Source organism: Mesorhizobium sp. B4-1-4 (genome assembly GCF_006439395.2).
Classification (GTDB): domain Bacteria; phylum Pseudomonadota; class Alphaproteobacteria; order Rhizobiales; family Rhizobiaceae; genus Mesorhizobium.
The window spans coordinates 1,251,591-1,364,614 of record NZ_CP083950.1 but is presented as its reverse complement, the minus strand read 5'-3'; the positions used below and the strand labels follow the sequence as shown (position 1 = coordinate 1,364,614).

Below are 113,024 nucleotides of genomic sequence, written 5' to 3'. Positions count from 1 at the left end.
ACCGCCGGTCTGCTGCCGGCCGATTTCCCGATCACGGTCAACGGCATTTCGGGCTATTCGGGCGGCGGACGTCCGATGATCGAGGACTACGTCGCCAAGGGCGAGGACGCCTCGGAGTTCCTGCCTTATGGGCTGACCTTGCAGCACAAGCATGTGCCGGAGCTGCGGGCCTATGCGAAGCTGTCACATGATCCGATCATGCAGCCGGCTGTCGGCAATTTTGCCCAAGGCATGATCACGGTGGTGCCGCTGCAACTCGGCGGCCTCGACTATGTGCCAACGGGTGCGGAGTTGCATGCGGCCATTGCCGACCATTTCGCCGCCATCAAGGGCGGCGTGGTCGAAGTGGCTCCGTATGCCCAGCTGGAACGCATGCCGGAGATCGATCCCGAGATCTACAACGGCACCAACCGCATGAAGGTCTATGTCTTCGCCAACGACGACAGAGCGCAGGCGCTGCTGCTGGCGGTCTACGACAATCTCGGCAAGGGCGCCTCGGGTGCGGCCGTCCAGAACATGGACCTGATGCTCGGCCTTTGATGGACGGACCCGCATTTCCGGCGCGCTGGAAGATCAGCGCGCCCGAACTCATCGCCGAGACCTTTTCGAGTCGTATCTGGAAGGTGCGGTTCGAGGACGGCTCGCCCGCGATCGTCAAGGCGCTCAAACCGTTCGACGATGTCGCCGACGAATTGCGTGGCGAAGCGGACACGGCTGCGAAAGCGGTCAAGGCCAGCCCGCACCGTCCACCGCAGCGTCGCAGGCCGAATTCGACGGCGGTAGGACCACGCAGTCGAACGAATTCTGGATGTGACCTTTGACCCGGCTCGGATCAGCTCCTGACCGCGACCTCATGCGGGAGCGGATAGGCACCTTTGGTGCCGCGCCAATGGGCGGCGGCAAAACCGAGCACAACCAGCGCGAACCCTTGATGCGTCAGCGCCATATGCAGGGGCACCTGCATCAGCAGCGTGCCGATGCCGATAGAGGCCTGCACTAGCACCAGCACGAACAGCAGCGTCGCGCGGCGGGCATGGGTTGAGCCGGGCAGCCGACGGCGCGTGGTGATCATGTACCAGAGCGCGACGGCGAAGATCGTGTAGGCGCCGAGGCGATGTATGAACTGCACCGTCTTCGGGTTCTCGAAGACGTTGCGCCATACCGGCTCGAGGATCAGCAGATCGCCAGGGATGATCCTGCCATCCATCAGCGGCCAGGTGTTGTAGCTCATACCGGCGTCGAGACCGGCGACCAGGCCGCCGAGATAGATTTGGATCAGCGCCAGAAGCACGATGAAACCGGCCAATCTCTGCGTCGAGCGATCGGCGGCGGGCTCGGAATGCGGCGCCAGCCCGCGGGCGACGACCATGGTCGCGGTGAAGATCAGTGCCGCCAGCGTCAGGTGCGTGGCCAGCCTGTACTGGCTCACCGACACACGGTCGACCAGGCCTGAGGCCACCATCCACCAGCCAATAGCGCCCTGCAGGCCGCCGAGGAGAAGAATTCCCGCAAGTTTCGGTCCGAGCCCGCGCTCTATCCGGCGCGTCACCCAGAAGAACAGCAGCGGCAAGGCAAAGACCAGGCCGACGCTGCGCGCCAGCAGACGGTGCGCCCACTCCCACCAGAAGATCGACTTGAATGCCTCGATAGTCATGCCCTTGTTGAGCTCGGTGTATTGCGGGATCTGCTGATAGCGCTGGAATTCCTCCTGCCACTCGGCGTCGTTGAGCGGCGGGATGACGCCATGGATCGGCTGCCACTCGGTGATCGACAGGCCGGACTCGGTCAGCCGCGTCGCGCCGCCAACCAGCACCAACGCAAACAGCACCAGAAGCACGACGTAGAGCCAGCCGCGCACCAGCGCCCGGTTGTGCAGGTCGCGGTCACGGGCCTGGTAAGGCGCGGCAGCAGTGATGGCGGCCATAAATCTATCCCGGCAGGTTGATGTCGCGGATTGGTGGACCATCGCATTCCTGCTGGCAAGACCGGGCGGCGCGGCACGCCGTCGCGCCGCCTGTCACGGGTTGCGCGTGCCGTGTGTTCGGCCTAAGCGATAGCGATCAACGAGGCCAAGCCATGCCCATTCGCGTGAAAAAGCTGATCGGAATGTTCCTGCTGGTGGCGCTGGTTATCATCTACGCGCTGGTCGCATCGATCTTCGCGGTCGCCCGCCTGTCGGAATCGGGCGCGTGGGTGCATTTCTTCTTCTTTCTGCTCAGCGGCCTGCTCTGGGTTCTGCCGGCCATGGGCATAATCAAGTGGCTGATGCTGGAGCCACGCGCCAAGCGCTGAGCCATGCCTTGGCAGCCCGTCAGACGGTGACGACCATTTTGCCGGCATTGGCGAGCGGCGTCGTCACGCCCGACAGCATGGTGCGGATATGGGCAAGGCTCTGGTAGCGGCCGTTGACCGAAATGCGGGGCAAAGCATGGAGAAAACCGGCATGTTCGGCGCGCAGCACCCCATGGCGGGTCGTCACGGCGGAGGCATAGCCGGCCTCGCGGGCAAAGCCCACTTCGCGGCAGCCGACGGCGCTTGCATAGCCATAAGGGTAGGCAAAATGGCGCGGCTCCGTGCCGAGCCTGGCCCGCAACATATCCTTCACAGCGCCGATCTCGTGTCGCGCATCGGCCTCGGAAAGCCGCTTCAGATTGCTGTGGTTGATGGTATGGGCGCCGATCGTCACCAGCGGATGCGCGGCGATGGTGCGAATCTCATTCCAGTTCATCAGGGTCCGCAGGCGCGGAGCATCCGCGTCGACGCCATTTGATGCGGCGAGATCGCGCAGCACGGACCGCAGGTCTTCCTCGCGAACCTCGGTGGCGAGGTAGGCGTGCAACCTGGCTATGGCCTGACGCTTCCTGGCGGGGGTCGCGCAATCAATCAAGATCGGACTATTTGAAGTCGCCAGCGTCAGCCGGTGGCAGGCATTGACGATATCCTCGATCACGTCCCACCACAGATCGGCGGTGCCGTCGATCAGTCCCGGGGCGACATAGATGGTGATCGGCGCACTGTGCTTTTCCAGCACCGGCAGCGCCTCGGTCATGTTGTCACGATAGGCGTCGTCGGCGGTGATGGTGGCGAAGCGGCCGCCCTTGCCGCCTGCCTCGATGCGCTCCACGGCTTCGTCCATCGAGACAAAGGCGTAGCCGCCGGCCTTCATGTCGGCGATCACGGCGTCGAGGAAGCCGGGCGCGATGTTGAGGTGCCGGTTTGCGCTATCCGGCTTTTCGGGTGTCGCCGTCACGCGGTGCAGCATCAGGATGGCGCCGATGCCGCCGACAAACGGTCTGGCCAATGGTGCGAGGCCGGTATAGCGCGCGACGTTGAGCGCCAGTTTTCGGATAGCCTCCCCACCGTCGATCATTCATTCACCTTTTGCGCCTAGGCTGATCCAAGCACGGAACACGCCTGAGCGCCCCCCCAAATCGGGATCAATACGCCTTAAGGATTGAGGTATGGTTGACGCAATGGCGCCATTTGACGGCAATCGGCTTGCGGCGGCCGAGGCTTCACCACGCGTCCTGCCTGGGGGTGCCACCGGGCCATCGATCTCGGTCGCGGGCGCCGAGGGGCTGGCGGCCTATGCGAGGTTCTGCCGCTCGGCGGTCTGTGCGCCGGCACAGGGCGCGACCTGGGTCATGAACTGGGCCGCGCAGGTCAAGCCCGAACTCCTCGTGGCTACGCTCGCTCTCGAAGGCAAGCCGGTCTTCGCACTGGCGCTGGAAGTTGTGAACCAGGGACGGTTCCGAGTCGCCCGTTTCATGGGCGGCCGGCACGCCAACGGCAATTTCGCGGCCGCTGACCCGCAATGGCTGGCCAATGCGGATGTCGCCGCCATCCGTTCGATGCTTGCGGCCGTCGCCAAATCCCGTCCGGACATCGATCTCATCGCGCTGGAACGCTTGCTGCCCAAGCTCGATGATATCGCCAATCCGCTGGCGTCGCTTGCACGTTTTTCCAGCCCCAATCTTTCGCTGGCCGCCGACCTTGCCGGAGGCTTCGATGCGTTGCTGCTGCGCGCCGGCGGAAAGCGCAAACGCAAGAAGCATCGTTCGCAGACCCGCAAATTCGAGGCCGTCGGCAGCCACCGGCGCATCGAGGCTCGCAGCTCGGACGAGGTGGAGCGGTTGCTCGACGCCTTCTTCGAGATGAAGGAGCTTCGCTTTCGCAAGATGGGCATTGCCAACGTCTTCGGGGACGATCCGACGCGCGCCTTCTTCCGAGAGCTGTTTGCCCAGGCGTTGGACCAGCCCGAGCCTCCTTTCGTGCTGCACGGACTGGAGGTTGCCGGCAAGCTGCGCGCCATCACCGGATCGAGCCGCTCGGGCAGGCGGCTGATCTGCGAGTTCGGAGCGATCGCCGAGGACGATCTCGCGCACACCAGTCCCGGCGACTTCCTGTTCTTCGACAACATCCAGGAGGCCTGCGAGACGGGTTTCGCGGTCTATGATTTCTCCGTCGGCGACGAGCCCTACAAGCGACAATGGTGCGATATCGAAACGCAGCATTTCGAGGTGCTGGTCCCGCTGACGCTGAAGGGCCGTGCGCTGGCATTGATGCTTCGCCAGAATGCACGGCTGAAGGCTTTCATCAAGAATAGCCCGGCGATCTGGAAGCTGGCCAAGATGCTGCGCCGTAAGTCAGCCGGACAGGCAGCACCCGCGGCTGGCGAGGACGACAGCTAAGCTCGCCGTAAAGTGAGTAAGCCTCCCAACGGCTGTTCTTTCAAGCCGCGGAGCGCCGACCCGGGGTGCCGGGCGGTTCGTGGCCAAGCGGCGTAACAAGGGTCAGGTCTGGATAGCCGTTCTCGATCAGCTTGACGGCGGCTCGCGTCACTTCGTCGTCCGGCTCGAGCATGGACAGGAACACCTCGGTGGCATCGCTGCCCAGGCGGCTGATGCCTTGCGCGTCGGCCGGTCCGCATTCGACCACCACCAGATCATAGGCCGTGGTCAGCGACTGCATGATGATCGGCAGCCTGTCGGCGGCGCGCATGGCGCGGATCGGGTTGGCGGTGCCAACGGGGATGACATGGCAGTCGGAATAAAGATCGGCATGGATCACATCGCTGAACTGCGCCTGCGAGGCGAGCAGATCGGTGATGCCCGGGAAAAGCCCGCTGTCGAGCATCGGCCGCGAGGCGGCGCCCGAGGTGGTGAGGTCGAGCAGCAGGACGCGCAGGCCGGCGTCGGACACCTCACGCGCCACCAGGATCGCCGACGCGGCCGCCTCGTCGCCTTCGGGCGAAACGAATATGGCGCGCGCGGCCCCGCTCGCGATCAGCTTTTCAGCGGCCTTCTCGATGTCGATCTCGCCAAGCACGGAGCGTGGCCGCTGGATCTCCGTGACAGGCTCGGCCTCGGCCACGGGCTTGGCCTCAGCCATAGGCTTGGCCTCAGCCATGGGCGCGGCCCCGGCGACAGGGGCGGCATGGGCGGCAGATACTGCCTCCACAGCTGGTTGGGGCTGCACGATCATCTCCGGGCCTATGACCGTTTCGGGCAATGGCGCTTCGGCGGCACGATTGGCGAGCTCGCTGGCGACAGGCGGTTCCAGGCGAGCAGATGGTTCCTGATGGACAGTCGGCGGCATCGGCACTTCGTCGATCGGCTCAAAGCGGGCTCCTGTGGCCGGGCGCATTGCTCGGCCCGAGAAGAGCTCCCGCAACAGCGTGAACACCGCCGCCAGCAGAAGCGAAGCCGCTGCGGCCGCACCTGTGATCGGCCCGACCTTGGGAAAGTATGGCTCGGCGGGCACCGAGGCCGGCGAGACGATGCGGGCATCCACCGGGACATAGTTGCGGTCCTGACGCGAAGCCGCCTCGCGGTAGTTGGTCAGGTAGAGTTCGAGCTGCTGGCGCTTGGCGGCGGCATCGCGCTGCAGCGCGTCGAGGCCGACCTGCTGTTCGCCGGCCTGCGCCGAAGCCGCTTTGAGCGTGTTGACGTCCGCGACGAGTTGATTTTCGCGCGCCTTGGCCGCGTCCGCCTGCATCACAAGGCCCTTCATGACCTTCTGGGCTTCGCTGCGGATCTGCACATCGAGGTCGGCCAACTGCGATTTCGCGGCGCGGATGCGCGGATGATTGTCGAGCAGTGTCGTCGACATATCGGCGATGTTGGCGCGCAGCTCGACCTGCCGCTCACGCAGACGCTGGATCAGGTCGGACGACAGCACTTCCGGCAGCGAATCCAGCGAGCCGCCGTTCTGCAGTGCCTTGCGCACATTGTCGGCGGTGCCTTCGGCCGCGGCGCGGTTGGCCCGCACCCGGGACAATTCGGTCGACAACTCGGCCAGTTGCTGGGTGGCCAGAACGGAATTGTTGCCGCCAATCAGGAGGTCGGACTGGGCGCGGTAGGCCGCGACCTTGGCCTCGGCATCCTTGACCTGCTTCGACAGGTCGGCGATCTCGGGCGCCAGAAAGTTGGCGGCAGCAGTGTTCGATTCGCGCTTGGCCGCACCCTGCCCCGCAATATAGGCGGCGGCGATGGCATCGGGAATGGCGGCGGCGAGCTTGGGATCCTCCGAGGAGAACTCGATGGCAATGATGCGGGTCTTTTCAACACCATAGACGTTGAGCTTCTCACGCATCTTCTTCAGGACACGCTCGTCGGCCGGAACGTCCATCGGGTCGTTTTTCAAGCCGAGCAGGATCAGCACGCGGCTCAGGGAGGACATATTGATCGTTTCGTCGAACTCAGACAGCCGCGACAGGCCGAGCTTCTGCGCCACCTGCTTCAGGATCTCGTTGGACGAAATTATCTGGACCTGGGTGGCAACGCCTTGCTCGTCGAGGATCGGCTTATCGCCGTCAGCGTTGCCGGCCGGACGGGTGTAGATGGATTCGCGTGGAACGATCTCCACCTGCGTCTGGGCCTTGTAATGCCGGGTCGCGAGCGAAGCGAACGCGAACGCCAGTCCTGTCACCACCAGAACGAAGACCAGGATGCGCAGCCAGTTCCTCGCCAGGCTGGCGAAAAGCTGCCTGAGATCAACGTCGACATCTGCGGCCGCGGATTGAACGGACATGCATCCCTACTCCGAAACTGGGTCGGGATGCACCGTAAACAACTATGGTAACTCAGCCGTTAAGATCACCGTAAGTTTTGGTTAGAGCGTCGGGCGAATAGGGTGAATCGTTGGGATTCCCTTTTCGACTGAAGTCTGATTCCTATGGATGCGGAGGTGCACCATGGGCAAAGCGGTTTCGCAGGATTTGAGGCTTCGACTTGTTCGCGGCATTGCCGAGGGCAAGTCGCGGCGGGCAGTTGCGGCGCAGTTTGAGGTGGCGCCTTCGACGGCGGTACGCGTTCAGGCACGCTATGCGGCGACTGGTTCCGTCGAACCGGCCCGTCAGGGGCGTCCTGCCGGGTCTGGCAAACTCGGCCCGTATCGTCAGGCCATTGTCGACAAAGTGATGGCCAGGCCGGACATCACGATGCCTGAGCTTGGCGCGTGGCTTGAAGACGAGCACGGCGTCAGGGCGGACCCGTCGAACCTGTCGAAGTTGCTGTGCCGGGAGGGGTTTACGTATAAAAAAAGCCCTGCTGGCGTCGGAGCAAGAACGGCCCGACGTGAGAGCGGCCCGGCGTGAGTGGCGCGACCATCATCAGCCTCTGATGCGCGCCGTGCCGGCGCGGATCGTCTTCATCGACGAAACGAGCGTGAAGACCAACATGACCCCATTGCGCGGGCGCAGCCTGCGCGGCAAGAGGCTCCTCGCCGATGCGCCCTTCGGCAAATGGCATACCCAGACCTTCATCGCCGGCCTGCGTTGCCATGAACTGGTGGCCCCCTGGATCATCGAGGGAGCCATCGACGGTGCGGCGTTCGATGCCTATGTCGAAACCCAGCTCGCACCGGCTCTCGGGCGCGGCGACATCGTTATTCTGGACAATCTCAATGTCCACAAAAGTCCGCGCGCCGCAGAGGCACTCAAACAGCGCGGCGCCAGGTTCCTCTTCCTGCCCAAATATTCGCCGGACCTCAACCCGATCGAGATGGCCTTCGCAAAACTCAAAACCCTGTTGCGAAAGGCCAAAGCGCGCACCTACGACGATCTCGTCCGCGCCGTCGGAAGCATCTGCGCCATGTTCGATCCAACCGAATGCTGGAACTATCTCAAACAGGCAGGCTACGTTGCATGTTAATCGCCCGATGCTCTAGCATTTACGCGCGAACGGCAAGAAAAACGATAAACCAGCAAATACGGCGAAATTCTCGCCGGCACAAACGGCATCAGCCGACTCCTTTACCGGCCATTAACCCTAACAGGATGATAACGAGCCCGATCCCAGATGTTTGCTGCGATGCGGCAGCGGCCAGTCGAAGGTACGTATCCGGTCATGAAAAGCACTGCTACCCTCTTTCGCGCACTGCTTGCCGTATCGATGCTCGCCGGCTGCTCCAGTTATCGGCCGACGCCAGCAGCCTTCCACGAGATCCTCGACCAGCCCTACCGTCTCGGCGCCGGCGACCGTGTCCGTGTCACGGTGTTCGAGCAGGACGGGCTGACCAATACCTACAGTGTGGACCAGTCGGGCTATATCTCATTCCCGCTCGTCGGCGCGATACCGGCCCGCGGCCACACCGCGCAGCAGATGGAAAAGGCGATCGCCGACAAGCTGCGGCAAGGCTATCTGCGCGACCCCGACGTCTCGGTCGAGATCGATCGCTACAGGCCGATCTTCGTCATGGGCGAAGTCGGCGCCGCCGGCCAGTATTCCTACGTACCCGGCCTGACCGTGCAGAAGGCCGTCGCCATTGCCGGCGGCTTCACGCCGCGCGCCAATCAGGAAAGCGTCGACATCACGCGCGACATCAACGGCAAGGTGATGACCGGCCGCGTGGTCACCTCGGACCCGCTGCTGCCCGGAGACACCGTCTACGTTCGTGAACGCCTGTTCTGAATGACACCACGTGACGGACAAGCTCAGGATCGTCCACTGCTTGCGTTCACCCGTCGGAGGAATTTTCCGGCATGTGCGCGATTTGACGGAAGCGCAGGCCGCCGCCGGTCACATGGTGGGCATCGTCTGCGATTCGACCACGGGCGGCGAATTCGAGGAGCGTCTGTTCGCGCAGATGAAGGAGACGCTGGCGCTCGGCATCCACCGCACGCCAATGCAGCGTCATGTCGGCCCGGGCGACCTCGCCTCGGCCAGACGCACCTACAGGATCATCAAGGAATTGCGGCCGGACGTGCTGCACGGGCACGGCGCCAAGGGTGGCGCCTATGCCCGTCTGTTCGGCTCACTGTTGCGGGTGTCAAGGTCTCGCGTAGCCCGCCTTTATTCGCCGCATGGCGGCTCCCTCCACTATGACGAGAACACCGCCACCGGAAAGATGTTCTTCGCGCTCGAGCGCTTCATGGCGCGCTTCACCGATTGCCTGCTGTTCGTCTCCGATTATGAGCGGCGGACCTATCGCAGGAAGGTGGGCGAACCGCCCATTCCGAACGCGCTGGTCTACAACGGCTTGCGCGCGGCCGAATTCGAACCCGTGATCGCCAACGCCGATCAGGCGGACCTGCTCTATATCGGCATGATGCGGGACCTCAAGGGGCCAGACATCTTCATCGATGCCCTGGCCGCCGCCGGCCCTCGCCTCGGCCGCGCGCTGAGCGCGGTGATGGTCGGCGACGGCGACGACCTGCCACGCTACCACGTACAAGTGCGGCGCCTGGGACTTGAGGGCCATGTCCGTTTCCTGCCACCAATGCCGGCCAGGGAGGCTTTCGCGCTGGCGGCGCTCGTCGTGGTTCCTTCGCGTGCCGAGGCGATGCCCTATATCGTGCTGGAGGCCCTTGCCGGGGCAAGGCCGATGATCGCGACAGCCGTCGGCGGCATACCAGAGATTTTTGGTTCCGATTCCCCTGCCCTGATCCGGCCCGATGCGGCCGAGCTTGCCGGCAAGATGAGCCAGGCGCTGACCGACCTTGCCGCCTATCGCGAACTGATGCCCGACAGTTCCGGCCTCAGGGCGCGTTTCGGCGCCGACGTCATGGCCGCCGAAATCGAGAAAGCCTACTTCGCCGCGCTCGACAGCTAGTCCAAGCCCTTCCAAAGCCATGCGTTGCTTCAAGGGTTTCTTAGCTCTCTTTTGCTATCCCCGAGGGAAGCTTGCGGACTGTCCCATGAACGAGATCGACCCCGCGCGCCGCTTTTCACCCGAAGCGGTGCGTAAATTCGACGGCCCGGCCGATGGCGATGCGCCGGGCGGCATGAACGACGTTGCCCGACAGGTCGCCACGCAATACCGGCGCGATACGATGTCGCCGATTATGGTCAGCGGCGTCCTGCGCATGGTCGAATTCGCGGTGCTGTTCGTTTCGGGGCTCTGCGTCTATTTCTACTATGTCGGGTTCTTCAACTATCTCGCCTGGCAATATCCGGTGACGATTGCCGCCGCGTCATTCCTCGCCGTGGTGCTGCTCGATGTCACCGACTGCTATCAGGTGGTCTCCCTCATGCGGCCGATCGCCAATTTCGGCCGCATCCTGCTGGCCTGGGCCGGCGCCTTCGCCCTGATGGCGTTGACAGCCTTCGCCACGAAGATGTCGGAAGATTATTCACGCCTGCTGTTCGGGACGTGGTTCGTCGTCGGCTTTGTCTTCCTCTTCGGCCTCAGGCTGGTGATGTCGAAGCTGATCCGGCGCTGGGCACGCGATGGCCGCATGGAGCGGCGCGCCGTCATCGTCGGCGGCGGCAGGGCGGCGGAGATCCTGATCCGCTCGGTCGAAAAGCAGCCTTACAACGACATCCGCATCTGCGGCATCTTCGACGATCGCAGCGACAAGCGCTCGCCGCCCATCGTTGCCGGTTATCCCAAGCTCGGCACCATTTCGGAACTGATCGAGTTCGCCCGCATCGCCCGCATCGACATGCTGATCGTGTCGCTGCCGCTGACCGCCGAAACGCGCGTCCTGCAATTGCTGAAGAAGCTGTGGGTCCTGCCGGTCGACATCCGGCTGTCGGCACACTCCAACGCGCTGCAGTTTCGCCCGCGCGCCTATTCCTACATCGGCTCGGTGCCGATGCTCGACATTTTCGACAAGCCGATCAACGACTGGGATTCGGTCGCCAAGCGTGCCTTCGACATCATCTTCAGCCTCATCGGCATCGTCGTCTTCCTGCCGGTGATGCTCGGCACCGCGATCGCCATCAAGCTCGACAGCAAGGGGCCTGTCCTGTTCAAGCAGAAACGGCACGGCTTCAACAATGAGGTTATCGAGGTCTATAAATTCCGCTCGATGTACACCGACAGATCGGACCCGACCGCCAAGCAGACAGTGACCAAGAACGACCCGCGGGTCACCCGCGTCGGGCGCTTCATTCGCAAGACATCGATCGACGAGCTGCCGCAATTCTTCAACTCGCTGCTGGGCTCGCTGTCGCTCATCGGTCCGCGTCCACATGCCATTGCCGCGCAGTCGCACAACCTTCTCTACAATGAGGTGGTCGACGGCTATTTCGCCCGCCACAAGGTCAAGCCCGGTGTCACCGGCTGGGCGCAGATCAATGGCTGGCGCGGCGAGATGGACACCAATGAGAAGATCCGCATGCGGACGGAGTACGACCTCTACTACATCGAAAACTGGTCATTGCTGTTCGATTTGCGGATCCTGTTCCTGACCCCGATTCGACTGCTCAACACGGAAAACGCCTATTGAGCGCGATTTCCCACGAACTGCCGCCGGCCGCGGTCAACGCCAAGCTGATCGCCCTGATTTCTTCCAGCGCGGTGGTGCTCGGTATCCTCCTGTCCGGCTTCGTCATCAGCGAGCCGGCCCCTTATGAAATCTACATGGCCGGGCTGATCGCCGTCTGGGCCCTCTTCGGCCTGAGGATCTCCCGCGCCGCCACGCCACTGCTGGTGCTGCTGGTGGCGATGAACATCGGCGGCATGATCTCGATGACGCAGATGGCGAACCTCGCCAACACGCCGCTCTATCTCGCCGTATCGCTGTTTCTCGCCTTCAGCGCCGTGTTCTTCGCATCGGTCACCGCCACACAGCCGAACCTCTATCGTCTGATCTTCATTGCCTATGCCGTCTCGGCGGTGGCAACGTCGCTGCTTGGCATAGCAGGCTATTTCCACGCCTTTCCCGGCGCGGAAATGTTCACCAAATACGATCGCGCCGCTGGCGCCTTCCAGGATCCGAACGTGTTCGGACCGTTCCTGGTGCTGCCGGGCATCTATCTGCTCTATCTGCTCCTGACCGGACCGATCTCGCGCATGCCGTTGCTGGCGATACCGTTGCTGATCATCACGGCCGGCATCTTCTTCTCCTTCTCGCGCGGCGCCTGGGGCATGTTTGCCGTCTCCGCCGTGCTGCTCACCGGCTGCCTGTTCCTGCAGAGCAACAGCGGCATGTTCCGGCTGCGCGTGGTGATCATGACGATCGCCGCACTGTCGCTGCTGGCCATCGCCGTGATCGTGATCTTGCAACTGCCCGGGGTGGCGGAGATGTTCTCCAACCGCGCGCACCTCGAACAGAGCTATGACACCGCCCGCCTCGGCCGCTTCGCCCGCTATACGATCGGTTTCCAGATGGCGATGGAGCATCCGTTCGGCATCGGCCCACTGGTCTTCGGCACGCTGTTCGGCGAGGACACGCACGACATCTGGCTGAAGATGCTGATGGACTATGGCTGGCTCGGCTTCGTGTCGTTCCTGACGCTCGTCCTCTGGACCCTGGCAGCCGGATTCCGCATCCTTCTGCGAGACCGGCCGTGGCAACCCTATCTCTTGTGCGCCTATGTCGCCTTCATCGGCAATATCGGGCTCGGTACCTTCATCGACATCGATCACTGGCGCCACGTCTACCTGCTGCTCGGCTTGATCTGGGGCGCCATCGCGCTCGAATATCGCCATCAGCGGCTGCTGCGGCCGGTGCTGCAAGGCTCAACAGCCATCGTATCCACACCGGCACGATAAACGCCGAATTTCGGTTGACCCGAGCAGGGTTATCACGATACATCGCGACCGGTCCGGAGTGTAGCGCAGCCCGGTAGCGCACTTGACTGGGGGTCAAGGGGTCGTCGGTTCGAATCCGGCCACTCCGACCAATTATGCAGGACTTGCCCCCGAAGTCCGCCCGGCCAGTCAGCCGATTCGACTCGCCTCTTTCCGCGCCCTGGTTTCTTCAGCTCCGGCTTGGATCCGGCCTCTAACCCTGGCACACATCCACCCATTCGGCGCCGACCAGGTCCGCCATGCGCCGCGGCTCAATCCGTACCGCAGCGTTGGTGGCGCCGGCGGCGGGCACGACCTCGCCGAATTCGCGCAGCGACACGTCGCAGTAGACCGGCAGCGGCGACGGCAGGCCGAACGGGCAGACGCCACCCACCGGGTGGCTTGTCGCCTCGACGACCTCTTCAGCGTCGAGCATGCGCGGCTTGCCTCCGAACTGGTCCTTGAACTTGCGGTTATCGAGCCTGGCGATGCCGCTGGTCACGACGAGCATGGTCCGTTCAGCGACGCGAAGGCAGATCGTCTTGGCGATCTGCGCCGGCAGCACACCATGCGCCTGCGCCGCCAAAGTCACCGTCGCCGAACTCGCTTCTGTGACGATGACCTCAATGTCCGGCGCATGCGCGGCGAAGAAGGCACGAGCCGATTCCAAGCTCATATCAGAAGACCCACAGCTCAAAACCCAATGCACGGCGGACGCAATCGGCAACAGATCTGGATGCCGTGGGTATAAACACGTGCGATCGACAAGTCGGCAAGCCCGGCCGCTGGAGAACGCTGCGGCATCAACAAGAAACCCGCCAAGCGGGCCTGGCGGGCTTCTTGGACATGCCTGTTGCTGATTCTATGCCAGGAGCCGGCCTTGTGCGGCCGGTGCCGGCGCAGCCGAAACAATCACAGCGTCCTGTGGCAGTTGAAGCGCGGACGCAATACGACGCAGCTTCGCCGGGTCGGCCGCCCTGCCGCTCTCGATGTCCTCGATCTCGTCGACCGACAGGCCGCAGGTCAGCGACAGCTCTTCCACGCTGTAACCGCGGGTTTCCCGCATCGCCTTGAGGGTGCTGTAAATTGGCCCGAGCTCATTGACCAACGGTTCGGAAGGGGCATGTTCTTTTGCATTGTGGGGCATTGGCAACTCCGGTGGCTGAAAGAGTTTGATCAAAATGGATGTTGCCTGAGACGAGCAGGAAGATGCCCGCTCGCCAGCGATTTGCCAAGAGCCAAACGGGCCGTCACACTATCGTGAACCCCACACCTCGCAAGCGCATCCCGATCACGTTGTTTAAATGCCGAACGCTCGTTTGATCAGCGGTTTGGGTGCGCCCGTTCGTTGTCTCGGCGTTGCTGGCGTGAAAACCTATCGGTTTTCACCCAGCCTCTTTCCTGGAAGGACCCATACAATGACTCTCAAGACATTCCTCCTCGCGCTCGGCACGATTTCCTTCCTTTCCGGTATCGGCGTGACTGCTGCACAGGCGGCGGACACGCTGCGCGTGTGTAGCCAAACAGCCGACCAAGACAGCTTTCAGCCCGTGCCATGGTGGTGATGGAGGCTCGGTCGGCCAGACACAGTTCAGAAACAAAATTCTACAATCGGGAAATACTGACGAAAAAATTCGGGAGCGTAATTCCATTCGCGGCGGTCGGGCTATCGACCCGATTTATATCTGCCTGCGAAAAGAAGGAAACGATCCATGAAGAAGTCCCTCCTCTCGGCCCTCGGGCTTGCAGTTGCCCTCGCTTTCACGGCGCCGGTCATCGGTGCGACGAGCGCGGATGCGGCTCCGATGGCAAAGCATCATCGCCATCACCATCGCCATCATCACTACCACTACCATCATCACCACCACCACATGAAGAAACTGGTGAAGAAGGCCTACTAAGCATACCAGACGACCAACGAGAAGACCGCCTTGGCTTCTTTTCAAGGCCGGTCTTCTCTTGGTGATGCAATGCCGGAGACGACGTGAATCGGGCCTGTCGAGTTACACCGAAACCGCCGGCCCCAGAATTCCGGCGTCAATCCCGATGCCCCGACGGTAAGCGAAACCTTTCACGCAGAGCCAAATCACGATACGGCAAGGCATATGCTGACCGGGTACGCGCACCGGGGCAGGTTTCGCCAACTTGGCCAGGTATTCCCGATGACGGCCGTGGCCGATGTTTCCTGGAAAAATCGTATTGTTCTGTCAGTCGCACGATTGTGGCTCACGGCTCGTCACCCTGTCCTTGTCGCACGATTTGCCGTGGAACTGGGTTATCTGCCCAATCCGGCCGCGCCTGTGCGCTACAATGAGTTGCTGCTCTGGCGGAAAATCGTCGACCGCAACCCGCTGTTCGTGACGCTGACCGACAAGCTCGCGGCCAAGGTCTACATCCGTGACGCCTGCCCCGGGATCGCCATGCCAGAGACACTCTGGTGCGGGCGCGACGCTGCCAATATCCCTCCGGGCCTGCTGACCGGCGGCGTCGTGGTCAAGGCAAACCATGGCTGCGCGATGAACATATTCATTTCCGAGGGCGGGCCGGACCGTGCTGCCGTCGTACGCAAGGCGGGGTGCTGGCAACGCGAACGCTATGGTCGGCGCCATGGCGAATGGGCCTATCGGCCAATCGTGCCGGCCGTTTTCGTGGGAGGAGATGCTTACACTGAGCGGCGGCAAAATTGCCACCGACATCAAGGTTCATGTCTGCAGCGGGGTGATATCCCATGTCTGGGTGGAGGATAAGCACGCCAAGCTTTCAGTGTTGTTCGACCGGCAAGCCAATCCGTTGCCCGGGCGGGATCCGGATTATCCCGATGAGGACCAGGCCCTGCCCGTCAATGCGAGGCTGCTCGACCATGTCCGCCAGGCGATCTCGATAGCACCTGGCATTGCTGGCAACCTCGACTACATCCGCATCGACTTCCTAGTCACCGACGATCGCCTCTATGTCGGCGCTCTACTCGGCCGCCGGCCACGGCACTTGGACGAACCCGGCGATCGCAGCGGAAATAGAACGGCTCTGGCGGCTTGAGCAGTCCGCATTCCTGCGCCGACCGCACAGGGGTGCTGTGCACCTCTATGCCGAAGCGCTTCGCGCCAGATGCCGAGGCGACAGCCGATATCGCTGACCGGATCGGCCAGCGCGCGGTGTGCGCGCGAGAAGCAAGTGCTCCAAAAACGAGGATGACGGCGCCAAAATGGCGAGCCGTCATTGTCTGCCTTGGAATTCACAATGCCAAGGACAGCGAAGGCATCTCAGCGTCGGCTGAACAACAGGCTGGCCACCAGCCCTAGCACCACAAGGCCAACCGCGGCGGCTGCCGCCGGATGCTCGCGGGCCGATCTCTCGATCACCCTACCCTGCTTGCGAATTGCCGGCATGGCGTCCCGCAGACGCCCGGCAAGATCGGAATATGTGTCGAGCGCGGCATCACGACCGTCTTCATAGTAGGCGCCACCCCGCCTGGACACCGCCTTGCGCAACGCCGCGAGTTCCCTCGACAGCGCCGTGATCTGCTTTTCGAGATCGATGTCCGAAAGGGTCGAGAATGGTGCCATCATACGTTTCCTTCTCTTGCAGAAGAAAACGTAACGCCTCACCCCGAGGCGGGTTCCAGTTTCGCGGCTTCAAAGCACTTCGTGCGACGGCTCAGCGCACCTGGTCGAGCAAGCGCTTGCATTCGAGCAGATCGAACAGCGCCTCCTGCAGCAGAGCGCGATTGTCGCGCGAGAGTTTCGAGGCGTCCGGCTGAACGGGACCTTCCTCATCGCCCTTGGCAAGACCGAAAAAGCGGCGGCTGGGCTTGACCCTTGGCTGGCCAACCAGTTCATCATCGCCGCCGCGCGGCTGCGCTGCCGACGTCAGCGGCACCTGGTCGGCCTGCTTTCGCTGGGAAATCGCTTCGACCGCGGCCATGTCGCCATTGCCGATGGCAACAAGGAAATGATTGCCGTTTTCCCGCAGCAGCTTCTGCACGCCCTTGATGGTATAACCCTGATCGTAGAGCATGTGGCGGATGCCCTTGATCAACTCGACATCCTGCGGCCGGTAATAGCGCCGGCCGCCGCCGCGCTTCATCGGCTTGATCTGGTTGAAGCGCGTTTCCCAGAAACGCAGCACATGCTGCGGCAGGTCGAGGTCCTCGGCGACCTCGCTGATGGTACGGAAGGCGTCAGGGCTCTTGTCCATGGGCGAAATCCTCACGCTGGAGCGTGATCCGGAACGGTCTTCAGACGAGATCACGCTCAACAAAGAGAGAAGCTCATTCCGTTTGCGCGGAATGGATCATACGCGGAACACCAATCCGGCCATGCTGCCGAATCGGGCCTTATTTCAGCGGTTTGTGCAACAATATTCAAGCCCAACGTTATGGTGGGGCCGGTTTTCAACCGTACAATGGAGGCTACTTGCCGCCCTTGGCCTTGCTGTTCTGGTGAGAGCGCAAGATGCGGTTCTTCAATACGTTGGACGACTTGAAGGTCATCACCCGGCGCGGCAGGATGGGCACCTCCTCACCGGTCTTGGGATTGCGTCCGATGCGCTCGTTCTTGGAGCGGACATGGAATGTCGCGAAGGACGACAGCTTGACCGTCTCGCCGCGGACGATGGCTTCGCAGATTTCGTCCAGAACGGCTTCAACGAGTTCGGCGGATTCAGTGCGCGACAGACCGACCTTCCGGTAGACGGCCTCGGCAAGGTCGGCGCGCGTAAGTGTCTTTCCCCCCATGCGACCGTCCCATCAGCTCAAACATAAAATCGGCACAACAACGGCTGAGCCTAAGTAATTGATCCGTCAAGGTCAAGGACCGAAACCGAGCCGTTCGGCACTTACCAGCGAAGCAGAACGGCGCCCCAGGTGAAGCCGCCGCCCATCGCTTCCAGGAGCACAAGGTCACCCTTCTTGATGCGCCCATCGGCAACGGCCACCGACAGCGCCAACGGCACGGAAGCCGCCGAGGTGTTACCGTGCAAATTGACGGTAACCACCACTTTTTGCTCTGCTATCCCGAGCTTCTTGGCGGAAGCGTCAATAATTCGTTTATTGGCCTGATGCGGCACGAACCAGTCGAGATCGTCAGCGGTGATGCCGGCGGCCGAGAAGGTCGCCTCGATAACGTCGGTGATCATGCCGACCGCATGCTTGAAGACCTCGCGGCCCTCCATCCTGAGGTGGCCGACCGTCCCCGTCGTCGATGGTCCCCCATCGACAAAAAGCTTGTCCTTGTGCGTGCCGTCGGAGCGCAGGCTGGCCGCCAGAACACCGTGGTCGGCGATCGTGCCGCCCCCCTCGCCCGCTTCCAGCACCAGGGCACCGGCGCCGTCGCCGAACAGCACGCAGGTCGAGCGGTCGTTCCAGTCGAGAATGCGCGAGAATGTTTCCGAGCCGATCACCAGCACGCGTTTGGCTAGGCCGCCGCGAATATAGAGATCGGCCGTGGTCACCGCATAGACGAAGCCCGAGCACACCGCCTGCATGTCGAAGGCAAAGCCGTGATGCATGCCGAGCCGGTCCTGGATTTCGACCGCGGTGGCCGGGAACGTGTTGTTGGGCGTCGACGTCGCCAGCACGATCAGGTCGATATCGTCTGGCGTCAGCCCCGCATCGGCAAGGGCGGCGCGCGCCGCGGCCTCGCCCAGGGAAGCCGTCGTCTCATCGTCGCCCGCGATATGGCGCTGACGGATGCCGGTGCGCTGGGCGATCCACTCGTCCGAGGTTTCGACCATGCCCTCGAAATCGGCATTCTTCATGATGCGGCGGGGCAGCGCGGCGCCCGTGCCGCGCACGACTGATCTGATCAAAGTTCTTTCCTATTCCTTCGCGTCGCTAACGACGTCGGATTTCCGATATGACAGGGCATGCGGGTTGCGCGCATGAAACAGATCCAGGTCGGCCTCGATGCGGTCGAGCAGATTGTTGCGCACCATGTCGTAGCCGAGCTCGATCGCCGCGGCAAAACCGTCCGAATCAGCACCGCCATGGCTTTTGACGACGATGCCGTTCAGTCCCAGGAACACGCCGCCGTTGGAGCGGCCGACATCCATCTTCTCGCGCAGGCGATCGAAAGCGCCCTTGGCGAAGACATAGCCGATCCTGGCCATCAGGGTGCGGCTCATGGCGGCGCGCAGATAACCCGCGATCTGGCGGGCGGTGCCTTCTGCCGTCTTCAGCGCGATGTTGCCGGCAAAGCCCTCCGTCACTACCACGTCGACCGTACCCTTGCCGATATCGTCGCCTTCGACAAAGCCATGATAGTTCATCGAGGCCATGTTGGCCTCGCGCAGCATGCGTCCCGCTTCCTTGACCTCTTCCTGACCCTTGATCTCCTCCACGCCGACATTGAGCAAGCCGACGGTCGGCCGGCCAATGCCGAATACGGAGCGCGCCATGCCGGTGCCGAGAATGGCAAAATCAATGAGCTGGTGCGCATCGGCGCCGATGGTGGCGCCAACGTCGAGGACCACGCTTTCGCCACGCAATGTCGGCCACAAGGCCGCGATCGCCGGACGATCGATGGTGGCCATGGTGCGCAGGCAGAATTTCGACATCGCCATCAACGCGCCGGTGTTGCCGGCCGATATACAGGCATCCGCAGTGCCCGATTTGACCGCTTCGACCGCCTTCCACATGGAAGACTTCCAGCGGCCATGGCGCAGCGCCTGGCTTGGTTTGTCGTCCATCCTGACCGCGACCTCACAGTGGAAGAATTCGCTCACCTCGGCCAGTTTGGGAAACTTGGCCAGTTCAGGACGCACCACGTCCTCACGCCCGTAGATGACGAAACGGATGTCTGGGCGGCGGGTCGCGACCGTCATGAGCGCCGGAATGACCACGGCTGGTCCGTGATCGCCGCCCATGGCATCGATGGAAATCCTGATCACGCGGTATTCATCTCACGGTTAGGCGGCAGGTCGCTTTAGTGATCGCAAAGGTTTGGCGAAAATAGCGGTTTTGGGTTTTCACACAACCGACTTTTCCGTCGCGGGCGAGGTTTTCAGGATTTTCCCAGCAAGGATCGCAGTTTTTGCTGAAATTCGTTCTCCTCCGGTTCGGTGTCGCCACCGGCATCCAGAGACGCGCCCGGCTTGCGCGGATAGGGGTCGATCGCCAAACCGAAGAACTGCTCGGCGAGGGCGCCGACATCGATAGTGTCGCCGGAAAATGTTTCGGGACTGTCGGGCCCATCCGCATCGAGCAGAATCTCGCCACCGCCTTCAAACCCCTGCCGTCCAAGCTTAGAGTCCTCGGGGAGCAGCAGCGCCTCGACCGGTTCGTCGATATGCGCCGCGACGGGATCGAGCGTGACGATGCAGGCCTGCGTGATGTCGGCCTCGACGCGGCCGCTGACCTTCACGCCATTGCGCTTCCAGGAGGCGACCAGGAGTTCCGTGCGATAGGCTTCGACAGACAGCAGCCCGTGCTCTTCGGCAAGGGCTGCGCGCTGCGCGGCGTCGGCCTCGATCACCACGGGCAGCCCTTTCTGCGGCAGCCGGGCGATATTCGCGAAAAAGGAAACCGGGCTTTGCGGCTTAGCATGTTTCATCGATCGACCTCCCTGGCCAGCGGAAATGTCACCGTCCCGGAAACGATTGATTCGGACGGCTGCGCTGCCAGTGCTTTGCAGGCACCGGCGACATAGCCGGCCAATTGCGATGCTTCCGGCCAGGTGTCGGCATCGGGCCGGACGTTGCGGGCAAGTGCCGCGGTCAGCCCGTCATGATCGTTTCTTTCCAGCGCATCATCATAGGCTGCCGTGCGGCCATAAAACATCTTGGCCAGTTTCTTCATCCGCTTCGGCACGCCGACGTCGCCAATGCCCAGTTCCCGCAGCGAATGATCGACGTCGAGGAAGAACTCGTCGATCAGCACCTGCGCGATCGCCTGCGCCACGCCGCCCTCGCCGCGCAGGCGATGCTGGAACAGGAACATGTGCAGCGAAAGCATCTCGAAACGGCCAAGCGGCGTGTCCGGCACACTCCAGTGGGAATAAAATGCAGTCTGCCGCGCCGCCGCCACGATTTGTGCGTAGAGCGCGTCGGTGATGGCGCGGTTGGCGTGGCGTTCACGGCCAAAAAGGCGCTGGAACATGGGGATGGTCTCCGGGGACCGTTTGTTGAATTGGCCTTGTTGCATCGGCAAGCAAGCTGGTTTACCGGTTTTGCGGCCCAGCGCAAGTTGCGGCGATGTAATGGAGAATTGTTGTTGCGCGCGCTGAATTTCAAGTCGACCTTCACTTCCAGGCCCGCCGGCGCGATCTCGCTGCTGCTTATGGTTTCGGCGCTGTCGGCATGCCACACGAACAAGATGATCGGCGATCTCAATCCAAGCGAGACGCTGACGCAAGGGTATGTCATCGACCAGCAGGCGGTCGATTCGGTACCGGTCGGCTCCAGCCGCGAGCAGGTGCTGCTGGCGCTTGGCACGCCGTCGACCACGGCGACCTTCGACAATGAGGCGTTCTACTACATCTCGCAGACGCGCAAGCGCTATGTCGCGTTCGACAAGCCGCACCTGGTCGACCAGCATGTGCTGGCGGTCTATTTCGGCGCGGACGGCCGCGTCACCCAGATCGCCAATTACGGCCTGAAGGACGGCAAGATCTTCGACTTCATCTCGCGCACCACGCCCACTGGCGGCAAGGACCAGAACTTCCTCAGCCAGATCATCAACGGCGCCAGCAAGCTGGCGCCCGGCATCCCCGGCGGCGGCACCCCCTGATCTTCAGTCACTGCTTCCCCCGAGAAAGCAGCAGTATCTCAGGCGACCAAAAACCCGTGGGAGCGATCTCACGGGTTTTTGTTTGGCCCCGGACCGGCCGACTTGCCAGGGATGGGGCGCCCTGCGTGTGGAAATTCTTGCCGCGGCCGAGGACCCTCGACCCTTGAAGAAATCCACCTATCTGAAACGCCGGATTCTGGCAGCATGCGGCATCCATCCGAGAGCCAGCAAGTTTTGTCGCAAAATGCGGGCGCGGCGCCTTCGGCACCAGGCTACGTGAGATACGCGGCCTGCCGGCGACGCGGCGCGCGAACCAGGAGTGGACGACGTGCTGGCCCGCTCCCGCAAGCGTGCCGACAGCAATGGAGCCAAGCCGGACGGCGGCTGAAGCACCGTGCCCGATCCGGACCAAACAAAACCCGCGGGGATCGCTCCCCGCGGGTTTCGCTTTTTCAACAGCTCTTGCTCAGCCGTGCGCGAGCACCGCAAGCAGCAGGAGCGCCACGATGTTGGTGATCTTGATCGCCGGGTTGACCGCAGGACCCGCGGTGTCCTTGTAGGGATCGCCGACCGTGTCGCCGGTCACCGAGGCCTTGTGCGCCTCGGAGCCCTTGAGATGCTTGACGCCGTCCTTGTCGGTGAAACCGTCCTCGAACGATTTCTTCGCGTTGTCCCAGGCGCCGCCGCCCGAAGTCATCGAGATGGCCACGAACAGGCCGTTGACGATAACGCCGAGCAGCGAGGCGCCGAGTGCCGCGAAGGCGGACGCTTTCGAGCCAGAGATCAAAAGCACGCCGAAATAGACGACAAGCGGCGCCAGAACCGGCAGCAGCGAGGGGATGATCATTTCCCGGATCGCCGCCCTGGTCAGGAGATCGACCGCGCGGGCATAGTTCGGCTTGGAGGTGCCGGCCATGATGCCCGGATCTTCGCGGAACTGCTTGCGTACTTCCTCGACGATCGAGCCCGCGGCACGACCGACGGCTGTCATGGCGATGCCGCCGAACAGATAGGGGATCAGGCCACCAAAGATCAGACCGGCGACGACGTAAGGATTGGAGAGGTCGAAGGAGATCTCGCCCATGCCCTGGAAGTAGGGATATTTGTCGCCATTGGCGGCAAAGAACCTAAGATCGTTCGAATAGGCGGCGAACAGCACCAGCGCGCCCAGGCCAGCCGAGCCGATGGCATAGCCCTTGGTCACCGCCTTGGTGGTGTTGCCGACCGCGTCGAGCGCATCGGTGGAATGGCGCACTTCCTTGGGCAGGCCTGCCATTTCGGCGATGCCGCCGGCATTGTCGGTGACCGGGCCGAAGGCGTCGAGCGCCACGATCATGCCGGCAAGGCCGAGCATGGTGGTGACGGCAATCGCCGTGCCGAAGAGACCGCCGAGCTGATAGGTGGCGATGATGCCGCCGACGATGACGATGGCCGGCAGCGCCGTCGATTCCAGCGAAACCGCGAGGCCCTGGATGACGTTGGTGCCGTGGCCGGTCACCGAAGCCTGGGCGATCGAGTTGACCGGGCGCTTGTTGGTGCCGGTATAGTATTCGGTGATCACCACGATCAAACCGGTCACCACGAGGCCGATCAGGCCGCAGATGAACAGGTTCTTGCCGGTGATGGTGATGCCGGCGACCGTGCCGACCTCTCCCCAACCAAGCGTGGCCGACGTGGCGACGCCAAGGCCGACGATGGACAGCAGGCCGGTGACGATCAGGCCCTTGTAGAGCGCGCCCATGATCGAGCCGTTGGAGCCGAGCTTGACGAAGAAGGTGCCGACGATCGAAGTCAGGATGCAGGCGCCGCAGATGGCCAGCGGATAGAGCATCGCCGCACCGAGCACGGCGGTGCCGCCGAAGAAGATGGCAGCGAGAACCATGGTGGCAACAACGGTCACCGCATAGGTCTCGAACAGGTCGGCGGCCATGCCGGCGCAGTCACCGACATTGTCGCCGACATTGTCGGCGATGGTGGCCGGATTGCGCGGATCGTCCTCGGGAATCCCGGCTTCGACCTTGCCGACCAGATCGCCGCCGACATCAGCACCCTTGGTGAAGATGCCGCCGCCGAGACGGGCGAAGATCGAGATCAGCGAGGCGCCGAAGCCAAGCGCGACCAGAGAATCGATGACGACGCGGTCGTTTGGCTGAAGGCCCATGAAATGGGTGAGGATAAGGTAATAGATCGAGACGCCGAGCAGCGCCAGACCGGCAACCAGCATGCCGGTGATGGCACCCGATTTGAAGGCGATGTCGAGACCGGCGGCGAGGCTGTTGGAAGCCGCCTGAGCCGTGCGCACGTTGGCGCGCACCGAAACATGCATGCCTATGAAGCCGGCGGCGCCAGACAGGACGGCGCCGATCAGGAAGCCGATGGCGGCGGTGATCGAAAGCAGCCACCAGGCGAGCAGAAGCACCACAACGCCGACGATGGCGATGGTCGTGTACTGGCGCGCCAGATAGGCCTGCGCGCCTTCGCGAATGGCGGCGGAGATTTCCTGCATGCGTGCATTGCCTTGATCGGACGCGAGGACCGAACGTGTCGCCCATATGGCGTAGAGGACAGAAAGCAGGCCGCAGGCGATGACGGCGTAAAGTATGGTCATTGCCGAATTTTCCTCGATTGCTGGCCCAAAAGAACCCCTCCCTGGGCCGTTGAGACAAGATCGGATTCCGCGCACGGAATCCACCTCTTCGTACCGGTGTATGCGAAACAGGGCTGCGAACGTCAAGATATTGTTCGGTTTTTGCCCGGCTTTCGCCCCAAAAGGCATGGGCCGTGAGGTAAGCCGCCGTCGGCATCGTCCAATTAGATCGATTGAAATCAAGGAGGACAAAAGGCGCGCGCTACTCGGCCTCCCTCCCCATCCGGTGTGCCGCGTAGCGCTCGACCGCCGACAGACCGTCATAGATCAGCACGGCAAGCGCCGCCACGATCAGGCCGCCTTGTAGGATGAAAGCAAGGTTATTGGACAACAGGCCGGCGATGATCACCTCGCCCAGCGTCTTGGCGGCCACCGTCGAGCCGATCGTGGCGGTGGCCAGGCTGATAACCACCGAGAGCCTGATGCCGCCCAGGATGATCGGTGCGCTGAGCGGCAGTTCGACCTTGGTGAGCCTTTGCCAGCCGGTCATCCCGGCGCCGCGCGCCGCCTCGACGACGTTTGCTGGAAGCGTTGTCAGCCCGGTCAGCGCATTTTCGAAGATCGGCAGCAGGCCATAGAGAAACAGGGCGATCAGCGTCGGCTTCTCACCAAAGCCGACCGCCGGCACGGCGAGCGCCAGCACCGCCACCGGCGGAAAAGTCTGGCCGATATTGACCAGGCTGCGCGACAGCGGCAGGAATTCGGCACCAGCCGGCCTGGTGACAAGGATGGCCAAAGCCACCGCGACCATGGTCGCGGCGACGGTAGCGATCAGCACGGTGCGCAGATGCAGCAGCGTCAAAGTCAGCAGGCTACCCTGATTGTAGATCGCGGGAGCGTTGTTCTCGGTCAGCGGCTTCAGCAGCGGCTCGAACCAGCCTGGGCTGGTGACGAAGGCCACGAGCAACATCACCAGCACAAGCCTGAGCAGCAGAGGCAGCCAGGCTTTCATGCCGGCCTCGCCGCCCGCTTGGCCAGCCCGTCCACGGTGACACGGCCAAGCGGCTTGCCGTCGGCGCCCTTCACCGGCAGCGCCGACCGGCCCGACCACAGGAGTTCGGCCAACGCATCGCGCTGGCTGGCATCGCCGGGGATCGCTTCGCCATCGGCATCGCCGGTCTCCACCGCGTCGCGCACTCGTCCGAGCGACAACAGCCTGAACGGCCTTTCGCTTGCACCAACCAAGGTCTCGACGAAGCTGCTAGCCGGGTTCGCCAGGATCTCGGCGGGCTTGGCGTATTGAACGAGCTTGCCGGCGTTCATGACGGCGATCTTGTCGCCCATGTGAACGGCTTCCTCCATGTCATGGGTGACGAGGATGATGGTGGTGCCGAAGCGCTTCTGGATCGCCAGCAGATCCTCCTGCGCCTTGGTGCGGATGATCGGGTCGAGCGCGCCGAACGGCTCGTCCATCAACAGCACGTTGGGCTCGGCGGCAAGCGCGCGGGCCACGCCGACGCGCTGCTGTTGGCCACCGGACAATTCATGCGGATAGCGCGGCCCGAATTCCCGGGGGTCAAGCTGGTAAAGCGTCATCAGTTCATCAACGCGGGTCTTGATGCGTGCCTTGTCCCAGCCAAGCAGCACCGGCACCGTGGCGATGTTCTGCGCCACGGTGCGATGCGGAAACAGGCCGTGGCCCTGGATGGCGTAGCCGATGCTGCGGCGCAGTTCGTAACCTGGCACCGAGCGATTGTCGGCGCCGTCGAGCTTGATCACGCCGGCGGTTGGTTCCACCAGCCGGTTGATCATGCGAAGCAGCGTCGTCTTGCCGGAGCCTGAGGTGCCGACAATGACGGCAATGGTGCGCGGCTCGATGACCATCGATACGTCGTCGACCACCGTTGTCGTATCATAGCGCTTGGTAATGCCTTCGATCTGGATCATGCCGTTTCAACCCTGCGCTTGGTGGCAGTCATTTCGATCGCCGCGTCGAGGATGATAGCGGCGGCGAAGGCCAAAGCCACCGTCGGCACCGCGCCAAGCAGCACCAGGTCCATCGCCGTCTGGCCGACGCCCTGGAAGACGAACACGCCAAAGCCGCCGCCACCGATAAGCGCGGCGATCGTGGCAAGCCCGATATTCTGTACCAGTACGATGCGGATGCCGGTGAGGATGACCGGAAAGGCCAGCGGAAACTCGACGCCGAACAGGCGCTGGCGATCGGTCATGCCCATGCCGCGCGCCGCGTCGTTGGCGGCACGTGGCACGCCGGCGAGCCCGACCAGCGTGTTGGCCACCACCGGCAGCAGTGAATAGAGGAACAGCGCGACGAAAGCGGGCGCCGTGCCGATGCCGCGAATGCCGAGCACGGCAGCCCCCGGCACATGCGTGGCCACCCAGCCGAGCGGCGCGATCAGCAGCCCGAACAGCGCGATCGAAGGGATGGTCTGGATGATGTTGAGGACGTTGAGCACGCCGGCGCGCAACCGTTCAACACGATGGCACAGGATGCCGAGCGGCAGGCCGACGATGACGGCGGCGGCCAGCGAACCCAGCGCCAGCGTGACGTGCTTGGAGCCTTCGGCCCAGAAACTGTCGGCGCGGTTGGCGTATTCCTTGAGGATGGAAAGATCGTTCCAATTTCCCGATGTCAAAAGCAGGCCAATGGCCATGGCAGCCGCGGCCAGGACGCCGACACGAGCCAATGGCGACAAGTTCAGGCGCGTCAGCACGTCCGCCAGCAAAAGCGTGAAGGCGAAGATGAGAATCCAGAAACCGGAGGCCGGCGACACCCTGGCAAAGGTGTTGCCGGCCGGCGTCAGAAATGTGCCGGCGACGCCGATCAGCAGCGCAAGTGCGGCAAGTGCGACCACGCTGGCGGCAAGGCGCAGCATAAGCGGCGTCCTGAACAGTGCGATGAGCGCCGCTGCGACGATGATGGCGAGCAGCAACAATCCGGTCGTTGGCGGCAGAGCCTCGAGGATCGATCGCGCCTGGCCGGGAACGATGCGGTTGGCACGGAAGGCTGCGAAGGGCGCGAGCAGAGCTGCATAGGCGACGATCACGGCTATGACCACGCCGAGCTTGTCGAAGCGCAGGGTCATGACGCGCGTTTGCGCGAGGCGCCCCCCTCTGGCCTGCCGGCCATCTCCCCCTTAAGGGGGGAGATCAGCTTTGCCGAGCGCCTTCGCCAATCACTGCGGTGGGAGAAGGAAGCGGGGCGCAGCAACCGCCAATCTCCCTCCTTGAGGGGGAGATATCCGGGAGGACAGCGGGGGGTGCCTCGCACCGGCATCGCGCTCTTCAAGGCAGGCTTTTACTTCAAGAACCCGTTCTTCTTCAGGAAGTCCTCGGCGACGCCCTTGACCGGCTCGCCGCCGACCTGCACGCGGCCGTTCAGTTCCTGCAGCGTGACGAGGTCGAGCTTGGCGAAGACCGGCTTCAGCAGCGGCTCGATCTCCGGATGTTCCTTGAGCACGGATTCGCGGATGATCGGCGCCGGCTGGTAGACCGGCTGCACACCCTTGTCGTCGTTGAGCACGACGAGGCCCGACGGCGCGATGCCGCCGTCGGTGCCGTAGACCATGGCGGCGTTGGCGCCGCTGGTCTGGTTGGCGGCCGCGGCAATGGTCGCCGCCGTATCGCCGCCCGACAGCGTGATCAGTTGCTCCGGTTTCAGCGTGAAGCCATAGGTGGTCTGGAAGGCCGGCAGGGCCGCGGCCGAGTTGACGAACTCGGCCGAAGCCGCCAACACAACCTGGCTGCCGCCGGCAACATATTTGCCGAAGTCGGAAAGCGTGGCGAGCTTGTTGCTGTCGGCCACTTCCTTGCGCAGCGCGATCGCCCAGGTGTTGTTGGCCGGCGCAGGCGACAGCCAGACGATCTTGTTGGCGTCATAGTCAAGTTTCTTGGCCGTCTCATAGGCCTTGGCGGCATCCTTCCATACCGGGTCGTCCGCCTTTTCGAAGAAGAAAGCCGCGTTGCCGGTGTATTCGGGATAGATGTCAATCTCGCCGGCGGTGATCGCTTTGCGCACCACCGGCGTGCCGCCGAGCTGGATGCGGTCCGTGGTCTTGATGTTGTTGGCGTTGAGAACGAGCTGGATAATGTTGCCCAGCACGCCGCCCTCGGTGTCGATCTTGGAGGAGACAACCACCTGTGCACTGGCAGAAGCCGCCGTGACGGCCAGAGCCAATGCCGCGCTGGCCAAAATCTTGACTGAAAACATTTTGAAAACCCCTTGTTATCCACCGAGATTCGGCAGCCGAATATGAGCATGGCTCGAACGGCCCGTCGGGGCATACGGTTTCATAACAACAGGCACAGGCGCAATATTTTTGTTCGGCGCGGCGCGTTCGACCCGAAGCATGCCGACAGCATTCTGTCAGGGCGACAGCGATCTGGACCAGGCGTTGGCCTTGCGTGAATTCGTCAGCTTGAGCGCACCGAGCGCGACGAAGCACAGCACTGTGACCGGAAAGATCATCCAGTTGAGCATCGTCCAACCCCAGGCGTTATAGACCATGCCCGAGAGCAGCGACGCGCAGGCGACCGAGCCGAATAGGATGAAATCGTGGAAACCCTGCACCTTGCTCTTTTCAGAGGGCCGGTAACTGGCCGCGACCATGGCGGTGGCGCCGATGAAACTGAAATTCCAGCCAAGCCCGAGCAGGATCAGCGCCGTCCAGAATTGCCATAGCGCCAAGCCCGACAAGGCGACGATGGCGCAGCCGATGAGCAGGACCAGACCTGCCGCCACGATGCGCTCGGCGCCGAAGCGATGAATCAGCGAGCCGGTAAAAAAGCTCGGCGCGAACATCGCCATGACATGCCAGGAAATGCCGAGCGTCGCATTATCCTCCGACAGGCCGCAGCCGACCATGGCCAGTGGTGCGCCAGTCATGACGAAGCTCATCAGCGCGTAACTGCCGACCTCGCAAGACAACGCGGCGATAAAGCGCGGCTTCGTGATGATTTCGACCAATGGCCTGGCATCGCTGTCGGCAACGTCGACCTTGGCGGCGGTCTTTGCCGGCAATCTCAGCAGCGACAGGATCGCGGCGCCGACGGCCGCCAGCACAAGGATGGATGCAAACGAACCGGCAAACATCACCGGCGCGAACAATTCCCGGGTGAAGATGACAATCTGCGGCCCAAGGATAGCGGTGACGATGCCGCCGGCCAGTACGAAGGAGATGGCGCGCGCCTTGAACTCCGGCGGCGCGTTATCGGCGGCGGCGAAGCGGAACTGCTGCACGAAGGCACCACCGATGCCGATCACGAGCAGCGCGAACGCGAAAATCCAGAAACTGCCGTGGAAAAGCGCCAGTGTCGCTATCAGGCCACCAAGCGCGGTGACGACGGTCCCGGTCATGAAGCCGCCGCGCTGGCCCATCCGGCGGATAATAGCCGCGGCGGGCAAAGCGCCGAGCGCCACGCCAAGGTTGAAGCCGGTGATTGGCGCTGTCGCCAGTGATTTGTCGGCGCCGAGCAGATATTGCCCGGCCAGCGCCCCCATGGAGATGGCGATGGGTGCCGCCGATCCGATAACCGCCTGCGAGGCGGCGAGGATCAACGCGGTGCGTCGCCCTTCCCTGCCCGTCTCGACAGCGATGGCCGTCACGATGCGTCCTTGCCACGTCCCTCGCCGCGCACCCGGCGCGATACGCGGTCGAGCACGGCATTGACCAGCTTCGGTTCGTCTTCCTCGTAGAAGGCCTTGGCGATGTCGACATATTCGGTGACGACGACGGCGACGGGCACATCCTCGCGCTTCATCAACTCATAGACGCCGGCACGCAGCATGGCGCGAAGCGTCGAATCGAGCCTGGACAACGGCCAGTCATCCGTCAGCGCCTGGCGGATGATCGGATCGATGGTCTTCTGATTCTCGACGACCCCCGTAAGGATGGCGCGAAACCATTGCGCGTCGGCCTCGCGATAGAGCGCGCCGTCGACTTCCTTGCCGAGGCGAAACGCCTCATATTCGGCGGTGATCTCGAAGACACCACTACCGGCCACGTCCATCTGGTAGAGGGCCTGCACGGCGGCGAGCCGAGCAGCGCCGCGCTTGTTGGCCTGGCGTGCCGCGGGCTGGCCGGGTGAAGCAGGTTCGCTCACGATCGCGCTCCCAGTTGTTCCTTGAGGGCAATCATGGTCAATGCCGCACGCGCGGCGAAACCACCCTTGTCGCCTTCCGAGCGCTTTGCCCGGGTCCACGCCTGCGCGTCATTCTCGGTGGTCAGGATACCGTTGCCGACACAGACGGAGTCCTGCACGGACAGGTCCATGAGCGCGCGGCTGGATTCATTGGCGACGATGTCGAAATGATAGGTATCGCCGCGGATGATGGTGCCGAGCGCAACGAAGCCGTCATAGTGCGTGCCGCCCTCGGCGGCACCGTCCAGCGCGAAGGTGATCACCGCGGGAATCTCCAGCGAGCCGGGAACGGTGACAACGTCATAGGTTGCGTCCGCTTCATCGAGCGCGCTTGTCGCGCCTTCCAGCAGCGCGTCGGCAAGATCGTCGTGAAAGCGCGCTTCGACGATGAGCAGATGCGCCTTCGCCTTCGGACGAATGAAGGCTCTGCCGTGTTGGGATGTGCCAGCCATAGATATCTCCGGGGGGTTGCCGGTGACTTAGGCCGAAGCCGGGTTGATCGCAAGCAGAAGATTGCTCGATGGACGCCTGCTCTATCGATCCTCCCGCGTATGCCATAGGCGCAACACGAAGATTGTCGTGCTCTGTATTTCGTAACGAATTTCGTAGCTGCCTACCAAAATGCGGCGCACCTCGCGTGGTTCGAACTCTTCCAGTCTCTCACCTATGCGTGGATACTCAACCAGCCGTGCCGGCGCGGCGGCAAGCGACTGTACGGCTCGTGCGGCAGCCGGACCATTTGCCGGCGCTAGAAAGTCATGGAGCCGGACCAGATCGGACAAAGCCTTACTGGTCCATTTCAACTCCATCAGCGTGGCACCGGCAGCGGCTTTTCGGTGCCAAGACTCTCAGCCCATGCCTGCACGGCCTGGTGATCGATGACCCGTCCTGCGTCCACATCGGCCAGTGCTTCCAGCGTGAGCCGTTGGCGCTCCTCCTCCAAATCCACCCACGCAGAAAGAGCTTGTTTGACAATCCAGCCGCGCGGGCGCTCAAGGCGAGCAGCCAGTTGGTCTACTTTTTCCGCCAGCGGCAGCGGAACGTGAGCGGTGATTACTTTTGTGTCCATCTAACCTCACAATCAGATTTAATCGTAGCGATTAAATCCGATTAAGTCGAGGTAGAGGGTCAGGCCGGCGACGTTCATAGCCCCTCTTTGGCCGCTGCTGCCAGCCGCGCCGCGTAGCGGGCCATGGTGTCGATCTCAAGATTGACGTGGTCGCCGATTTTGCGCTCGCCCCAGGTGGTGACGGTCAGCGAGTGGTGGATCAACAGCACGTCGAAGCGGGTGGCCTCGACCTTGTTGACGGTGAGCGAGGTGCCGTCGAGCGCGACGGAACCTTTCGGCGCGATGAACTTGGCCAAATGGCCCGGCGCTTCCAGCGTGAAGCGCACCGCATCACCTTCGTCCTTGCGCTCGACGATCTCGGCGGTGCCGTCGACATGGCCTGAGACAATATGACCGCCGAGTTCGTCACCGATCTTCAGCGCCCGCTCCAGATTGATCCGCGTGCCGGGTCTCCAGCCCGAGGCCGTGGTCAGCCGCAAGGCTTCTTCCCAGGCCTCGACCTCGAACCAGCGTGCGTTCGAGCCGCTCTCGGGCAAAGCCGTGACCGTCAGGCAGACACCGCCGCAGGAGATCGAAGCACCGATGGCGATGGTCTCGGGGTCATAAGCAGTATCGATGCGTAAGCCGATGCCTTCGCTGAGCGGCTTGACGGCCGCGACGGTGCCGATATCGGTGACAATTCCAGTAAACATCGATGCTGATCCTAGAGGTCCCTTACCCACTCGGCGTAGCTGTCTTCGCCGAACTGCATCTCGCGCAACTTGCGAAAGCCAGCCGGGATATGGTCAGCATCGACGGGCGATGCAATGCCGTCTTCGCCGATCGCTTCCGGCCCCTGGAACAGCACGACGCGGTCGACCAGCCCATCCGCCAGGAAAGCGCTGGCTACCTTGGCGCCCCCTTCGACCAGTACAGTAGCCATGCCGAGCGCCGCCAGATCCTCGAGCAGTTCCGGCAACGCGACGCCACCCTGATGCGTTTCGGTGCCGATGAAGCGCACACCGGCACGTTCGAGCGTCGCCCGGCGCCGCGGATCGGCCTCCAGGCAAGCGGCGACATAGAGCGGCACGCGATCCACGCCCGAGACCAGTTTCGAGCTCTCCGGGAGCCTGATCTGACGATCGAGGACGATACGAGCCGGCGAGCGATTCTCCAGCCCCGGCAAACGCACGGTCAGCGCCGGATCATCCTCCAGCGCCGTGCCGATGCCGACCAGGATGGCGTCGGCCTCGGCCCGTATCATGTAGACTTCGCGGCGCGCAATATCGCCTGTTATCGCGACCTGACCGGCGCCTTCCCTGCCGATCTTGCCATCGCTGGAAAGCGCAAGCTTAAGAGTCACTTCCGGACGCTTGTTGAGCGAGCGAATGAGATAGCCTGCCATCTGCTCGGCGGCTTCCGCCGCCAGTACCTTTTCGACCACCTCGACACCGGCGGCGCGCAGAATGGCGTAGCCCTTGCCGGAAACGCGCGGATCGGGATCGCTCGCCGCGCCAACGACCCGCGCGATGCCGGCATTGACCAGCGCATTGGCGCAAGGCGGCGTGCGGCCGTGATGGGCGCAGGGTTCCAGTGTCACATAAGCGGTGGCGCCGCGCGCCAATTCGCCTGCCTCGGCCAGCGCCTCGGTCTCGGCATGCGGGCGGCCGCCGATCGCGGTGACGCCGGTGCCGACGATCATCGGCCCCGCGCCGTCATCGCGCACGACCAGCGTGCCCACGGAAGGATTGGTCGAGGTCCTGCCCGCATTCCGGCGCGAAAGCCGCAGAGCGGCGGCCATGAAACGGCGATCAAGGGCCGCTTGTTTGGCCTCGCTGCGTTGCGGTGCTGCCATGGTCAGCCGGCGTCCTCTTCGCTCTTGTCTTCGTCACCCTTCAGTTCACCCAGCAGTTCATGGAAGTCCTTGGCCTCGCGAAAATTGCGGTAGACCGAAGCGAAGCGGACATAGGCGACGTCGTCGAGCGACTTCAGCGCTTCCATGACCAGTCGGCCGACCTCGCCGGAAGCCACTTCCGTCTCGCCCGAGCTTTCGAGCTGGCGCACGATGCCGGTCACCGCACGGTCGATGCGTTCAGGATCGACATTGCGCTTGCGCACCGCGATCTCGACCGAGCGTAACAGCTTGTCGCGGTCGAACGGCACTTTCCGGCCTGATTTCTTGACCACGACCAGATCGCGCAATTGCACGCGTTCGAAGGTGGTGAAACGGCCACCGCAGTCGGGGCAGACACGCCGCCTGCGGATCGCCGCGCCATCCTCGGCGGGGCGCGAATCCTTCACCTGCGTATCTTCGGACTGGCAATAGGGACAGCGCATAAAAAGCCTTGAGTTCGCGAATCTGATGAGGCGAAAGGCTTAGAGCCTTTCCGGTCGGGATTGAAGCAGTTCCGTTTCTTCGACGGCCTGCCGCATCAGAGATAGCGAGGCGCAAGCAAGATTGCCAGCGCGGGCAACCAGCCGCCGACCACACCCTCCATGCAAGGCCCATTCGCAGCCCCCACTCCCACCCGGCCGTCCGCATCACGGCGCGACGTCCTTGGTTGGAAAGCCGCAGGATGTTCCGAGATTGCGGTAGGCCTTGGTGAAGCCGTCCATCGGGATGCTGGCGACTGCCTCCTTGCCGAAAGCCACATCGAGCGAGGTGGCCTGGCGCATGGCACGCAGCAGCGCGAGACTGGTCTTGGCCTGATTGTCGACCGTCCAGCTCGGGCGGCCGTTGACGGCATCGCTGGAAGAGACCGTAGCCGAAACCTTGACGCCGGGGTCGCCGAAAGTCGCCGCGATCTTATCGCCGGTCGGCAGGTTGCGATTGTCGATGGTCAGCATTACGGCCGGATAAGCGTCTGGTGGCAGGGCATCGCCGGTCGAAATCGACAATGTCAGCGTGCCCGAATTGCCACTCGCATCGAAGAACGCCGTCGAAGCCGCGCAGGTCTTGCGAGCGTCCTGGCCGGTGTCGAGCGCATCGACGAGGGTTGTCCATCGGCCGAAGGTGCTGGTGGCAGGCATGTCCGGGGCGGGCTGGGTCTGCGCCAAAGCGGCGCCGCAAACGGCCAGCCAGCCGACAACGCCGAGCAAGCCAGAACGAAAATCGCGCATCCTCAATTCTCCGGTTCCATGCATCACCCGATCGAGGGTGATGCACCACGGCGGATAAAAGATGACGCTACGCGTCCGGTCAACCGAGATAAGGATAGAGCGGGAAGCGATCGGTCAGCGCCACCACCTTGGCCTTGACCGCCGCCTCGACCGCGGCATTGCCCTCGTCGGAATTGGCGACCTTGAGGCCATCGAGCACTTCTGCGATCAGCTTGCCGATCTCCCGGAACTCGGCCTGGCCGAAGCCGCGCGTGGTGCCGGCGGGTGTGCCCAGCCGCACGCCCGAGGTGACGAAGGGCTTTTCCGGATCGAACGGGATGCCGTTCTTGTTGCAGGTGATGTTGGCGCGGCCAAGGGCTGCCTCGGCCCGCTTGCCGGTGGCGTTCTTGGGACGCAGGTCGACCAGCATCAGATGGTTGTCGGTGCCGCCGGAAACGATGTCGAGACCCGTTTCCTTGAGGCTGGAGGCCAGCGCCTTGGCGTTGGCGGCCACGCTCTCGGCATAGACCTTGAAGCTCGGCTTCAGCGCCTCGCCGAAGGCCACTGCCTTGGCGGCGATGACATGCATCAGCGGACCGCCCTGCAGGCCGGGGAACACCGCCGAATTCATCTTCTTGGCAATGTCTTCGTCGTTGCACAGGATCATGCCGCCACGTGGGCCGCGCAGCGACTTGTGCGTGGTGGTGGTCACCACATGCGCGTGCGGCAGTGGCGAGGGATGCACGCCACCGGCGACGAGCCCCGCAATGTGCGCCATGTCGACCATCAGATAGGCGCCGACCGCATCCGCGATCTCGCGGAAACGCTTCCAGTCCCAGATGCGCGAATAGGCGGTGCCGCCGGCCAGGATCAGCTTCGGCTTGGTCTCGTGCGCGGTCTTTTCGATCGCGTCCATGTCGAGCAGATGATCGTCCTTGCGCACGCCGTAAGATACGACCTTGAACCACTTGCCGCTCATGTTGACCGGCGAACCGTGGGTGAGGTGGCCACCGGAATTGAGATCGAGGCCCATAAAAGTGTCGCCAGGCTGCAAGAGCGCCAGGAACACCGCCTGGTTCATCTGGCTGCCCGAGTTCGGCTGGACGTTGGCGAAGTTGCAGCCGAACAGCTTTTTCGCCCGCTCGATGGCCAATTCCTCGGCGACGTCGACGAACTGGCAGCCGCCATAATAGCGCTTGCCCGGATAGCCCTCGGCATATTTGTTGGTCATGATCGACCCCTGCGCCTCGAGCACGGCGCGCGAGACGATGTTTTCCGAGGCGATCAGTTCGATCTCGTGGCGCTGGCGACCGAGTTCGTTGCGGATGGCGCCGAAAATCTCCGGATCGGCATCTTCCAGCGTGGTTTCGAAGAAGGATTCGAATTTGTTCGACGCTGCCGCTGCTGTTGCCATGGCCTGAATTCCCCAGGGTTCGAGGTCAGTTTTTGTTTTGAGTATGCCGTCGTCCCAAAACCGCTGCACACTTTTGGGCGACATGCATTGAGTTCGCCGCGCCATTAACACAGTTGTTTTCAACCCGCCACGTTTGCAGCGCGAAATTTGCTGGCCGGTTTGCGCCAGAGGCTGCGAATCCACGGCACCTGGGCGTCGCCAGTCCTACTTCCGCATCTGCCTGCCGTTCAAAAGAGCTTCCGTAAGCGTGGTCTCGGTGAACAGCGCTTGCGCTGTGTGGTCGTTGATCTCGCCGCGGCGAAGCATGGCGCGCAAGGCGTCACGCTCGGCGGCGATGCCGGCGAGCCTCAGGTCGACCTCCAGCCTGCCTGCCTCCCGCACTTCGGCGCGCGCTTCGTCGGCCTCGTCGGACGCAGCGATACGTCGCCGGTAGGCAGCGACAATGCCGTTGGCGGCGGCGAGCCTGGCGCCAGGCACATCGCCCTCCCCTTCATCCGTCTGCGCGATGCTTTCAAGATGGGCGATTGCCGCCTTCGCCGCGCCGACACGCGCCATGCGCTCCTCGGCCGCCCCGGAATCTTCGCCTGGCCCGATCAGCCCGCGCGCGATCACCGGCAAGGCAAGGCTGGCGATCGCCAGGGAGCAGATGATAACGCCGGCGGCGAGAAAGATGACCAGGTCCCGTGCGGGGAACGGCGAACCATCCTGCAGGGCCAACGGCAGCGACAATATGCCGGCCAATGTGATGGCCCCGCGCACGCCGGCCACCGATCCCGCGAGCCGCACCCGCAGGCCGAATGGCTCGGCCTTGCGCTTGCCGAGCCGTGCGGCGAGCGCCGCCGCGATATCGCCGATCCAGATCCAGACGAAACGGAGCGCGATCAGGCACAGGGTCAGCGCCACCACGGTCAGCACCGGCTGGATGGCGGGATAATGGCCGGTGAGTTCCGGCGGCACCTTGCGGATGATTTCGGGAAGCTGGAGGCCGAGCACAATGAACAGCGCGCCGTTGAAGACGAAGGAAAACGTCGTCCACAGCGAGATCGTCTGCATGCGCGCCGAGACACCGAGAAAGCGGAATATGCCGGTGCTCCCGATCAGGAGGCCAGCGGTCACGGCGGCCAGGACGCCCGAGGCCTCGAAGTGCTCGGCGCCGAGATAGGCGACGAAGGGGAGCAGGATGGTGATCAGCACCTGCGCCTCGGCCGGCACGCCGCCGATGCGGTCGAGCAGTTGTAGCGCCTTGGCGGCGACGAACAATGCCGCCACGCCGGCCAGGATGCCTACCACCACCGCATAGAGAAAACTCAGCGAGGCGGCGGCGAAGGAAAAACTGCCGGTCAACGCTGCCGCGACGGCAAAGCGGAACATGACCAGACCCGACGCGTCGTTGAGCAGCGACTCGCCTTCCAGAATGTGCATTAGCCGCGCCGGAACGACGTTCCTGTCGACGATCGAGGAGACAGCCACCGCGTCCGTCGGCGACAGCACCGCGGCAAGAGCGAATGCAACGACCAGCGGGATGCTGGGCACCAGCCAGTGCAAGGCATAGCCGAAGCCGACGATGGTGAAGAAGACGAGGCCTATGGCAAGGGCAAGGATCGGCCAGCGCGATGCCACCAGCTCGCGCTTGGGCGCACCAAAGGCATCGCTGAACAGCAGCGGCGGAATGAACACCAGCAGGAACAGTTCCGGATCGATCTCGATATGGATGCCGCGCACCGGCCAGGCAAGCGCGGCGCCTATCGCGATCTGCAGCACCGGCAGCGGCACGCGCACCAGGCGCACCAATGCGCCGGAAACGGCGACGAAGACGAGCACCAGGAGGACAAAGATAGCGGCTTGCATGGCGCGATTCCGGCTGTTTCACGAACCATGCGCAATCGTCGGTCTCGCGTCCAGACAAGGCGCCGCGCGGCAATGACCGTCAGCCGCATCAAGGCGGCAGTGCGGCTGGTCGACTAGAGATTGATTTGAACACGTCCTCCGCAAAACGAAAGGCCGCCTCGAAGGCGGCCTTTCATAAAATTATCAATCACTTAGAGCGAAGAGGTGATCTGCAGCTCGCTGGCACCGTCAAGCGCGTAAATATCATCGCGGAACTGCACGACGCCGGGTCCCGTCGACCATGCCGAGAGATAGAGGAAGTGCACCGGCACCGGGTTGGTGACCTGGATCGGCGTGTTCTGGCCGGTCTTGATCGCCGCCTCGAAATGCTGGCGGTCCCAGCCGGGCGTGTCGCGCAGGATCCAGGTGACGAGGTCGCGCACGTTCTGGACGCGCACGCAGCCCGAGGAATCGAAGCGCATCATCTTGCCGAACAGGCTCTGCTGCGGCGTGTCATGCATATAGACGCCATCCGGGCTCGGGAAATTGATCTTCACCGAAGCCATCGCGTTTTCCGAGCCCGGATCCTGGCGGAACCGGTACTTGGCCGCATCATCCGTCGACCAGTCCACATTCATCGGATCGACTTCGCTGCCATCCGGCGCGAACAGGCGGATATGGCTGTTCTTCAGATAGTTGGGATCCTTCCGCATCAGCGGAATGATGTCCTTGCGCACGATCGACACCGGCGCGTTCCAATACGGATTGACAATGATCTCGTTGATCTTGGAATTGACGATCGGTGTCTGGCGATCGATCTTGCCGACGATTGCCGTGTGGCGGAGCACGACACGGTCATTCTCGACCGCCTCGACCTGAGCCGCCGGAATGTCGACCAGCACGTAACGATTGCCGAGTGTGCCGGCCTTCTCCTTCAGCCTTTGCAGATTGGTCTGCAACTGGCCAAGCCGGATCTGCGCCGAAACGTTCATCGCGGCATAGGTGTACTTGCCCATCGAGCCATCGGCGGGAAGGCCATGGCGCAGCTGGAAGCGCTTCACCGCCGAGTCGACATAGGAATCGAACGCCGTCGAGATGCCGGCATTCTGCGACAGGTCGCCCGCAATCATCAGGCGCTTGCGCAGCGGCACCACATCCGGGTCGTCGACGCCGAGCTGCAGCTTCTTGGTGTCCGGCACCGGCTGCCATCCACCCTGGCCGACGATGTTCTGATACTGCGCGACGGCCTGCTCGGTGAAGGCGACCGTCTGCGGGCTGAAAATCGGCAACGTCGAGGCCACCTTGCCGCCTTCGCTGGCGCGGGCATCGAACTGATCGTCCCAATTGCCGCGCGCCGAGGATTTCAAGATATCCCCGATCACATCCTGCGCATTCGCACGCCCGGCCACCATGGCGGCAGCGAGCAACGATGCTCCGGAAAGGAAAAAACGGCGGCTGGTTATCATGGACGTTCCAGACATTTTTGTAGCGGTTCGATCACTTTGCTGCGTTGATCATCGGGCGATCTCGCCCGCACTCTAAAATTGGCAATCTTAACAATTAGCCAACCATGGTCCGTATCACATTGGCGATAAACGCACGAGCGCGACACGGTTGCGGGTGGACGCAAGGCCTTCACCACTGCATCACTGCGATCCTCGGTTCCACTGGAATATGGCGGCAACGTGGCCTTTCGCCCAAATCGGACCGGCCGTCGCTCTGAAAAGAAAGGGACCGGTGCTTTTCGGCACCGGCCTGACTGGAGGTCGCTGTTTCGGCCGCGCTTCTTTGGCGCGGGCCAGATCTGTGTGGCGCCTTACATCCGGTAGGCGATGGTGTCGTTCCAGAAGCGGTCGAGCCGCTGCAGGGCGCGGTTCATCTGCTTGAACTCGTCGGTGTTGATGCCGCCGACCTGTTCGATCGAGCCGACATGGCGCTCATAGAGGCCGGCGACCACATCCGCCACCTCGTTGCCCTTCGGCGTCAAAGAAACGCGGACCGAACGGCGGTCGATGCGCGAGCGCTGGTGGTTGATGAAGCCGAGATCGACCAGCTTCTTCAGGTTGTAGGACACGTTCGAGCCGAGATAGTAGCCACGCGAGCGCAACTCGCCGGCGGTCAGCTCGGAATTGCCGATGTTGAAGAGCAGCAGCGCCTGGATGGCATTGATGTCGGAACGGCCGTTGCGGTCAAATTCGTCCTTGATCACGTCAAGCAGACGGCGGTGCAGCCGCTCGACCAGCTGCAGCGATTCCATGTACAGGGAACGGATAGCCTCGCGGCGATCGTCGGATACGTTGGCGGTCTTCGCCGCCGGACGCGAATTGATCATTGTCTTTGCCTCTCGTTTGTCGCCCTGGTGATTTTTTGTTTTTCACCTTGATCGCGACACTATCGAATACTCATAAAATTCGACTTAAACGCTAGGGCTAACAAGAGCTTACCGGTAAGAGGTTTCGAAAGAGGCTTAACGAACGGTCACCCGAGCAAGGATGATTAACCTAAAGATTTAGGCAATGATCGCGGGGCTGGATTCAGGCGGCCGCCAAGTCATCAATGGCCGCAAAGGCTTAGTGCCGTACGGGGCGTTTCTGCAGGTAGATGACGACGCGAAAGACGATGTAGAGCAGCGCCACCGCCGCATGCGAGACGACGATCAGCAGCCGATGGCCGAAAAGCTCGGGAAAACCGGCATACATGACGGTCTCGGTGACCGCGCAGATGAACCAGATCACCGGGCCCCAGGAGGCCAGCATCCACAGCCCCGCGGCGGCGAAGGGAAAAAACACGGCGAGCATCACCGTCGCCACCTGCCAGTGCACCGGCATGAGGTCGAAGCGCCACAGCGAGCCTGGATAGAAGCCGATCAGCTTGATCCAGTACAGTATGCCGAAGAGCAGGCAGTAGCCCGCGATGACGCGCTGGAACCAGGCGAAGATCACCTCGACCGTCGAGGGCTGAAGCACGACGCGTCTCGACGTCACTTCGCTCATGTCAGGAGTTCCCGTTCGCCGAGCGGGGCGAAATAGGCATCGATATCGGCCTCACGGACCGCGTCAAGACTTGCCGGCCGCCATTGCGGCTTCGATCCCTTGTCGATGATGGCGGCGCGGATGCCTTCGTAGAAATCGTGGCCGGCAAGCATGCGGTTGAGGATACGGAACTCCATCTTCATGCAGTCGTCCATCGACAATGTCAGCCCGGCGCTGATCTGCCGCCAGGCGACGCGAAGGCTGGTCGGCGAGCGCGTGCGGATCGTCGCCAGCGTCTTTGCCGCGAATTCGTCGGTGCTTGCCGCGCGGTCCAGGCTGTCGATGACATCCTGCAGCGACGGCTGGGCGAAATGGCGCGATATCGCCTCCAGGATCGGCCTTTCGGTCTCCCGCTTCGCCGGAACAAGGAAACCGTGCAGCACCGATTCCGGATCGCCAGTCAGCGCCAGCCGGTCGAGGAAGCTTGCCTGGTCCTCGGCCTTGATGGTGTGGGTGGCCAGACCAGACCACAGCGCATCGCCATAGCGGATGCGGTTGCCGGTCAGCGCCAGATACATGCCGAAGGAGCCGCCAAGATCGGGCAGCAAGTGGCTGGCGCCGACATCGGGGAAAAAACCGATGCCGACCTCCGGCATGGCGAACTGTGCATTCTCCGTCATCACCCGGTGCGAACCGTGAAAGGAAATGCCGACGCCGCCCCCCATGACGATGCCGTCGATGAGCGCCACATAAGGTTTGCGGAAGCTGTTGATGCGGGCGTTCAGCCGATACTCGTCAGCGAAGAACTCGACCGGCGGCTTTCCAGCCCGGCCGGCTTCGTAGATGTGGAGGATATCGCCTCCGGCCGAAAACGCCCTGCCCTCTGCCTTGATGACGACGACGTCCACGCCGTCATCGCGCTCCCAGGCATGCAGCGCCTTGCCCAGTGCCTTGACCATGCGATGGGTGACGGCATTGAGCGCCTGCGGCCGTGTCAGCGTCACGACACCGGCTCTGCCCAACCGTTCGAAGCGAATTTCGTCGCCTCCACCAAAATCCATTGCCAGAGAATCCCTTCCCCGCGCCTGCGGGACTGAAGTGCTAAAGGCGGCGCATGGGTGCGTCAATGGCAGCAGCCTCTTCGCCGCGGTCTTGGCGGCTGGCGGCAGCCGATGCTACGAAGATCGCCGCCATTCAAAGCGACGCGCCGATATCAAGCGCGCAGACGGGATCGGGGGACAGTTGGGCATATCCGGATTTCTTCGTACCGCGCTTTTCACGATCGGACTTGTGATCGCAGGCCTTGTACCGCGCGCCGCATACGCCGTCACGGCCGACGAACTCTACCAGTCGAAGACCATCGTCACCGGCCAGGGCGAAGCGAACCGCCAGATAGGCTTCAGAGACTGCCTGGATCGGGTTCTGGTCAGGGTTTCAGGCGATCAGCGGCTGCTGAAAAAACCAGAAATGGCGGATCTGCGCGACAAGGCTGGCAGCTTCGTCGATTCCTTCCGCTACCGCGACCGGCTGCAAGGCATTCCGATCCATGACGAGCAAGGCACGCATGACCGGCCACACGATCTCACCTGTCTCTACAAGCCTGATATCCTCGACAAGGTGCTGGCGTCGCTTGGCGGCAAACCCTGGCTTGGTGAGCGGCCGACACTCACCGTCTTTCTCGCCACCGAACAGGGCGCTCGGCATTTCGTGCTGAGCGCCGGGGAAAAGCGTGGCGAGACGATGCGCGAATCCTTCGCCAATGCCGCCGGTCCGATGCTGATGCATGTCGTGTTTCCGAAGGCTGCTCAGCTTGCCGGCTTGGACGAAACAGCGCTGGGCTCCGCCGATATGGCAAGGCTGGACCGACTGGCCAAACAGACCGGCGGCACCCAAGCGCTCGCCGGCAGCATGGTATGGAGCGACAAAGAGCTCGGCTGGATCGCCGATTGGCGACTGGCCGATCACGGCAAGACCTATCGTTGGCAGGTACGTGGCGTCAGCTTCGACGAGGCGTTTCGTGTGGCCATCAGCGGTGCGGCGCAGATTCTGTCCGGCAACGGAAAGCCTTGAGAGGTCCGCGGCCCTTATCTTCCCGCCGGCACTTTCTCCGTGAACGGAGAGACGAAAAGCTGGCACAAACGTGTCGCATTGGTCAGCGCCACGGGCTCGTGGTAAAAGCCGGCTATCCGGAGTTTTGGCAATGAACAAATTCACCCCGACAAAACCAGCCGGCGCGCGCAGCGTCGACGACGTCACCGGCAGCCGCCGCCTGCGCCGCATGCGCAAGGCCGACTGGTCGCGCCGGCTCGTGCAGGAGAACCGGCTTTCGGTCGACGACCTGATCTGGCCGATCTTCGTCGTCGAGGGCAATAATGTGCGCGAGCCGATCGCCGCCATGCCAGGCGTCTTCCGACTGTCGGTCGATCTCGCCGTCAAGGAGGCCGAACGCGCGGCCAAGCTCGGCATACCGGCACTCGCCACTTTCCCCAATGTCGAGCTGGGCCTGCGCGACCAGACCGGCTCGCATATCCTCGATCCGGAAAACATCATCAACCGCGCCACCCGCGCCATAAAGAGCGCAGTGCCCGAGATCGGCATCATCACCGACGCCGCGCTCGATCCGTTCACCAGCCACGGCCATGACGGCATCCTGCGCGACGGCATCATCGTCAACGACGAAACGGTGGAACAGGTCGCGGCGGCGGCCGTCATCCAGGCGGCGGCGGGCGCCGATATCATCGCGCCATCCGACATGATGGATGGCCGCATCGGTGCCATCCGCGACGCGCTAGACGCCAACGGCTTTCAGGACGTGGCGATCATGTCCTACGCGACCAAGTTCGCGTCGGCCTTCTATGGCCCTTATCGCGAGGCGGTCGGCACCGCCGGCCTGCTCAAGGGCGACAAGAAGACCTACTATATCGACCACGCCAATTCGGACGAGGCGGTACGCGAGGCCGAGCAGGACCTCGCCGAGGGCGCCGACATGCTGATGGTCAAGCCCGGCCTGCCCTATCTCGACATCATCCGCCGGCTGAAGGACGAATTCCAGATGCCGACCTTCGCCTACCAGGTCTCGGGCGAATATTCGATGATCAAGGCAGCGGGCGCCAATGGCTGGATCGATGGCGAGAAGGCGATGCTGGAATCGCTGCTTGCCTTCAAGCGTGCAGGCTGCGACGGCATCCTGACCTATTTCGCGCCCGAAGTGGCCGTGATGCTGAAGGGGTAACTTCGGCCCTCAGCCACCGCACCGCGACCCTTCCAGGTCTTGCATGACACGCTTCGGAGCCGGCTGTCATCTCGGCGACTTCCCGCTGACAAGGTGGGCTGGTTGCGGCTATGATGCCGCATGGCCGGAGGCGGCCGGCAGCCCGCACCTCGCCAAGAGGCATGGCGAACGCCTGCAGAGGATGCTTCCTGACCCGTTTCACCGTCGGGCGAAGGGGTCGGCAATGCGGGCACTGACGAAGACTTCGCCGTGACCCGAGGAAACGGACATGCTTGCCTATCGCGATGCCAAGACGATGGCGAAAGCCATGCGGGACGCGCTTGCCGACCACGACCTGACGATCAGCCACAGCGAGGCCCTGGAAATCGTCGCGCGCCAGTTCGGACTGGCGAACTGGAATATCCTCTCGGCAAAGATCGAAGTGCCGCTCGCGCGGCAGGAGACGATCATCTTCGAACGGACGGCGCCAATCGTGCGCATCTTCGACGTCGCGAAGGCGCACGAATTCTACCTCGGCTTCCTCGGTTTCACCGTGGACTGGGAACACCGCCACGGCGACCACTTCCCGCTGTACACGCAGGTCTCGCGCGGCAATCTCGTCCTGCACCTGTCCGAACACGCCGGCGACGCGACGCCAGGCGGCAACATGGTTGTCTACATGAAGAGCATCCGCGACTTCCATGAGGAGCTTGCGGGTAAAGACTACCGCTATATGAAACCCGGCTTGGAAGATGAGGACGGGCGGCTGACGGTGGAGGTCATCGACCCGTTCAACAACCACATCCGCTTCATGGAGCTCGTCAGCGAATGAGTTGGTGTGGCAACCGTCGGCGGCGGCTTGCATCAATCGTCACGGACATCGCTTGACCGCGGGTCCGGACACGCATTATTCGCATCTCGATACCACTTGCAATTTGCAATCGGTTTGCTACAAAAAACTGCTTGCATAACACAACTGACTATCGAGGAGATTTCATGTCCAAGCTGCGTGTCAATGCATTCTCCCTATCGCTCGACGGCTTTGGGGCCGGTCCCAGCCAGGATTTGGAGAATCCGCTCGGTGTCGGCGGAAAATCGCTGCACAAATGGGCGTTCACCACCCGGACCTTCCGCAAGATGTTCGGCGAGGAAGGCGGCGCCACCGGCGTCGACGAGGATTTCGCCGCGCGCAGCTTCGAAAATGTCGGCGCCTGGATCCTGGGCCGCAACATGTTCGGACCCATCCGCGGCCCCTGGAAGGACGAGAGCTGGAAGGGCTGGTGGGGCGACAACCCGCCCTATCACGTGCCGGTCTTCGTGCTGACCCACCATGCGCGTGAGCCCGTCGTCATGGAAGGCGGCACGACCTTTTACTTCGTCACCGAGGGTATCCATTCGGCGCTTGAGCAAGCGAAGGCTGCGGCTGATGGAAAGGATGTGCGAGTCGGTGGCGGCGTCGCGACAATCAGGCAATATCTGGAGCAGAAACTTATCGACGAGATGCATCTGGCGATCTCGCCCGTGCTGATCGGCGCAGGCGAAAACCTTCTGGCCGGCCTCGACATGCCGAAACTCGGCTATCAATGCAGCGAACAGGTCGCTTCGCCGCACGCCATGCATGTGGTCATCAAACGGGCATAGCCGCAACTCCGGTCATTGGCGAAACCCGCAGGTGCAAGCCTCTTTCTCTCCGTCACTATGCGGGGAGAGACGGAAATGCGCCTCAATATTTCTCCGGCACATAAAGTTCTCGCGGCAGAACCTGGCGCTCGTATTCCGGGTTGAACACGCGCTCGGGCAGTGTGATCTCCTCGTGCGGCACATCTTCATACGGCATCTGCTTCAAAAGATGATCGATGCAGTTGAGCCGCGCGCGCTTCTTGTCGTTGCCCTCGACGATGAACCAGGGCGCTTCGGGAATGTTGGTGCGGGCGAAGGTTTCTTCCTTGGCCTTGGTGTATTGCTCCCAGCGCACACGCGACTGGAGATCCATGGGCGACAGCTTCCACTGCTTCATCGGATCGTGGATGCGCATCAGGAAGCGCATCTGCTGTTCCTCATCGGTGATCGAGAACCAGTATTTGACCACGGTGATGCCCGAGCGCACCAGCATGCGCTCGAACTCCGGCACGTCATGGAAGAACTCCTCGACCTGCTCGTGCGAAGCAAAGCCCATCACCCGTTCGACGCCGGACCGGTTGTACCAGGAGCGGTCGAACAGCACGATCTCGCCGCCCGCCGGCAGATGCGGGACATAACGCTGGAAATACCATTGCGACTTCTCGCGCTCGGTCGGCGCCGGCAATGCCACGACGCGGCAGATGCGCGGATTGAGCCGCTGGGTGATGCGCTTGATGACGCCACCCTTGCCAGCGGAGTCACGGCCCTCGAAAATCACCACCAGCTTCTTCTTGTGATAGGCGACCCAGGACTGGAGTTTGATCAATTCGGACTGCAGGGTGATCAGGTCGCGAAAATACTGCATGCGATCGATCGAAGGCGGATGCGAATTCTTGTAGATCTTGGCGATCTCCATCGACAGCGCCGGCTCCGACATTTCGAGTTCATAATCTTCGTCGAGCGTATCGGCGAGCTCGGCTTCGAGCCAGTCCTTGGCGGGAGAATTCTGTTTTAGCTCGGTCATGTCAGCTGCTCCGCTTGCAAACCCTGTCGGTTCCGGACGGTGTTCCCATTGCTGGCCCAGCGGCCTTGATGGAAACACCTGAGCCGACTTCAATATAGGCCGGCAGTGACGGTTTTATTGCAACTCAGGCGTGATTGCAGCCACTGCGGCTGACCGAAGGCGCGTGACGCCTAACCTTCGATGAACCGCCAGAGTTCGGGGTCGGGTTCGATCTGACCGCTGAGCACGAAATATTTGTAGAGCACGAGCAGGGAGATCGCCTGCTCGTCTCGCTCATTGGAAAATTTGCGGCAATAGGCGTTGGCTGCGGCGATGATGCGCTCCGCCGCCGCCGGGTGCGCTTCGAAATAGCGCACCTTTTCGCCGAGATCGGCGAAATCCGGATCGAGTGGCACATAGTGGACATTGGCTTCGAGTTGGCTCTCCGCGAACCATGTCTCGTAGGTCGGCGGCGGCATCAGGCAGAGCGAGTTCGAATTCATGATCCATTTGAGGTTGGTCGCCACGTCATTGCCCTCGAGCGAGACGATATAGCGGTAGCGCAGATGCTGGCTGATGCTGAGAAAGGGCTTGCTGTATTCGGCCGGAGCACTTCGCTTGTGCGAACCCACGTCGCAGAAAGGCAGGTCGCGCGCTGCGTCCAGAAACCGTGTCCTGATCGGATTGTTGAGATCGCCGCGCCAGATCACGACCGGCAGCTTGTCGGCAAAGGCGACCGCGTCGTCCGGCATGTAAAAGTGGCGGAACTTGTTGAACTTCAGGATGACCGCGTTGCTGTTGTCGGCGCGGATCGGCCGATCCTTGACGAGTGTCGGCACCTTCGGCACATGCCTGACGTCGCCAAACTCCAGGTCGAGGAGCAATGCCCGATCGAAATAACGGGCGAACTCCTTCAGGTCGTAATAGTACATGCTCGGCTCAAACGGCATCTTGTCGATGCGCACCGCATCCGGGCTTGGCATAAAGGTGCCCTGCAACTTATTGTAGTCATTCAACCGCCGGTGCACGGCCTCATCCGAGAGCCTGGCCTGCTCCAGGCGGGCCGCCAGCCGTCGTCGGAAGAGGACCTGGGGGGCGATATCGCGCATGACGTTTCGCGCATAGTAGAAAACCTTCTGCGTCGTTCGTTTTATGGTGGCCATCGTACCACGTTGATATCAGGACAAACGCGACCAAGACACCCGGCAGCCCGAGATAGTTCCCGCGCCATGCTCACACGCCATTGTGCCAGGCATTTCGCAACCCGGTGTCATCCAAACGCGAGACCAATGGCGCCGACGCCAAATGTCGCCGGCGACTAGCCCGTTATGTAACGCCAGACCTCGGCATCGGGCTTGATCTGGCCGCTGAGCACGAAATATTTGTAGAGCACCAGCAGCGAGATCGCCTGCTCCGTCTGTTCGTTGTCGAATATCCGGCAATAGGCGTTCGCGGCCGCGATGATGCGCTCGGCCTTCGCCGGGTGCCGTTCGAAATAGGCCACATGTTCGGCCAGGTTCGAGAAATCCGCTTCAAGCGGTACATAATGGACATTGGGCTCGAGCAGCCGCTCCGCGAACCACGTCTCATAGGTCGGCGGCGGCATCAGGCAGAGCGACCTCGAGTTCATGATCCATTTGAGATTGGTCGCCACGTCATTGCCTTCGAGCGAGACGATGTAGCGATAGCGCTGCTGCTGGCTGATGCTGAGAAAGGGCTTGGCGTATTCGGCCGGAGCGTTCGGCTTGTGCGAGCCGGCATCGCAGAACGACAGCGCGCACACAGCTTTCAGAAATCTTGTCCTGATCGGATTGTTGAGATCGCCGCGCCAGACCACCGCAGGCAGCTTGTCGGTAAACGAAATGGCGTCGGCCGGCATCTGGAAGTGACGAAACTTGTCGAGCTTCATTATGACCGCGTTCTTGTTATCATCACGGATCGGCCGGTCCTTCACGATCGACGGCACCTTCGGCACATTCCTGACGTCGCCGAACTCCAGGTCGATGAGCAATCCGGGATCGAAGTAGCGGGCAAATTCCTTCAGGTCGTAATAGTACATGGTCGGCGTGAAGGGCAGCTTGCCGACGCGCACGGCATTCGCGCTTGGCGTGAAACCATCCTGCAGCTTGTTGTAGTAGTTCAACCGCCGGCGCGCCGCCTCTTCGGAAAGCCTCGCCTTTTCCAGGCGAATGCCCAACCTGCGTCGGAACAATGCTTGCGGAACGACATCGCGCACAAAATTTCGCGCATAATAGAAGACCTTTGCCGACGTCCGCGCAATTGTGGCCATGGTTCACTTGATCAAACGGGCAGCTCTCAAGACGCTGGCGCCCTGGCGTTTCCTACATCATTGTGGCGCCCATCTGGCAAGGCCCCGGCATATCTTCGACGTCAGAACCCACGCGCTGTCGTTTCAGCTGTTGTGTTTGACGGCTAATGCTCCTAGGCAGGTTCAGAGCCGCAAGGCAGGTCAAAGGGAGCCGATATGGCGCGAGCACCGAACTACGATCAGGAACGCAAGGAGCGCGACCGGCAGAAAGCGGCCAAAAAGGCCGAGAAGCTGGCGGCCAAGGTTGCCGCGCGGGAGCGGTCGAAGCCCGAGGCCAAAGTCGAAGCCGACACAGGGGAATGACGGCAACAGGCCCGCGATTGCCGGCTCCGTCTTAACGCATGTCGCGCCGCGTCAGGCGGGCGCCTTGTCGCTGATGAATACATCCACTTCACGCGCCGCGGCGATGAAGGCGCGCCGGGCATTCATGGCCGGCTTGTCGCCGGCCAGTGCGTCGTGGCAGGCCTGAAGTGCCGCGCGATGCTTGGGACTGCGCTTGCCGGGCCAGCTGTTGAGGAGGTAATCGGAAGCCTCCCTCGCCGAACGCAAGAGCTGAGTGCTTCCTGCGGTGACGGACTTGACGGTCACCGGCGTTTCAAATCGGTTGTTTTCCATCGCCGCTCTTACGCCATCGGCGCCCATGAAGCGAGGCCGAAAGTGCACTCCGCGTCCGGACATCGCTTTTTGCCCGGCGAGTGCCCTGCCGGTCAGGCCGCTAAGCGGCGACGACTGCAAATCCCCTGGCGCGAAGACCGCGCCGATCGTTGGCAAGCGACGCCACCAGCCGGTCGCGGCTGCCGATGATGTGGGCTGAAAGCCGGCGCGCCGCTTCATCGGCGTCGCCAAGCCGTGTTGCCGCCAGAATGGCGCGATGTTCGGCCCAGGCGCGGCCAAGGGCTGCTTCGTCGCGCACCTCCAGCCAGCGAGCACGCGACAGGCGCGTCATGGCATCGCGCACCGCCCTGAACAGGAATTCGTTGCCCGACAGCCGCGCCAGCTCGATGTGAAAATCCATGCCGACACGGTGCCATTCCTCGCGCGGCGTGTTTTCGTCGCAGGAATCGAGCATCGCCTCGATGACGTCGAGGGCGCTCCTTTCGTCGTGCGCGCATGTCAGCCTCAGGGCCGCGACCTCGACCGCTTCGCGATAGACCGCGATCTGCTCAAGCTCGGCCAGGTTGATGGGCGAGACCGTCCAGCCGCGCCCGTCCCTGCCGACAAGACCCTCGGTCTCCAGCCGCAGCAGTGCTGCCCTGACCGGCGTGCGCGAGGCGCCGAAGCGGCCTTCGACCCATCGCTCGGTCAATTTCTCGCCGGGACCGATCTCGAGCCCCAGGATCATTTCGCGCAACTGTCGTTCGACATTCTGCATTTGCGACATCGCGCTGCCCTTTTCTGAAGCCGCATTGACAGCGGCCGGGTTGGCGTTCATGACGGATACCGGGTTGGTATCCCAAAATGGTATCCGCAACAAGTGCTGATACCGAACAGGCAGGTCATGACACAGGAAGACGCTCAACAAAGCGGTTACAGCATCCACTGGCGGCGCAATCTTGCCGTCTGTTTCGCGGGCTCGTTCAGCACGCTCATCGCCATGACTCTGCTTTTGCCCTTCCTGCCGCTTTACGTCGAACAGCTCGGCGCACAGGGCCATGCGGCGATCGTGCAGTGGTCCGGCATCGCCTATGGCGCCACCTTTTTCGCCGCCGCCCTTGTCGCGCCGTTGTGGGGCCGGCTGGGCGACCGCTATGGCCGCAAGGTGATGCTGGTGCGCGCCAGCTTCGGCATGGCGATCTGCATGTCATTGACGGGCATGGTCGAGACGGTCTGGCAATTGGTGTTGCTGCGCCTGCTGATCGGCTTTGCTGGCGGCTATTCCTCCGGTTCGACCATTCTGGTGGCCATGCAGACACCCAAGGACCGCTCCGGCTGGGCGCTGGGCGTCCTGTCGGCCGGGATCACGGCAGGCTCGCTGGTCGGCCCCCTGCTCGGAGGCGCGTTGCCGCCGGTGATCGGCATTCGCGCCACCTTCCTGTTGTCCGGCGGCGTTATCTTCCTTGCCTTCCTGGCGACGACCTTCCTGATCAAGGAGAACCCGCGCCCGAAGCCCGCCAAGTCGGCGTCGGGCACAAAGCCGAAAAGCGGCTGGTCGCAGATCCCGGACAAACGCCCGGTGGTGGCCATGCTGGCGACCGGCATGCTGCTTGCCTTCGCCAACATGTCGATCGAGCCGATCATCACTGTCTATGTCCAGCAGCTCATCGAGGATCAGAGCCGCGTCACGATGGTCGCCGGCGTGGTGATGTCGGCGGCGGCCCTTGGGACGATCCTGTCCGCGTCGTGGCTTGGCAAGCTTGCCGACCGTGTCGGCCATTGGAATGTCGTCGTGGGAGCGTTGGCCGTCTCGGCCCTGCTGCTCATTCCGCAGGCCTTCGTCACCGATGGCTGGCAATTGATCGGTCTGCGTTTCCTGATGGGCCTGGCGCTCGGCGGCCTGCTGCCCTGCATCACCAGCGTCATTCGCCACAACATCCCCGATGGCGTGGGCGGCAACGTGCTTGGCCTGGCGATTTCGGCACAATATGTCGGGCAGGTCGCGGGGCCGCTGTCCGGTGGCTTCGTGGGCGGTCACTTCGGCATGCGGGCGGTGTTTCTCGGAACATCGGTGCTGATGGCCGGCGGTGCCGTCTACAACTGGATTGTCCAGTCGCGGCGGACACGGCATATGGTGCTGGAGGCGGGCGAGCCCTGAGACGGGTCTGGCCCGCCGCAAGAAGGAGCCTCGACATGACCTTCGCCGATCCGAACGGCAGCCGTATGCTTGTGTTTGCCGGCGGTCTCGTCGGCGCGGCGGGCGTGGCGCTGTCGGCAGCGGCCGCGCATCGCGGCGGCGCCTTCACCGGCACGGCCGCGTCATTCCTTTTGATGCACGCGCCGGTGTTCCTGGCCATCGGCCTCATCGGCGCGAATCGCTTTCTGCGGATCGCCAGCTTCGCCCTGCTTGCCGGGCTCCTGCTTTTCGCCGGCGATCTCCTCGCCCGCGATTTCCTCGGATCGAGACTGTTTCCGATGTCGGCGCCGATCGGCGGCACACTGCTCATCGCAGGCTGGCTGGGGATAGCAATTTCTGCCCTGACGCGCCCACGTCCTTAGGGAACCAGGAAAGGCTCAGTCCCGACGACGTTCGTGGCGGGCCACCACCTCGCGACTGCGCGTTGCGGGCTTTGTCCGGCGTTGCGCCTCCGGCCGTTCCGCGGCCGGCGCGATGCCCCAATAGTCGCGGTAGATGTCTTCGAACAGATGCTTGATGGGATGCATAGCTTTTTTCCCTTTGAATTGAATTGAATCGATCCAATCAATGGGCGCAGAAAGCTGAGCCGATCAGCTCCGCCTCCGCTCCACCAGGAAGCGAAGGTCGCGAATCCATAGGCCGGTTCTACCCCGGCGCCTGGATTGTGGCCGGTCGATCCGATGCTTCAATCGTTGCGATAGACGTCTTCGAACAGGTAGCCGATGGGAGCCATAACGCTCCACTCAAAGCCATCAAACAGAAGCGAATCCGCTTTGATTGGATCGATTCAAACATAAACTTGCAATCCTTGCTGAGTCAAGGGGAAATTTGAATCGATCCAACGAAAGTACTGGCTGCAAATCCGGAACGTGCTAAATGCATGTCAGGAGGCACGCACAATGGCGTCACTCACCGCAGGCAACCGAAGACCCGTCCGGCTGGCCGACATCGCCAAAGCGGCCGGCGTTTCGCACGGCACCGCATCCAATGTTTTCAGCCGCCCCGAGATCGTGCGCGAAGAAGTCCGCGAACGGGTTCGGGCAGCAGCCGAAGCGATGGGCTACGGCGGGCCTGATCCAAAGGGTCGGCTGCTGCGGGCCGGCAAGGTAAACGCCATTGGCGTGGCCACCGCCGAGCCCCTCTCCTACTTCTTCGACGATCCCTTTGCGCGCGTCATGATGGCGGGCATCTCGCAGGCTTGCGATGCGACCGGAGCCGGCATCTCCCTGGTCTCGGCTGCCAACAACGAACAGCTTGCATGGAACATCCAGAGCGCCTTGGTCGACGGCTTTATCGTCTTCTGCATCGAAGGCGGTTCGCGCCTGGTGGAATTGGCGCGTGAGCGCAAACTGCCCTTTGTGGCGCTCGACCTGGATTCCGAGGATGGGTCCGTCGCGGCGATCGGTGTCGACAACATCGCCGGCGCCAGCATGGCGGCGCGCCATCTCACCGATCTCGGACATCGCCGCTTCGCGGTTCTGGCGCTGCCTTTCGCTGACGGCAGAACAGGTCTTGTTTCACCCGAGCAGGTTCGAGCCGCGACTTATGCGGGGACGCGCGACCGGCTCACCGGCTATCTCCAGGAGCTTTCCCGCGTTGGCGTCGACGCGTCCAAAGTGCCCGTCTACGAGACCAGCAACGATGCGGCGAGCACGAAGGCGGGGCTCGAAACCATCTTCGCTTCCGACCACCCGCCGACAGCCATCCTGGCGATGTCGGACAGGATAGCCTTGGTGACGCTCGAATGGCTGAGCGCGCGCGGGCTCAACGTCCCCGACGATGTTTCCGTCGTTGGGTTCGATGGTGTTCCGGAAGCATCGGTGTCCGAGCCGCCCTTGACCACCATCGCCCAGCCGATTGCCGAGATGGGCCGCCTTGCCGTCAGGGCGATCCTGGAGAGCGACGGGCCGGTCAGCCGGCAGCAACTGCCGGTCGAACTGATCGTGCGAGGCTCGTCGGCTCCGCCGCGCGGCTGAACCGCATTCCCCTCAGCGATTGGCCCTTGCCACGGCGAAGATACCGAAAGGCGCACGCACCGGCGTGACATCCTTTTGCGTCACGCGAGCCTTGCCGGAGCCGCCGATGGTCGACAGCCATTCGAGATAGAAGGCGAGCGCGAACTGCATGGCGATGCCGGCTGATAGCAACAGGCTGTCATAGGCAAGCCCGCCCGGATTGACCAGTTTCATCACCTGCGCGACCATGGCGATCACCGTGCCGGCGATGAAGACCGGCAGCGAGCGTTTGCCCAATATCGCCAACGGATGGTCAGGGCTGGTGCGGAACAGGTTGGAGAGCGCTGGCAAGACGACGATCAGATAGCTGACCGCCAGGATGTGCACCAGCCGCGGCAGCGACAGGAAGGTCTTGTCGAAGCCGCCGATCACCACGGGCAGGTTGAACCACGTTATCTGCCCCCAGAGCGGACTGTGCACCCATACCAGTGCCGCCAGCACATAGGCGGCGGCAGCGCCGACCAGCCAGCGGTTGACCGGAATGACACCGCCGCGCCTGACATGCAGCATGGCGGCCACGCCGATGTTGAACAGGAACTGCCAGGACAGAGGGTTCAGGAACCAGAAGCCGGGCTCGGGATAGTTGGGCGGGGCGATCTGCCAGATGCCGGCGACGAGCCACAGCGCACCGGACACGGCAAGTGCCACGGCGGGCCTGTAGCTGATGAACAGGACGAAGGCCGGTGCCATCAAAAGCAGCGCGGCATAGACCGGCAGGATGTTGTTGTAGCCGAGCTGGTGGCCAAGCGTGACGATGCCGACCAGCACTTCCGGCGTGTTCTTCATCAGCGGCTCGATATTGATCATCTTCAGCAGTTCCGGCCGCCCGGCAAGCACCGCCACGGCGCAGAACAGGGCCATCACCATCATCGTCGTGACGATGTGGGCGCTATAGAGCACGCCAGCCCGCCGCCACATCTTCAATGTCGCGAGAAGCCGGCCGCCCGGCCGGAACTTCGTGCCATAGGCGAGCGCGACCGAGATGCCCGAAATCAGCACGAATCCCTCGGCCGCGTCCGAGAAGCCGAAATTCTTGTAGGTCAGGGTCTCGAAAGCCGTCCCTGGCACATGATCGATGAAAATGGTGAGCAGCGCCAGCGCGCGCAGTACATCGATACGCGTGTCGCGTTCGGGCGAAACAGGGGTAGTCATCGACAAAAGGCCTCAAAGCTGGTTGTTCATGTCCAGCAATGCGACCCCCGGCGCACCGCTTCGATTCCTCCCATCGGGAGTATATCGGCGCTGAAACGGGCTGGAATGCGCCTGGTTCAATCAACTTTCGCGGAGCATGAAAATATTGCGTTTTGAAGCCGGCAAATTGAGCGAGACGTCATATAATCAAGAGGATGCGGGATGACTGGCAACAGCGTCGAAAACAGTCCGCTGCGGATGGATATGGCCTTTCCCTATCGTCTCCTGGGGGACGGCGGGGACGGCCGTGAATGCCTTTTCCTGCTGCATGGATCGGGGGTCGACGAGACCACCCTGGTGCCGCTGGCAAGACGGATCGCGCCCGGCGCCGTGCTGGTCGCGGCACGTGGCCGTATCCCCCAGGAGGACGGTTTTCGCTGGTTCGAGCGGATAACCCCGACGCGTTTTGAACAGAAGAGTATCCTTGCGGAGACGGCTGCCTTCGCGGCATTCGCAAGCCAGGCCGCCAAGCGCCATGGGCTCGACCTCGATCGCGCGACCTTCCTTGGCTACTCGAATGGCGCCAACCTGATTTCCAGCCTGATGCTGCTCCATCCCGGTATCGTGCGCAGGGCGGCGCTGCTGAGGCCAATGCCCGTGCTCGACCAAACGCCGGCGACGGACCTGAAGGGAACCCGCGCACTGATCATCGCCGGGGCCGTCGACGAAACCTACGGACCCTTCGCGCCGGCGCTGGTGACGCTGCTCAGCCGGCACGGTAGCGAGATCGAGGCCCGGATCATCCCATCGGGCCACGAAATCGGTGATCCCGACGCCGCGATCGTCAGGCAATGGCTGGCGGGGCCGGCTGCCGTGGCGCACGTAGCTGAAAGGTGACGCTATTTACCCCGAATTATCCCCGAAAGTGGCCTGGGGCTTCCTTTCTCCACAGCGGCGACATATCTCTGTTACAGACTGTCTATCGAGATACTGTTCACTGAGGGGGAGGTCTGCATGGCCGACAAGAACAGCATCACTCTGCTCGACGACACTTCGCAATTGCCGGTCATCGCAGCCAATCCAGCCGAAATCGCCAAGATCGAGGACAGCATCGACGTGCGCGATCGCGCCGCGATTTCGGTCTTTGGAGACCGCGCCCAGCAATCCGTCAGCGACTATGCCGACAGGATCCTGTCGCAGATCCGCAACCGCGATCTCGGCGACACCGGCGACCTCCTGACCGACATCATCATGAAGGCCAAGAACCTCGATCCGGCCTCGCTGAAAGACCAGGGTTTCCTCAGCAATCTGTTTTCGTCGTTCAAGGCGCGGCTGGAGCGCTTCAAGGAAAAATACGAGGATGTTGCGGGACAGATCGACCGCATCGGCCTGGAACTCGACCGCCACAAGGACACGCTGCGGCGCGACATTGCAGTGCTCGACGACCTGCACGAGCAGACGAAGGACTCCATCCTCAAGCTCGACGCCTATGTGCAGGCCGGCAAAAAATTCGTCGACGACTACCGCGCCAACGAACTGCCCAAGCTGAAGGCGGCGGCCGACGCCAAGGGCAGCGACGCGGGCGGCACATTGGAGGCGCAAGGCTATCAGGACGCGGTGCAAGCGCTCGACCGGCTGGAAAAGCGGGTTTTCTACCTCGTCCAGGCGCGCCAGCTCGGCATTCAGCAGCTGCCGCAGATCCGCATCGTCCAGTCCGGTGATGAGACGCTGATCGAGAATCTGCAGGCGACTTCGGCGCTGACCGTGCCCGCCTGGAAGCAGAAAATGGTCATCCTGCTTGGCCTGACCAACCAGAAATCGGCGCTCGAGCTGCAGAAGACGGTGACGGACGCCACCAACGAGATGATCCGCCAGACATCGAAGATGATGAAGGATCAGGCGATCTCGATCGAGGAGCAGGCGCAGCGCGGCATCGTCGACGTCGAAACGCTGGCGCAGGCCAACCGCGATCTCATCGACACCGTGCAAGGCGTGCTCAAGGTCCAGCAGGAGGGCCGGCAAAAACGGGCCGACGCCGAGAAGCAGATGGACCAGATGACCGCCGATCTCAAGAAAGCGCTCACCCAGGGCTGACGGAGGCTTGATGCCGAAGACGCTGACGTCGGTTCTCGTCCTTGCGGTCTCCCTGCTGCTGGCCGCCTGCAATTCCAGCAATGTGAAATTCTCGATCGTCTCCGGCTCCGAAAACACGGTGCTGGAGCCGATCGTGCAGGAGTTCTGCGCCAAGCAGGGTGCGACCTGCACCATCTCCTACCAGGGGTCGCTCGACATCGGGCTCGGCCTGCAAAAGCCTGATGGCCTAGAGCAGGATGCGGTGTGGCCGGCATCGAGCGTCTGGGTCGACCTGTTCGATTCCGGCCGCAAGGTGCGCAACCTGACCTCGATCGCGCAGATGCCGGTCATTTTGGGCGTGCGCAAATCGAGGGCCGCCGAACTCGGTTGGGTCGGCAAGCAAGTGTTCATGAAGGACATCCTCGCCGCGGTGAAGGATGGCAAGCTGAAATTCCTGATGACCTCGGCCACGCAGTCGAATTCGGGCGCCAGCGCCTATCTCGCCATGCTGTCCAGCGCGCTTGGCGGCAAGCAGGTGATCGAGCCCGGCGATCTCGACAATCCGGCCGTGCACGACACGGTCAGCGGCCTGCTGCAGGGCGTCGAGAGGTCTTCCGGATCGTCCGGCTGGCTCGCCGACCTCTATGTCGAGTCCGCGCGTCAGGGCACGCTCTATGACGCGATGTGGAACTACGAAGCGACGCTCAAGGAGGCCAACAATAAGTTAAAGCAGATGGGCGACGAGCCGCTCTATGCGATCTATCCGGCCGACGGGGTCGCCGTCGGCGATTCGCCGCTCGGCTTCATCGACCATGGCCACGGCCCGGATGTCGAAAAATTCTTCACCGATCTGCTCGCCTATCTGCAGTCGGACGCGGTGCGCAAACGCATCGCCGACACCGGCCGGCGGCTGCCGCTTGGCGGCTCGGCGATCCAGGCCGCGGCTGAACCGGACTGGAATTTCGATCCGGGCAAGCTGGTGACCTCGATCCGCATGCCGGAGCCGGCGGTGATCCGTAAGGCGCTGGATCTTTACCAGCAGGCCTTGCGCAAGCCGTCGCTGACGGCGCTCTGTTTCGACTTCTCCGGCTCGATGGAGAACGAAGGCGAGAAGCAGCTCCAAGCGGCCGCACAGTTCCTGTTCACACCGGAGAAGGCGAGCGAGGTCCTGGCGCAATGGACGCCCGCGGACCGCATCTTCGTGCTGCCCTTCGACGGCACGGTGCGCACCGTTTTCGAGGCGAGCGGCGACCCGGCCGGGCAGAGCCAGTTGCTCGGCGATGTCGCGGAGCAGCATGCCGGCGGCGGCACGGACATGTATGCCTGTGCCGAACAGGCGCTGCAGAAGATCACCGCAACCGCCGAGCTTGCGAAATACCTACCGGCGATCGTCATCATGACCGACGGCCGCACCGATGGCAGCGCCGACCGCTTCCTCGAGCAATGGCATCAGGCGCCGGTGCGCGTGCCGGTGTTCGGCATCACTTTCGGCGACGCCGACAAGAGCCAGCTCGACAGCCTCGCCAAGGCGACATCGGCGCGCGTTTTCAATGGCAGCGGAGATCTGGCAGGCGCCTTCCGCGCCGCTCGCGGCTACAATTAAGGCAGGACATGCGCGGCTTTGGCAATGATTGGAACTGGATTGTGGCGGGCCTGGTTTCCGCCGCGCTGCTGATCGGTCTGAGCGCCCTCACCCAGTTCCCGTTCCTGGTCTCGGCGGTGATCTCAGCGCTGGTCTTCGCCGGGCTGGTGTTCGTGCTGGCGCCGCGTCAGCTGTTCGAAGGGCTCGATCTCAGCTCGATCAGCGGCAGCCGCGTTGCGTTTGCCCGCGAACTCCTGGCGCAGGCGCAGCCGGCTGCGGACCGGCTCACGGCAGCTGCCGGTTCGATCGCCGACAAGGACATGAAGGCCAAGGTGAAGAACCTGTCCGATATTGCCGCCGACGTGATTTCCAAGGTCGAACAAAAACCGGAGACCGCGCCTTCGGTGCGGCGCTTCCTTACCTATTATGTGCCGCAAGCGGCGGAGGTGGCGGAGGGCTACGCGACGCTGGCGAACCGGCGGGCGCCAAGCCAGGCGCGGCTTGCGAATGTCGGTGCTGTCATCGCCAAGCTGCAGGACGCCTTCGTCCATTATTCCGACAGCCTCGCCGACAGTGAGCTCGGTACGCTCGACGTTGACCTGCGACTCATTCAGGAGTCGCTCAAAGAGGATATCGGTCGCTGATGGCCATTTCACGCCGCGCTTTCGGACTGGGACTGCTGGGTGCCGCCGCGGCCGGCACCGGCGGCTATCTGACGCTGAAAGACCGGCCGGAATTTCGCGGCTATCTCGGCAACCGGGCACATCTGTTCGGCTTCATCGGCGGCGAGAAGCAGGCCTTCCTCGCCGATCCGGATGTCGTCCATGCGCTCGGCGGATATGGGCTGGAGCTCGACGCGCGCGTCGCCGGCTCGGTCGAGATGGTCCGCGAACAGGTATTGTTGTCGCAGAAGCCGCAGTTCCTGTGGCCGTCCTCGTCGATCATGGTCGATCTGGCGCGCAAAAGCGGCGTGGCGATCCGCAACGACCAGGTCGTGCTCAATTCACCGATCGTCGTCTACACCTGGGGACCGGTGGTCGAGGGGCTGAAAAAGAGCGGGCTGGTCACCGTCGCCGCCAAGGGCGGTTATAACCAGCTCGACCTCAAGGCGCTGCTCGAGGCCATCCTTGCCGGCAAGAACTGGTCGGATCTGGGCATCGCCGAGCTCTACGGCCGGACCCGGATTGTCTCCACCGATCCGAACCGTTCGAATTCGGGCTTCATGTTCGCCGGTCTGGTGCTGAGCCTGATGAGCGGCGACGTGGCGACGCAGGAACTGCTTGCCCAGCATGGCGACAAGGCCAAGGCGATCTTCCGTAGCATGGGGTTGAAATCCTCATCGTCGGGAAAACTGTTCGACCAGTACATTGCCGGCGGTCTTGGTGCCGAGCCGATGGTGGTGGGTTATGAGAACCAGCTGGTGGAATGGGCGCTTGCCGACCCGGCCCGCTGGCAACGCGTGCAGGCCGGCGCCGGCGCCAAGCCTGAAATCCTCTACCCGCGCCCGACGGTCTATTCGGCGCACCCGCTGATCACCATAGACCCGACCGTCGACAGGTTGCTGGAAGCACTGACCAGTCCGAAGCTGCAGGAGCTCGCCTGGTCGAAGCACGGTTTCCGTGGGCCGCTCGGCACGGTCGCGGCCGGCAGCGACACCATTGCCGGTGTGCGACCGGCGGAAATCGAGGCAGTGCTGCCCATGCCTTCGGCCGATGTGATGCTGGCGCTGCTGTCGCAGCTGGACGGATAGAGTCTACCGCCCCATCCTGTTCCAGGCGTCGAGGCCGGCGATCTTGTAGGCCTCCGCCAGCGTCGGATAGTTGAAGGTGTTGTTGACGAAGAAGTCGACGGTGCCGCCGAGATTGATGACGGCCTGGCCGATATGGATCAGCTCGGTTGCGCCCTCGCCCACAATATGCGCGCCGAGCAGGCGGCGCGTCTCGATCGAGAACAGGAGCTTCAGGAAGCCGGTATCGACGCCCATTATGTGGCCGCGCGACGTCTCGCGGAAGCGCGCGACACCAACCTCATAGGCACCGCCGCTCTGGCGCACCTGCTCCTCGGAATGGCCGACCGTGGAGATCTCCGGCACCGCATAGATCCCATACGGAAAGGTTTCCGGCGGCGGTGGCAACGTCACGCCGAAAGCATGGCAGGCCGCCACCCTACCCTGCTCCATCGATGTCGAGGCAAGACTCGGAAAGCCGATGACATCGCCGGCGGCGTAGATGTTCGGCACACTGGTCTGGAAAGTCTGCGGATCGACCTTGATGCGGCCCCTGGAGTCGGCCTCGATGCCGACCACGTCGAGACCCAGGCTGCCGACATTCCCGGTGCGGCCGGCGGCGTAGAGCACGACCTCCGAACGAATGGTGCGGCCGTCGGCCAATTCCACCTCGGCGGCTTCGGGCCTGGAACGGATTTCCTTCACCGCGCTGCCCAGCCGGATCGTCATGCCGCGATCGCGCATCTGGTGGATGAAATCGTCGACGATCTCGCGGTCGACGAAATCGAGGATGGAGTTGCGCGGCTCGACCAGTGTCACCGGTACATCGAGCGCGGAAAAGATCGTGGCATATTCGACGCCGATGACGCCGGCGCCAATCACGGTCAGCGTGCGGGGGAGGCGGTGGAGCTCCAGCATCTCGTCGCTGTCGAAGACACGGGTCTTGTCGAAAGGCACGTCGCTCGGCCGGTGCGGCCGGGTGCCGACCGCGATCAGCGCATTGGCGAAACCGACTTCGCTGTAATCGCCATTGTCCGATGTCAGGCTGACCTTGTTGGGGCCGAGGAACTTCACCGCCGCACGCGCGCTCTTGACCGCGTTGCGCATGAACTGGTGCTGCAGCACCTCGACCTCGTGGTCGAGCGTCTTGTGCAGGCGCTCGATCAGGTCGCCGACCGAGATGTCCTGCTTGACCCGGTAGCCGCGCCCGTAAAAGCCGCGCTCGCGCCAGCCTGACAGGTTAAGGACCGTTTCGCGCAGCGTTTTCGAGGGGATTGTGCCGGTGTGCACGGAGACGCCGCCCAGGCGCCGGCCACGGTCGACCACCAGCACCGATTTGCCGAGCTTGGCCGCTTGCACCGCCGCGCGGCGGCCGGAAGGGCCGCTGCCAATGACCAGCATGTCGTAGTCCATATCGCCCCGTCCCTCGCCTCTTTCCCAGAGTGCTTTTGTTGCGCCGCAACAAGCTAATGCCATCCGCGTGCCAAATTCAACCGGTTCGGATTATGCTCGTCGCGGTTCGAGCCTTGCGCCCCGGTGATAGTCCTGGCCTTGATTCCGATACAGAACTTCACCATCTCATCATCGAGTGGCCCGCACCCTATGTCGGGCCTCGTTACGAGGAAATGACATGAACGCGCGCGTTCTCGACGGCGAAATCATCAATACCCGGCTCGACGATGTCAGGGCCTATGAAGGCGTGCGCACGAGGCGCGTGCTGGCCTTCGTGCTCGACTACGTCATTGTCGCATTGCTCACCATTCCCTTCGCCATACTGGTGTTCTTCCTCGGACTTTTGACCCTCGGGCTTGGCTGGATGCTGTTCGGCATCCTGGTGCCGGCCGTCGCCATCCTTTATATCTGGAACACGCTGGGCAGCGCCGACCAAGCCACCACGGGCATGAAGATGATGGGCATTCGCCTCGACCGACTCGACGGCAGGCCGATCGATGGCCTCACCGCGGTCGTCCACTCCGTGCTGTTCTGGGCCGGCAACGTCATCCTGTCGCCGCTGGTCCTGCTGGTGACCCTGGTCGCTGATCGTAAGCGCACGCTACATGACCTTCTGCTCGGCACGGTGGTCAGCCGCACCGGCCGTTAAAGGCATTTTTCGGAAGCGCTCCCGTCGCGTCAGCGCAAATGTGAAGGCGTCCGCTTGCCCGCGCCTTCACAATCCTGTTGAATTTTTCGCTTTCCGCGCCAAAGGTAGAGCGACTCGAAGGAGTGTTTCCAAGGCTCGATGACGCAGCATCCGACCCAGTCGCCGCAGTTCTTCCTGACCGCGCCGTCGCCGTGCCCCTATCTCGACGGCCAGTTCGAGCGCAAGGTGTTCACGCATCTGGTCGGCGACAAGGCCTCCGAAATGAACGACCTCCTGACGCAAGGTGGCTTCAGGCGTTCGCAGAACATCGCCTACAGGCCGGCTTGCGAGACCTGCCGCGCCTGCGTTTCGGTGCGCATCCTCGCCCAGGAATTCGTTGCCAGCCGCAACATGAAGCGCGTGCTGCAGCACAATTCCGATCTCGTCGGCGCGGTGCACGATGCCGAGCCCTCGACCGAACAATATTCGCTGTTCCGCAGTTATCTCGACGCCCGCCATCGCCGCGGCGGCATGTCCGACATGACGGTGCTCGACTACGCCATGATGGTCGAGGACACCCATGTCGACACCAAGGTGATCGAATACCGGCGGCGCGGACCCGATACCTTCATCACCGGCAAGGGTCAGGGCGAACTCATCGCGGTGGCGCTCACGGACAAGATGGCCGACGGGCTGTCGATGGTCTATTCCTACTTCAATCCCGATTTCGAGGAGCGTTCGCTCGGCACGTTCATGATCCTCGACCACATTGCCCGCGCCAAGGCGATGGGCCTGCCCCATGTCTACCTCGGCTACTGGGTCAATGGCTCGCGCAAGATGAATTATAAGATGCGCTTCATGCCGCAGGAGCATCTCGGCCCGAAAGGCTGGGAACGCTACACCAACGAAGCGGTTTCACGCTGAGTTTTTCCACGATCCACGCTTAAACTGTTTCAACGCGGTGCTGGTCTTTCAGCCGGTTGGCTGGAGAGAGTGCGCCATTGCACCGGCCAGCCACCAGCCTGTATTTCATTGCGAAAGTTCCTGCATGTCCTCTCCCTACGATCACCAGAAAGGTCTTTTGATAACCGCCATCGGCGGCCTGACACTGACTGTCGACATACCATTGATCCGCCTCGCCGACGGTGGCGCATGGACGATCATGCTGCTGCGCACCGGCACCACATTCGTCGCGGCTATGATCATCTGGTCGGTCTGGCGCTCCCTGAGCCGGAACGCCCCGCCGCTCATCCCCGGCTGGTCGGGGCTGATCGTGGCAATATGCTATGGGCTGACCAGCGTTACCTTCATCACTGCCGTGTACCACACATCAACCGCCGACCTGGTGTTCATCCTGGCCTTCAACACGGTCTTCGCGGCGCTGCTGTCGTGGATATTCCTCGGGGAAACACCGCGGCTGGCGACGATCATTGCCATGGCTGTCATGATCCTCGGCGTGCTGGTCATCGTCGGCGGCTCGATCGGCACCGGTCACCTCTTCGGCGATTTCATGGCGCTTTGCTCGGCTTTCTTCGTCGCGGTGGCCATCACCATCTCGCGCGCCAGCGGCAAGGACATGGGTTTCACCTCACTCGTCGGCGTCCTTCTGCCGCTTGGGCTGGCAGCCTTCATGGTCACCGGCGAAGGCTTTCATGTGAATGCGCCATGGTGGATCATCTTCAACGGCGCCGTCATCATGCCGATCTCGTTCTTCTGCCTCGCGGCCGGGCCGAAATACATTTCAGGACCGGAAGTGGCGATGTTCTACCTGCTCGAAACCGTGCTGGCGCCAGTCTGGGTGTGGATGATTTTTGCCGAGACGCCGACCCGCAACAGCCTGATCGGCGGCGGAATCCTGACCGTCACGCTGGTCGCGCATTCGCTCTGGCAGCTGCATGACGGCCGCAAGCGCCGCGTAGACTTCGCTGTGCACCATCCGGTCTAGGAGAACCGGGCCAGTATAAGGGTATCTGGCTTTGGGTCAGGCGCTGGCCTTCTTGGCCGCGCCAGCTTCCGGCAAGATCTCGATCTGTGGACCGGCCTCGATCTCGGCCGCCGAGTCGGCGGCCATCTCGTCGGAAAGTTCCACCTCGCGCAGCCACTCGCGCCAGATCGCGACCAGCAGCGCCATCAGCACCGGGCCGATGAAGAGACCCAGGAAGCCCATGGTCTTGACGCCGCCGATCAGGCCAAAAAAGGTCGGCAGGAAGGGTAGTTTTATCGGTCCACCGACGAGCTTCGGACGCAACGTCTTGTCGACGATAAACAGCTCGACCGTGCCCCATATGAACAGCGCCAGGCCGGCCATCGGCGAGCCGCTGGCGGCGAGGTAGATCGACACCAGGGTGAAGGACAGCGGGGCCCCGCCGGGGATCAGCGCCATGACGCCGGTCAAGGCGCCGAGCGTGACCGGCGACGGTACGCCAGCCAGCCAGTAGGCGATGCCCAGCACCAGCCCCTCACCGATGGCGATGACGGTCATGCCGGTCACGGTCGACGAGATGGTCGCGGGCACGACGCGCGAAATCCGCTCCCAGCGTGTCGGCAAGATACGCTCGCCCAGACGGTCGACCTGGCCAGCAAAATGCTCGCCGTCGCGGTAGGCGAAGAACAGCGCGATCATCATGAACAGCAGCGTCAAAAGCAGCCCGAAGGCACTGCCGCCGGCGGCGAGCGCGCCGCGATAGATGCTGCCGATATTGGCGCCGCTGACCAGTTGGATCAGTTCGCCGATGCCGCCGGGATGGCCCAAATTGGTGGTCCACTGCTCGTTCAGCCATTCGCCCACGACAGGCATGGTGGCGATCCAGTGCGGCGTCACGGCCCCATGGCGGTTGGTTTCGATGGCCCAGCCGACCCATTCGCGCACCTCGTTGATGGCATAGGTGCCGGCAAGGGCGATCGGTATGACCAGGAAGGCGAGGATGAACAGGATGGCAAAGGTGGCGGCTATGGTGCGGTTGCCGCCAACGCCGGCCAGCAGGCGTCGGTAGAGCGGCCAACTTGCGAAAGCGATGACCAGCGCCGCCAGAACTGGGAACAGGAAGCCGTGGAAGAAATAGACGCCGGCGGCGACGATCAGCACCAGCAGCCAGCGTGCCGCCGACAGCGGCGGAATGACAGCTGACCGCAGCGGCGTCGACAGGCCGAACAGGCGCTGCTGCCGTTCCGGTTTCTGGATTCTCGCTTCCTTCAAATGCCCTGCTCTCCCCGGCCCATCCGGTCAGTTATGCACTGATATAGTGCAGCAATCGTGACGATACTCCAAAATGATTGGAAATCGCCCCGTCGGGGCGGAGATGGCCGGCAGGCCATAGGGCCACGCGGAAGTGCTGGCCTGTTCTTTTACCACAAAGAGGGCATCACGGCAGGTCGTACCGGCCCCCTCTGTCGCCTTCGGCGACATCTCCCCCTCGAGGGGGGAGATCAGCGCGTCATCCGAACTTGCCCGTCCTCGGGAATCCCTTTGGCACCATGCGCCCGGCCGACGCACGGGCGCCGATCCATTCGGCCAGTTCCTCGCGCGAACGGGTGAAGGTGCGGTCAGCCGAATCCTGCCAGGACAAGCCGGTCTCCAGCGTGAACGGCTTGAGGTCGAGCAAGCCGCCATCCTTGTATTTCTGCAACCGCACGCCCTTGCCGCGGCCCATCTCCGGAATCTCGGAGAGCGGGAACACCAGCATCTTGCGGTTCTCACCGACGATAGCCAGGTGATCGCCGGTGACCGGCACGCAGCGCTTGGCCTCGTCTGGCGCCTTGACGTTCATCACCTGCTTGCCCTTGCGGGTGTTGGCGACGACTTCCTCCTCCGGCACGATGAAGCCGTTGGCCTCGAACGAGGCCAGCAGCAGCTTGCGCTTCGGATCGTGGACGAAGGCGGTGACGATGTCCTGGTCGTTGTCCATATCGACGATGATGCGGATCGGCTCGCCGTGACCGCGCCCGCCCGGCAGCCGATCGGCACCGATCGTGTAGAACTTGCCGCCGGTTGTGAAGACCAGCACCTTGTCAGTGGTCTGGGCATGGAAGGCGAGCTTGAGGCTGTCGCCTTCCTTGAATGTCAGCGTCGAAAGGTCGGCCAGATGACCCTTCATCGCCCGCAGCCAGCCCTTCTCCGAAACCACCACGGTGACCGGTTCGCGCTCGATCATGGCGTGCGCGATGTCGGTCAGGTCGTGCTCGGGCGCATCGGCGAACTGGGTGCGCCGCTTGCCGAGGTCGGTCTCCGGGCCGAATTTTTCACGCAGATTGGCGACTTCCCACTTGATCGTCGACCACTGCTTCGCATCGGACGCCAGCAGCGCCTCGATCTGCTTCTTCTCGGCGCTCAGGCCGTCGAATTCCTTGCGGATTTCGAATTCTTCCAGCTTGCGCAAAGCGCGCAGGCGCATGTTGAGGATGGCTTCAGCCTGCGTGTCGGTGAGCGACCAGCGGGCCATCATCACCTGCTTGGGCTCATCCTCCTCGCGGATGATCTTGATCACCTCGTCGATGTTGAGATAGGCGATCAGGTAACCGGCAAGGATCTCCAGCCGTCTTTCGATCTCGCCCAGGCGATGCCTCGAGCGACGGACGAGCACGTCGCGACGGTGGTCGAGCCATTCCTGCAGCACGCCCTTCAGCGACAGCACATTGGGCACCTTGCCGCGCGACAGCACGTTCATGTTGAGGGGGAACCGGCTTTCGAGCTCGGTGAGCTTGAACAGCGATTCCATCAGGATGCCCGGATCGACGGAACGGCTCTTCGGCACCAGCACGACGCGGATGTCCTCGGCACTTTCGTCCCTGACATCCTCCAGCAGCGGCAGTTTGCGGGCCATTAACAGCTCGGCGATCTTCTCGATCAGCCGGGCCTTTTGCACGCCATAAGGAATTTCGGTGACGACGATGCTCCAGGTGCCCCTGCCCTGGTCCTCCTGGCTCCATTTCGACCTGACACGAAAGCCGCCGCGGCCGGTCTCGTAGGCTTCCAGGATGGAGGCGCGGCTGTCGACGATAATGCCGCCGGTCGGGAAATCCGGGCCCTGGACGAAATCCATCAGCTTTGCCACCGGCGCGTCCCGGTGCTCGATCAGGTGCAGTGCGGCGTCGCAGAGTTCGGACGCGTTGTGCGGCGGGATCGATGTCGCCATGCCAACCGCGATGCCGGACGAGCCGTTGGCGAGCAGATTGGGAAAGGCGCCGGGCAGCACCACCGGCTCCTCGTCTTCCTCATTATAGGTCGGCCGATAATCGACGGCATCATCGGTGATGCCGGCGAGAAGTTCGGTCGCGACGTCCGTCATGCGCGCTTCGGTGTAGCGCATGGCGGCTGCGTTATCGCCGTCGATGTTGCCGAAATTGCCCTGGCCGTCGACCAGCGGATAGCGCATCGAAAAATCCTGCGCCAGCCGCACCAGCGCGTCATAGATCGACTGGTCGCCATGGGGATGGAACTTGCCCATCACCTCGCCGACGATACGGGCGCATTTGGCGAAGCCCTGGTCGGGATTGAGGCGCAGCAGCCGCATGGCGTGCATGATCCGGCGGTGGACCGGCTTCAGTCCGTCGCGCACGTCGGGCAGCGCCCGATGCATGATGGTCGACAGCGCATAGGCGAGATAGCGCTCTTCCAGCGCCTTCTTCAGATCGACCGGTTCAATGTTGTCGCCGCCACCATCTTCAGGTGGCAAAAGCCTTTTTCCCATGTGCTGGAACTAGCCGAGCGGGTGATTCGCGGCAAGAGGCGCGAACCGCGCCGACCGCCTTGCGCGCTTTCTGCAACACGGGACGGCAACGGCGGGCTTGCCGACCAACATCAATCTGTTACATGCCGCATCTATTGCGAAGCGCGATGATACCGGGTGGCCCGATCTTCATGCCAAATTCACTGCTTTGTCGGATGACGTCGGAGGCAGGTTTGCCTTTCGCCGTGATTTTTGACCATTGTGGCGGGAGATGCCTTTTTCCGGACCAGTTCGTCACGGAATGGTGATGGCGCAAAGAATTGAAAAATAATTTCAGGATCTCAGGGAACTCCGCGATGACAATCAGACGCCCAACTCTCCGGAAATTCGCTCTTTCGACCTTCTTGCTCACACTGCCGCTGAATGCGGCCCTTGCCCAGGACACGGCGGTCGCCGATCGGCTGAAGGCGGCGCTGGCCGCCCAGGGCATCGACATCTCCTGGACCGGCGTGACCGGCGACAACACCAGCATGGTGTTGCAAGGCGTGTCGGTAAAGCCGGCGGCGGAAAAGGAGCCCCTCACCATCGGTGACGTCAAACTCGAAGGCATTACCGCGGCGAATGGTGGCTTTGACATCGCCACCGTTTCGACATCGGCCTTCGAACACAGCAAGGACGGCGTCACCCTCGATCTCAGCCCCTTCGTCATCCATGACATGGCGGTTCCCGCCGACGGCGCAACGGGCCCGCTCGGCTCCCTGATGATGTACAAGTCCGCCGAACTTTCGAACATGACGGTCAAGGTCGCCGACAAGACCGCCTTCTCGATGGACGGGCTCGCCATCGAGATCACGCCACCGGCCGACGGCAAGGCTATGGAATTCACCGGCACCACGGAAAAGTTCCACGCGGATCTGACGCTGGTCGATGACCCCAAGTCGAAAGAGGTGATCGATGCGCTTGGCTACCAGAACATCTCGGGCAATTTCGAGATGGCTGGCACCTGGCAGCCAACCGACGGCAAGATGGAACTGTCGAAATACGACATCTCCGTCGAGAATGCCGGCACGCTCGGCATGACCTTCAACCTCGGCGGCTACACGCTGGACTTCATCAAGTCACTGCAGGAGATGCAGAAGAAGATGGCGGCACAGCCCCAAGGCGCCGACAATTCCGCGCAAGGCATGGCCATGCTCGGCCTCTTGCAGCAGCTTTCGTTCAACAGCGCCTCGATTCGTTTCGACGACGATTCGCTGACCGGCAAGGTGCTGGACTATGTCGGCAAGCAGCAAGGCATGTCGGCCAAGGACGTCGCCAACCAGGCCAAGGCGATCGTGCCGTTCGGCATGGCGCAGCTCAACAATCCCGAATTGACGGCGCAGGTTACGGCAGCGGTCAGCAAATATCTCGACGACCCCAAGAGCCTCGAAATCTCGGCCGAACCGCCGGCATCGGTGCCGTTCGCGCTGATCATGGCGGGCGCCATGTCCAACCCCCTCGACCTGCCGAAGACGCTCGGCGTGGCCGTCAAGGCCAACGAGGACTGATCGAATTAGCTATCTTCTCCCCGTCACTATACGGGGAGAAGGTGCCGGCAGGCGGATGAGGGGCAGCGCCTACGCTTGCGAATATGAATTCGATTCTGAAATGAAACGATTGCCTGTCAAAAGGCCTCAGCTGCTACGACCGCTCGCAAATCGCCAGCATCCGCGCTGCCCCTCATTGTCCTGCCGGACATTTCTCCCCGTATAGTGACGGAGAGAAGGCAGTTGCAACGCTGCCGTCAGTCCTTCTTCACCGCCGCGACACGCAGGGCCAGTTCGCGAAGCTGCTGCGGCGTGGCTTCCGAGGGCGCGTTCATCAACAGGTCATAGGCCTGCTGGTTCATCGGGAACATGGTGATCTCGCGCAGGTTCTTGGCGCCTACCAGCAGCATGACGACGCGGTCGACACCGGCGGCCATGCCGCCATGCGGCGGCGCGCCGTACTGGAAGGCGCGGTAAAGGCCGCCGAAGCGCTCTTCCACCGTGGCGCGGTCCAGCCCGACGGTCTCGAACGCCTTGACCATGGTTTCAGGCAGATGGTTGCGGATGCCACCGCTGGCGATCTCAAAGCCATTGCAGACCATGTCGTACTGGAAGGCCTTAATGCCGAGCAGATCCTCGCCGTTCAGCGCATCGATGCCGCCCTGCGGCATCGAAAACGGATTGTGGGCGAAGTCGATCTTCTTCTCGTCCTCGTTCCATTCGAAAAACGGGAAATCGACGATCCAGCACAGTTCGAAGCGCTCGCGGTCGACGAGGTTCAACTCTTCGCCGGCGCGGGTGCGTGCCGCTCCGGCAAAGGAAACGAACTTCTTCGGATCACCGGCGACGAAGAAGGCGGCATCGCCATCGGCGAGGCCGAGCTGCTGGCGGATCGCCTCGGTGCGCTCCTCGCCGATGTTCTTGGCGAGCGGGCCGGCGCCTTCAAGCTTTTCACCCTCCTTGCGCCAGAAGATGTAGCCCAGCCCCGGCTGGCCCTCGCCTTGCGCCCAGGAATTCATGCGGTCGCAGAAGGCGCGGCTGCCGCCGGTCTTTGCCGGAATGCCCCAGACCTCGGCCTTCGGGTCGTTGGCCAGGATGTTGGCGAACACCTTGAAGCCGGAATTGCGGAAGTGATCGGAGACGGCCTGCATCTCGATCGGGTTGCGCAGGTCCGGCTTGTCGGAGCCGTATTTGCGCATGGCGACATCATAGGGAATGCGCTGGAATTTCTGTGTCACGGGCTTGCCGTTGGCGAAGGTCTCGAAGACGCCCCGCATAACCGGCTCCATGGTCGACAGCACGTCATCCTGCTCGACGAAGCTCATTTCGAGGTCGAGCTGGTAGAATTCACCGGGCAGACGGTCGGCGCGCGGGTCCTCATCGCGGAAGCAGGGCGCGATCTGGAAATAGCGGTCGAAGCCCGACACCATGATCAACTGCTTGTACTGCTGCGGCGCCTGCGGCAGGGCGTAGAACGTGCCGGGATGGATACGCGACGGCACCAGGAAGTCACGCGCGCCTTCCGGCGAGGAGGCGGTGAGAATCGGCGTCGAGAACTCGGTGAAGCCGACATCGGTCATCCGCTTGCGCATCTCGGCGATGATCTTGGTCCGCGCCACGATGTTCCTGTGCAGCGTCTCCCGCCGCAGATCGAGGAAGCGATACTTAAGCCTGATGTCCTCGGGATAATCCGGCTCGCCGAACACCGGCAGCGGCAATTCCTTGGCCGCCGACAGCACCTCGATCTCGCGGGCGAAAATCTCGATCTCTCCCGTCGGCAGGTTGGCGTTGACGGTCTCGGGTAAGCGTGCCTTGACCTCGCCATCGACGCGGATGACCCACTCGCCACGCAAGGTCTCGGCGACCTTGAAGGCAGGCGAATCGGGATCGGCGACGATCTGGGTCAAACCATAGTGGTCGCGCAAATCGATGAAGAGCAGGCCGCCATGGTCGCGCACGCGATGCACCCAGCCCGACAGGCGTACGGAATTGCCCACATCGCTCTTTCTTAACTGGGCACAGGTATGGCTGCGGTAGCGGTGCATGGTCATTGGTAAAGTCCGGATGCTGGGTGCGGGCCGAGGCCCGGCTCGAAATTGGCGCGAAAAGCGCATGAGAGGCCGGCTTTGTCAAGGCAAGCGGATGGCTTTGGGCCATTGCCGGACCTCGAGCGGCATTGCCTGAAATATCGAAGGGTTCGTCGCGTATGCGGCATCGGTGAAGACGCTGAATGTCGACACAGATTGAGTGACCGCCTCCCGGCAGACAATCAATTTGGCGGGGAATGTTCCTGCGGTCAAGGCTGTCGCTTCGCCGCTCTGTTGTGCATTTCGGCCAGTTTTCGCTCGGCCGACTGGGAAAAACGGCGATTCCGGCGGCCCAGCCGCGTCACGACGCCAATGCCGACGCTTGACGAAAGCCTTCCCGGCTGAAATCTAGGAATACCCTACTCCTGCCAAAAGCGATTTGATGCACGTCATCACCACCCAGAAAGAACTCGAGACCGTTCTCGCCGCTTTCGAAAAGTCGAAATTCGTCACCGTCGACACCGAATTCATTCGCGAAACGACCTTCTGGCCAATCCTGTGCCTCATCCAGATGGCGGCCCCCGGCGTGACGGCGCTGATCGATCCGCTTTCGCCCGACATAAACCTCACCCCGTTCTTCAGGCTGATGGCCAACGAGGCGGTGGTCAAAGTCTTCCATGCCGCCCGACAGGACATCGAAATCATCGTCCATCTCGGCGGCCTCGTCCCACATCCGGTGTTTGACACACAGGTCGCGGCGATGGTCTGCGGCTTCGGCGACAGTGTTTCCTACGACCAGCTCGTGCAGCGCATTACGGGCGCGAGGCTCGACAAGTCGTCGCGTTTCACCGACTGGCGCCACCGGCCGCTTTCCGACAAGCAGCTCGACTATGCGCTGGCCGACGTCACCCATTTGATCGAGGTCTATCAGCACCTCAGCGCCGAGCTGGCGCGGGAAAACCGCGCCCACTGGCTGAATGAGGAAATGGACATCCTGACCTCGCGCGAGACCTATGATCCGCATCCCGAAGACGCCTGGAAGCGGCTGAAGATGCGGCTGCGCAAGCCGCAGGAGCTGGCGATCGTGCAGGCCGTGGCGGCATGGCGCGAACGCGAGGCCAGGGAACGCGACGTGCCGCGTGGCCGCGTGCTCAAGGACGATGCGATCTACGAGGTGGCGCAGCAGGCGCCGCGCGATGCGGCGGCCCTTGCCAAGCTGCGCACCACGCCCAAGGGCTGGGAACGCTCCTCGACGGCGACAGCCCTGCTTGGCGCGATCAATATGGCACTGGCCTTGCCCAAGGAGCAGATGCCGAAACTGCCGAAGAATTTTCAGCCCCCCGAAGGCTCAAGTGCCGCGGCCGAACTGTTGAAAGTACTGCTCAGGATCGTTGCCGAAAAGCAGGGCGTGGCCTCGAAAGTGCTGGCCTCCAGCGACGATATCGACCGCATCGCGGCCGAGGGGGACGACGCCGACGTGCCGGCCCTGCAGGGGTGGCGACGGGCCGTCTTCGGTGAACAGGCGCTGAAGCTTGTGCGTGGGGAGATTGGCATCAAGTTCGACAAGCGCAAGATCGCTGTGTTCGATCTGTAGGCGGCTGCCGGCGCGGCTCAAACCACTTGCAGCAGGTGCAGGGCGAACCAGATCCACCCCAGCAAAAGAACCACCGCCCCGAGGACGAAAGAACGGTTGCGCAGCAGCAGGTTGTTGCCCGTCAGGTGGATCCCGGCGTGGACATAGCGCGTCAGGACGAAAATCCACATCAGCGCCAGCGTAAGATAGTTGACGCCATTGGTCAGGTGCAACGCCAGGCACAGCACATAGAACAGCACCGGCAATTCGAATTGGTTGATGAGATTGCTGGCAACGGTGACGCTGGAGGCTGGTTCGGTCGAGCGCACCTTGTATTGGCCGGCCTTGGCTTCACCCGACTTGACGGCAAAATATCTGCGCCGGCCGAGGACCGCGTAAACGATATAGACCAGCAGCACGTGCGCAAGCATCGGCCAGAAGATCGCCGTCTGGTTCATAAAGTGGTCCCTGCGCTGTTCGGCATCAATTCTGGCGTCATCAATCCTGGCGTCTCAGGCCCGCCACCCAAAAAACGGCAATTATGGTAACCGGGACGGCGAGAAGCGCGAATTTGGTGACGATCAGCGCCGACGCGAAAGCCAGCGAATCCGGGTTGGCGTATAGGAAGTCAGACAGAAGCCGCGCCACAGCGATGTTCTGGGCATAGTCGGCGATCGTGTAGGGCAGCACCAGGACCAGCGCGAAGATCGACTGCACCTGCCCTGGCAGCACGCGGAAATTCTTCAGGCGGCGACCGGTTGCCAGGGTCAGACTGACCAGCGTCAGCGACAACAGCGCCGGAAACAAGAGGTCGAAGGTCAGATAGTGCCAGACCAGAATGATCTCGCCGCCGCGCCGGCCGAGCGCCGTCAGCCAGGCCATGCCTTCATCGGGCGTAAAACCGAAATAGCGCATGTCGAGCGAAGGCAGGCCGCCGCTCAACTGGCGGAAATAAAAGAATTCCAGCACCGTCATGAGGATGAGAACCGCCGCCGACAGGAAACAGAGGGCGGCAGCGTGACGTGACAGCCGCAGGACCGCCGCCGTCAGGCTTCGCCCGATACCGTCGGAATCAGGCTCCGCCGGGATAGTTCGGGCTTTCGCGGGTAATCGTGACGTCATGGGCGTGGCTTTCACGAAGTCCGGCGTTGGATATGCGCACAAAGGTGGCGCGTTCGCGGAAATCGGCAAGATCGCGACCGCCAACATAACCCATAGCGGCTTTCAGGCCGCCCGCAAGCTGGTGCAGCACGCCAGACACAGGTCCTTTGTAAGGGACCTGGCCTTCAATGCCTTCCGGGACCAGTTTCAGCGTATCGCGCACCTCGGCCTGGAAGTAGCGGTCGGCGGAGCCGCGCGCCATTGCGCCGACAGAACCCATGCCGCGATAGGCCTTGAAGGAGCGGCCCTGGTGCAGATAGACCTCGCCCGGGCTTTCATCGGTTCCGGCCAGCAGCGAGCCTATCATGGCGGCACTGGCGCCGGCCGCGAGCGCCTTCGCGAGATCGCCGGAATATTTGATGCCGCCGTCGGCAATGACCGAGGCACCCGATTTGTGCGCCGTCTCGACCGCCGACATGATGGCCGAAAGCTGCGGCACGCCGACACCGGCAACGATGCGGGTGGTGCAGATCGAGCCCGGGCCGATGCCGACCTTGACGGCGTCGGCGCCAGCATCGATCAGGGCCTGCGTGCCTTCGGCGGTGGCGACATTGCCGGCCAGGATGCGAACCGAGTTGGAGAGTTTCTTGGCGCGCGTGACCGCATCCAGCACGCGCTGCGAGTGGCCATGCGCGGTATCGATCACCAGAAGGTCGACGCCGGCCTCGATGAGGCGTTCGGCGCGCTCGAAGCCGTCGTCGCCGACGCTGGTGGCGGCCGCCGCGCGCAGGCGACCCTGCGCGTCCTTGGTGGCGTGGGGGTTCAGCTGCGACTTCTCGATGTCCTTGACGGTGATCAGGCCGACGCAATTTCCTGACTTGTCGACCACGACGAGCTTTTCGATCCGGTGCTGGTGGAGGAGCCGCTTGGCTTCGTCCTGGTCGACATTCTCCTTGACCGTGATCAGGTTCTCACGGGTCATCAGTTCGTAGACCTTCTGCCCCGGATCGGAGGCAAAGCGCACGTCGCGATTGGTCAGGATGCCGACCAATCGGCCGGTCTTGTGGCCGCCAGTGCCGCCATTCTCGACCACCGGTATGCCGGAGATCGAGTAGGTGCGCATCAGGGACAGCGCATCGGCAAGCGTGGCGTCGGGGCCGATGGTGACCGGGTTGACCACCATGCCGGACTCGAATTTCTTGACCTGCCGCACCTGTTCGGCCTGCTCTGCCGGCGAAAAATTACGGTGGATGACGCCGATGCCGCCGGCCTGGGCCATGGCGATGGCCAGGCGCGCTTCGGTGACGGTGTCCATCGCCGCCGACAGGATCGGCACGTTGAGATCGATGTCGCCGGCGATGCGGGTGCGGATGTCGGTCTGGCCGGGCATGATCTCGGAATGGCCGGGCTGCAACAGCACGTCGTCAAAGGTCAGCGCCAGCGCGCCGGTGGACGTTTCGATGATCTTTGCCATAGCCAGCCCTTTGAATGCGGAAAAAGCGCTGGACCGGAATGGGCAGCGCCGACTCTTATCTTCCCTTTCAGGATTGGCGCTGGCTGGTAACACGTCGCGGCGCCGATGAAAAGCCGATCGTTGCGGCGTTCCGCGTTCTAGTCGCCAGACTTCCCCGCCAGAGCATCAAGCAATGCATGACGTGGCGCTGCAAAAGGACTGACGACAGTGACCCCGCCCCATGTGAAGCCGTCTTGCAGATCTTCCGAGACCAGCAGCCGACAACCAGCTTGCGAGGCCGTGGAGAGAATGACCGAGTCCCAAATGCTGAATCGGTGATCGGCAGCCAGATCAGCGGCCATCATCATCACATCTTGTGTCGTCGCGGCAACGGAGAATGCGTCGCTCCAGCTCAGAAGGGCATCCCGTGCCTCCACGGGCGGTCTTCCTGCCTTGCGGACCAAAACGTTGAACAGTTCACCAAGAACCTGAACAGGAATAACGGCGCCATCTTGCCGGACATTGCGCAGCAATTCGAGAACGATGTCGCGCTTCTCCGCACCGTTCACCCCTTCCGCGTAAGCAAGGACATTGGTATCGAGCGCGATCTTCAATGCTCGTCCTCGTAGAGTTCATCGCGCGTCCACCGCCCGGCATCCATGACAGGCTGGCGCTCAAGGCGCGACAACAACGCCGCGCGCGATCGGGCAGCCACACCCTTCTGATGATCCGCGGGCACGATCCGAGCGACCGGACGCCCGTGACTGGTCACCACGTAGCTTTGTCCTTCGCGAACGCCGCGCAGCAGGAGAGAAAACCTGCGATTGGCATCGGCTGCCGAAACAGCTTTGTCCATGATAATGTCCCATAGTAGTTATATTCACTACAATAATGATGTGTACCGCTCCCTGCAAGGTGTCCGCTTGCCTGGCACGGATATGATCTCAGCCGGCATGGGCATGTCAAAGCGAAAGTCCGCATCCTTGCGGTCGCACAAAAGTGACAGCAAATTAACACGACATCGGTGCCCGGCCGTGATAACCGCCCCTCGTATCGGCTCGCCCCCGGCCGGAAAGAGAATTTGAAACGGGCACGCTCGTGAATCGCACCATTCCGCTCATCCTGGCGGTCGCACTTTTCATGGAAAACATGGATTCGACCGTGATCGCGACGTCGCTGCCGGCGATCGCCATCGACATCCATACCAGCCCTATCGCGCTCAAGCTGGCGCTGACCGCCTATCTGGTGTCGCTGGCGATCTTCATTCCGATCAGCGGCTGGATGGCCGACCGCTTCGGCGCCAAGAATATCTTCCGCGCCGCGATCGCGGTCTTCATCGCCGGTTCGGTCGCCTGCGCCTTCTCAGGTTCGCTGCCGGCCTTCGTTGTGTCACGCTTCCTGCAAGGCATCGGCGGCGCCATGATGACGCCGGTCGGGCGCCTAGTTCTGGTGCGTGCGACGCCCAAGAGCGAACTGGTCGCGGCCATGTCGTGGCTGACCATTCCCGCGCTGGTCGGCCCGCTGGTGGGCCCGCCGATCGGCGGCTTCATCACCACCTACTTCACCTGGCACTGGATCTTCCTGATCAACGTGCCGATCGGCCTGATCGGCATCTGGCTGGCCACCCGCTTCCTGCCCCAGACCGAATCCATGGAGACGCCGCCGCTCGATTTCACCGGCTTCGTGCTCAGCGGGTTGGCGGCATCCGGGATCGTGTTCGGCCTGTCGGTGGTCAGCCTGCCCTATTTGCCGCCGGCGACCGGCTTCATCACCGTGGCCGTCGGGCTGGTGTCGGGCGCGCTCTACCTGATGCATGCGCGCCGCGCCAAAAACCCGCTGCTGGCGCTCGAACTGTTCCGCAACCAGGTGTTCCGATCCTCCGTGCTCGGCGGCTCGCTGTTCCGCATCGGCATCGGCGCGGTGCCGTTTCTTTTGCCGCTGATGTTCCAGATCGGCTTCGGGCTGACGCCGTTCCAGTCCGGCATGATCACTTTCGTCTCGGCAATCGGCGCCATCGGCATGAAATTCGTCACCGCGCTGATTTTCCGCGTCGTCGGCTTCCGCCGCGTTTTGATCGTGGGCTCGCTGGTCGCCGCCGGATCGATCGCCATCAACGGCCTGTTCACGCCCGACACGCCCTACCTGCTGATGCTGTCCGTGCTTCTGGTCGGCGGCTTCATCCGCTCGATGTTCTTCACCGGCGTCAATGCGCTGTCCTATGCCGAGGTTTCGGCCGAGGACACCAGCAAGGCGACGCCGATCACCGCCGTGTTCCAGCAACTGTCGATCGCGCTTGGCGTGGCGGTGGCCGGCGGCATATTGGAAGTGTCGACGAGCGTCCATGGCGGACCGCTGACGCTGACGGATTTCCACACCGCCTTCTACATCGTCGCCGCGATTTCGGCCGCCGCATCACTATCGTTCATGCGGCTGGCGCCCGACGCCGGCAACGCCGTGTCGGGCCATGGGCGGTTGACGGCACCCAAGACGCTGGAACCGGCGAGGTCGCCGGGGGAGTGAGGCAGCCCTTTTCTTCTTCCCTTGCGGGAGAAGGTGGATCGGCGCGCAGCGCCGAGACGGTTGAGGGGTGTTCCAGCGGAGCGAGACGGTGTTCCTTGGAACACCCCTCATCCGTCGCCTTTGACGCCACTTTCTCCCACAAGGGGAGAAGGAAGGGAGCGCCCCTTAAAATCCTTCGCCAGCAAATAGAGTTCGACCGACTCATCGCGCGAAGCCGGCGGTTTGACGTGGTGGACGGAGCGGAAATTCTTCTTGAGCATCGACAGCAGCTCGTTTTCTGCGCCGCCCTGAAAAGTCTTGGCGAGGAAATGTCCGCCCGGCTTCAGCACGGACAGCGCGAAATCGGCCGCCACCTCGCAAAGATGCATGGTGCGGATGTGGTCGGTCCGCTTGTGGCCGGTGGTCGGAGCCGCCATGTCGGACAGCACGACATCGGGATCGCCCCCCAGCGCTTCGGCCAGCTTGCGCGGCGCATCCGCATCGAGGAAATCCATTAAAAGCACCGGCGCCCCGGACACGGCATCCATTTCCAGATAATCGATGCCGACGACATGTGGATTTTCCGCTGTCGATTTCGTGCGCGCGGCCGCCACCTGGCACCAGCCGCCGGGGGCAGCACCCAGATCGATCACCTTCATGCCGGGCTTCAGGAGATGGTGCTTGTCATCGATCTCGATCAGCTTGTAGGCCGCGCGCGAGCGATAGCCATCAGCCTTCGACCTCTGCACATAGGGATCGTTGATGTGGCGCTGCAGCCAGCGACGCGAGGACTCCTTCAGGCCGCTCTTCTTCTTGATACGCGTCTTCAGCACGCGAATGCCGGCCGTTCCTGGCTTTTCAGGTTTCTTGGTCATCGCTTGATATCTTGTTCGAGCATGATCATGCTCTGCCACGCCCATCATTGCGCCAGACGCCGTCATCGGCCATCAGTTCGCTCAGTATGCCCTCGCGCAGGCCACGGTCGGCGACACGCAGCCGCTCCGACGGCCAGACTGCGCGGATCGCCTCAAGGATGGCGCAGCCGGCCAGCACCAGATCGGCGCGGTCTGCACCGATGCAGGGATTGGCGACACGCTGCTGGAAATCCCAGCCGACCAGTCTCTCCACCATGCGGTCGACGCTGTCGCGGTCCATCCACAGCCCGTCGACCCGGCGGCGATCATAGCGTTCGAGATCGAGGTGGACGCCGGCCAGCGTCGTCACGGTGCCGGAGGTGCCCAGCAGATGGAAGTTCGGGTTGGCCTTGAGGTGGCTTAGCCGGTCGCGGCCATCGAAGGCGGCCAACCGGCCGGCAACGTCATCGACCATGGCCGTGAAAATCTCGCGTGTCACCGTGCGGCCGCCGAAACGTTCGGCCAGCGAGACGACGCCGACCGGCAGCGACGTCCAAGAGACGATATGGTTGGCGAGGCGCGGCGACCGGCGACCGGTGAGATCGATCAGTGCGATTTCGGAAGAGCCGCCGCCAATATCGAACAGGACGACGCCCTGCGTGTCGCGCTCGACCAGCGAGCCGCAGCCGGACACCGCCAGCCGCGCCTCGGTCTGGCGGTCGATGATCTCGAGCTTCACGCCGGCCTCGCGCTCGACGCGTTCCAGGAACTCGACGCCGTTTGCCGCCGAGCGGCAGGCTTCCGTGGCGATCAGCCTTGCCTTCCTGATCTTGCGGCTGCGCAATTTGTCGCCGCAGATCTTCAGCGCCTCGACGGCGCGGTCCATCGCCGGCTGGCTGAGCCGGCCATTGGCAGTGAGCCCTTCGCCCAGCCTGACGATGCGCGAGAAGGCATCGATGACGCGAAACTGGCCATGCCGTGAGGGAACGGCGACCAGCAGCCGGCAATTGTTGGTGCCGAGGTCGAGGGCCGCGAAGACGGGAAGCTCGTGCACCGGCGGCCGGCGGACGCCCTGCTCCGGGCGCGGCGTTGAAGCGACGGGCGAGATCACCGGAGCCGCCTGCTTCGGTTCCATGGCCGAGACAGCGGCTTTGCCTGGCATCAGCGATCGATTGTCTTGGGGGCGCGCTTCGTCGCGCGCAAAAACCTTGCGCCCTCGCCTTCGCTTGCGCCGCTTCTTGGGCTTGCCCTTCTGGTTGCGGGTCGCGTCGCCCGCCGGCTCGTCGGCGGAGCCGAGCTCCGTCGGGCGGCGTTGCTGCCAACCGGCTGTCCCCGAGCCAGATGGCCCTGGGGAAGCGCTTGACGCGCCCACCTCCGGCGCGCCTGCGCCGGTGTCGCGGTCTTCCACTGTCGTTCCTTCCGGCGCCGCGCGAACCGATGACGGACGCAGCAGGCGCTTTGGCATGTTTCAAGTTGCCGCCAGACTAACAGCGGTGCGCCCGATCACCAAGAGCCATGCGCCGAATTTTGCCGGCTGGGCTCCCAAGCCGCCTTCGCGCGTAATGTAGTCGCAAGGCTGGATTGATAGTGCGAGACTGTCGGAGACGATCCCTCCGAAGATCCGATGCCTCACCGCTTGCTGGCACGCTAGCACCGCCTTCGGTGCAGGCGGATCTTGCAGGTGGGTAGCACCGGTAAGCGTTCGCGGTTGAATAGCCGGCTTCAATGAGGCATTTCTGAAATGAACGGAGGAAGCCGGGCAACCGGCCTCCCATCTTCAAGAGAAAAGGAAGCGGACACGCAACGCATGGCAGTCAGGCAATGAACTGGAGACGCTATTTCTGGCCGGTCGTCGGCAGTGCCGCGGTGATCTTCTCGCTGCTGTTGCTCTGGCACGAGCTGCGCGGCATCTCGATCGACGATGTCTGGGACGGGCTTGCCGCCATTCCAACCCGTGGATGGGTCCTGGCGGCGCTCAGTTCCGTCATCGCCTATGCCGCGCTCGCCGGCTACGACCACATCGCGCTCCTGCATATCGGCAAGAAAGTGTCGTGGCTGTTCGTGACGCTCTGCTCCTTCACCACCTACGCGCTTTCGCACAATATCGGCGGTTCGGTGTTCTCCGGCGCCGTCATCCGCTACCGCGCCTATGGCACCAGAGGGCTGACCGGACAGGATGTCGGCGTGCTTGTGGCAATCTGCTGGATCACCTTCGTGCTGTCGACCATCCTGACGGCCGGCCTGGTGCTGGTGTTCGAGCCGCAGATCCTCGACCGGTTTTCCGGCATTGCCCATCATGGCCTGTCGGAAGCGGCCGGCATTGCGATGCTGCTGATCGTCGCCGCCTACATATTCGGCAGCTGGCTGCATCTGCGCCCGCTGAAGATCGCCAGCTTCCAACTGCACTATCCGGCGCTCCCGATCGTCGCCAGGCAGTTGCTGATCGGCCCGATCGAATTGCTCGCCGCCGCCGCAATCATCTTCTTTGCCCTGCCCGAAGCCCATAATCCCGGCTATTTCGTCGTGCTCGGCGTCTTCCTCGTCTCCTTTTCGGTCGCCCAACTCTCGCACGCGCCGGGCGGGCTCGGCGTGTTCGAAGTGGTATTTCTCGCCGGGCTTTCCGACATGGACCCGGTGGGCGTGCTGGCCGCACTGCTGGTGTTCCGGTTGTTTTATCTCATCATCCCGCTGATTCTCGGGCTAGGCATCGTGCTGTTCTTCGAACGCTCGCAATTCAGCCGGACAGAGAGCTGAGGCGCGGCCAGCGGGCTTCTCCTGTTCACGGGCAGAAGCTGCCGGCAGGCTGATGAAGGGCAGCGCAAACTTGTGCGATTGCCCGATTTGTACCGCAGAGCAGGCTTGACTATTTTCCGCTGGCGGCTACAAGGCAGCGCTCAAGCGGCTCAGCCGCTCGGCCGCGCGGTTCATGACCGCACCTGCTGGGGAATAGGTTAACGGTAGACCCACGGACTCTGACTCCGTTAGTCCTGGTTCGAATCCAGGTTCCCCAGCCAAACAAAATCAAGCACTTAGCCAAATCTAGACACGCCGAACAAGCCGCCATGTCGCGTTTGTGTCGCGTCAAGTGCCAAGCAGGGACTTTTCCGCCGCTGCCAGTTCTTCCTGGTCATTGGTGCCGGGGAACAGGTGTCCGTAGGTGTCGGCGGTCATGACGATGCTGGGAATGCCCCATGCGCGCCTGCACCGTCTTGATATCCCTGCCCTGCCCGCCGGTTTTCCTTCGGGTTGAACATGGTCGCGGAAATCATCTATTGCCCGTTGTTTGTTTTCGTCAGTGTTGAAACGAGGCTGGTCGTAAGCCATCATAATAATAGCCCGGAAGCCTGCCTTGCCTGATGCAAATTTGGGATCGTGGCGACTTCAAGAACTGATTGCATCGGGGTGCCGTTCTGCCGAGCAGTGTGCGGCTCCAGCGACCTGCGCACATGCTTCATCTGTGGTCATTGCCGAGACTGAATGGGCCGTCACGCTCGCACAAAGACCAAGCGCAACAACGAGTGGGAATCTACTCAAGATACACCCCTCCCTTTTCCCCAGCAAGCATCGCGCAATCTAGGATTGCACGCAAGCTGCCTTCAGGCCTTGCGGAGCCGCACGCCAGCCCCGCCGCCGTTCTCTGGGATGAACTCGACGCCAGCCGCCTCAAGGGCGCGGCACACTGCTTCGACATTATTCGCCATACCGACAGCCTGGCCGTCGCTGCCCTCCATGCGCTTGACGGTCGGCACAGAAATCTTTGACAGCTCTGCCAATTCCGGTTGTGTCATGCCGACGAGCGTTCGTGCAGCGGCGATTTGTCGGCCTGTCGGCTTATCCATTCGGATCAACTTTATCTAAAAGTGTTGACGTTTGTACCAATGTGATCTATTCGTATCACTGTAATACGAAAACATCAACCTGGAGATCACCATGCCGAACACCCATGTTCCGGCGGCCGGCGAAACTATGCCCGCTGTCGAGGGAATGCACATCATCACCGGGCGATTTTCTCGCCGCCGGCTCCTTGTCGGTCTCACCTCTGTTGCAGCCATGGGAGCAGCTACAACGGCCTTGGCCCTGCCGGCGCCGCTGACCCTGGTCGCGCCCACCAGAGAAAGCACCGAGGCCAAAATACGCCGCATCGAAGCCCTATTGGACACGCTGCCGCCAGAACTGGCCGCCGCCTATCGTGCGCAGCTGCGCAGATGGATTGACCATATAGTATGGATGAACGAGGGCGGCGCTCCCCGTGCTGAAATCCTGGCATACATTCGCGGCCTGAAGGATAACAATGAAGTCTTCGCGCAATTCAAAGCGAAGTTGTCGGGGGCGACCATATGAACGCGCCTGTCAGCCTTCTAAAGCCCTATGGAATGCCCGCTGGGGTAGATCCCCGCACATGGGCGCAGCGAAGTCCAGAAGCGCCTTAACGACCTCCTAGACCGCGCCATGAGCCTCATCACCGCGCCGCTCCACCTCATGGAAGCCGATTGCGATCTGGAAGACGGCGCAGACCATGAGCCATACATGGCGGGCTGGTCTGGCGACAACGACGATCGTGAGGCCGATCACTGCGACCTGGGGGACGACGGCACCGAGGAGCCGACGCTAGGCGCTCCGAACCGCTACCACAATCAAACCCATTGGGCGGACGGCGCGCGTGGCGACCACGAGCGGGAGGTATGCACCGACCGGGAGCGGGATGATGCCGAGATCGATTTTCCCGGCTTTATCGAGGGCGGGCACGGGATCTGAAATCCCCGGTTTTATCAAGGTCTAACGACCGGGAAAGCGAACTAGAAAGGACACTTAGTAACAGTTGATTCAACCATTGCTGGTATTATGCAAGTGTGGTAGCGGCGGCTCCGGCATAGCTGGCGGGCTGGTTGCCGGAGCCGCCTACGCAGTCAGGTTGGGGTTTGACCGCGCTGTTCCAAAATAGGACAGCGCGGTCAACGATTCATTAAAATGATCCCCATCACCTCCGCTGATTTGGCCGGCGGCTTCGCTCCGAGCTTTTGTTCGCCTGCGGGGTCGGCGCCAGCGGACTTCAACCGATCATGTAGGAATAGAGGCCCGCTTCCTGGCCATGATGTGCGGCTGCTGTCGGCACAGTATGTTGAAGCCTATACCCCCATGGTTCGTGTAACTTCATCGTGACCCGATCTCCAGGGAGGAACAATCGGAATGAACTCCAAGTTGGGGCCAGCCAATCAGCTTGAGGCAGACCACGACCAACCAATGGAGCATGTCATGAGATTTCCACGCTGCACGACCACCGCGGCCGCCGCTTTTATGTTAGCGACCTTCCCTGCGCTCGCCCAGACGAACGGAACACCTGCACCAACCCCGGCGACCACCCAACAGCCCGGTGCCGGGCAACTGCCGGATGTGAACGGACAGGCGGGTGGGCCGACGCATGAAATGATTCGCCAGATGATTGAGCAAGCCGTCCAGGAGAGGATGCAACAGGATCGGAGCTCTAACGAAGGTAACAATCGGCAACAGGAAGCTTCCCGTCATGGAGACGGTTGGCGGTGGCACCGCAATGGCGGCCCAGTCGGTGAGCATGGAATGGTCGGAAATCATGGTCCTCGCATGATGCGCGGCACCGGGATGCGACTTGTACTCGCGCTTCTGGACACGGATGGTGACGGATCGCTGTCCGAGAACGAGGTCCAGGAGGCTGTCGGCCGAATCTTCTCTGCAATCGACCAGAACGGTGACGGGAAGATCGACATGGATGAAATCCAGTCCTTCTCGCATGGCTCTGGGGGTCGGGAAGAAATGCCGTAATTGGCTGGTGTCTTAGCTTGAAATCCGGCTGGTCAAAAGCGGCTCCGAATGGCTCGGAGTTTGGCGAACGCCACAGGCAACATGGGGCGCTTTGGGGAGAGGCAACACGGCCGTGGGCGTGTTCTCTCCCCGAACCCGTTGCGGGTTCCAATCGCCCATTCCAGTGACCTGGGGCCAAGTTGAGCGGGGCGGCCGGCCAGATGCCTTCGATGGATCATCCGTTCAAGGCGGTCATCCGTAAAGCAGCCTGATGGGGCGGGGCCCGGGCCAGCCGTCAGGACTCGCAGACACAGTCGGGCCAGCCCGTCACCGACAAGCCGCCCCTCAAGAACTGCGGTCCCACTTTACCAGCAGCGCGCCGTGTTTCGCCCAAAGTTGCTCACATTGCTTCGCTCTCAAGCTTGGCGCTCCCGCAACTCCATGGAAGATTATCGCAGAACGAACGTCGTAGCCCAATACCGACGCGTTTGCTAAAAAGTGAACTGCCTCTCCAAGGCGGCGAAGTTCAAGGGAGGCTTCTTTCTTGTTCGCTGCGTCGAATACACCGAGGACCTGCACTTCATCATCGCGTGAGGCCAATACGGCAGCCATGGCCTCGTCACTCATCACCCCCACGACTGTTCACGCGGTTGCTGCTGAAAAAACCCAGCGTTACCCAGTACGCTGATGCTCGAGCCATGCCGGCAACGGTTTCTTCTTTCATCGTCGCTGGCTCTTGCCGCGAGCCAAATAGCGGCAGCCTTTGTCAGACCAATGAGGCACTCACCTGCAAACTCGGCCGGTTCGTCGGTTGTAGTGTCGAATACCGCCCATGTGCCGCAGGGTTCCAGAACGGCTAAGAATTTCATATTAGTCTCCGCTAATTTTCATCCCAACATTAGCGGAACCACTTTGTTCCTGGAGCTTCGATGCCGGGCTCGCCCGTACCCGTCTCGAAGGACCGGCAGCGAAGGGCCTCCCCGGCGAGCCAGCGCCGCAACTGCGCTACTCCGCTGGGCGGTAAGGTTGGCGATTGCGCATTAGCCGGGAACAATGCAGCCTAGCCTCAAGGCTCGAAAAGCTATTCCCGGAGCGGGACCATGCAGCAAGAATACGCGGCACAACAATTGATGCAGCAGTCATGACCCGCTCCCAGTTGGCCGGCGTCATCCTGGGCTTGGCGCTGGTGGCAGCACTTACCGTTGTCCGGGCGATCGATCCGCAGCCATTGAGACTCGCCCGCGAAGCTACATTCGACCAATATCAGAGGTTGGCACCTCGCAGCTTCGAACCGATGCCTGTCCGCGTGGTCGACATCGACGAGGCCTCATTGCAGCAGTTCGGGCAGTGGCCGTGGCCCAGGAATCGCATGGCTGCTCTGGTCGAGAAACTGACGGAGCTTGGTGCGGCAGCCATCGCGTTCGACATCCTTTTCGCCGAACCCGATCGTTTGTCGCCTCGCAGTGTTGTCCGCGAGGTGCCGGGCATCGATCCTGCCCTGCTCGATCGCCTGCCCGACAATGATGAAATCTTCGCCCGATCGATCGCCGGCAAGCCGGTTATCCTGGGTTACGGCATCTCCAACGAAGGGACCTATCGGCCGCACATGAAGGCTGGCATCGCCTTTACGGGCGAGAGCCCGATGGAGGCCCCCCCTCATATCAGGGCAGCCACACCGCTGCGGCCGCAGCTCGAGGCCAATGCCGCCGGCCTCGGACATATCAGCCTCAATCCGGGCAGATCGACCGCGGTGGTCAGGGCAGCTCCACTCTTTCTGACCGATAGCGAGCAGCTTTATCCGAATCTTGCCCTCGAAGCCATGAGGGTAGCGCAGGGCGCATCCACCTATCTGATTGCCGGCGTGCCGGATCGGCAGGGCATAATGACATCCGTCAAGATCGGCGACTTCGTTATCCCGGTGACCTCGGCCGGCGAACTCTGGCTCTATGTCAGTCCCGACAGGCCGGAACGATATGTTTCTGCGAAGGACCTGCTCGCACTCGCCGGCGTCTCACCCAAAACAAGGGCCGCCATCGAGGGCAACATCGTGTTTGTCGGCACTTCCGCCGCCGGCTTGCAGGATATTCGTGTCACGGCACTCGGTGAGAACGTGCCCGGTGTATCGCTCCACGCGCAGATGATTGAACAGATCCTGTCCGGGCATTATCTGTCGCGGCCCGACTGGGCAAACGGGCTGGAAATCGCGTCCATCGCGATCCTGGGCACCCTTCTGGTGTTTCTCACAATTTTCGTGAGCCCGGCGATTGCGCTCGCCTGCGGCCTGGCGATCACGGGCCTTGCGCTCGTCGCATCGTGGCTTGCCTTTTCGCTGGCCGGACTGCTGTTCGATCCATTTGCGCCGATCGTCATGGGCACGATCACGCATTTCGCGACAACCTCTTTCCGCTTCCTGGTGACCGACCGGGAGCGGCGCGCGATCCGGCGGGCCTTCGGCCAATATCTATCGCCATCGCTTCTCTACCGCATCGAGCACACGCGCAACGCACTTCGTCTTGGCGGAGACGACCGCGAGCTGACCGTGATGTTCGTCGATGTGCGAAACTTCACCGAGATCAGCGAAAGACTGCCGCCCACCGCCCTCGTGCGGTTTCTGAACACGCTTCTCGACGCGCTCAGCCGTCATGTCACCGCCAATGAAGGCACACTCGACAAGTTCATCGGCGACTCGATCATGGCCTTCTGGAATGCCCCGGTCGACGTCGCCGATCATCCTGCCAAGGCCGTTCGCGCGGCATTGGCCATGCGCGAGACGATGGCCCGCCTCAACGAAAGCGATGCATTCGGATTCGGGGCCGGGCAGACGGTTCGCATCGGTATCGGAATCCATACCGGCATCGCCTGCGTCGGAAACATGGGGGCGGAGTCGCGATTCAACTATTCGGCCGTTGGCGACGCGGTGAACATCGCAGCGCGTATCGAGACAGCGTGCAAGACGGTGAGTTTCGACATCCTCGCGTCCTACGACACAGTAAGATCGCTGCCCGGCTGGGCGTTGCTCGAAGCGGGATCGCTGGAGCTCAAGGGAAAGAGCGCTAGGACGAGAATCAATGCCGTTGTCGGCGATGAAAATGTTGCGTCGTCGCCGGATTTCGCGGAATTGCGGCTTCTCCACGGCAAACTCATCGAGGCGTTGCATTCGCGCTCGCCAGGCAGCCGAAAGATCATAGCGGCGGCCAAAGCCAAGGCCGCGGGGCTGCCGGCAGACTTGCAGGACTTCTATGGCCGGATATCGCGCAGACCGGATGATTTTCTTGCCAAACGGGCGGGAGCAGCGGTGGAGGCGAATGCCGGCTATGCGGAGCAACAATTCGGCTCCGGTTCCTGACCTGCATTCAAACAGGGCCGTTGACCGCAGGACTCGCTGGCCAGCGAAGTCGAACACCAGACGCGCGCCAAGAAAAAGAGCGGCTATCCGTCGCCCGTGCCGTTCCCATTGCCCTTGCCGTGGCCGTTGGATTTTCCGGGATTGCTGCCATCATGCTTGCCTGGATCATTTCCATGGCCGTTGTTGCCGTCATCGGTGTCGCCATGCGGTGGGTCCGGCGGACCGGGTGGGCTAGGTGGGCTAGGCGGACTGGGCGGAGTGGGCGCCGGTGAGTTGCGCTGCTGCGGCCGCGCCCTATCCTCTTGCTGACTGGCTGCCATAAGCCCGCAATTTCCGAGTGCGGCAAAGCCTCCCGAAAGCTGCTGATTGCCTGTCAGAAACGGCAATGCCCGCGAGGTGCCGAGTGTGCTGAGCACAGACCGATTGACCTTGGTAACATCGGTCATTGCGCCTGATGGCGTCGCGACCACACAATCGCAGCGCCGCTTCAGTTCCCTGCATCTGCCGCCGCTGCAGAATCTGGCCGCCCCCTTCAGAAGCACGACGGCGGTTTTGCCGTTGGGCGCGATGTGGACATCGAATGCTGTTCCCCGCACGCCTATCGTGCCTGCAGGCGTCACGATCTGGTAAGCTGACGAAGGCGAGCTTCCGCTTATCCAGCGAAACGTTCCCTTGGCAGCGCGGATGGTCAGGTTCTTGACCGAATTCTCATTGTTGAAGACATACTTGTCGATGACAACGGAAGAACCCCACCCTACCGCCAGCTTGGTGCCATCCAGGAACACGAATTGGCCAAGCCCGGTATTGGATGTGCTGATACGTTCGTCCCGATAAACGGGTGCACTGACCACCAGCGGTCCGGTTGCGCCGGTAACGGCAGTCTTGATCACGACCGCTTGGCCACTGCTTCGGCGGCCATGGTCGGCGTCGCATTGCTGAACATCGCGGCCAGCGCGGCAATAGCAGCCCACCTCAAGGACGGCATGGCATCCCCCTGCAACGCCTTTGTTAGCACATGCTTGAAAAGCTGTCTCTACAGCAGGGCATAGATCAATTTAAATTTAAGTAGAATATGCCTCTTCCGCTTAGGAATGCTCGAGCCAAGCGGCGCGGTGGGCGCATCAAGCCGTTCGTCAATTCATTGACATGGCGTGCACTGCCGGAAACGTCGGCAACAGTTGTGGAAAGACCAACACCGCCGCGCCGTAAAGCAGCAAAGCGGTGCCCGATAGCTTTGCTATCCTCTCTCCTGCCGGGAAGGTCTTTTCCGCAAAGATCAGCAAGGTGAGCATAGCCATCGCAGCAATGTTCATGATCCCGAGAGGAAAAAGGGCAAGAAACAAGAGCCAGCAGCAGCCCAGACAAAAGAGCCCATGCTCCCATCCCATGCGCACCGCGCCCCAATGTCCATCGCGCCATGAGGTGAGGATGAAACTCATCGGAGTACGGCATTTGGCCAGGCAGAGATCCTTGAGCGGCGAAAGTTGATAGGCGCCGGCAATGATCAGCAGCACGCCGCCGATGCGGGAGGCGGTCGCCGCGGACATTCCTGTATGCGTTGCAATCTTCTCCGCGCCAGCCGCGCCAGCAAAGACAAGCACGCCCGCCGCGCCCCAGACCAGCATGTAGCCCCCCATGAATACCCAGGTTGAGACGAAGGTCTCACCGCGCCCCTGCCGACCGGCCTGGACCTGGTGAAACGTCAGGATCATGGGGGCGGCTGTCGGAAACATCATGGCGGTCATCATAATGATCCAGACTGCAAGGAACAACGGCGCATTCATGCCCATGGTGGGCGTTTTCATTTCCATTGGCATGTCTATGCCAGTCTGCTGCCAGACGAGCATGGCCCAAGCTGCCGCCGCGATAGCGATCAACAGCGCGACAATGATGTTTCGCTGCAGCGTCAGCGATGGAGTTCCCGCATTGGCCATGGGCGAGCCCCGTTCCGATATGGGAGCGCGGCCTATTGCTGGCCGGACCAGTTGATCGGCGCGTAATGCCCGTTTCGGCGGGAATTGTCCCAGCGCATGCCGTGGTCGCCGAACGTGCTGCCCGGCACGCCCATCGCCATACCAAGCCAGTCGGGATTGACGGGATGGCCGGTCGCGGCCCACATCTCGCCGTCCTCGCGCATTGTCGGCAGTGGTTCGACCGCCATCTGCATGACACCCGGGATTTCCACCGACCGCTTCTTGCCGTCGATCTGGTACTTGATCGGCACCTTCCTGACTCCCAGGTTCGTGCCGATCAGAGGCGCGAGCATAGCCAACGGACCACCGGCGGCGCCGGTGAAGATCGCGCCCAGCGCCTCCATCTGCCCTTCATCGGCCCGTTCGTCGATATAGGCGGCAGCCGTCCAATTGCCGTCCGCCATCGGACCCGGAGTGTGGGCAATCATCGCAACGTTGAGGCCATCCAATCGAGCGTCACCGTAGTTGCCCGTATCGATATGGAAGGCCATGGCGACATCGCAAACGCCTCGCGTCGGCCTTGATGTCAGCTGCGCGTTGGGCGACATCAGGCAGGGACATACGACGTCGCAGCTACAATTCTCGAAATAGTTTCCAGACAATTGCCAACCGGTTGCCATTGGCTCCTCCCCATCGTGAGGCGCGTCGGCGTATCGCCGCTTTCTTGGCAGGTGGCGCCGCTTCACCTCCATCGGCGAGCGGCTAGCAGGCCAACACAGCGAACGATCGGCGCGCTAGACCAGTCAATTCAGGCTACATCGTTGCCCGGAAGTGTCAAGCTGCAACCGCCACCAGACCCCGGCGCGTGCTTGATCAAGTTTGTCCCGTCGCATGTCCTGATACCCGCGCAATTCGGTTGGAGGTGCCAGAAGGAAAGTTCGAAAAGCTTCTAGGAAGCTAGATACTGAGGCTGTTTCCAAAGGGTGGCTCAATCTTCATTCTGCCTCACTATCGCGGCCCGCACCCTCTACACAGAATGGCCGTGGACAAGCAGCAGGACGCCTTGCACAAGATGAGCGACAGGTCCGACGAAGGCGGACATTCTGGGCCAAATGCCTGTTGCGCCCTTCAGCAAAGTTGACGAGTGTTTATGGGGTGGTCATAAGAGCAACATGGTCTGAGGGCGGGACGGTGACGCATCGGTCTGCAAAACCGACGTAGTGGGTTCAATTCCCACTCAGACCTCCATTTTTAAAAAAGCCGCCCGCGCCTACAGCCGTACCTCTCAAACAGTGGCGATTGTACTCTGAGCGTTTGCCATGCCTGGAGATTTCGGCACACATTGTTGGTGACGAAATCTGTCCGGAACTTGGCTGCCTGCCAACAAGAACTAACGAGACCCCATGGACCGCTTCGACCTCGGCACCTACCGCCGCCCCATCTCCACCCGCTCCGCCGAAACCCAGCGCTGGTTCGATATCGGGCTGAACTGGTGCTACGGTTTCAACCATGAGGAAGGCATCAAGTGTTTCGAGAAGGGGCTGGAGACGGATCCGGACTGCGCTTTTGTTCATTGGGGCATCGCCTATGCCGCCGGGCCCTTCTACAATCTGGCCTGGAAGGAGCATGGCGAGGCCGAGGCGAACAATGCGACGAAGCGTTGCTTCGAGCATGTCCAGTTGGCGCGCGCCAACGCGGCTGGCGCCAGCGACATCGAAAAGCGGTTGATCGAAGCGCTGGCCTGTCGCTTCCAGAAGCCGCAGCGGGTGAGCCCGCAGGAATTCGAAAAGTGGGATGATGCCTATGCCGCCGCGATGCGGCGGGTCTACCAGGATTTTCCCGACGACCATGATGTGATGGCGCTGCTGGTCGAGGCGCTGATGATGCGCACCGTCCGGCGCCTATGGAACCTCAAGACCGGCGCGCCGGCGCCGAATTCCGATGTCGTCGAGGCGCTGGAGGTCTGCGAGCGGTCAATCCGGCTCGCCGACGAAGGCCGGACGACCCAGCATCCGGCGATCCTGCATCTGCACATCCATCTCCTGGAAATGTCCACCATGCCGGAACGCGGCATGCGCTCGGCCGATCTGCTGGGCGAAATTTGCCCCGATGCGGGGCACATGAACCACATGCCGGGGCATATCTATGTGCTGTGCGGAGAATACGAAAAGGCGAAGTTGGCCAGCGAAAAGGCTGTCCGCGCCAACGACCTCTATCTCGCCTATGCGGATGAGCCGACCTACTACCTGCTCGGCTGCTGCCACGATCTGCATCTGATGATGTTCACCTGCATGTTCCTCGGCCAGTACCGGCCGGCGCTGTGGGCCGCCGACAAGGTGCGCAGCCTGGTGACGCGCGATGTGGTCAGCCTGCCCGATCGGCCAAAGCTCACCCAGACGGTGGAAGGCTATCATGCGATGAAATCGCATGTGCAGGTGCGCTTCGGCCGCTGGCGGGAGATCGTGGACGAGCCGATCACCGCGGAGCCCGGCCTCCACGTGCTCACGGCCGCCATGCAGCATTATGCCAAGGGCGTCGCGCATGCGACGTTGAAAAACTTCGCTGAGGCCGAGCGTGAGCGCGACCGATTCCACCAGCATATGGCGCGCATTCCAGTCGAGCGGCGTTTCCTCAGCAACCCGACCCGCGCCTCGCTCGCCGTGGGCGCTGCGTTGCTTGATGGCGAGCTTGCCTATCATCGGGGCCGGCATGAGGAGGCCTATAGGCATCTGCGGCAAGCGGTCGAGCTCGACGACAATCTGTCCTACACCGAGCCGTGGGCGTGGATGCACCCGCCGCGCCATGCGCTGGCGGCGCTGCTTCTCGACCAGGGCTACGCGCAGGAGGCCGAACAGATCTATCGCGACGATCTGGGCTTGAGCGACAAGGTGCAGCGCTGCGCGCAGCACCCGAACAATGTCTGGGCGCTGCACGGTCTGGTGGAGTGCCTGAAACGGCGCGGCGAGAGCGACGAGCTGCCGGCACTGCAGGCAAAGCTCGCCACGGCGATGGCCATGACCGACGTGCCGATCAGTTCGTCATGCCTATGCCGGACAAGCGTGCAATCGGCGGCAAGCTGCTGTCTTTGAGTCTACCGTAGGCGCCTCGCCGGCCAGCTGCTTCACTCTGCCGATCAGGCCAGGCTCACTGACCTGCTTTCCTCAATTACCGCAGAGCAGTCTATCTCATCATGAAGTGGGGCGTGTGGGTCAGGCGTGAGCCAGGAAGCGTACGACCGAAGCCGCTTGAGCCTGGCTGTTTTCTCGAGCCGCGCCTGGCGCTCATCGTCGGCTGGTTGGCTACAAGGCGGCTTTTTGTTCCTCTCGGCAGGATACAGCATTCTCGACTCTCCTCGGTCAGAGCCCATAGAGAGGCCAGATCAATGAGGGTGTTGGCCCACTTACGGGGATGGGACCACCTTTTTGCTCCGGGTCCCCGCTCCCCACCTGGGCCGGATACCACCACAGACGCGGACGAGAGTCGCCATCCATTTTGATGAGGCTGCCGCAGGTTGCTGCCATTAAAGCTGCCGGGAGGCGGCCGCTGCCGGCCCTGCCTTATCTCAGCCACTTCTCATAGTCGGCCACCAGCAGATGCAGGGGAGCGACGTCCTCTTCGATATTGGAGAAGCGGCCGATCGGCTCGCGGAAGACATTGTCGGTGAGATCGTCGTTGACGGTGGAGACCTCGCCGATCAGCACGTCCTTGCCTTCGGCCCAGAAGGCGTGCCAGACGCCCGGCAGCAGCGTGACGCTCTGGCCCGGGTCGAGTTTCAACAGTCCGCCCGCCGGAAGCCGGTGGATGGTTCCGTCGACGGGTACCGATACTTCGGCCTTGGGGTCGATGCCACCGTCACGATCGTGCATGAACAGTTCCAGCACCAGCTTGCCGCCGCCACGATTGATGATGTCCTCGGCCTTGATGTTGTGGCGGTGCATGGGCGACAGCTGGTCCTTGCGCGAGATCATGATCTTCTCGGCATAAAGCATACCCATGCCCTTCTTCATATCCTCGTAACGGCCGTTGCGGACGGTGAACAGGAACAGGCCGAGTTCCTTGAATTTCTCCTGGCCATAGTCGGTGATGTCCCAGCCCAGCCGCGAGGTGTGGATGGCGGAGGAGTCAACTTGGCGCGCCTTCATTTCCTCCGGCGACCAGTAGGCGAAGGGCGGCATGATGTAGCCGAACGAGCGTATGAAAGCGTCGGCTTCGCGGATGATTTCGTTGATGGCGGAGCGTTTCATGATCGTGACCCCTTGGCGTCGACTGTCTGGCAAACCGCATAGCCGAACGCGGGTTCGGTGTCGATCCACCCAGCCGCCTGCCCTGCCTTGCACCGTGAACGGATGGCCTACCGATCCGGTCGGCTGGCCGCGTGACACAGCGTGCTTTCAGGCTCATAACCCCTGTGAATTTTCACAGGGATAGCCGATGCCGACGATCCACGACCTCGATACGCCGTCGATCCTGATCGACGCCGCACGCGCCGAAGCCAACATTGCCCGCGCGCAAGCCCATGCCGAGAAGAACGGGTTGAAGCTCAGGCCGCACATCAAGACCCACAAGCTGCCCTATTGGGCGAAGAAACAGGTGGCGGCGGGGGCCGTCGGCATCACCTGCCAGAAGATCGGCGAGGCCGAGGTGATGGCCGATGCCGGTCTCACCGACATTTTTCTCCCCTACAACATTCTCGGCCGCGCCAAGCTGGAGCGGCTGAAGGCGCTGCACGGTCGCGTAACGCTGTCGGTGACGGCGGACAGCATGGATACGCTGGAGGGACTCGCGGCGACTTTCACCGATGCCGGCCACCCGCTGCCGGTGCTGGTCGAATGCGATACCGGCATGGGCCGCTGCGGCGTGCAGACGGCCGATGAAGCGGTTGCGCTGGCGAGGCTGATCGACAAGGCCGGCGGCCTCGCCTTCGGCGGGCTGATGACCTATCCGGCCGCCGGCCGGGCAGCGGAAGCCGAAGCCTGGCTTGCCGACGCCAAGCGGGTGCTGGCCGCTTCGGGTCTCGCCTGCGAGCGCGTTTCGAGCGGTGGCACGCCGGATATGTGGCGCTCCGCTGCCGCATCCGTCGTCACCGAATACCGGCCCGGCACCTACATCTATCTCGACCGCTATCAGGTCGCCAAAGGCGTCGGCACCTTGGACGATTGCGCGCTCACGGTGCTGTCGACCGTGGTCAGCCATCCGACGCCGAGCCGCGCCATTCTGGATAGCGGCAGCAAGGCGCTGTCCAGCGACACGCTGGGGCTGCCCGATTTCGGCGAGTTGATGGGTGTCCCGGGGGCGCGGGTGACGGGCCTCAGCGAGGAGCATGGCGCGGTCACCCTGTCGAGCGAGGCCAAGCTGCGCATCGGCGAGCGCGTGCGTGTCGTGCCCGATCATTGCTGCGTCGTCACCAACCTCTTCAACGAGATCAACCTGATCGACGGCGAGAAAGTGCTGGAAACGCTGCCGGTGGCGGCGCGCGGGCTGATGGGGTGAGATGCAGAGCGACTTGGCGGGTCGCGGAATTCATCACAACGCTGGCGCCGGGAAGAGACTCGGCGTGCGTCAGTTGACCTGCCGCGCCGCCACCCGCCGCATGGCGATGATCCGACGGCGGCGGATTTCGGTGCGCATCGCCATCAGGTGCAGCGCGAAGAACAGCACGGTGAAGCCGAGTGCCATCGCCAGCAGCGGCCACAGCAGAGAGGAATCGATGGTAGAGCCACCCATGCGGAACACCGAGGCTGGCTGATGCAGCGTGTTCCACCAGTCGACCGAGAATTTGATGATCGGGATGTTGATGAAACCAACCAGCGTGATAATGGCGGCGGCCCAGGCGGCGCGTCCGGCATCGTCGAGCGCGCGGGTCAGCGCGATAATGCCGAGATACATCAAAAACAGCACGAAGACCGACGTCAGGCGGGCGTCCCACACCCACCAGGTGCCCCACATCGGCTTGCCCCAGATCGAGCCGGTGATCAGCGCCAGCGCGGTGAAGACGGCGCCGATGGGTGCGGCCGATTTCAGCGCGACATCGGCCAGCGGATGGCGCCAGACCAGTGTGCCCAGCGCCGAGACCGCCATCAGCGTGTAGCACATCATGGCGAGCCAGGCGAAAGGCACATGGATGTACATGATGCGCACTGTGATGCCTTGCTGGAAGTCTTCCGGCGCCGTGAAGCTCATATAGAGCCCGACGGCCAAGATAACTGCGGCGATCGCCGCCAGCCATGGCACAAGCCTGTCTACCAACGCGACGAACCGCGTCGGATTGGCAAGATCGGTCCAGCCGCTCAGGCGTGAAGTGGTGTCACTCATGCCGCCTTACATAGACCGCCGTCGCGTTTGGGGCAATCGAGCGGCGGTGTCGCAGGCCTTGCCTTTTCCCGGGATCGGCGCGCAGCGCCGAGATGGATGAGGGGTGCTGGAAGGAATAAGGCGATGGAAAATTCTATGCGGACTTGGGTTCCGCCAGCTGGAGCCCCCCTCAGCCGTCGCCTTCGGCAACGCCTTCTCCCCAACAAGGGGAGAAGGAAGAACCATCATCTGCTCAGGCGGCCTCGCCCTGCACGGAGCGGCTGAGGCGGCGGACTTCCTCGTCGTTGAGCAGGCCGCCGGCACGCAGCAGGCTGGCGAAGCGGCCGTTGCGCAGCGACAGTTCGGCAAAGCCGCCCATTTCGACCACCCTGCCCTTGTCCATGAACACGACCAGATCGGCGTCGCGAACGGTGGTCAGGCGATGGGCGATGATGAAGGTGGTGCGGTCTCGCCGCAGCTCGTCGATCGCTTCCTTGACGCGGTCCTCGGTCTCGACATCGAGCGCGCTGGTTGCCTCGTCGAGCACCAGGATCGGGGCATCCTTCAGCACGGCACGGGCAATGGCGATGCGCTGGCGCTCGCCACCCGAGAGCTGGCCGCCGCGCTCGCCGACCACCGTGTCATAGCCATTGCTCTTGGCCAGGATGAAGTCCTGGGCCGCGGCCGCGTCGGCGGCCGCATGGATCTCGTCATTGGTGGCGTCGGCACGGCCGACGCGGATATTGTCCTCGATCGAGCGGTTGAGAAGCCCGGCATCCTGGAACACGGTGGCGATCGAATGGCGCAGCGACTTGCGGGTCACCGTGCGGGTATCGATGCCGTCTATCAAGATACGGCCACCGGACGGCGAGAAGACGCGCTGCAGCAGGTTGATGAGCGTGGTCTTGCCCGCACCCGTCGGTCCGACGATGGCAACCGTCTGGCCAGCCTGAACCTCGAAGGACACATCACTGACGCCCTGCCCCGAATTGGCGAATTCGAAGCTCACATCCTCGAAGCGGACATGGCCGGTGACGTTGGTGAGGTCGCGCAGGCCATCCGGCTCGGCGGCATCGGCTGCCGAGTCCTCGAGCTTGTAGAAGTCCTCGAGCTTGGCGCGAGCCTCCGAGATCTGGTTGGCGAAAGCCGACATCTGGTCGAGCCGCGAGATCAGCAACGTGGCGAAACCGGTAAAGGCGATGACATCGCCGACGCGCAGCTGGCCATGGGTGACCAGATAGGCGCCGATCAGGAGCACCACCATCATCGAGATTGTCGATGACAGGCGATTGAGCGCGTTCGCAATGGCCCACCAGTCGAGCACAGGGTTCTGCGCATCGAGCAGGTTCTTGACGTAGCGGCGCAGCGTCTCGGCCTCATGGCCAAGACGGTTGTAGCTCTGGAGAACGGCGACGTTGCTCACGGAGTCCGTCACGTGAGCGAACACCTTGTGGTAGTGGCGCTCAACAGCGGCCTGGCCTTCCTTGGTGCGCTTCATGACCAGGCGGCCTATGCCGACATAGAGGACACCGAGCGCAAGCAGTACCCCTGACATGCGCACATCCATGCTGATGGCGGTCGGAACCAGCAGGACGAGGGCAACAGCCGTGGACAAATGCTGGCGCATGAATTCGAGCCAAAGGCTGAACAGCGTCTCGACGGCACGCAGCAGCGTGTGCAGGGCGTTGGAAGTGCCGCGCTGGTGATGCCAGGCGAGCGGCATGGTGATGACACGCTCGAACGATTCGCACAGAACCTGGCTGCGCCGGGCGTGGGCAAAGCGGTCCGCGCCGCGTGCCACCAGAACGAAGGCGACCACGTTGAAGGCGCCCAAGGCGGCCCACACGGCAAGCGTGGAGAATACCGAGCCATGCGCGGAGATTGCGTCGATCACCCGGCCAAACAGGATCGGCTCGAGAATGGCGACAGCGGCAAGGGCCACGTTGGCCGAACAAATCAGCGCGACGCGCTTCTTGTCGGCGGCCAGATACCCCAGCGCTCTCCAATAGATCTGCAGAAGTGACACTTCAGCTACTCCGCCAACTCTCTATTGTGCCCAATACCAATATTGTGCACTGCACCATTTCCCGACACGTAACGGTTGACGCGTCGCAAAACAATGCTCGTCTATCGCTTCCGTTCCCATTTAGCGAACAAAAGATGACGACGATACGAAATCTGACGTGATCACCTAACAGTTTGAGATAAAAGGTGAAATGTCAGCCTTGCGGCAAAATCATGGCAATAGACGAGCACTGCCACATTTTTGAGCACAACAGGCCTGCGCAGTCGGATCGGGCGTGTTTAACGGACACCGTCACAGATCGGACGCAAGTAAACAGGAAGCGGTTTCGCGCGCCCCGGGGGACGCGCGATCTTTTGATCTAAGCTGTTGATTTATGCCGGTATCTTGACGATGACGTCGATTTTACCACCGGCTTTGGGCTCGAAAGATGCCGACTTTGTTTTCGCGCCATCGACTTCAAGCGAGATCATCTTGGTCTTTTTATCGCGAACGACGTGAACCTTGATCTCGGCGCCCAGCATCTTGAGCGAGGCTTCATAGCCATCCCAATGGCTGGGCAGTTTGGGCCGGAACGTGATCTGCTTTCCGCGCCGCTCGATACCGAGGATGCCTTCGACCGCAGCGCGGTATAGCCAGCCGGCCGAGCCTGTGTACCAAGTCCAGCCGCCACGCCCGCCCTTGTTACCGACTGCACTGCCATCTCCGGCATAGATATCGGCCGCGACCACATAGGGTTCAACGCGGTAGTGCTCGGCCGAAACCTCGTCGAATGCGTGGTTGACCGGGTTCAGCATCGAGAAGCAGCGATAAGCTTCGTCGGTCAGTCCCATCTCCGCGAGGGCGATGACGAACCAGGTAGCGGCGTGGGTGTACTGGCCGCCATTCTCGCGCACGCCGGGCGGATAGCTCTTGATGTAGCCGGGGTCCTTGTCCGTCTTCGAAAAAGGCGGCGTGAACAGTTTGACGATCTTGAGCTGGTCGTCGACGAGCAGGTTCGTCGCCTGCTGCATCGCAGTTGTCGATCGCGCCGGGTCGCCCTCGCCCGAAAGCACGCTCCAGGACTGGGCGATGGAGTCGATCTTGCACTCCTGCGACGTGCGGGAACCCAGCGGCGTGCCGTCATCGAAACTGCCGCGCCGGTACCATTCGCCGTCCCATGCGGTGCTTTCAAGAGCCCGCTTCAGGACCTCGGCATGCTTGGCCCAGGCCTGGGCGCGCTTGCTGTCGCCTTCGCTCTTGGCGACGGCGGCGAAGTCGCCCAGCGTCTTCAGCAGGAACCAGCCCAGCCACACGCTCTCGCCCTTGCCGTGCTCGCCGACACGGTTCATGCCGTCGTTCCAGTCGCCGCCAAGGATCAGCGGCAGACCGGCGGGACTGCTGCGCTTGATGGCCAGGTCGAGCGCACGCGCGCAATGGTCGTAAAGCGACACCGTCTTTTTCCATATTTCCGGGGTGAAGAACGCGTCGTGCTCGCCCTCGCCCAGCGCCTGCCCATCGATGAAAGGCAATTGCTCCTTCAGGATGCCGGCGTCGCCGGTCACCGAGAGGTAGCGCGCCGTGGCGTGGGCCAGCCAGACCACGTCGTCGGAGATCATGGTGCGCACGCCGGCTCCGGTGCGCGGCAGCCACCAATGCTGCACGTCGCCTTCCGGGAATTGCCGCCGTGCGGCGTTGAGGATCTGGTCGCGTGCCAGCGTCGGATCATGCGCCAGCAGTGCCAGCGTGTCCTGCAACTGGTCGCGGAAGCCAAAGGCGCCGCTTGCCTGGTAAAAGGCCGAGCGGGCCCGGATGCGGCAGGCAAGGCTTTGATAGGGCAGCCAGTGATTGACCATGGCATCGAGCGCCTTATCCGGCGTCTCGACCTGGATGGTGTCGAGGAAGCCGCGCCACTCGCGCTCATTGTCGGCCAGGCGCTGATCGAAATCCTTGCCCCGATGCTTCTGCACCAGAGCACTCGCATGAGCCGAGGACTCGGCATCGCCGAGCAGCCAGAGCAGCGTGACGTCGCCGCCGGCGGGGATTTCGATGTCGCGGGCAATCGCCGCGCAAGGATCGTCTCCGGCCTCGACGCGGCCCGACAGCGCCGCACCACTCAGCACCGCCTGCGGCAGTTCGCTGGAACCATGCCGGCCGAGGAACTCCGAGCGGTCGGCCGTCACCGAGTGGACGCCGGCATCGGCGGCAAGGAAAGCCACCCGCTCGCTGAAATCGAGCCCGTAGGGGTTTTGCGCCAGCAACGCGCCGGTCGCCCCGTCGCGGGACGGGACGGTGGTTGCCGCGGTGCGGGACCGATGCCCGCCAAGCACCCATTCGGCATAGGCATAGACGCGCAGCCGCGCCGGTACCGAGCCAGAATTCTGGATGCGCAGCCGTGTGATCTTCACCGGATCGACCGGATCGACGACATGGGTCAGGTCCATCGACAAGGCCCCACGCTTGGCGCGGAAGGTCGAGAAACCCTGGCCGTGCCAGGCTTCGTAGGCCACTGAGGGATCGCGCACCACCGCGGCTAACGGCGAGAACGCCCGGCCGCTGGCCTGATCATAGATATAGATGCCCTCGCCCGGCCGATTGGAAACCGGATCATTAGACCACGGCGTCAACTGGTAGTCGCGGCTGTTGCGGCTCCAGGTGAAGGCAGCCCCCTCGGCCGAAGTGTGGAAGCCGAAAGAAGCGTTGGAGACGACATTGATCCAGGGCTGCGGTGTGGTGCGCCGGCCAGTCAGCCGCACCACATAGTGCCGCCCGTCGCCGTCGAAACCGCCGAAACCATTCCACTGGCTGAGGCCGGAGCCATCGGTGCTGGCAACCGCCACGGCCTGCGAGGCATGTGCATACGCGATCGGGGCCGTCGCCTGAATTTCGCGCGGAGCCGACAATCCGGGCGGCACCAGTCCGTCGCGCGCCTGCAGGGCCGCCGCCTCGGCCCGCTCGATCTGATCGAAGATGGTGCCGTTGCGCGTATGCAGCACCACCCGGGCAACGGCGAGCAGCGTCTTGTAGGTGGTTTCTTCCATCAGATCGCGGCGCACCGCGAAGATGTGTTGTCTCGGCCCAAGCTCCTTGCCGCGCAAACGGCTGTTTTCGCACAGCGTCTCGACCGCACGCTGCAGATCCTGGACGTAAGACGAGGCCTGCTCGTTGACGACGACGAAGTCGATCATCATGCCACGGGTGCGCATATATTCCTGGAAGCGCAGCGCCTGGGCAACGATCTCCAGGTCGGCCACATCGCCGATCCTGACCAGGAAGATCGGGAAATCGCCCGAAATGCTGGTCGGCCACAGGCTTGACTGCTTGCCGAGGCCGGAGGCGATGGATTCGGCCGGCAGGCGCAGGAATGAATCCGGATAGATCAGATAACGCGCCAGTTTCTGCACGTTGGCGGCATCGGTCAGGCTGAGGCCCATATGGCGGGTCTGTACCTGGCTGCGCGTCCAGGCGAGCATGGCCTGGCGGGCAAAGCTCTCCTGGTGGTCGAGCCGGTTGATGGCTTCCACCAGTTCGGCGCGGTTGGCACCGACCACGGTCCAGAAGGTCAGCGAGATCTTCTTGTTGGCGGGCACGCGCACCTGGCGGCGCAGCGAAGCGATGGGATCGAGTGTGAAACCGGAATGGCCGCCGAGCCTGGCGCCTGGATCGAAGGCGGCTGCATCGACGATGGTGCGGCCTCGGCCGATGAAAGCGCGCCTGTCGGTCTCGGCCTCGGCATCGCGCGCCGGCCCCGAGGGATCGGTGACGAAATGCACCAGGGTGACATCGGGCTCACTGGTTTCACGCTTGCGGCGCGTGGCGAAGATCGCGCCATTGTTGGCGGCGATTTCCGTCTCCACGAACATCTTCGAGAAGGCCGGATGCGCGTTGTCGGAGGCCTCCGAACCCAGCACCAGCTCGGCAAAGGAGGTCACCTCGATATGACGGTCAGCGGGGCCCTCGTTGAAAATTGTGACGCGCCGGCCTTCGCCATTGCCTTCGGAGATGACGATGCATTCAACCTCGGAGCGCAGCGTGCCGACCGTTTTGACGAAGCTCGCCTTGTCGTCGGAAAACAGGGTCTGCGTTCTTTCCTCGGTCGCACGCTTGGGCTCTGACGTCGCCGACCACCAATCGCCTGTGGCTGCATCACGCAAGAAGATATAGGAGCCAAGCCGATCCTCGACCGGGTCGGGTTGCCATCGGGTGACGGAAAGATCGCCCCAATGGCTGTAGCCGGAGCCGGTCGCGGTGACCATCACCGAATAGCGGCCGTTCGACATCACATTGGTGGAACGCAATGCCCGCAAGGGATCGAGCACGATGCGGGTGTCGGGGCTCTCGGTTTCGGTCTCGTCCTTGGCGCGCTCGTCCGCCTCGGTGCGCACGGTCGCCGTCGGGATATCGCGCGGCGCCCTCTCCTGCAGCAGCAGTTCAGCCGATTCAATCACCGGATCGCTGTGGAAGCGATCGCGCAGGCGGCCTTCGAAGATGGCGTCGGCGACGGCGGCGATCGACATGCCGGAATGGTGGGCCATGTAATTCTGCACCACGGCATGGTTGGTGCCTTCCGGCACGCGCTGCGGCGTGAAGTCGACGGCATCATAGTAGCCATGGCGACCAAGCGCCCCAATCTCGCGCAGACGCGCAAGATTCTGCACGGCTTCACGCGGATTGAACTGCGCCGCCAGGATGGTGGCATAAGGCGCGATCACCGTGTTCTGGCCAAGGCCGCGCTTCAGGCCGAGGCCGGGCACGCCGAAATTGGTGTACTGGTAGGTCAGTTCCCGGTCGCGGGCGTTGTAAGCCGCCTCCGAAATGCCCCACGGCACGTTCTTCTGACGGCCATACTGGATCTGACGCTTGATGATCAGCTTGCTGGTCTGGTTCAGGATACTGCCTTGCGGCTCCTTCATCACCAGCGGCGGCATCAGATACTCGAACATCGAGCCTGACCAGGACATCAAAGCGCCCTGGAAGCCGATCTCGACGATCGGGCGGCCGAGCCGGAACCAGTGCTCGGTCGGCAGGTCGCCCTTGGCGATGGCGAACAGGCTGGTCAGCCGCGCCTCGGAGGCAAGAAGGTCGTAGCAGCTTTCGTCGAGCTGGTGTTCCTCGACCCGGTAGCCGATCGACAGCAGCTTGCGCTCCGGCCGCATCAGGAAGGCGAACTCCATCTCGAAGGCGAAGCGGCGCGTGCGCTCGCGCAGGGTCAAGAGCTTGGCGCGCAGCGCCTCGACGGCGTTGTCGTCGCTGTGGGCATCGTGGACATGCGCCTCGCACGTGGCTTCCAGCCTCGCCGCCCAGTCGACGATGACGTCGCTCTGGGCCGATGCCGCCTCGGTGTGGATGGCGGTGGCCAGCTTGCGGATCTCACCCGCCAAGACGGCAAGATTGATGGTGCGGATCGAGGCCATTTCCGGTTGCGCCTTGATCGTGTCGACGGCGCGCCGCATGCCATCCAGGCGGTCAACAAGACGCTGGCGCAGAGGTCGCAGCTGGCGGCGATCGTCGGGCAACTCGTCCAGGCTTTCGCTAAGAATGGTCACCGTGTCGAGAATGCCTTCGAAATCGCCCTGGAGATGGACGGAAGGCGCTTCCGCCCACTCGGCACAGGCAGCCGCCACCGCCACGAGATGGCCGGCGAGATTGCCGCTGTCGACGGCCGAAATATAGAGCGGGTAGAGCGGCTTCAGCGTCGTGGTGTCGTACCAGTTGAAGAGATGGCCGCGGTTGCGCGGCATGCTCTCTATGGTCGTCATCGTCGCATCGATGCGGGTGATGGCATCGGACAGGCTGATCCAGCCGAAATCGCGCGCCGAGACGATCGACAGAAGATAGACGCCGATATTGGTCGGCGAGGTGCGCGGCGCCACGACCGGTGCCGGGCTTTCCTGGAAATTGTCCGGCGGCAGATTGTGATGCTCTGCCGTGACGAAGGTCTCGAAATAGTGCCAGGTGCGCCGCGCCACCGTGCGTAGCGCATGGATATCGGCCTGCGATATGCGCAGGCGATCCTCGGTTTCGGCCGAGCGGCTGATCCAACTGGCGATCGCCGGCGAGCCGATCCAGAACAGGGCGAAGAAGAAGGCGACGAAGGCACCGGTGGAATCGGCCAGTACCGGAATGGCGAGGCCGACGAAGCCGATGATCACGGCGCCGTACATCATGCCATAGTAAGAGCCGACGTCGTTGTCGCCGGCCTTGTGCGCCTGCGAGGCGGTGCGCCATTCCAGGAGGTTCTGGCGGCTGACGAACAGCCGGTAAAGCGTGCGCACGATGGCGTCGCCCATCATCCAGGCATTGTGCGCCATCAGTACGATTTTCAGCGCCACCATGGCGGTGCCGAAGGCGACGTCGCGCGCGAGCGCGGAGAAATGGCCGCGCGGCGTCTGGTCGCCGCTCTTGGGCAGGATGGCGTTGACCACGTCGAAGGTCGGCGCCATGAACAGGCTGAGGATCAGCAAAGCCTGCCATTGCGCGGCCTGTGTGAAAGGCAGCAGCGTCCAGCCGGCGATCGCCGCCATCACCCAGAAGATCGGTGTCAGCGAACGACGCAGATTGTCGACCATCTTCCAGCGCGACAGGGCCGGAACGCCCGAACGCGGATCGAGGATGAAGCCCAGCAGCTGCCAGTCGCCGCGTGCCCAACGATGGTGGCGCGAGGCGTCGACCGAGTAGCGGGTCGGGTAGTCCTCGACCAGTTCGACGTCGGTGACCAGCGCGGCGCGCGCCAGCGCGCCTTCGAGCAGATCATGGCTGAGGATGGTGTTTTCCTCGATGCGGCCCTGCAGGGCCGCCTCGAAAGCGTCGACATGATAGAGGCCCTTGCCGGTGAAGGATCCGTCGCCGAACACATCCTGATAGAGATCCGAGACGGCGAAGACATACGGGTCGAGGCCGCGATTGGCCGAGAAGACGCGCTGGAAGAACGAAGCCTCGTCGCCACTTGTGAGCGAGGCGGTGATGCGTGGCTGCAGGATCGTATAGCCAGCGGTGACGACACGCTTGGTCGCGTCGAAATGCGGGCGGTTGAGCGGGTGGCAAAGCTTGCCGACAAGGCTGGATACGGCATCACGGGTGGTGCGCGTATCGGCATCCAGCGTCATCACGTGGACGACTTTTTCCGGCAGCGGCACGTCGAGCGGCAGGAATGTGGTGTCACTGTCGCCGCGCAGCAGCAGGTCGAGCTCGTGCAGCTTGCCACGCTTGCGCTCCCAGCCCATCCAGGACCCTTGAGCCGCATTGAAGAGCCGGCGGCGATGCAGGATGTAGAAGCGCGGCGCCCCTTCCGAGGGATAGCGGGCGTTGAGACGGGCGATCTCGGCGCGGGCATATTCGAGGATTTCGGTGTCCGCCGCATCGATCTCGATCTTACTGTCGGGCCAGTCCGACAGCAACGCGAAATGGATCTCGTCCGCCAGATTGGCAAGGTAGTGCACTTCGATGTTGCGGATGTTTTCCTCGACATCGTCGCGCGATCCGATCAGCGACGGCACCACCACCAACGTGCGCGCTTCTGGCGGCACGCCGTGCCTGTAATCATAGCCAATCAGCCGTGTCGGCTTGAGGAACAACGAGACCACGGTGTTGAAGAAAGCGAGTGCGCCCTCGCTGGCCGGCACGGCGAACAGCGCCAGCATCAGCACGATCGACGGCACCGACAGGCCGAGATTGGCCAGCGCATTGCCCGAAAGCACGAGCAGCAGCACGGTCAGCGCGAAGACCGGCAGGACGATGCCAAGCCATCCGGTCTTGGCGAAGGTCCGCTTGACCGTCTGGCTGACAGTCGGCCGATAGCCGATCGCCGTTTCCAGCTCCAGCCGGCGCGGGCCAACGAGATAAAATCCGACATCGGTATGGGCGGATGCGACAGGGGCATCACTGCCTTCGCTACCGACTGACGTGGTCTCACCGACGGCATGACCGGCCAATTCTATCGCCTTTTCGGCGACGCGGTATTCCGACAGGCTCGAGCGGCGCGCCAATTCCTCGATCGCGGTCCGGTATTGGTCGCGCGAGAAGAAGTCGAGCGCGGCGAAATCGGTGCGCTCGCGCAGCACGGTATCGATGCGGCTGACGCCTTCGAACCACACCGTCCAGTCGACGTCGTTGATGAGGCGCAGGCCGCGGATGATGTTGCCGGTCGTCACATTGCCGCTGGACAGCGTGTGATGCTCGGAGATGATGATCTCCTCGGCATCGGAGCCGGTCTTCTCAAGCTCGCCTTCCAGCCATTCCAGCGCCTTGCCGGCGTTCTGCGATCCATCGCGCAAGCGATAGAGAAGCTGGGTGGCAAAGGTGGTGTCCTGCGCGTGCATGCTGAAATTGGCCAGGATCGCCTGCCGGTCGGCGCTGTCGTCGGTCGCCAGCACCTTGTCGGCCACATCATTGGCGATCTGGCGCATCTGGCGGGTGCGATTGACCCTGACGGCCAGCCGGCGGAGATTTTCGATCAGGACGAAGCGCAGGAGCGACGGCAGCGCCCAGAGTTCACCGATCTTCAGCGGCTCGACCGACTGAAAACCCTGGACGATCGCCTTGAACATCGTCGCCGAGACGGAACTGTCCGAATGCGCCACATAGGTCCAGGCCAGCGCCAGCGCGCGCGGCACGGTGCCGCCATCGGGCAGCTTCAGCGTCGGCAGCTGACGATAGAAGCGGCGCGGCAGGTCGCGCTTGACCTGGAAAATGGTCTCCTCGACCAGATAATTGTTGTCGAGCAGCCATTGCGCGGCCGGAGTGATCGTCTCGCCCTTGGCCTGCGCCGCATTGGTCGAGCGATAGACTTCGAGGATTTTCTTGGCGCTGTCGCGGATGCGGGCCTGGAAATCGAATGGGATGAGGCCGAACAGGTCGGCGAGGTCCCCCTTTGCCAGGCTTTCGCCAAGCAGCCGGAGGCGTTCCTCCGGCAGGAATGTCGATCTTATCGGCTCTTCCGTGATGACCGGGAAGCTCGCGCTTGTCTTCTCGATCTGGGCTGGGTTCGTCTGAATATTCATTGAAAATTCCGTAAGCGAAGCACTCAGCGGCGTCACCGCCACGGCAATGGCCCTAAAACCGATTCAAATGCAATTGGTTGCATAATCCCACTTGCCGAAAGTTTGTTTCCGCACCACGACAGGGCGTCATCTCTCGACAAGATTCCAAGACGAGCGCCCCTCGCTCCCGTCGGCACTGATCGGCGGCGAGGATTCAGGCTTTTTCGTGGTGCCGCCGACAGCTTACGCTATATTTCGCCGACATCGCGATCATGTTTGGAAACAGGCGGTAACCGTTAGCGCGAAGGCATCAGGCCGCAGCGGCTATCCGGACCACGAACAGCGTCGCATTCCGGGCGGGCTCAGCCCGCAGGACCGAAGCATCCGGCCCGAGCAGCAGCGCGTCGAGAGGCCCTAGGCGAATTGGCCCGGCATCGGGAAAAACGGCTTCGCCGTCGTGACAAAGGATGAGGGTCGAACCGGCCCGGGTCACGATTTCCACAGGCCGCGAAATCGCCAGGCGTTCGACCGAATGCAGCATGCGGCCGCGGCGAGTCATGACGTTGAGGTCTGTGATCGGGCCGGCGATCAGGGCGGCACTCGTGGGCAGGTCGGCTGGGAAGGAAAAAGGCGCGGTAGCCGGCGCCAGCCGTGTCGACGGCTGACCGGTGATATCAAGCACGATGCCCTCGCCTTCCAGCACCGACAGCGTGCGGTCGATCCCGGCAAAACGGGAGAATGGTCCGCTGCTTTCGACGCGGGCCATCGACACGCGCCAGTCGAAATCGTCGAGCCCGGCGCCAGCGGGCGAGACGGCGATTTCCGTCGTCACCCCGCCGCCGTTCTTCCATGGCATCGACTTATATTCGGCTGCCCGCAGGACGCGCATGACGTCAGCCCGTTATCCGAGAATGCCGGGCAGGTCGAGCTGGTGCTCCTTGGCGCATTCGATGGCGATCTCGTACCCGGCATCGGCATGGCGCATGACACCGGTCGCCGGGTCGTTCCACAGCACCCGCTCCAGCCGCTTTGCCGCCTCGGGCGTGCCATCGGCGACGATGACCATGCCGGCATGCTGCGAGAAGCCCATGCCGACGCCGCCGCCGTGGTGCAGCGACACCCAGGTGGCGCCGGACGCCGTGTTGAGAAGCGCGTTAAGCAGCGGCCAGTCGGAGATGGCGTCGGAACCGTCTTTCATCGCCTCGGTCTCACGGTTCGGCGAGGCGACGGAGCCGGAATCGAGGTGGTCGCGGCCGATGACGACCGGGGCCTTGAGCTCGCCCCTGGCCACCATCTCGTTGAAGGCCAAACCGAGCCGGTGGCGATCGCCGAGGCCAACCCAGCAGATACGCGCCGGCAGGCCCTGGAAGGAGATGCGCTCGCGCGCCATGTCCAGCCAGTTGTGCAGGTGGGTATTGCCAGGGGTCAGCTCGCGCACCTTGGCGTCAGTCTTGTAGATGTCCTCCGGATCGCCGGAAAGGGCTGCCCAGCGGAATGGGCCAATGCCGCGGCAGAACAGCGGGCGGATATAGGCCGGCACAAAACCCGGAAAGGCGAAGGCGTTCTCAAAACCTTCTTCCAGGGCCACCTGGCGGATGTTGTTGCCGTAGTCGAGTGTCGGCACGCCGGCGTTCCAGAACGCCACCATCGCCTCGACATGCTCGCGCATCGACGCGCGCGCCGCCTTCTCGACCGCCTTCGGATCGCTGACACGCTTCTCGCGCCACTCGGCCATGGTCCAGCCCTTCGGCAGATAGCCATTGATGGGGTCGTGAGCCGAAGTCTGGTCGGTGACGATATCGGGGCGGATGCCGCGCCTGAACATCTCGGGCACGATTTCGGCGGCATTGCCGAGCAGGCCTACCGACTTCGCCTCGCCGGCCTTGGTCCAGCGCTCGATCATTTCCATCGCCTCGTCGAGCGTCTCGGCTTTCTCGTCGACATAACGGGTGCGCAGGCGGAAATCGATCGAATCCGGGTTGCATTCGATCGCCAGGCAGCAGGCGCCGGCCATGACGGCAGCGAGAGGCTGGGCGCCGCCCATGCCGCCAAGACCGCCGGTCAGGATCCATTTGCCCTTCAGGTTGCCGCCATAATGCTGGCGGCCGGCCTCGACGAAGGTCTCGTAGGTGCCCTGCACGATGCCCTGCGTGCCGATGTAGATCCAGGAGCCGGCCGTCATCTGGCCGTACATCATCAGGCCCTTCTTATCGAGCTCGTTGAATTTTTCCCAGGTCGCCCAGTGCGGCACCAGGTTGGAGTTGGCGATCAGCACACGCGGCGCATCCGGATGGGTGCGGAACACACCGACCGGCTTGCCCGACTGCACCAGCAGCGTCTCGTCCTCGCCGAGCGTCTTCAGCGAAGCGACGATGCGGTCGAAATCGTTCCAGGTGCGCGCCGCCCGCCCGATGCCGCCATAGACGACCAGTTCGTTGGGGTTTTCGGCAACGTCGGGATCGAGGTTGTTCATCAGCATGCGAAGCGGCGCCTCGGTCGTCCAATACCGGGCATTGAGCTTGTCACCGCGTGGCGCGCGGACTTCGCGAATGTTGTGGCGAGGATTGGTCATCATTGTCCCTTTCGGATGGCGGCGCGTCAGCGACCGGCCCAGTCAATGGCGGTTTCGAGAATCTGCTTCAGCGTGGCGCGGATCGGCGCGGCATAAGTCGGATCGTAGGGAACCGGCCAATTCTCCGGAGAACCCTTCTCCGCCGGCTCGCGCATGTAGCCACGGTTGGAAAGCTCCATCTGCAGCGCGTGAACGCCGTTTTGCGGCTGGCCAAAGGTGCGCGTGATCGAGCCGCCCTTGAAGCGGCCATTGACCACCCATGTCTCGCCAGTCGTCGCGAGGATGGCGGCTACCTTTTCCTGCAACACCGGATCCGTGCTCTTGCCGTCATTGGTGCCAAGATTGAATACCGGCAGCGTGCCTTCGAACAGGCGCGGCAGCACCGAGCGGATCGAATGGCAATCGTAGAGCACGATTTTTTCATGCATGCCGCGCAGCCGGTCGATCTCGGCCTTAAGGGCGGCATGATAGGGCTTGAAATAGGTCTCGCGGCGCTGGTCGATCTCGGACGGGGTCGGTTCCTCGCCCATGCGATAAAGCGGATCGCCGTCGAACGTGTCGGTCGGGCAAAGCGTGGTTGTCGCCTGTCCGGGATAAAGCGAGACGCCGGAAGGGTCGCGGTTGACGTCGATGACGGTGCGCGAGATGGCGGTGTGCACGACGGTGGCGCCAAGGTCGGCGGCGAAATCGTAGAGCTTGTCGATCCACCAGTCGCAGTCGCGCCGGCCGAGCCAGGTCGAGACAAGCCGGCTCTCAATATCGGCAAGGTCGGTGCCAGTATGCGGGATCGACACCAGCAGCGGCGCCGTGCCTTGCCTGACGGCGAGCCAGGGAGTGGCAGGCATCACGCCGCTCCCGCGATCGACGGCAGCGCCACCGCGCCAGCGGCCGTGACGGCCGCGCCGCTGCGCACCATGGCAATGGCCTTTTCCATGTCGGGATGGAAATGCCGGTCGTTGTCGAGATGCGGCACTTCGGCCCGGACCAGCTTGCGCACGGCCTCCAGCGCATCGCTTGACGCCAATGGCTGGTGGAAGTCGCAGCCTTGCGCGGCAGCCAGCAGTTCGATGCCGATCACCGCCGTGGCGTTCTCGACCATGCCGATCAGCCGGCGCGCGCCATGCGCGGCCATCGAAACGTGGTCCTCCTGATTGGCCGAGGTCGGGATCGAATCGACGCTGGCCGGATAGGCTTTCTGCTTGTTCTCCGAAACGAGAGCAGCCGCCGTCACCTGCGGGATCATGAAACCGGAATTCAGGCCGGGCTTCGGCGTCAGGAAGGCCGGCATGCCCGACAGCGCCGGGTCGACCAGCATGGCGATGCGGCGTTCCGAAAGCGAGCCGATCTCGCAGACGGCCAGCGCGATCATGTCGGCGGCAAAAGCTACCGGCTCGGCGTGGAAATTGCCGCCGGAAAGCGCGGTGTCGTCCTCGGCGAAGATCAGCGGATTGTCGGTGACGCCATTGGCCTCGGTTTCCAACGTATCGGCGGCTTTGCGCAGCACGTCGAGCGCGGCGCCCATCACCTGCGGTTGGCAGCGCAGGCAGTAAGGATCCTGCACGCGCTCGTCGCCGACGCGGTGCGATTCTCGGATGGCGCTGCCGGCCATCAGATTGCGCAGCGCCTCCGCCGTCTCGATCTGGCCACGGTGCTTTCTCAACAGATGAATGCGCGGATCGAAAGGTGCGTCGGAACCCTTGGCCGCGTCGGTCGACAAGGCACCGGCGACCAGCGCGGACCGATAGAGCACTTCGGCATCGAACAGGGCGGCGAGCGCATAGGCGGTCGAGAACTGCGTTCCATTGAGCAGGGCGAGGCCTTCCTTGGCGCCCAGTGTGACCGGCTCCAGCCCATGCGAGACGAAGGCGACCTTGGCCGGCACGCGGCCGTGCGGGGTAAAGCATTCGCCGACGCCAATCATCACCGCCGTCATGTGCGACAGCGGGGCCAGATCGCCCGACGCGCCGACCGAGCCTTGCGCCGGCACAACCGGGATGACGTCGTTGGCGAGCATCGCTTCGAGCAGCTGAATGGTCTCGGGTCGCACGCCGGAGGCGCCCTGCGCCAGGCTGGCAAGCTTCAGCGCCATCATCAGGCGGGCAACGGCAACCGGTATCGGCTCGCCGACGCCGGCGGCGTGCGACAGCACGATGTTGCGCTGCAAGGTTTCGAGATCCCCGGCCGGGATGCGCACACTGGCCAGTTTGCCGAAGCCGGTGTTGATGCCATACACAGGCTCACCCTTGGCAACGATCCTGGCGACCGCTTCGGCGCTCGCCTTGATCTTTGGACGGCAAGCATCGTCAAGTCTCGGCACGGCACCACGGTAAATGGCGCGCCAGTCGGCCAGCGTCGCATTGCCGGGCTTCAGGGTCAGTTCGTTCATTGTCCTCTCCAGATACGGGCATGCAGCGGATTGAAGCCCATGCGATAAACGAGTTCGGCGGGACGCTCGATGTCCCAGACCGCCAGGTCGGCGGATTTTCCCGCTTCCAGCGTGCCGGTCTGCTTCAACAGTCCCAGCGCGCGGGCGGCCTCGCGGGTAACGCCGGCAAGACATTCATCGACCGTCATGCCGAACAATGTCGCCGCCATGTTCATGGTCAGCAGCAGCGAGGTCAGTGGCGAAGTGCCGGGATTGTTGTCGGTGGCGACCGCCATCCTGACTCCATGCTGGCGGAACAGGTCGATCGGCGGCTTCTTCGTCTCGCGAATGAAGTAGTAGGCGCCGGGCAGGATCGTCGCCACGGTTCCCGCCTTGGCCATGGCCACGGCGCCTGCTTCATCGGTGTATTCGAGATGATCCGCCGACAGCGCGCCATAGCGGGCGGCGAGTTCGGCGCCGTGCAGGTTGGACAGCTGGTCGGCGTGGAGCTTGACCGGCAGGCCCGCAGCCTTGGCGGCGTCGAAGACGCGCGCCAGCTGTTCCGGCGAAAACGCTATGCCCTCGCAAAAACCATCGACGGCGTCGGCCAGTCCTTCAGCGGCGACGGCAGGGAGAATCTCCCTGGCGACAAGATCGATAAAGGCGTCCTTGTCGCCCTTGGCTTCCGGCGGCAGCGCATGGGCGCCGAGGAAGGTCGTGCGGATCGTCAC

105 protein-coding genes, 3 tRNA genes and 1 pseudogene (2 of these 109 cut by a window edge) are annotated in these 113,024 nt (G+C 62.8%); 43 read left to right on the top strand and 66 right to left on the bottom strand.

All coding sequences use genetic code 11. From position 1 onward, the window contains the following. Both argC and FJW03_RS06460 read left to right on the top strand, forming a co-directional pair. Positions 1 to 540, top strand: the 3' portion of a protein-coding gene (argC, locus tag FJW03_RS06465; RefSeq protein WP_140766631.1) for an N-acetyl-gamma-glutamyl-phosphate reductase. 387 nt of this gene lie to the left of the window's left edge; 540 of the gene's 927 nt are visible here — the last part of the coding sequence; its start codon lies off the left edge, out of view; the stop codon is at positions 538 to 540. Next, a pseudogene (locus tag FJW03_RS06460) lies at positions 540 to 704 on the top strand (aminoglycoside phosphotransferase family protein); the annotation flags it as partial. The gene argC and the pseudogene FJW03_RS06460, both read left to right, overlap by 1 nt. A gap of 128 nt (positions 705 to 832) precedes the next feature. On the opposite strand, the gene FJW03_RS06455 reads toward FJW03_RS06460, so the two are convergent. After that, positions 833 to 1,924 (bottom strand): COX15/CtaA family protein, encoded by a 1,092-nt coding sequence (locus FJW03_RS06455; RefSeq protein WP_140766630.1) that lies wholly within the window; start codon positions 1,922 to 1,924, stop codon positions 833 to 835. Positions 1,925 to 2,076: 152 nt separating this feature from the next. On the opposite strand from FJW03_RS06455, the gene FJW03_RS06450 reads away from it, so the two are divergent. Then, positions 2,077 to 2,292 carry a DUF2842 domain-containing protein gene (locus tag FJW03_RS06450; RefSeq protein ID WP_140766629.1) on the top strand — a complete coding sequence of 72 codons (216 nt, stop codon included), beginning with the start codon at positions 2,077 to 2,079 and terminating at the stop codon, positions 2,290 to 2,292. Positions 2,293 to 2,311: 19 nt separating this feature from the next. Here the strand turns inward: FJW03_RS06450 and FJW03_RS06445 are convergent, their stop codons facing one another. Then, positions 2,312 to 3,370, bottom strand: a complete 1,059-nt coding sequence (locus FJW03_RS06445; protein WP_140766628.1) for a polysaccharide deacetylase family protein — start codon at positions 3,368 to 3,370, stop codon at positions 2,312 to 2,314. A gap of 91 nt (positions 3,371 to 3,461) precedes the next feature. Between FJW03_RS06445 and FJW03_RS06440 the strand changes: the two genes are divergently transcribed. Then, entirely contained in the window at positions 3,462 to 4,691 is a 1,230-nt protein-coding gene (locus FJW03_RS06440) for a GNAT family N-acetyltransferase (RefSeq protein ID WP_140766627.1), read from the top strand. Positions 4,692 to 4,731: 40 nt separating this feature from the next. Here the strand turns inward: FJW03_RS06440 and FJW03_RS06435 are convergent, their stop codons facing one another. Then, the gene (locus tag FJW03_RS06435) at positions 4,732 to 7,032 is read right to left on the bottom strand and encodes a GumC family protein (RefSeq protein WP_140766626.1); all 2,301 of its coding nucleotides are present in this window, start codon (positions 7,030 to 7,032) and stop codon (positions 4,732 to 4,734) included. 163 nt (positions 7,033 to 7,195) lie between these two features. Here FJW03_RS06435 and FJW03_RS06430 point away from each other — a divergent pair. From FJW03_RS06430 to FJW03_RS06405, 6 genes are all read left to right on the top strand, one after another. Beyond that, positions 7,196 to 8,153, top strand: a protein-coding gene (locus FJW03_RS06430; RefSeq protein WP_140690776.1) for an IS630 family transposase whose coding sequence is annotated in 2 segments (ribosomal slippage) — positions 7,196 to 7,546 and positions 7,548 to 8,153 — 957 coding nt in all. Because the reading frame shifts where the segments join, the coding sequence is not laid out codon by codon here. A gap of 195 nt (positions 8,154 to 8,348) precedes the next feature. Beyond that, the gene (locus tag FJW03_RS06425; protein WP_140762774.1) at positions 8,349 to 8,912 is read left to right on the top strand and encodes a polysaccharide biosynthesis/export family protein; all 564 of its coding nucleotides are present in this window, start codon (positions 8,349 to 8,351) and stop codon (positions 8,910 to 8,912) included. A gap of 10 nt (positions 8,913 to 8,922) precedes the next feature. Then, positions 8,923 to 10,053, top strand: coding sequence for a glycosyltransferase (locus FJW03_RS06420; protein WP_140762777.1), 1,131 nt, complete (start codon positions 8,923 to 8,925; stop codon positions 10,051 to 10,053). A gap of 85 nt (positions 10,054 to 10,138) precedes the next feature. Then, positions 10,139 to 11,674, top strand: coding sequence for an undecaprenyl-phosphate glucose phosphotransferase (locus FJW03_RS06415; protein ID WP_140609531.1), 1,536 nt, complete (start codon positions 10,139 to 10,141; stop codon positions 11,672 to 11,674). Further along, entirely contained in the window at positions 11,671 to 12,942 is a 1,272-nt protein-coding gene (locus FJW03_RS06410) for an O-antigen ligase family protein (RefSeq protein WP_140762780.1), read from the top strand. Before FJW03_RS06415 ends, FJW03_RS06410 begins: the two co-directional genes overlap by 4 nt. A 54-nt stretch (positions 12,943 to 12,996) precedes the next feature. Beyond that, a tRNA-Pro gene (locus FJW03_RS06405) sits at positions 12,997 to 13,073 on the top strand. A 101-nt stretch (positions 13,074 to 13,174) separates the two neighbouring features. Here the strand turns inward: FJW03_RS06405 and FJW03_RS06400 are convergent. After that, positions 13,175 to 13,636: a YbaK/EbsC family protein gene (locus tag FJW03_RS06400; protein WP_140762783.1), complete on the bottom strand. Its 462-nt coding sequence runs from the start codon at positions 13,634 to 13,636 to the stop codon at positions 13,175 to 13,177. 186 nt (positions 13,637 to 13,822) lie between these two features. After that, a complete protein-coding gene (locus FJW03_RS06395; protein ID WP_140762786.1) occupies positions 13,823 to 14,107 on the bottom strand; it encodes a helix-turn-helix domain-containing protein in 285 nt (94 codons plus the stop codon). A 271-nt stretch (positions 14,108 to 14,378) separates the two neighbouring features. On the opposite strand from FJW03_RS06395, the gene FJW03_RS06390 reads away from it, so the two are divergent. The 4 genes from FJW03_RS06390 (at position 14,379) to FJW03_RS06375 (ending at position 15,996) form a co-directional block, all read left to right on the top strand. After that, positions 14,379 to 14,525 carry a hypothetical protein gene (locus tag FJW03_RS06390; protein ID WP_181173229.1) on the top strand — a complete coding sequence of 49 codons (147 nt, stop codon included), beginning with the start codon at positions 14,379 to 14,381 and terminating at the stop codon, positions 14,523 to 14,525. 147 nt (positions 14,526 to 14,672) lie between these two features. Then, a complete protein-coding gene (locus FJW03_RS06385) occupies positions 14,673 to 14,861 on the top strand; it encodes a hypothetical protein (protein ID WP_140762789.1) in 189 nt (62 codons plus the stop codon). Between the two features lie 261 nt (positions 14,862 to 15,122). Then, on the top strand, positions 15,123 to 15,707 hold the full coding sequence (locus FJW03_RS06380) for a hypothetical protein (protein ID WP_181173222.1): 585 nt from the start codon (positions 15,123 to 15,125) through the stop codon (positions 15,705 to 15,707). After that, positions 15,697 to 15,996, top strand: a complete 300-nt coding sequence (locus tag FJW03_RS06375; RefSeq protein WP_413466468.1) for a hypothetical protein — start codon at positions 15,697 to 15,699, stop codon at positions 15,994 to 15,996. Before FJW03_RS06380 ends, FJW03_RS06375 begins: the two co-directional genes overlap by 11 nt. 224 nt (positions 15,997 to 16,220) lie before the next feature. Here FJW03_RS06375 and FJW03_RS06370 read toward each other — a convergent pair whose 3' ends face one another. The 7 genes from FJW03_RS06370 to FJW03_RS06340 form a co-directional block, all read right to left on the bottom strand. After that, entirely contained in the window at positions 16,221 to 16,523 is a 303-nt protein-coding gene (locus FJW03_RS06370; RefSeq protein ID WP_140763053.1) for a hypothetical protein, read from the bottom strand. A gap of 91 nt (positions 16,524 to 16,614) precedes the next feature. After that, entirely contained in the window at positions 16,615 to 17,154 is a 540-nt protein-coding gene (locus tag FJW03_RS06365; RefSeq protein WP_140762795.1) for a MerR family transcriptional regulator, read from the bottom strand. Between the two features lie 214 nt (positions 17,155 to 17,368). Beyond that, positions 17,369 to 17,692, bottom strand: coding sequence for an integration host factor subunit alpha (locus FJW03_RS06360; protein ID WP_010915609.1), 324 nt, complete (start codon positions 17,690 to 17,692; stop codon positions 17,369 to 17,371). A gap of 101 nt (positions 17,693 to 17,793) precedes the next feature. Continuing rightward, positions 17,794 to 18,765 (bottom strand): beta-ketoacyl-ACP synthase III, encoded by a 972-nt coding sequence (locus FJW03_RS06355; protein WP_140609549.1) that lies wholly within the window; start codon positions 18,763 to 18,765, stop codon positions 17,794 to 17,796. 9 nt (positions 18,766 to 18,774) lie between these two features. Next, positions 18,775 to 19,845 (bottom strand): phosphate acyltransferase PlsX, encoded by a 1,071-nt coding sequence (gene plsX / locus FJW03_RS06350; protein ID WP_140762798.1) that lies wholly within the window; start codon positions 19,843 to 19,845, stop codon positions 18,775 to 18,777. Between the two features lie 113 nt (positions 19,846 to 19,958). Then, a complete protein-coding gene (locus FJW03_RS06345; protein ID WP_140762801.1) occupies positions 19,959 to 20,507 on the bottom strand; it encodes a YceD family protein in 549 nt (182 codons plus the stop codon). Beyond that, positions 20,504 to 21,052, bottom strand: a complete 549-nt coding sequence (locus FJW03_RS06340; RefSeq protein WP_140762804.1) for a ubiquinol-cytochrome C chaperone family protein — start codon at positions 21,050 to 21,052, stop codon at positions 20,504 to 20,506. The genes FJW03_RS06345 and FJW03_RS06340 overlap by 4 nt, the downstream gene beginning before the upstream one ends. 114 nt (positions 21,053 to 21,166) lie before the next feature. Between FJW03_RS06340 and FJW03_RS06335 the strand changes: the two genes are divergently transcribed. After that, a complete protein-coding gene (locus FJW03_RS06335; protein WP_140762807.1) occupies positions 21,167 to 21,682 on the top strand; it encodes an outer membrane protein assembly factor BamE in 516 nt (171 codons plus the stop codon). A 466-nt stretch (positions 21,683 to 22,148) separates the two neighbouring features. On the opposite strand, the gene FJW03_RS06330 is transcribed toward FJW03_RS06335, so the two are convergent. The 20 genes from FJW03_RS06330 to FJW03_RS06235 form a co-directional block, all read right to left on the bottom strand. Further along, positions 22,149 to 24,290, bottom strand: coding sequence for a sodium-translocating pyrophosphatase (locus tag FJW03_RS06330; RefSeq protein WP_140610001.1), 2,142 nt, complete (start codon positions 24,288 to 24,290; stop codon positions 22,149 to 22,151). Between the two features lie 241 nt (positions 24,291 to 24,531). Continuing rightward, positions 24,532 to 25,281 carry an ABC transporter permease gene (locus FJW03_RS06325; RefSeq protein WP_140610000.1) on the bottom strand — a complete coding sequence of 250 codons (750 nt, stop codon included), beginning with the start codon at positions 25,279 to 25,281 and terminating at the stop codon, positions 24,532 to 24,534. Continuing rightward, entirely contained in the window at positions 25,278 to 26,216 is a 939-nt protein-coding gene (locus FJW03_RS06320) for an ABC transporter ATP-binding protein (RefSeq protein ID WP_140609999.1), read from the bottom strand. Before FJW03_RS06320 ends, FJW03_RS06325 begins: the two co-directional genes overlap by 4 nt. Beyond that, positions 26,213 to 27,376 carry an ABC transporter permease gene (locus FJW03_RS06315; protein ID WP_140762810.1) on the bottom strand — a complete coding sequence of 388 codons (1,164 nt, stop codon included), beginning with the start codon at positions 27,374 to 27,376 and terminating at the stop codon, positions 26,213 to 26,215. The genes FJW03_RS06320 and FJW03_RS06315 overlap by 4 nt, the downstream gene beginning before the upstream one ends. A gap of 212 nt (positions 27,377 to 27,588) precedes the next feature. Next, positions 27,589 to 28,500, bottom strand: a complete 912-nt coding sequence (locus tag FJW03_RS06310; RefSeq protein WP_140762813.1) for an ABC transporter substrate-binding protein — start codon at positions 28,498 to 28,500, stop codon at positions 27,589 to 27,591. Between the two features lie 156 nt (positions 28,501 to 28,656). Then, entirely contained in the window at positions 28,657 to 29,895 is a 1,239-nt protein-coding gene (locus tag FJW03_RS06305) for an MFS transporter (protein ID WP_140762817.1), read from the bottom strand. Next, positions 29,892 to 30,392, bottom strand: a complete 501-nt coding sequence (gene nusB, locus FJW03_RS06300; RefSeq protein WP_140609995.1) for a transcription antitermination factor NusB — start codon at positions 30,390 to 30,392, stop codon at positions 29,892 to 29,894. Before nusB ends, FJW03_RS06305 begins: the two co-directional genes overlap by 4 nt. Next, a complete protein-coding gene (gene ribH, locus FJW03_RS06295) occupies positions 30,389 to 30,883 on the bottom strand; it encodes a 6,7-dimethyl-8-ribityllumazine synthase (RefSeq protein ID WP_140609994.1) in 495 nt (164 codons plus the stop codon). The genes nusB and ribH overlap by 4 nt, the downstream gene beginning before the upstream one ends. 81 nt (positions 30,884 to 30,964) lie before the next feature. Next, a complete protein-coding gene (locus FJW03_RS06290; RefSeq protein WP_140762820.1) occupies positions 30,965 to 31,240 on the bottom strand; it encodes a type II toxin-antitoxin system RelE/ParE family toxin in 276 nt (91 codons plus the stop codon). Next, positions 31,240 to 31,500 (bottom strand): CopG family ribbon-helix-helix protein, encoded by a 261-nt coding sequence (locus tag FJW03_RS06285; RefSeq protein ID WP_140692671.1) that lies wholly within the window; start codon positions 31,498 to 31,500, stop codon positions 31,240 to 31,242. The genes FJW03_RS06290 and FJW03_RS06285 overlap by 1 nt, the downstream gene beginning before the upstream one ends. A gap of 74 nt (positions 31,501 to 31,574) precedes the next feature. Then, positions 31,575 to 32,192, bottom strand: coding sequence for a riboflavin synthase (locus FJW03_RS06280; RefSeq protein WP_140762823.1), 618 nt, complete (start codon positions 32,190 to 32,192; stop codon positions 31,575 to 31,577). Between the two features lie 11 nt (positions 32,193 to 32,203). After that, positions 32,204 to 33,334, bottom strand: a complete 1,131-nt coding sequence (gene ribD / locus FJW03_RS06275) for a bifunctional diaminohydroxyphosphoribosylaminopyrimidine deaminase/5-amino-6-(5-phosphoribosylamino)uracil reductase RibD (RefSeq protein ID WP_140762826.1) — start codon at positions 33,332 to 33,334, stop codon at positions 32,204 to 32,206. A gap of 2 nt (positions 33,335 to 33,336) precedes the next feature. After that, on the bottom strand, positions 33,337 to 33,816 hold the full coding sequence (nrdR, locus tag FJW03_RS06270) for a transcriptional regulator NrdR (protein ID WP_010915593.1): 480 nt from the start codon (positions 33,814 to 33,816) through the stop codon (positions 33,337 to 33,339). A gap of 204 nt (positions 33,817 to 34,020) precedes the next feature. Next, positions 34,021 to 34,599 (bottom strand): hypothetical protein, encoded by a 579-nt coding sequence (locus FJW03_RS06265; RefSeq protein WP_181165597.1) that lies wholly within the window; start codon positions 34,597 to 34,599, stop codon positions 34,021 to 34,023. Positions 34,600 to 34,678: 79 nt separating this feature from the next. Further along, entirely contained in the window at positions 34,679 to 35,992 is a 1,314-nt protein-coding gene (gene glyA / locus FJW03_RS06260) for a serine hydroxymethyltransferase (RefSeq protein ID WP_015318249.1), read from the bottom strand. Between the two features lie 204 nt (positions 35,993 to 36,196). Then, positions 36,197 to 37,840: a Na+/H+ antiporter gene (locus FJW03_RS06255; RefSeq protein ID WP_140762834.1), complete on the bottom strand. Its 1,644-nt coding sequence runs from the start codon at positions 37,838 to 37,840 to the stop codon at positions 36,197 to 36,199. 191 nt (positions 37,841 to 38,031) lie between these two features. Beyond that, positions 38,032 to 39,285, bottom strand: a complete 1,254-nt coding sequence (locus FJW03_RS06250) for a L,D-transpeptidase family protein (protein WP_140609987.1) — start codon at positions 39,283 to 39,285, stop codon at positions 38,032 to 38,034. Positions 39,286 to 39,635: 350 nt separating this feature from the next. Further along, complete coding sequence (gene ldtR / locus FJW03_RS06245; protein ID WP_013896002.1) at positions 39,636 to 40,151, bottom strand: transcriptional regulator LdtR; 516 nt, start codon at positions 40,149 to 40,151, stop codon at positions 39,636 to 39,638. A 238-nt stretch (positions 40,152 to 40,389) separates the two neighbouring features. Further along, positions 40,390 to 40,812, bottom strand: a complete 423-nt coding sequence (locus FJW03_RS06240) for a DUF6163 family protein (protein ID WP_140609986.1) — start codon at positions 40,810 to 40,812, stop codon at positions 40,390 to 40,392. Continuing rightward, a complete protein-coding gene (locus tag FJW03_RS06235; RefSeq protein WP_140762837.1) occupies positions 40,809 to 41,852 on the bottom strand; it encodes an enoyl-CoA hydratase/isomerase family protein in 1,044 nt (347 codons plus the stop codon). Before FJW03_RS06235 ends, FJW03_RS06240 begins: the two co-directional genes overlap by 4 nt. A 229-nt stretch (positions 41,853 to 42,081) precedes the next feature. On the opposite strand from FJW03_RS06235, the gene FJW03_RS06230 reads away from it, so the two are divergent. The 4 genes from FJW03_RS06230 (at position 42,082) to FJW03_RS06215 (ending at position 45,643) form a co-directional block, all read left to right on the top strand. Next, positions 42,082 to 42,861: a DUF2066 domain-containing protein gene (locus FJW03_RS06230; RefSeq protein WP_226890604.1), complete on the top strand. Its 780-nt coding sequence runs from the start codon at positions 42,082 to 42,084 to the stop codon at positions 42,859 to 42,861. A gap of 130 nt (positions 42,862 to 42,991) precedes the next feature. Next, positions 42,992 to 44,023: a porphobilinogen synthase gene (gene hemB, locus FJW03_RS06225; RefSeq protein WP_140762840.1), complete on the top strand. Its 1,032-nt coding sequence runs from the start codon at positions 42,992 to 42,994 to the stop codon at positions 44,021 to 44,023. 268 nt (positions 44,024 to 44,291) lie between these two features. After that, a complete protein-coding gene (locus FJW03_RS06220; RefSeq protein ID WP_140762843.1) occupies positions 44,292 to 44,834 on the top strand; it encodes a glyoxalase superfamily protein in 543 nt (180 codons plus the stop codon). Between the two features lie 164 nt (positions 44,835 to 44,998). Further along, positions 44,999 to 45,643 (top strand): dihydrofolate reductase family protein, encoded by a 645-nt coding sequence (locus FJW03_RS06215; RefSeq protein ID WP_140762846.1) that lies wholly within the window; start codon positions 44,999 to 45,001, stop codon positions 45,641 to 45,643. Positions 45,644 to 45,725: 82 nt separating this feature from the next. Here the strand turns inward: FJW03_RS06215 and ppk2 are convergent, their stop codons facing one another. The 3 genes from ppk2 to FJW03_RS06200 all read right to left on the bottom strand — a co-directional run bounded on the left by ppk2 (position 45,726) and on the right by FJW03_RS06200 (position 48,915). Further along, the gene (ppk2, locus tag FJW03_RS06210; RefSeq protein ID WP_140609980.1) at positions 45,726 to 46,646 is read right to left on the bottom strand and encodes a polyphosphate kinase 2; all 921 of its coding nucleotides are present in this window, start codon (positions 46,644 to 46,646) and stop codon (positions 45,726 to 45,728) included. Positions 46,647 to 46,816: 170 nt separating this feature from the next. Next, entirely contained in the window at positions 46,817 to 47,788 is a 972-nt protein-coding gene (locus FJW03_RS06205) for a glycosyl transferase family 90 (protein WP_140609979.1), read from the bottom strand. A gap of 155 nt (positions 47,789 to 47,943) precedes the next feature. Next, the gene (locus tag FJW03_RS06200; RefSeq protein ID WP_140762849.1) at positions 47,944 to 48,915 is read right to left on the bottom strand and encodes a glycosyl transferase family 90; all 972 of its coding nucleotides are present in this window, start codon (positions 48,913 to 48,915) and stop codon (positions 47,944 to 47,946) included. Between the two features lie 195 nt (positions 48,916 to 49,110). Here FJW03_RS06200 and FJW03_RS06195 point away from each other — a divergent pair, with 195 nt between their 5' ends. Further along, entirely contained in the window at positions 49,111 to 49,257 is a 147-nt protein-coding gene (locus FJW03_RS06195) for a hypothetical protein (RefSeq protein ID WP_140609977.1), read from the top strand. Between the two features lie 51 nt (positions 49,258 to 49,308). On the opposite strand, the gene FJW03_RS06190 is transcribed toward FJW03_RS06195, so the two are convergent. Further along, on the bottom strand, positions 49,309 to 49,569 hold the full coding sequence (locus tag FJW03_RS06190; RefSeq protein WP_140610007.1) for a DUF982 domain-containing protein: 261 nt from the start codon (positions 49,567 to 49,569) through the stop codon (positions 49,309 to 49,311). Positions 49,570 to 49,669: 100 nt separating this feature from the next. Then, positions 49,670 to 50,335 (bottom strand): GntR family transcriptional regulator, encoded by a 666-nt coding sequence (locus FJW03_RS06185; protein ID WP_140610006.1) that lies wholly within the window; start codon positions 50,333 to 50,335, stop codon positions 49,670 to 49,672. 117 nt (positions 50,336 to 50,452) lie between these two features. On the opposite strand from FJW03_RS06185, the gene FJW03_RS06180 reads away from it, so the two are divergent. Together FJW03_RS06180 and FJW03_RS06175 are read left to right on the top strand one after the other, a co-directional pair. Then, positions 50,453 to 51,706 (top strand): multidrug efflux MFS transporter, encoded by a 1,254-nt coding sequence (locus FJW03_RS06180; protein ID WP_140762852.1) that lies wholly within the window; start codon positions 50,453 to 50,455, stop codon positions 51,704 to 51,706. A 35-nt stretch (positions 51,707 to 51,741) separates the two neighbouring features. Next, positions 51,742 to 52,107, top strand: a complete 366-nt coding sequence (locus tag FJW03_RS06175) for a DUF423 domain-containing protein (RefSeq protein ID WP_140692706.1) — start codon at positions 51,742 to 51,744, stop codon at positions 52,105 to 52,107. Positions 52,108 to 52,122: 15 nt separating this feature from the next. On the opposite strand, the gene FJW03_RS06170 is transcribed toward FJW03_RS06175, so the two are convergent. Beyond that, the gene (locus FJW03_RS06170; RefSeq protein WP_181173224.1) at positions 52,123 to 52,272 is read right to left on the bottom strand and encodes a hypothetical protein; all 150 of its coding nucleotides are present in this window, start codon (positions 52,270 to 52,272) and stop codon (positions 52,123 to 52,125) included. 372 nt (positions 52,273 to 52,644) lie between these two features. Between FJW03_RS06170 and FJW03_RS06165 the strand changes: the two genes are divergently transcribed. Further along, entirely contained in the window at positions 52,645 to 53,721 is a 1,077-nt protein-coding gene (locus FJW03_RS06165) for a substrate-binding domain-containing protein (RefSeq protein ID WP_140609974.1), read from the top strand. A 12-nt stretch (positions 53,722 to 53,733) separates the two neighbouring features. On the opposite strand, the gene FJW03_RS06160 is transcribed toward FJW03_RS06165, so the two are convergent. Then, positions 53,734 to 54,912 (bottom strand): OpgC family protein, encoded by a 1,179-nt coding sequence (locus FJW03_RS06160; RefSeq protein ID WP_140762854.1) that lies wholly within the window; start codon positions 54,910 to 54,912, stop codon positions 53,734 to 53,736. Positions 54,913 to 55,113: 201 nt separating this feature from the next. Here FJW03_RS06160 and FJW03_RS06155 point away from each other — a divergent pair, with 201 nt between their 5' ends. From FJW03_RS06155 to FJW03_RS06135, 5 genes are all read left to right on the top strand, one after another. Beyond that, positions 55,114 to 55,788, top strand: a complete 675-nt coding sequence (locus tag FJW03_RS06155) for an alpha/beta hydrolase (protein ID WP_140762857.1) — start codon at positions 55,114 to 55,116, stop codon at positions 55,786 to 55,788. A gap of 117 nt (positions 55,789 to 55,905) precedes the next feature. After that, positions 55,906 to 56,985 (top strand): toxic anion resistance protein, encoded by a 1,080-nt coding sequence (locus tag FJW03_RS06150; protein ID WP_140762860.1) that lies wholly within the window; start codon positions 55,906 to 55,908, stop codon positions 56,983 to 56,985. A 10-nt stretch (positions 56,986 to 56,995) separates the two neighbouring features. Then, complete coding sequence (locus FJW03_RS06145) at positions 56,996 to 58,567, top strand: substrate-binding domain-containing protein (RefSeq protein WP_140762862.1); 1,572 nt, start codon at positions 56,996 to 56,998, stop codon at positions 58,565 to 58,567. Between the two features lie 8 nt (positions 58,568 to 58,575). Continuing rightward, on the top strand, positions 58,576 to 59,190 hold the full coding sequence (locus FJW03_RS06140; protein WP_140609969.1) for a 5-bromo-4-chloroindolyl phosphate hydrolysis family protein: 615 nt from the start codon (positions 58,576 to 58,578) through the stop codon (positions 59,188 to 59,190). Then, entirely contained in the window at positions 59,190 to 60,296 is a 1,107-nt protein-coding gene (locus tag FJW03_RS06135; protein ID WP_140609968.1) for a substrate-binding domain-containing protein, read from the top strand. Before FJW03_RS06140 ends, FJW03_RS06135 begins: the two co-directional genes overlap by 1 nt. A gap of 3 nt (positions 60,297 to 60,299) precedes the next feature. Here the strand turns inward: FJW03_RS06135 and sthA are convergent, their stop codons facing one another. Further along, positions 60,300 to 61,685: a Si-specific NAD(P)(+) transhydrogenase gene (gene sthA, locus FJW03_RS06130; protein WP_140609967.1), complete on the bottom strand. Its 1,386-nt coding sequence runs from the start codon at positions 61,683 to 61,685 to the stop codon at positions 60,300 to 60,302. Between the two features lie 217 nt (positions 61,686 to 61,902). On the opposite strand from sthA, the gene FJW03_RS06125 reads away from it, so the two are divergent. The 3 genes from FJW03_RS06125 to FJW03_RS06115 all read left to right on the top strand — a co-directional run bounded on the left by FJW03_RS06125 (position 61,903) and on the right by FJW03_RS06115 (position 64,297). Beyond that, on the top strand, positions 61,903 to 62,373 hold the full coding sequence (locus tag FJW03_RS06125; RefSeq protein ID WP_140609966.1) for an RDD family protein: 471 nt from the start codon (positions 61,903 to 61,905) through the stop codon (positions 62,371 to 62,373). 138 nt (positions 62,374 to 62,511) lie between these two features. Then, on the top strand, positions 62,512 to 63,276 hold the full coding sequence (locus tag FJW03_RS06120; RefSeq protein ID WP_140762864.1) for an arginyltransferase: 765 nt from the start codon (positions 62,512 to 62,514) through the stop codon (positions 63,274 to 63,276). 124 nt (positions 63,277 to 63,400) lie between these two features. Beyond that, entirely contained in the window at positions 63,401 to 64,297 is an 897-nt protein-coding gene (locus FJW03_RS06115; protein WP_140609964.1) for a DMT family transporter, read from the top strand. Between the two features lie 36 nt (positions 64,298 to 64,333). On the opposite strand, the gene FJW03_RS06110 is transcribed toward FJW03_RS06115, so the two are convergent. After that, on the bottom strand, positions 64,334 to 65,548 hold the full coding sequence (locus FJW03_RS06110; RefSeq protein WP_140609963.1) for an AI-2E family transporter: 1,215 nt from the start codon (positions 65,546 to 65,548) through the stop codon (positions 64,334 to 64,336). Between the two features lie 238 nt (positions 65,549 to 65,786). Next, positions 65,787 to 68,039 (bottom strand): DNA topoisomerase IV subunit A, encoded by a 2,253-nt coding sequence (parC, locus tag FJW03_RS06105; RefSeq protein WP_140762867.1) that lies wholly within the window; start codon positions 68,037 to 68,039, stop codon positions 65,787 to 65,789. Between the two features lie 335 nt (positions 68,040 to 68,374). Here parC and FJW03_RS06100 point away from each other — a divergent pair, with 335 nt between their 5' ends. Continuing rightward, positions 68,375 to 69,565, top strand: coding sequence for a hypothetical protein (locus tag FJW03_RS06100; RefSeq protein WP_140762870.1), 1,191 nt, complete (start codon positions 68,375 to 68,377; stop codon positions 69,563 to 69,565). Between the two features lie 236 nt (positions 69,566 to 69,801). Here the strand turns inward: FJW03_RS06100 and aspS are convergent, their stop codons facing one another. After that, entirely contained in the window at positions 69,802 to 71,589 is a 1,788-nt protein-coding gene (aspS, locus tag FJW03_RS06095) for an aspartate--tRNA ligase (RefSeq protein ID WP_181173227.1), read from the bottom strand. Positions 71,590 to 72,013: 424 nt separating this feature from the next. On the opposite strand from aspS, the gene rnd reads away from it, so the two are divergent. Next, on the top strand, positions 72,014 to 73,165 hold the full coding sequence (rnd, locus tag FJW03_RS06090) for a ribonuclease D (RefSeq protein WP_140762876.1): 1,152 nt from the start codon (positions 72,014 to 72,016) through the stop codon (positions 73,163 to 73,165). A gap of 17 nt (positions 73,166 to 73,182) precedes the next feature. Here rnd and FJW03_RS06085 read toward each other — a convergent pair whose 3' ends face one another. The 5 genes from FJW03_RS06085 to FJW03_RS06065 all read right to left on the bottom strand — a co-directional run bounded on the left by FJW03_RS06085 (position 73,183) and on the right by FJW03_RS06065 (position 76,554). Further along, positions 73,183 to 73,602 (bottom strand): MAPEG family protein, encoded by a 420-nt coding sequence (locus tag FJW03_RS06085; RefSeq protein WP_140762879.1) that lies wholly within the window; start codon positions 73,600 to 73,602, stop codon positions 73,183 to 73,185. A 40-nt stretch (positions 73,603 to 73,642) separates the two neighbouring features. Then, complete coding sequence (locus tag FJW03_RS06080; RefSeq protein ID WP_140762881.1) at positions 73,643 to 74,266, bottom strand: hypothetical protein; 624 nt, start codon at positions 74,264 to 74,266, stop codon at positions 73,643 to 73,645. Continuing rightward, complete coding sequence (gene guaB / locus FJW03_RS06075) at positions 74,217 to 75,719, bottom strand: IMP dehydrogenase (RefSeq protein ID WP_140762884.1); 1,503 nt, start codon at positions 75,717 to 75,719, stop codon at positions 74,217 to 74,219. The genes FJW03_RS06080 and guaB overlap by 50 nt, the downstream gene beginning before the upstream one ends. 137 nt (positions 75,720 to 75,856) lie before the next feature. Next, positions 75,857 to 76,312, bottom strand: a complete 456-nt coding sequence (locus FJW03_RS06070) for a PIN domain-containing protein (RefSeq protein WP_140762887.1) — start codon at positions 76,310 to 76,312, stop codon at positions 75,857 to 75,859. Then, entirely contained in the window at positions 76,309 to 76,554 is a 246-nt protein-coding gene (locus FJW03_RS06065) for a type II toxin-antitoxin system Phd/YefM family antitoxin (RefSeq protein WP_140762890.1), read from the bottom strand. The genes FJW03_RS06070 and FJW03_RS06065 overlap by 4 nt, the downstream gene beginning before the upstream one ends. Before the next feature lie 242 nt (positions 76,555 to 76,796). Between FJW03_RS06065 and FJW03_RS06060 the strand changes: the two genes are divergently transcribed. Then, the gene (locus FJW03_RS06060; protein ID WP_140762893.1) at positions 76,797 to 78,218 is read left to right on the top strand and encodes an MFS transporter; all 1,422 of its coding nucleotides are present in this window, start codon (positions 76,797 to 76,799) and stop codon (positions 78,216 to 78,218) included. A gap of 107 nt (positions 78,219 to 78,325) precedes the next feature. Here FJW03_RS06060 and FJW03_RS06055 read toward each other — a convergent pair whose 3' ends face one another. Next, positions 78,326 to 79,072: an RlmE family RNA methyltransferase gene (locus tag FJW03_RS06055; protein WP_140762896.1), complete on the bottom strand. Its 747-nt coding sequence runs from the start codon at positions 79,070 to 79,072 to the stop codon at positions 78,326 to 78,328. 25 nt (positions 79,073 to 79,097) lie between these two features. Beyond that, positions 79,098 to 80,516, bottom strand: coding sequence for a Ppx/GppA phosphatase family protein (locus FJW03_RS06050; protein ID WP_413466466.1), 1,419 nt, complete (start codon positions 80,514 to 80,516; stop codon positions 79,098 to 79,100). A gap of 356 nt (positions 80,517 to 80,872) precedes the next feature. Between FJW03_RS06050 and FJW03_RS06045 the strand changes: the two genes are divergently transcribed. Together FJW03_RS06045 and FJW03_RS06040 are read left to right on the top strand one after the other, a co-directional pair. Then, positions 80,873 to 81,805, top strand: a complete 933-nt coding sequence (locus FJW03_RS06045) for a lysylphosphatidylglycerol synthase domain-containing protein (RefSeq protein ID WP_140762899.1) — start codon at positions 80,873 to 80,875, stop codon at positions 81,803 to 81,805. Between the two features lie 186 nt (positions 81,806 to 81,991). Continuing rightward, positions 81,992 to 82,065 (top strand) — tRNA-Gln (locus FJW03_RS06040). 67 nt (positions 82,066 to 82,132) lie between these two features. Here FJW03_RS06040 and FJW03_RS30195 read toward each other — a convergent pair. Further along, complete coding sequence (locus FJW03_RS30195; RefSeq protein ID WP_319022907.1) at positions 82,133 to 82,378, bottom strand: hypothetical protein; 246 nt, start codon at positions 82,376 to 82,378, stop codon at positions 82,133 to 82,135. Between the two features lie 269 nt (positions 82,379 to 82,647). After that, positions 82,648 to 82,890: a helix-turn-helix domain-containing protein gene (locus FJW03_RS06030; RefSeq protein ID WP_413466465.1), complete on the bottom strand. Its 243-nt coding sequence runs from the start codon at positions 82,888 to 82,890 to the stop codon at positions 82,648 to 82,650. A 91-nt stretch (positions 82,891 to 82,981) separates the two neighbouring features. On the opposite strand from FJW03_RS06030, the gene FJW03_RS06025 reads away from it, so the two are divergent. From FJW03_RS06025 to FJW03_RS06015, 3 genes are all read left to right on the top strand, one after another. Next, positions 82,982 to 83,392: a hypothetical protein gene (locus FJW03_RS06025; protein ID WP_140762905.1), complete on the top strand. Its 411-nt coding sequence runs from the start codon at positions 82,982 to 82,984 to the stop codon at positions 83,390 to 83,392. A 108-nt stretch (positions 83,393 to 83,500) separates the two neighbouring features. Beyond that, positions 83,501 to 83,806 carry a hypothetical protein gene (locus FJW03_RS06020; protein WP_140762908.1) on the top strand — a complete coding sequence of 102 codons (306 nt, stop codon included), beginning with the start codon at positions 83,501 to 83,503 and terminating at the stop codon, positions 83,804 to 83,806. 432 nt (positions 83,807 to 84,238) lie between these two features. Continuing rightward, positions 84,239 to 84,847 carry an EF-hand domain-containing protein gene (locus FJW03_RS06015; protein WP_226890602.1) on the top strand — a complete coding sequence of 203 codons (609 nt, stop codon included), beginning with the start codon at positions 84,239 to 84,241 and terminating at the stop codon, positions 84,845 to 84,847. A 324-nt stretch (positions 84,848 to 85,171) separates the two neighbouring features. Here FJW03_RS06015 and FJW03_RS06010 read toward each other — a convergent pair whose 3' ends face one another. Both FJW03_RS06010 and FJW03_RS06005 read right to left on the bottom strand, forming a co-directional pair. Continuing rightward, complete coding sequence (locus FJW03_RS06010; protein WP_140762911.1) at positions 85,172 to 85,453, bottom strand: hypothetical protein; 282 nt, start codon at positions 85,451 to 85,453, stop codon at positions 85,172 to 85,174. Further along, entirely contained in the window at positions 85,453 to 85,695 is a 243-nt protein-coding gene (locus tag FJW03_RS06005) for a hypothetical protein (protein WP_140762913.1), read from the bottom strand. Before FJW03_RS06005 ends, FJW03_RS06010 begins: the two co-directional genes overlap by 1 nt. Before the next feature lie 272 nt (positions 85,696 to 85,967). Between FJW03_RS06005 and FJW03_RS06000 the strand changes: the two genes are divergently transcribed. Continuing rightward, positions 85,968 to 88,172, top strand: coding sequence for a CHASE2 domain-containing protein (locus tag FJW03_RS06000; RefSeq protein WP_140762916.1), 2,205 nt, complete (start codon positions 85,968 to 85,970; stop codon positions 88,170 to 88,172). 83 nt (positions 88,173 to 88,255) lie between these two features. On the opposite strand, the gene FJW03_RS05995 is transcribed toward FJW03_RS06000, so the two are convergent. The 3 genes from FJW03_RS05995 to FJW03_RS05985 form a co-directional block, all read right to left on the bottom strand. Further along, positions 88,256 to 89,062 (bottom strand): FecR domain-containing protein, encoded by an 807-nt coding sequence (locus tag FJW03_RS05995; RefSeq protein ID WP_413466464.1) that lies wholly within the window; start codon positions 89,060 to 89,062, stop codon positions 88,256 to 88,258. A gap of 243 nt (positions 89,063 to 89,305) precedes the next feature. Beyond that, on the bottom strand, positions 89,306 to 90,106 hold the full coding sequence (locus FJW03_RS05990) for a DUF2182 domain-containing protein (protein ID WP_140692757.1): 801 nt from the start codon (positions 90,104 to 90,106) through the stop codon (positions 89,306 to 89,308). Between the two features lie 32 nt (positions 90,107 to 90,138). Next, positions 90,139 to 90,765 (bottom strand): DUF1326 domain-containing protein, encoded by a 627-nt coding sequence (locus FJW03_RS05985; RefSeq protein ID WP_140609942.1) that lies wholly within the window; start codon positions 90,763 to 90,765, stop codon positions 90,139 to 90,141. A gap of 494 nt (positions 90,766 to 91,259) precedes the next feature. Here FJW03_RS05985 and FJW03_RS05980 point away from each other — a divergent pair. Both FJW03_RS05980 and FJW03_RS05975 read left to right on the top strand, forming a co-directional pair. Then, positions 91,260 to 91,333, top strand: a tRNA-Cys gene (locus FJW03_RS05980). A gap of 155 nt (positions 91,334 to 91,488) precedes the next feature. Next, a complete protein-coding gene (locus FJW03_RS05975) occupies positions 91,489 to 93,174 on the top strand; it encodes a hypothetical protein (RefSeq protein ID WP_140762919.1) in 1,686 nt (561 codons plus the stop codon). Positions 93,175 to 93,642: 468 nt separating this feature from the next. Here FJW03_RS05975 and FJW03_RS05970 read toward each other — a convergent pair whose 3' ends face one another. Next, the gene (locus tag FJW03_RS05970; protein ID WP_140609940.1) at positions 93,643 to 94,329 is read right to left on the bottom strand and encodes a D-lyxose/D-mannose family sugar isomerase; all 687 of its coding nucleotides are present in this window, start codon (positions 94,327 to 94,329) and stop codon (positions 93,643 to 93,645) included. Between the two features lie 187 nt (positions 94,330 to 94,516). Between FJW03_RS05970 and FJW03_RS05965 the strand changes: the two genes are divergently transcribed. Beyond that, the gene (locus FJW03_RS05965) at positions 94,517 to 95,575 is read left to right on the top strand and encodes a D-TA family PLP-dependent enzyme (RefSeq protein ID WP_140762922.1); all 1,059 of its coding nucleotides are present in this window, start codon (positions 94,517 to 94,519) and stop codon (positions 95,573 to 95,575) included. A 69-nt stretch (positions 95,576 to 95,644) separates the two neighbouring features. Here FJW03_RS05965 and FJW03_RS05960 read toward each other — a convergent pair whose 3' ends face one another. The 8 genes from FJW03_RS05960 to hutI all read right to left on the bottom strand — a co-directional run. Then, entirely contained in the window at positions 95,645 to 96,397 is a 753-nt protein-coding gene (locus tag FJW03_RS05960; protein WP_140762925.1) for a heme ABC transporter permease, read from the bottom strand. 232 nt (positions 96,398 to 96,629) lie between these two features. Next, positions 96,630 to 98,402: a glucan ABC transporter ATP-binding protein/ permease gene (locus FJW03_RS05955; protein ID WP_140762928.1), complete on the bottom strand. Its 1,773-nt coding sequence runs from the start codon at positions 98,400 to 98,402 to the stop codon at positions 96,630 to 96,632. Positions 98,403 to 98,773: 371 nt separating this feature from the next. Beyond that, on the bottom strand, positions 98,774 to 107,377 hold the full coding sequence (locus FJW03_RS05950) for a GH36-type glycosyl hydrolase domain-containing protein (RefSeq protein ID WP_140762931.1): 8,604 nt from the start codon (positions 107,375 to 107,377) through the stop codon (positions 98,774 to 98,776). Between the two features lie 289 nt (positions 107,378 to 107,666). Then, the gene (locus FJW03_RS05945) at positions 107,667 to 108,245 is read right to left on the bottom strand and encodes a HutD family protein (protein WP_140762934.1); all 579 of its coding nucleotides are present in this window, start codon (positions 108,243 to 108,245) and stop codon (positions 107,667 to 107,669) included. Positions 108,246 to 108,257: 12 nt separating this feature from the next. Further along, positions 108,258 to 109,931: a urocanate hydratase gene (gene hutU, locus FJW03_RS05940; protein ID WP_181165593.1), complete on the bottom strand. Its 1,674-nt coding sequence runs from the start codon at positions 109,929 to 109,931 to the stop codon at positions 108,258 to 108,260. A gap of 23 nt (positions 109,932 to 109,954) precedes the next feature. After that, positions 109,955 to 110,773: an N-formylglutamate deformylase gene (gene hutG / locus FJW03_RS05935; RefSeq protein ID WP_140762937.1), complete on the bottom strand. Its 819-nt coding sequence runs from the start codon at positions 110,771 to 110,773 to the stop codon at positions 109,955 to 109,957. After that, a complete protein-coding gene (gene hutH, locus FJW03_RS05930) occupies positions 110,773 to 112,314 on the bottom strand; it encodes a histidine ammonia-lyase (protein ID WP_140762939.1) in 1,542 nt (513 codons plus the stop codon). Before hutH ends, hutG begins: the two co-directional genes overlap by 1 nt. Continuing rightward, on the bottom strand, positions 112,311 to 113,024 hold the 3' portion of the coding sequence (gene hutI / locus FJW03_RS05925) for an imidazolonepropionase (RefSeq protein WP_140762942.1). Its footprint extends 513 nt past the window's final position; the window shows 714 of its 1,227 coding nt (coding positions 514-1,227); its start codon lies off the right edge, out of view; it ends in the stop codon at positions 112,311 to 112,313. Before hutI ends, hutH begins: the two co-directional genes overlap by 4 nt.

What these genes read in the sequence shown, in the direction of transcription:
- FJW03_RS06455 (WP_140766630.1), bottom strand. Translation starts at nt 1,924, where the DNA reads ATGGCCGCCATCACTGCTGCCGCGCCTTACCAGGCCCGTGACCGCGAC.
- FJW03_RS06450 (WP_140766629.1), top strand. Translation starts at nt 2,077, where the DNA reads ATGCCCATTCGCGTGAAAAAGCTGATCGGAATGTTCCTGCTGGTGGCG.
- FJW03_RS06445 (WP_140766628.1), bottom strand. Translation starts at nt 3,370, where the DNA reads ATGATCGACGGTGGGGAGGCTATCCGAAAACTGGCGCTCAACGTCGCG.
- FJW03_RS06440 (WP_140766627.1), top strand. Translation starts at nt 3,462, where the DNA reads ATGGTTGACGCAATGGCGCCATTTGACGGCAATCGGCTTGCGGCGGCC.
- FJW03_RS06435 (WP_140766626.1), bottom strand. Translation starts at nt 7,032, where the DNA reads ATGTCCGTTCAATCCGCGGCCGCAGATGTCGACGTTGATCTCAGGCAG.
- FJW03_RS06425 (WP_140762774.1), top strand. Translation starts at nt 8,349, where the DNA reads ATGAAAAGCACTGCTACCCTCTTTCGCGCACTGCTTGCCGTATCGATG.
- FJW03_RS06415 (WP_140609531.1), top strand. Translation starts at nt 10,139, where the DNA reads ATGAACGAGATCGACCCCGCGCGCCGCTTTTCACCCGAAGCGGTGCGT.
- FJW03_RS06400 (WP_140762783.1), bottom strand. Translation starts at nt 13,636, where the DNA reads ATGAGCTTGGAATCGGCTCGTGCCTTCTTCGCCGCGCATGCGCCGGAC.
- FJW03_RS06395 (WP_140762786.1), bottom strand. Translation starts at nt 14,107, where the DNA reads ATGCCCCACAATGCAAAAGAACATGCCCCTTCCGAACCGTTGGTCAAT.
- FJW03_RS06390 (WP_181173229.1), top strand. Translation starts at nt 14,379, where the DNA reads ATGACTCTCAAGACATTCCTCCTCGCGCTCGGCACGATTTCCTTCCTT.
- FJW03_RS06385 (WP_140762789.1), top strand. Translation starts at nt 14,673, where the DNA reads ATGAAGAAGTCCCTCCTCTCGGCCCTCGGGCTTGCAGTTGCCCTCGCT.
- FJW03_RS06380 (WP_181173222.1), top strand. Translation starts at nt 15,123, where the DNA reads ATGACGGCCGTGGCCGATGTTTCCTGGAAAAATCGTATTGTTCTGTCA.
- FJW03_RS06370 (WP_140763053.1), bottom strand. Translation starts at nt 16,523, where the DNA reads ATGGCACCATTCTCGACCCTTTCGGACATCGATCTCGAAAAGCAGATC.
- FJW03_RS06365 (WP_140762795.1), bottom strand. Translation starts at nt 17,154, where the DNA reads ATGGACAAGAGCCCTGACGCCTTCCGTACCATCAGCGAGGTCGCCGAG.
- FJW03_RS06360 (WP_010915609.1), bottom strand. Translation starts at nt 17,692, where the DNA reads ATGGGGGGAAAGACACTTACGCGCGCCGACCTTGCCGAGGCCGTCTAC.
- FJW03_RS06345 (WP_140762801.1), bottom strand. Translation starts at nt 20,507, where the DNA reads ATGAAACATGCTAAGCCGCAAAGCCCGGTTTCCTTTTTCGCGAATATC.
- FJW03_RS06340 (WP_140762804.1), bottom strand. Translation starts at nt 21,052, where the DNA reads ATGTTCCAGCGCCTTTTTGGCCGTGAACGCCACGCCAACCGCGCCATC.
- FJW03_RS06330 (WP_140610001.1), bottom strand. Translation starts at nt 24,290, where the DNA reads ATGACCATACTTTACGCCGTCATCGCCTGCGGCCTGCTTTCTGTCCTC.
- FJW03_RS06325 (WP_140610000.1), bottom strand. Translation starts at nt 25,281, where the DNA reads ATGAAAGCCTGGCTGCCTCTGCTGCTCAGGCTTGTGCTGGTGATGTTG.
- FJW03_RS06320 (WP_140609999.1), bottom strand. Translation starts at nt 26,216, where the DNA reads ATGATCCAGATCGAAGGCATTACCAAGCGCTATGATACGACAACGGTG.
- FJW03_RS06315 (WP_140762810.1), bottom strand. Translation starts at nt 27,376, where the DNA reads ATGACCCTGCGCTTCGACAAGCTCGGCGTGGTCATAGCCGTGATCGTC.
- FJW03_RS06310 (WP_140762813.1), bottom strand. Translation starts at nt 28,500, where the DNA reads ATGTTTTCAGTCAAGATTTTGGCCAGCGCGGCATTGGCTCTGGCCGTC.
- ribH (WP_140609994.1), bottom strand. Translation starts at nt 30,883, where the DNA reads ATGGCTGGCACATCCCAACACGGCAGAGCCTTCATTCGTCCGAAGGCG.
- FJW03_RS06290 (WP_140762820.1), bottom strand. Translation starts at nt 31,240, where the DNA reads ATGGAGTTGAAATGGACCAGTAAGGCTTTGTCCGATCTGGTCCGGCTC.
- FJW03_RS06285 (WP_140692671.1), bottom strand. Translation starts at nt 31,500, where the DNA reads ATGGACACAAAAGTAATCACCGCTCACGTTCCGCTGCCGCTGGCGGAA.
- FJW03_RS06280 (WP_140762823.1), bottom strand. Translation starts at nt 32,192, where the DNA reads ATGTTTACTGGAATTGTCACCGATATCGGCACCGTCGCGGCCGTCAAG.
- ribD (WP_140762826.1), bottom strand. Translation starts at nt 33,334, where the DNA reads ATGGCAGCACCGCAACGCAGCGAGGCCAAACAAGCGGCCCTTGATCGC.
- nrdR (WP_010915593.1), bottom strand. Translation starts at nt 33,816, where the DNA reads ATGCGCTGTCCCTATTGCCAGTCCGAAGATACGCAGGTGAAGGATTCG.
- FJW03_RS06265 (WP_181165597.1), bottom strand. Translation starts at nt 34,599, where the DNA reads ATGCGCGATTTTCGTTCTGGCTTGCTCGGCGTTGTCGGCTGGCTGGCC.
- glyA (WP_015318249.1), bottom strand. Translation starts at nt 35,992, where the DNA reads ATGGCAACAGCAGCGGCAGCGTCGAACAAATTCGAATCCTTCTTCGAA.
- FJW03_RS06255 (WP_140762834.1), bottom strand. Translation starts at nt 37,840, where the DNA reads ATGCAAGCCGCTATCTTTGTCCTCCTGGTGCTCGTCTTCGTCGCCGTT.
- FJW03_RS06250 (WP_140609987.1), bottom strand. Translation starts at nt 39,285, where the DNA reads ATGATAACCAGCCGCCGTTTTTTCCTTTCCGGAGCATCGTTGCTCGCT.
- ldtR (WP_013896002.1), bottom strand. Translation starts at nt 40,151, where the DNA reads ATGATCAATTCGCGTCCGGCGGCGAAGACCGCCAACGTATCCGACGAT.
- FJW03_RS06240 (WP_140609986.1), bottom strand. Translation starts at nt 40,812, where the DNA reads ATGAGCGAAGTGACGTCGAGACGCGTCGTGCTTCAGCCCTCGACGGTC.
- FJW03_RS06235 (WP_140762837.1), bottom strand. Translation starts at nt 41,852, where the DNA reads ATGGATTTTGGTGGAGGCGACGAAATTCGCTTCGAACGGTTGGGCAGA.
- hemB (WP_140762840.1), top strand. Translation starts at nt 42,992, where the DNA reads ATGAACAAATTCACCCCGACAAAACCAGCCGGCGCGCGCAGCGTCGAC.
- FJW03_RS06220 (WP_140762843.1), top strand. Translation starts at nt 44,292, where the DNA reads ATGCTTGCCTATCGCGATGCCAAGACGATGGCGAAAGCCATGCGGGAC.
- FJW03_RS06215 (WP_140762846.1), top strand. Translation starts at nt 44,999, where the DNA reads ATGTCCAAGCTGCGTGTCAATGCATTCTCCCTATCGCTCGACGGCTTT.
- ppk2 (WP_140609980.1), bottom strand. Translation starts at nt 46,646, where the DNA reads ATGACCGAGCTAAAACAGAATTCTCCCGCCAAGGACTGGCTCGAAGCC.
- FJW03_RS06205 (WP_140609979.1), bottom strand. Translation starts at nt 47,788, where the DNA reads ATGGCCACCATAAAACGAACGACGCAGAAGGTTTTCTACTATGCGCGA.
- FJW03_RS06200 (WP_140762849.1), bottom strand. Translation starts at nt 48,915, where the DNA reads ATGGCCACAATTGCGCGGACGTCGGCAAAGGTCTTCTATTATGCGCGA.
- FJW03_RS06195 (WP_140609977.1), top strand. Translation starts at nt 49,111, where the DNA reads ATGGCGCGAGCACCGAACTACGATCAGGAACGCAAGGAGCGCGACCGG.
- FJW03_RS06190 (WP_140610007.1), bottom strand. Translation starts at nt 49,569, where the DNA reads ATGGAAAACAACCGATTTGAAACGCCGGTGACCGTCAAGTCCGTCACC.
- FJW03_RS06185 (WP_140610006.1), bottom strand. Translation starts at nt 50,335, where the DNA reads ATGTCGCAAATGCAGAATGTCGAACGACAGTTGCGCGAAATGATCCTG.
- FJW03_RS06180 (WP_140762852.1), top strand. Translation starts at nt 50,453, where the DNA reads ATGACACAGGAAGACGCTCAACAAAGCGGTTACAGCATCCACTGGCGG.
- FJW03_RS06175 (WP_140692706.1), top strand. Translation starts at nt 51,742, where the DNA reads ATGACCTTCGCCGATCCGAACGGCAGCCGTATGCTTGTGTTTGCCGGC.
- FJW03_RS06170 (WP_181173224.1), bottom strand. Translation starts at nt 52,272, where the DNA reads ATGCATCCCATCAAGCATCTGTTCGAAGACATCTACCGCGACTATTGG.
- FJW03_RS06165 (WP_140609974.1), top strand. Translation starts at nt 52,645, where the DNA reads ATGGCGTCACTCACCGCAGGCAACCGAAGACCCGTCCGGCTGGCCGAC.
- FJW03_RS06160 (WP_140762854.1), bottom strand. Translation starts at nt 54,912, where the DNA reads ATGACTACCCCTGTTTCGCCCGAACGCGACACGCGTATCGATGTACTG.
- FJW03_RS06155 (WP_140762857.1), top strand. Translation starts at nt 55,114, where the DNA reads ATGACTGGCAACAGCGTCGAAAACAGTCCGCTGCGGATGGATATGGCC.
- FJW03_RS06150 (WP_140762860.1), top strand. Translation starts at nt 55,906, where the DNA reads ATGGCCGACAAGAACAGCATCACTCTGCTCGACGACACTTCGCAATTG.
- FJW03_RS06145 (WP_140762862.1), top strand. Translation starts at nt 56,996, where the DNA reads ATGCCGAAGACGCTGACGTCGGTTCTCGTCCTTGCGGTCTCCCTGCTG.
- FJW03_RS06140 (WP_140609969.1), top strand. Translation starts at nt 58,576, where the DNA reads ATGCGCGGCTTTGGCAATGATTGGAACTGGATTGTGGCGGGCCTGGTT.
- FJW03_RS06135 (WP_140609968.1), top strand. Translation starts at nt 59,190, where the DNA reads ATGGCCATTTCACGCCGCGCTTTCGGACTGGGACTGCTGGGTGCCGCC.
- sthA (WP_140609967.1), bottom strand. Translation starts at nt 61,685, where the DNA reads ATGGACTACGACATGCTGGTCATTGGCAGCGGCCCTTCCGGCCGCCGC.
- FJW03_RS06125 (WP_140609966.1), top strand. Translation starts at nt 61,903, where the DNA reads ATGAACGCGCGCGTTCTCGACGGCGAAATCATCAATACCCGGCTCGAC.
- FJW03_RS06120 (WP_140762864.1), top strand. Translation starts at nt 62,512, where the DNA reads ATGACGCAGCATCCGACCCAGTCGCCGCAGTTCTTCCTGACCGCGCCG.
- FJW03_RS06115 (WP_140609964.1), top strand. Translation starts at nt 63,401, where the DNA reads ATGTCCTCTCCCTACGATCACCAGAAAGGTCTTTTGATAACCGCCATC.
- parC (WP_140762867.1), bottom strand. Translation starts at nt 68,039, where the DNA reads ATGGGAAAAAGGCTTTTGCCACCTGAAGATGGTGGCGGCGACAACATT.
- FJW03_RS06100 (WP_140762870.1), top strand. Translation starts at nt 68,375, where the DNA reads ATGACAATCAGACGCCCAACTCTCCGGAAATTCGCTCTTTCGACCTTC.
- aspS (WP_181173227.1), bottom strand. Translation starts at nt 71,589, where the DNA reads ATGCACCGCTACCGCAGCCATACCTGTGCCCAGTTAAGAAAGAGCGAT.
- rnd (WP_140762876.1), top strand. Translation starts at nt 72,014, where the DNA reads ATGCACGTCATCACCACCCAGAAAGAACTCGAGACCGTTCTCGCCGCT.
- FJW03_RS06085 (WP_140762879.1), bottom strand. Translation starts at nt 73,602, where the DNA reads ATGAACCAGACGGCGATCTTCTGGCCGATGCTTGCGCACGTGCTGCTG.
- FJW03_RS06080 (WP_140762881.1), bottom strand. Translation starts at nt 74,266, where the DNA reads ATGACGTCACGATTACCCGCGAAAGCCCGAACTATCCCGGCGGAGCCT.
- guaB (WP_140762884.1), bottom strand. Translation starts at nt 75,719, where the DNA reads ATGGCAAAGATCATCGAAACGTCCACCGGCGCGCTGGCGCTGACCTTT.
- FJW03_RS06065 (WP_140762890.1), bottom strand. Translation starts at nt 76,554, where the DNA reads ATGGACAAAGCTGTTTCGGCAGCCGATGCCAATCGCAGGTTTTCTCTC.
- FJW03_RS06055 (WP_140762896.1), bottom strand. Translation starts at nt 79,072, where the DNA reads ATGACCAAGAAACCTGAAAAGCCAGGAACGGCCGGCATTCGCGTGCTG.
- FJW03_RS06050 (WP_413466466.1), bottom strand. Translation starts at nt 80,516, where the DNA reads ATGCCAAAGCGCCTGCTGCGTCCGTCATCGGTTCGCGCGGCGCCGGAA.
- FJW03_RS06045 (WP_140762899.1), top strand. Translation starts at nt 80,873, where the DNA reads ATGAACTGGAGACGCTATTTCTGGCCGGTCGTCGGCAGTGCCGCGGTG.
- FJW03_RS30195 (WP_319022907.1), bottom strand. Translation starts at nt 82,378, where the DNA reads ATGATGGCTTACGACCAGCCTCGTTTCAACACTGACGAAAACAAACAA.
- FJW03_RS06030 (WP_413466465.1), bottom strand. Translation starts at nt 82,890, where the DNA reads ATGGATAAGCCGACAGGCCGACAAATCGCCGCTGCACGAACGCTCGTC.
- FJW03_RS06025 (WP_140762905.1), top strand. Translation starts at nt 82,982, where the DNA reads ATGCCGAACACCCATGTTCCGGCGGCCGGCGAAACTATGCCCGCTGTC.
- FJW03_RS06020 (WP_140762908.1), top strand. Translation starts at nt 83,501, where the DNA reads ATGAGCCTCATCACCGCGCCGCTCCACCTCATGGAAGCCGATTGCGAT.
- FJW03_RS06015 (WP_226890602.1), top strand. Translation starts at nt 84,239, where the DNA reads ATGAACTCCAAGTTGGGGCCAGCCAATCAGCTTGAGGCAGACCACGAC.
- FJW03_RS06010 (WP_140762911.1), bottom strand. Translation starts at nt 85,453, where the DNA reads ATGAGTGACGAGGCCATGGCTGCCGTATTGGCCTCACGCGATGATGAA.
- FJW03_RS06005 (WP_140762913.1), bottom strand. Translation starts at nt 85,695, where the DNA reads ATGAAATTCTTAGCCGTTCTGGAACCCTGCGGCACATGGGCGGTATTC.
- FJW03_RS06000 (WP_140762916.1), top strand. Translation starts at nt 85,968, where the DNA reads ATGACCCGCTCCCAGTTGGCCGGCGTCATCCTGGGCTTGGCGCTGGTG.
- FJW03_RS05990 (WP_140692757.1), bottom strand. Translation starts at nt 90,106, where the DNA reads ATGGCCAATGCGGGAACTCCATCGCTGACGCTGCAGCGAAACATCATT.
- FJW03_RS05985 (WP_140609942.1), bottom strand. Translation starts at nt 90,765, where the DNA reads ATGGCAACCGGTTGGCAATTGTCTGGAAACTATTTCGAGAATTGTAGC.
- FJW03_RS05975 (WP_140762919.1), top strand. Translation starts at nt 91,489, where the DNA reads ATGGACCGCTTCGACCTCGGCACCTACCGCCGCCCCATCTCCACCCGC.
- FJW03_RS05970 (WP_140609940.1), bottom strand. Translation starts at nt 94,329, where the DNA reads ATGAAACGCTCCGCCATCAACGAAATCATCCGCGAAGCCGACGCTTTC.
- FJW03_RS05965 (WP_140762922.1), top strand. Translation starts at nt 94,517, where the DNA reads ATGCCGACGATCCACGACCTCGATACGCCGTCGATCCTGATCGACGCC.
- FJW03_RS05960 (WP_140762925.1), bottom strand. Translation starts at nt 96,397, where the DNA reads ATGAGTGACACCACTTCACGCCTGAGCGGCTGGACCGATCTTGCCAAT.
- FJW03_RS05950 (WP_140762931.1), bottom strand. Translation starts at nt 107,377, where the DNA reads ATGAATATTCAGACGAACCCAGCCCAGATCGAGAAGACAAGCGCGAGC.
- FJW03_RS05945 (WP_140762934.1), bottom strand. Translation starts at nt 108,245, where the DNA reads ATGCGCGTCCTGCGGGCAGCCGAATATAAGTCGATGCCATGGAAGAAC.
- hutU (WP_181165593.1), bottom strand. Translation starts at nt 109,931, where the DNA reads ATGATGACCAATCCTCGCCACAACATTCGCGAAGTCCGCGCGCCACGC.
- hutG (WP_140762937.1), bottom strand. Translation starts at nt 110,773, where the DNA reads ATGCCTGCCACTCCCTGGCTCGCCGTCAGGCAAGGCACGGCGCCGCTG.
- hutH (WP_140762939.1), bottom strand. Translation starts at nt 112,314, where the DNA reads ATGAACGAACTGACCCTGAAGCCCGGCAATGCGACGCTGGCCGACTGG.